We start from the raw sequence: 115,006 nt of genomic DNA, 5'->3' as shown, positions 1-115,006 counted from the left end.
TCCTCGAGCGTGGCGCCGAGGCCCGCCCCGACGAGCTGGTCGCCTGGGGCAAGGAGCAGATGGCCGCCTACAAGTACCCGCGCATCGTCGAAGTCGTGCGGACGCTGCCGATGACGTCCACCGGAAAGATCCTCAAGCGCGAACTCACGTGACCGGCGCGCCGAGCGCACGGACACGGGTGGGAAGGACGGCAGATGACAGTGGATGAGGGCCGCCGGTGGGACGCGTTCCCCGGCGGGGCCGGTACGGGGCCGGACACGGCACCCGGCTCGCTCGTGGCCGCCTGGAAGGCACGTGTGGCGAGGAACCCGGAGGGCACCGCGCTCCGCTTCTTCGACGGTGCCCTGTCGGCCCGGGAGGTGGACGCGGCGTCGGACGCCCTGGCCGCCGCGTTCGAGGCCCGCGGGACCGGCCGGGGCGACCGCGTCGGGGTGTACCTGCAGAACGTTCCGCAGTACGCGCTGGTGCTGCTGGCGCTGTGGAAGCTGGGGGCCACGGCGCTGGGACTCAACCCGATGTACCGGGGCCGGGAACTCCGCCGGATCATCGAGGACTCCGGGGCGGTCGGCGTCGTCTGCGCGGACGAGGACGTCCACGAGACGCTCGGCACGCTCGCGGGGAGCTCGGTGCGGTGGCTGATCAGCACGTCGGCCCTGGACTACCAGTCGCGGAACGATCCGCGGGTCTTCGCGACGACGGAACGCCTGGCACCCGCGCCGGACGGCGATCTGGGGGCCCTGATCCGCGAGTTCGAGGGCCGCGGCCCCTCGCCCGTGGAACTGACGCGTGACGATGTCGCGTTCCTGACCTACACGTCAGGAACGACGGGGCCGCCGAAGGGCGCCATGAACACCCACGGCAACGTCCTGAGCGTGGTGACGACCTGCGCGTCGTGGATGGGCGTGGGCGACGGGGACGTCGTCTTCGCCATGGCCCCGCTGTTCCACATCACCGGGGCGGTGGTCAACGCGACGATCTCCCTGCTCACCGACACCACGCTCGTCCTGGCGGGCCGGTTCCACCCCGAGGTCGCCCTGGAGGCCTTCGCCGAGTACGGGGTGACCTACACGATCGGCTCCATCACCGCGTACAACGCGATCTTCCAGCTGCCGCAGGCCGGGCCGGAGCACTTCGCGTCGGTGAAGGCCCTGTACTCCGGGGGCGCGCCGATCCCGCCGGCGACCGTCGAGCGGTTCCGGGAGCGGTTCGGCGTCTACCTCCACAACGGCTACGGGATGACCGAGACGACGTCCGCCGTCATCGCCGTGCCGCCGGGTGAGCGGGCACCGGTGCATCTGCCGAGCGGGACCCTGTCGATCGGCAAGCCGCTGCCGCGTCTCACCGCCCGCGTCGTCGACCTGCACGGCGATCCGGTGCCCCCCGGTCAGCAGGGTGAGCTGGAGCTGAGCGGACCGCAGGTGGTGCCCGGGTACTGGGACAAGCCCGAGGCCACCCGCCGGACGATGCCGCAGGGCCGGCTGCGTACCGGCGACGTCGCCGTCATCGACGAGCAGGGCTGGGTCTACCTGGTGGACCGGCTCAAGGACCAGATCAACGTGTCCGGGTACAAGGTCTGGCCGCGCGAGGTCGAGGACGCCCTGTACGAGCATCCGTCGGTCCTGGAGGCCGCGGTCGTCGGGCAGCCGGACGCCTACCGCGGCGAGACCGTCGTCGCCTACGTCTCGCTCAAGGCGGGTCTGAACGCCACGGCGGACGAGCTGATCGCGTTCACGCGTGAGCGGCTGGCGGCCTACAAGTGCCCGCGGGCGATCCGTTTCCTCTCCGACCTGCCCAAGACGCAGAGCGGCAAGATCCGCCGCGCCGAGCTCCGCGACGCCGGAGCGGTATCCCCTTCGAAGGACTGATCCATGAGTCAGAATCGTTTCTCCGGACGCACCGCCGTCATCACCGGAGCGAGCCGGGGCATCGGCCTCGCCGTCGCCGAACGCCTCGTCGCCGAAGGAGCGCGCGTGTGCCTGACCGCGCGCAAGGCCGGCCCCCTCGAAGAGGCCGCCGCCACCCTTCCCCCGGGCAGTGTCGTCACCGTCGCCGGCAGGGCGGACGATCCCGAGCACCGCCGCGAGGTCTTCGACACCGTCGCGCGCGAGTTCGGCGGGCTCGACGTCCTCGTGAACAACGCGGGCATCAACCCGGCCTACGGCCCCGTCGTCGGCCTGGACCTCGACGTCGCCCGCAAGGTGCTGGAGGTCAACGTCCTGGCCCCCCTCGCCTGGGTGCAGGACGCCGTGGCCCATCCGAAGCTCGGTTTCACCGAGCGCGGCGGCACCGTCGTGAACCTCTCCTCCGTCACCGGCGACACCCCGTCACCCGGCATCGGCCTCTACGGAGTCAGCAAGGCCGCCGTCTCCCACCTGACCAGGACCCTGGCCGTCGAGCTCGGCCCGGAGGTCCGCGTCAACGCCGTGGCCCCCGCCGTCGTCAAGACGCGGTTCGCCGAAGCCCTGTACGAGGGCAGGGAAGCCGAGGTGGCCGCCGACTACCCCCTGCGGCGCCTGGGCGTGCCCTCCGACATCGCCTCCGCCGTGGCGTACCTGGCCTCGGAGGACGCCTCCTGGGTCACCGGCCACGTCCTCACCGTCGACGGCGGCCTCACGGTCGCCGGCGGCACCGCGTAACGACCTCGACCCTCCCACAAAGGACTGCCATGACCACCCCTGACCTTCCGCCGGAGTTCGCGGAGCTGCGCGAGCGCACCCGCCGGTTCATCCGTGAGGTCGTCGTCGACGCGGAGCCCGTACCGGGCGGACGTCTCGACCGGGCCACCCGCGACCGGCTGCAGACCGCGGCGAAGGAGGCCGGCGTCTTCGCGCCGCTCGTACCGAAGGAGTACGGCGGGCAGGGCCTGCCCATCGAACACTGGTCGCCGGTCCTGCAGGAGGCCGGGTACTCGCCGATCGGTCCCAGCGTGCTCAACTGCATGGCCCCCGACGAGGGCAACATGCACATGCTGAACCTCATCGCCACCGAGGAGCAGAAGAAGCGCTACCTCGCGCCTCTGGCGGCCGGCGACGTCCGCTCGTGCTTCGGCATGACCGAGCCCCACCCCGGAGCCGGGTCCGACCCGGCGGCGCTGCGGACCACCGCCGTACGCACCGACGGCGGCTGGATCATCGACGGCCACAAGCGGTTCACCAGCGGTGCCGTGGGTGCCGCGTTCTGCATCGTCATGGCGCGCACCCCGGCCGGCGACGGCTTCCCCGAGGGGGCCACCATGTTCCTCGTCGACCTGACCGACCCCGGCATCCGGGTCGGCGAGCCGATCCACACCGTCGACCGCGCGATCGACGGCGGCCACCCGCACCTGTACCTGGAGAACTGCTTCGTCCCCGACGACGCGGTCCTCGGCGAGGTCGGGCTCGGCTTCCGCTACGCGCAGGTACGGCTCGGCCCCGCGCGGCTCACGCACTGCATGCGCTGGCTGGGACTGGCACGCCGGGCGCACGACATCGCCCTCGACCGGGCCGCGAAGAGGGAGCTGTTCGGCGGTCCGATCGACTCGCTCGGCCTGGCCCAGCACCTGATCGCCGAGTCCGTCATCGACATCGAGACCTCCGACGCGATCATCACCAAGACCGCGGCGCTGCTGCACAGCGATCCGAAGGCGGGCTCGGCGATGTCCTCGGTCGCGAAGGTCCACTGCTCGGAGGCGATCCACCGGGTGATCGACCGTGCCGTCCAGATCTGCGGCGGCGACGGCGTCTCCGACGGACTGCCGCTGGCCCAGTATCTGAACGAGGTCCGTCCGTTCCGCATCTACGACGGCTCGAACGAGACCCACCGGTGGGCCATCGCACGCCGTGCCTCGGCCGGCCGGCGGACCGCCGTCCAGGCCGGTGAGCGATACCTGGGCGACGCCGTCGTCGGCCGGGACGGGGGCGCGTGATGCACACCGTCCCCGACGGCGTGGAGGTCGTCGCGAGCCGCGAGCGGGCCCGTCATCTCGACAGCCCTCCCCTCCTCGTCCTCGACGCGGTCACCGGCTTCCTCGACGCCCACGGCATCGGCAGCGGACCGCTCGCGTGGCAGCGCATCGGCGACGGCCACTCCAACGTCACCTACCTGATCGAACGCGGCGGCGAGTCCGTCGTCCTGCGCCGCGGCCCGCGCCCGCCGCTGCCGAAGTCGACGCACGACATGGTGCGCGAGGCGCGCATCCAGAAGATCCTCCACGGGCACGGGGTGCCGGTGCCGGAGATCCTCGCCGTCTGCGAGGACGAGGACGTCCTGGGCGTGCCGTTCTACCTGATGTCCCGGCTCGACGGCACGATCGTCACCGACACGATCCCGCCCCACCTCTCCCCCGCCGAACAGCGCCGGCTGACCAGCGAGGCGGTCGTCGACACCCTCGTCGCCCTGCACGGCATCGATGTCACCGATGGGGAACTCGCCTCCCTGGGCCGCCCCGAGGGGTATCTGCGTCGACAGGTCGAGCGGTTCCGCGGTCTCTGGGAGGTCAACACCACCCGCAGCCTGCCCGCGGTGGAGCGCATCGCGGACTGGCTCGCCCAGAACCTGCCGACGAGCCAGTCGGCGTCGGTGGTGCACGGCGACTACCGCATGGGCAACCTCATGTTCGCGCCCCAGGCGCCGGCCGAGGTCCTCGCGATCCTCGACTGGGAGATGGCCACGCTCGGCGACCCGCTCGCGGACCTGGGGTACCTCACCGCCACCTGGTCCGAGGCCGGCAGCCCTGCCACCCCGCTCGAACTCACCAAGGTGACCCGTTCACCCGGCTACCTCACCCAGCGCCAACTGGCAGACCGCTACCGGCGCCGCACCGACCTCGATCTCACCCCGCTCCCCTGGTACCAGGCCCTCGCCCTCTGGAAGGCGGCGATCTTCTGCGAGGCCATCCACACCCGCTGGCAGCGGGGCGAGCGTCCTCACGACACGGTCTTCGGACCGTCGCTCGAAACAGGAGTCCCCCGGCTCCTGGAGCGGGCCGGGCACCACGCCGGCCTGACCGCGACCAGCCACCGCTGACGCCCGACGCCCGCGGTGCGAGGCGCTTCACCTGCCTCACCGCGGCCGGGCCGTCTCGCTCTGACGTCACGTCGAGGCCGTCGTTCGCCGTGGCACTGGTGCGCCCTCCTCCGCGGACGCCGCGCCACCGTCGTATCCCGGCGGTCACCGGCATGGCTTCCGACCGGTACGGAGCACGGCTGCCCGGCTCCCTCACCCGTCCTCCACGGCTGCGGCCGTTCCGCGCCCCCTCGCGCCGAGTCCGTCTTCCTCGTTCTTCCCGAGAGAGGTCCCGTGCCCTCCGATTCCTCCCAGCATTCCCCTCGTGACACCCGGGTGCTGGTCACCGTCAACGCGCTGCCGCTGGCCGTCGGTGTCGTGCTCTCCTGCTCCACGTCCCTCGGGGAGATCTCCGTGTACGGCCGCCTCACCCTCGCCATCACGTGGGCATTCACCCAGCTGGTCGTCCTCGTCGGCGGGACCTGGTGGTACGAGAACCGGGCCGCGTCCTCCTTCGAACCGGCCTCGGCGACGACGGCCGACTCCCGTTCGGCCGGGGGCGCGTGGTGACGACGCACCTCCTGAGCGTCGGCTCGCCCGATCTCATCGGCACCGCCGCGCGGGGCGCGGTCATCAGCGCCTTCCTCGTCTTCGTCGGCCTCTGCCTGCTGTGGGTCTTCACGCTCGCCACGCAGGACGACGACCCGGAACGCCTCTACGTCGCCGGCCGGTCCCTTCCGCCCGTCTTCAACGGCGTCGCGATGGCGGGAGAACAGATCACGGTCATCATCCTGGTCTCGCTGCCGGGAGCCATCGCCCTCTTCGGCTACGACGGAGTCTCGACCGCCGTCGACAGCGCCCTCGCACTCGGCGTCTTCCTGCTCCTCGCCTCCAGGATTCGCGCGACCCGCCGCTACACCCTGGGCGAGCTGTTCTCCCTGCGCGCCGAGGGGCCGGGCGTACGGATCGCCGGCGCCGTGGTGACCCTGTGCATCGCCGTGCCCCTGCTCATGGTGCAACTGCGGGCCGGCGGCATCACCACCGCCCTTCTGATCGGCATGCCGAGCGAGCCGGCCCAGGTGGTGTGCACGGTGCTGATGGGATTCCTGGTCACGTGCTTCGCAGGAGTGGCCGATCTGCGCGGCACCAGTTTCGTGCAGGTCGCCAAAGTGCCCGTGGCCCTGGTGACGCTCGCCGCGGTGACCCTGCTGGCGCTCCGCTTCTTCGACTGGAGTCCCGGATCCCTGCTGTCGGCCGCCATGGACCAGAGCGTGTCACCGGGCGGATACCTCAGCCCCGGGCTGTGGGAGCACTCCGCCGGGGGCGGACCGCTCGGCACGCTCAGTGACCACATCGTCGTCATCCTCGGAACCGCGATGATGCCCCACCTGCTCCTGCGCGTCAGCGCCAGCCGGGACGTGCCCTCCGCCCGGCGCTCACTGAGCGTCGCCGTCGGGCTGACCGGCCTCTTCTACCTGCTGCTGATCACGACCGGCTTCGCCGCGGCCGCGGTGGTGGGCAGCGGACGGATCGGAGCGGTCGACGTGCGGGGGCAGGGAGCCCCGATCCTCCTGGCGTCGGAGGTGCTTCCCCACCACTCCACCGGCCGGGTCGTGCTCATCACCCTCGTGGCCTGTGTCGCCTTCCTCGCCGTGCTCACGGCCGTGGCGAGCGTGACCTTCGCCGCCGCCGTCTCCGTGACCCGCGACCTGCTCGGGCGGAAGGGCAGTGCCCGGATCGGGATCGGAGAGCCGGCGGTCCTGCGGCTCTCCGTCGTCGTGCTCTGCGTCGTGAGTCTTCTCCTCACCACCGCCGTACACCGCTACCCCGTCGAGTTCCTCCTCGCGTTCTCGCTGAGCCTCGCGGCCACGTGCGTGTTCCCCGCGGTCGTCTATTCCTTCCTCTGGACCGGCTTCAACCGCCACGGGCTGCTGTGGCTCGTCTACGGAGGGCTGTCCCTGTGCACCCTTCTGACCCTCGCCTCCCCCGCTGTGTCCGGGACGAGATACGCGCTGCTGCCGGAGCAGGACTTCAACCTGTTCCCGCTCCACACCCCCGGCCTGATCTCCGTACCGGCGGCCTTCCTCCTCGGATGGCTCGGCAGCGCGCGTCCCCGGGAGCGGACCACACACCCCCGGCACACGGCGTCGGGACCCGCTTCCGCCCGTAACGCCCCCGCCGCTCGCGTCGACTCCGGCAAGGACGCCGTGAGCGGATAGCTCCGCCGTGCCCGCGACCGGACTGTGCATCGTGCACCGGGCCCGGGCGAAGCAGGTGCCCGCTGTCGTTCTCGCCTGCGGTACCGGCTGGCGACAGTGAGACGACCACCACAGGAACGACGCGGAAACGCCTGACCGCCGGACCCGCCCGATCGTCGCGAGGACGCCGCGCGGGAGTCCCCGGACGACGGAACGTCCGCAGCTGATCGCACAGCCGACCAACCGCGCTTCGGATCGAGGAAGAGGACACGCATGACGACACAGAAGAAGACCCGGGCGCTGACGTCCGTGGCGAACGACACGCCGGCGGAGGAGATCCTCGAGATCGTGACGCGTGACGGCGGCGTCATCATCAAGGGCTTCCTGAGGCAGGAGCAGATCGTCCGTTTCAACGCCGAGATCGAGCAGCCGCTGCGGGCGCTCGCCCCGGGGTCCCTCCACGAGGACGAGATCGTGGCCGCGTTCCACGGCAGCAACACCAAGCGCCTCACGAACCTGGTGACGCACAGCGCCACGTTCCGCAGCGAGGTCATCGACCACCCCCTGGTCCACGAGATCAGCGACCTGGTCTTCCTCCGGGAGTCGGGCACGTACTGGATGACCACCGCCCAGGTGATCGAGATCGGCCCCGGCAACAAGGCGCAGATGCTCCACCGTGACCTGGAGAACTGGTTCCCGTTCATCGGCATGGGGCCCAGCGGTCCGGAAGTCACCATCAACTTCCTGGTCGCCCTGACCGACTTCACGGAGGAGAACGGCGCCACCCGCGTCATCCCCGGAAGCAACCACTGGAGCGACTTCGAGGACCGCGGGACCCCCGAGCAGACGATCCCCGCCGTCATGGACGCCGGGGACGTCCTTCTCTTCAGCGGCAAGACCGCGCACGGCGGCGGAGCGAACCGGACCGGCGACGAGTACCGGCGCGGCCTCGCCTTCGCGTTCAACGCGGGCTTCCTCACCGGTGAGGAGGCGTACCCCTTCCTGGTCGACAGGGAGCTCGCCAAGACGCTCTCGCCGCGCGTCCAGCGCATGCTCGGCTTCCGCTCCCAGTACCCCACGGGCTCTCCCGGCCTGTGGCAGGTCGACTACGCCGACCTGGGCGACCACCTCGGCCTCTGAGAACCGAGCCGACCGGAGGCTGCCGCAACTGTCCGAGGAGCGCACGTCATGGCCTTCCCTTACATTCGCACTATGGGAACCGACGCCGGTGCGTTCCTTGGTCAGCTGGCCCGCCACCTCAGACCGCAGGTGAAGAAGCTGGCCGGCCTGCTGCTCCAGCGCCTGAACGGCGAGTTCCCCGAGCTGTGGGAGAACGCGGACATCGAGGTCCTGACCCTGGAGGAGACGGCCCAGCACGTCACCGTCCTCCTGGATCTCCTGGAGGACCGCCCCGGCGCGAGCGTGCCGGAAGCTCCTCCGGCCGCCTTGGACATCGCCCGCCGCTACGCCCGGCGGGGGATCCCGGTGAGCCGGCTCCTCCGTGCCTACCGCCTCGGCCATCTCAGCCTGCTCGAACAGCTCCAGGCCGAAGCTCCCCGCCTCACCGGCGACTGGCACCTGATCAACCTCGCCACGGTGAGACTGGTCGCGATCGGTTTCGACTACGTGGACCGTTCCTCGGAACAGGTCGTCGCCGCCTACCAGGAGGAACGCGACCGTCTGCTGCAGCGTCGGCTCGCCCTCACCGACCGGGCGAGCAAGCGGATCGGGACCACGCTCGACATCTTCCGCACCGCGGAGGAGCTGACGGAGGTCTGCACCGAGGACTTCGCCGACCTCGTCACCGTCGACCTCTTCGACTCCGCACTCGACGAGACCGGCACCGGTCCGCCGGAGGCCCTGACGCAGCGCCGCGTGGCCCAGCGCTCCGTCCTCGACGACTGTCCGGAGTCCCCGCTCCGCGTCGGTGGGACCCACACCTACCCCGACGGCTCCGAACCGGTTCGCGCACTGACCACCGGGCGGTCCGCCCTGCACCACATCGCGGGGACCGAGATGCCCCCGTGGGTGGCGCCGTCGGAGTCCCACGGCCGAGTCCTGCGCGACCTCGGGCTTCACTCCGTACTCCTCGTGCCTCTGCACGCCCGCGGGGAGATCCTCGGCCTGGTGCAGTTCGTACGCCATCGCACCTCGGCCCCCTTCGACGACGACGACCTCCTGCTGGCGCAGGAGATCGTCTCCCGGGCGGCGGTGTCCATCGACAACGCCCGCCGGTACACCCATGAGCGTTCCACCGCGCTCGCCCTCCAGCGGACCCTGCTGCCGCGGAACACGGTGAGACACCCGGCCGTCGAAACCGCCTCGCGCTACCTGCCCGCCGGGTCCCGCGCCGGTGTGGGCGGCGACTGGTACGACGTCATTCCCCTGTCCGGGGCCCGCGTCGCGCTGGTCGTCGGCGACGTGGTCGGTCACGGCCTGCACGCCGCCGCCACCATGGGCCGACTCCGCACGGCCGTCCGCGCCTTCGCCGACATCGACCTCATGCCCGACGAACTCCTCACCCATCTGGACGACGTGGTCATCCGCATGCAGCGTGAGGAGTCGCCGGACGAGGGCGAGACCAGCGCCACCTGCCTGTACGCGGTCTACGACCCCGTGTCGCGCAGGTGCTCGCTGGCCAGTGCCGGCCATGTCCCGCCGACCGTCGTCACCCCCTCGAAGGTCGGCGAGGCCCTGCCGGAGGTACCGATCGGACCGCCTCTCGGCCTGGGTGGACTCCCCTTCGAAACCGCGGAGTTCGAGCTGCCGGAGGACAGCCTGCTGGTCCTGCACACCGACGGGCTGATCGCCGGCCACACGCGTGACGTGGACCAAGGACTCGCCACTCTGCACGACGTCCTCACCTCGGCGCCGGACTCGCTGGAGGAGATCTGCGACCGGCTCCTGGCCGCACTGCTGCCCGGCCGCCCCGCCGACGACGTCGCCCTGCTCGTCGCCCGGACCCGTGCCCTCGACCCGGACCACGTGGCCACGAGGGACCTCCCGTCCGATCCGGCGGCCGTGTCCGGGGCCCGCCGTTTCGCCTCCGACGTCCTGACGGCCTGGGGGTTGGAGGAACTCTCCTTCACCACGGAGCTGGTCGTCAGCGAACTGGTCACGAACGCGATCCGCTACGGCAAGAGCCCCATCCAGCTGCGACTGATCCTCCAGTCGACGCTCACCTGCGAGGTCTCCGACGCCAGCAGCACCGCCCCGCATCTGCGCCGCGCCCGCATCTACGACGAAGGCGGCCGCGGCCTGCTCCTCGTGGCCCAGTGCGCGGAGCGCTGGGGGACACGACACGGTCGCGAGGGCAAGGTCATCTGGGCCGAGCAGGCCCTTCCCGCGGACAGCGCGTCGACCGCCGAAGCGACGTGACGCCTGATCCGGGCCGACTTGATCGATCGACTAAGTCGATATAGTGGGCGTATGGCTCATGTTTCCGCGGCGGAGCGCCGCCCTCAGCTGATCAAGGCGGCCATCGACCTCATGACCCGGGAGGGCGTCGCCGCGGGGAGTACCCGCGCCATCGCCGCGGAGCTCGGTGTCGCGCAGGCCACCGTCCACTACACCTTCGGTACGAAGGAGGACCTGTACCGAGCCGTCATGGACCAGATCACCGACGAGCTGGTGACGCAGGTGCGGCGGGCGGCGCCGGAGGACGCTGGCTTCGAGGAGACCTTCAGCGCCCTGGCGGGTGCCCTGTGGGGCACCGTGCGCGAGCCGTCGTCGCACCACCAGCTGCTCAGCGAACTGACCATGTTCGCCCTGCGCGTGCCCGGCCTCAACGAGGCCCGGCAGAGCCACTACCGGCGGGTCATAGAGGTGACCGCGCAGGTGATCGCGGAGACGGCCGAGAGGACGGGGCAGGAACTGGCCGAGTCTCCGGAGACGGTGGCCCGGTTCTTCCTCTCCGGCTTCGACGGACTCACCATGCAGGTCCTCCAGTGCCTGCCGGACGAGGCCACCGAGCGGACGGGGCTCAGGGCACTCGTGGGCGCGACCGTGGCGCTGGCCAAGGGGGACCTCGACCTTCCGGACGTACCGATGGCCTGACACGACGCGAGAACGGCTGTGGGCGCACCTTTCCAGGTGCGCCCACAACCGTTTCTTCCTCCTTGCGAGAATCAGCCGGCCCAGACGTCCTCGACGTAGCGTCCGGATCCCACGAGCGCGGCGAGCCACGCCTCGGCCCGCTCGTCGCTCTCACCGGTCCGCTCGCGGTAGATCGCCATGAACGCCTCCCGTACGGCGGGTGCCATGCGACGGCCGTCGCCGCAGATGTAGACGCGCCCACCGGCTTCCAGGACCGACCACACCTCCTCGCTCTCGCGGGCGATGCGCTCCTGGACGAAACGGGCGCCGTTCTCGGGCGCGTGCATGAAGGTGGGACGCATGCTGACGGCGCCGGCGGCCTCGGCCGCCTCGAACTCCTCCCGGTGCAGGAAGTCCACGTCCGGGTGGTCGCAGCCGAAGTAGCAGAGCAGGGTGCCGGTCGAGCCCGTGTGGTGGCGGTCCAGGACCGCGCCGCGGAAGGGCGCGAGGCCGGTGCCCGCGCTGACCAGGATCACCGGTACGGAGGTGTCCTCCGGGAGGCGGAAGGACTCGCTGCACGGCAGGATCCGGGCCTGGATCACGTCGCCCGCGTTCACGGTCTGCAGGAAGTGCGAGGCGATGCCCCGGAAGGTGCCCTCGCCCGACCGGTGGGGCGCTGCGAGCAGCGACACCATCAGGTCGGCCTCGCCGGGCCGGGCCGCGGCGGACGACGAGATCGAGTAGTGCCGGGGACGCAGGACCGGCAGCAGCTCCAGGAAGCGCTCGAAGGGCAGCTCGCACGCGCGGTAGCGCTCCAGAAGGTCCAGGACACTGAGCCCCGCGACGGTCACCTGCTCCCGGAAGGTCTCGGGATCGGCGGTGGCGAGCGCCGTGAGCGGCTGCTTCTCGGGCGGGCATTCGGTGTGCTCGGCGAGCACGGCGACCTGCTCCCGGGTGGCCGCGTCCTGGAGCTCGACGAAGTCGGTGAGCAGGCGGCGCAGGGTCAGCGGCCGGTCCACGGGCAGGGCGCCCCGGCTCCGGCGGCGGGCGCGCAGCCGGACGGTGCGGTCCAGGTCGAGGCCGAAGCGGTCGGCCACGCGCTGGACGAGGCCCTCGGGGTTGCTGGGCAGGACGGCGAGGTGGTCGGCGGTGCGGTAGGTGACGCCCTCGGGCAGCCGCAGTCGCAGGAACCGCTTGGAGCGGCCCAGCTCGTGGTCGGTGTCGACGAGTTCGTACGCTTCGAGGACCTCCATCGCCTGGACGCCGTGGCGCTCGGCGAGGCCACCGAGGACCGAGTCCGAGGTGTCCTCCAGCTCGTACAGCCCTTCTCCCTCCCCATCGAGTGCGGGGGCGGCCGCTTCACCGGCGACCGCCTCGCCGTACTCCTCCAGGAGCGCCTTCCACAGGTCTTCCGTCCACTGGTCGACCACTCCGCCGAAGTCGCCGGAGGCGTCGGCGCTGCCGCGCTCCAGGAGCGGGACGGCGCCCGCGGCGGTCAGACGCTCGTCGATCAGGGTGGGGATCCGCTGGTAGGTGGCGGCCCAGTTGCGGTCGCCGACACCGAGGACGGCGTACCGCAGCCCGGTGAGCGAGCCGGGGGCGAGGTTCTCCAGGGAGGCGACGAACTCGGCGGCGTCGTCCGTCGGCCGGCCGTTGTAGGAGGCGGCGACGATGACGACGGGGCCCTCGGAGCCGGCCAGCCTCTCCCTGTACGCGTCGAGGGGGGAGACGGCCGTGGCGAAGCCGTGCTCCTCGCCGTCCGTGCCGAGGTCGCGGGCGATGCCGGCGCAGGTGCCGAGGTTGGAGCCGTGGAGCAGCGTCAGCGCGGTCCCGCTCGCCCGGCGCGTCACGGCCGCGGTGTGGCCCACGGCGGTGTCCACCGCCGCGGCGGCGGGCAGGCGCCGTTCGTCACTGGTGCGGCGGGCGAGCCTCAGGCTGAACCCGTCGGGCTTGATGGTCAGCGTCGACTTGATCTTCATCTGGTAGTCGGTGTGGTCGATCAGGCGATAGCGGTGCACCAGCAGGCCGAGCAGCAGGGTGGCCTCGTGCAGCGCGAACTGGCGCCCGATGCAGGCCCGCTCACCGCTGCCGAACGGCTTGAAGGCGTGCACCGAACGGGCCGCCTCCCGCTCGGGAGTGAAGCGCTCGGGATCGAACAGCTCGACGTTCTCCCCCCAGGCCGCGTCACGGTGCAGGGCCGAGGCGATCACCATCAGCGACTCGCCCTTGCGCACGGGGTACTTGCCGCCGATGACGGTGTCCTCGATCGGCTCGACGGCGTACGCGGGCGCCGTCGGCCACAGCCGCAGGCTCTCGTTGAGCACCTGGCGGATGTAGGTGAGCTTGCCGATGTCGCCGTACTGGGGATCCGGGGACTCGGTGTCGCCCCACAGGGCGTCCACCTCGGCCTGGGCCCGGGCGAGCACCTCCGGATGCTTGGTCAGGTAGTACAGGGCGAAGGAGAGCGCGCTGCTCGTGGTCTCGTGGCCGGCGATCAGGAACGTGATCACCTGGTGCCGGATGTTGACGTCGTCCAGGAGCTCGCCGGTGACGGGGTCCTTCGTGTGCAGCATCAGCCCCATCAGGTCGTCCGTGCTGGTGTCGCCGGAGGCACGGCGCTCCCTGATCACGTCGTCGACGAGCTCCGTCATCAGGTCGACGTCCGCGCGGAACTGCTCGACCTTCTTCCTCTTGAACAGTTCGGAGCCCGGGATGGACTCGCCCTTCTCCTGGGCGAAGACGAGGGCCCGGGACATCGCCTCGACGAACGGGTGCAGGTCGTCGCGGCGGAAGGACTCGAAGTCGTAGCCGAAGCCGCACAGGCCGATCGTGTCGAAGGTCAGCCGGGTCATCTCGTCGGGCACGTCCACCGACTGCACCCCGGCCAGCCGGTCCCACTTGCCGATCAGCGACCGGGCGACCTGGAGCATGGGGGCGTGGTAGCTGCGCATCGAGCCGAGTGAGAACGCGGGCATCAGGATGTCGTGGGCCTTGCGCCAGTTCGGCTCGTGGTTGTAGGCGGTGAACAGACCGTCTCCGGCCAGGGCCCGGACCTCGACCAGGTCGGCGTGCACGTGCTTGCGGAAGCGGGTCTCGTCCGACAGCTCGGTCACGAGGTCCAGACCGCCGACCATGACGGTGTCCCTCCCGAAGAGCCGCAGCCGGTACACGGGCCCGAATTCCCTGAACTCCTTCAGCAGGTAGGCCAGGAAGTCCGCGCCCGCCGGAACGTTGAACGCGTGGCCTACGAGGGGCAGCGGGGGGCGCTCGGGGATCGCCCGCGCCGCGCCTACGGACACCTGAGTCATGAGCGTGCCTTTCGTTGCACTCCAGCAGTCACCAGCCAACATACACGCGACTTTGTCGGGTGAACATGTCGGATGACTGTACTGAACGACACAGTCGCAGGACGGAACTCTGGGCATGCCGCGAACGTCCGGCGGGAGCGGCTTGACAGATGACACCGTCAGTAGACACGGTTAAACGACATGGTCAGTCGACCATGTCGAGCGCCTGAGCAACGCACGCGCTTCCTCCACCGAACACATCGAGGTTTCCGCATGAACACCATGCTGGCCGGGCGACTGCGCCTGGACACCCGTACCTTCGCCGTCGAAGAGGTCCCGGTCCCGGTCCCCGGCCCGGGCGAGGTCCTCGTGGAGGTGCGGGCCGCCGGCGTCTGCCTGTCCGACATCCATCTGATCGACGGCAGCCTGAGCCCCTTCTTCCCCACCGACGCCGTCACGAAGGCGGGCGCCGTCACCCTCGGCCACGAGGTCGCCGGAGTCGTCCACACCCTCGGCCCGGACGTGAAGGGCGACTGGACGCCCGGACAGCGCGTGGTCCTCCAGGCCGGCGAGGCCTGCGGCGACTGCGGCGGCTGCCTGCGCCGCATGCTGTGCCACCGCCCCCTCACCCGCGGCCTGGACTACGACGGCGGCTGGGCGCAGTACGCGATCGCCCGTGAGGGCACTCTGCTCCCCATCCCGGACGACCTGCCCTTCGACCAGGCCGCGATCATCCCCGACGCGGTCTCCACCCCGTACGCCGCGATCGTGGGCACCGGCGCGGTCCGTCCCGCCCAGTCGGTCGGCATCTGGGGCGCGGGCGGCCTCGGCGCCCACGCCGTGCGGCTTGCCCGGATGGTCGGCGCGGCACCGATCATCGCGATCGACCCGCTGCCCTCGGCCCGCGAGCGGGCCCTCACCTTCGGCGCGGACGTCGCCCTCGACCCCCTCGCCCCGGACTTCGCGGAGGCGGTGCGGGAGGCGACGGCCGGGCGTGGCCTCGACGTCGCGTTCGACTTCGCCGGCGTGGGCGCCGCCCGCGCCCAGGCGGCGTCGGTCCTCGGTCCCTTCGGTTCGCTCGTCCTCGCCGGACTCACCCCGGAGCCGGTCGCGATCGCCGACAGCATCGGCTTCTGCTTCAACGTCAACCAGGTCCGCGGACACTACGGCTCCGAGCCGGAGCACGTGGAACAGCTCGTCGGACTGGCCGCCGCCGGACGGATCGACCTCGGCCCCTCCGTCAGCGCCCACGTCCCGCTGGCGGAAGCCGCGGACGCAGTCGCCCGCCTGGAGAAGAAGATCGGGGACCCGATCCGCCTCGTGCTCACCCCCTGAGCACGCAGGGCGGTGGCCGGCTCACCCCGCACGCGCGGACGAACCGGCCACCGCCCCACCGTCGCCCGAGGACCGACGGCACCCGTCAGACGCCCTGCCCACCGTCCAGCGCCGCGACCATGCCGGCCACGATCACCGTGTTGAAGACGAACGCGATGGTCGCGTTGGCCGCCACCGTCCGGCGCATCTCCCGCGAGGTGCACGCGTCCGGGGAAGGCTGCGACGAGTCGCGCGTGGAGGTCGTCGCGCAGGGCGGCGACGCGAGCCGGGGCCCCGGCGTTGAGCTCCTCGGTCGCGATACGGGCGGCGGCGCCGAGGGCCACCGATCGGGATCCTGCCCACGGCCTGGGCTGCGTCGCAGTGGAACAGGGCCCCGTGCTCGTGCGCGAGGGCGACGAGCTCGGTGATCGGTCGGAGGGCGCCGGTCTCGTTGCTCGCGGCCCTCACCGACACCAGGACCGTGTCGTCGGTGAGGGCATCGGCCAGTGCTGCGGGGTCGACGAGGCCGTGCCCGTCGACGGGCAGCACGGTCACGCGCGCTCCGTGCAGGCGTTCCAGGGCGCGACAGGCCTCCAGGACCGCCGGGTGCTCGGACGCCTGGGTGGTCATGTGCGGGCGCACCGGCCGGAGGCCATGACCGCGCCGCGCAGCGCGAGCAGGTCGGTCTCGGAGCCCGAGGCGGTGAACACGATCTCACCCGGCCTGGCGCCGAGGAGCCGGCGACCTGGGTGCGGGCCTCGGCGAGCGCTTGACGCGGCGCCTCGGAGAAGGGGGCTGCTGGAGGGGTTGGCAAGGAAGTCGGGCAGGTGCGGCAGCATCGCCTCGGCGACCCGCGGGTCCACGGGCGTGGTGGCGTCGCAGTCGAGAGAGACGGGCCCACGGGCGAGTGCCGGGTGCGGCGGGATACCGCCGATCGCGGGGAGCACGTCAGGTCCTCCGGGCGCGGCGCTCACGTGAGGTCCGCCGTGTCGACAGGCAGGTCGGCCAGGCGCCACTCCACGATGCCGTCGTGGAGCCGGATCGCCCGGCGTCCACGAAGGGTCAGCAGCCGTACGGCGTCGTAGGCCAGGGCGCAGTACTCGCCCCGGCAGTAGACGATGATCTCCTCGCCCTCGGGCAGTTCTCCGATGCGGTCCGTCAGCTCCGCGACCGGGATGCTGAGCGCGCCGGGGATGTGCCCGGCCCGGTACTCCTCCACCGGCCGGACGTCGAGCACCGTCACTCCCCCGGCGGCGACGCGGGCGCGCAGTTCCTCATGGCTGACCTCGGCCGCCGCGTCGTCGCCCAGGTAGGCGTCCCGGGCTGCAGGGACGGCGGCCTGGTGGCGGTCGGCCACCTTCCGCAGGAGGACGAGAAGCCGGGCGACGTCGTCTCCGGCGAGCCGGTAGTGGATGCGGACACCCTCGCGTCGGGTGGCGACGAACCCGGCCTGCTTGAGCGTCTGCAGATGGGCGGAGGCCGTGGTCAGGTTCAGCCCGGACGCCTTGGCGAGCGCGTCGACGGTGCGCTCGCCCTGGGCCAGTAGATCGAGCAGTTCGAGGCGCTTTCCACTGGCCAGCGCCTTGCCGCTGGTCGCGAAGGCGTCGTAGAGGGCGGACTTCCTGACGCTGGTGGTGGCTTCCCGCATTGCTTCCTCCAAATATCTATGGATTACTGTAAATGAAGTCCGGCGGCATCGCACTCCGCCCGGCAGTCAGCTAGGGAAGGACAGAGAACCATGGGCTTCGCCGATGATCATCTGATTCCGCTGGTCGACCAGGGCCTGGGCAACAGCGCCTACCTCGTCGACCTCGGTGACGGCCGCGCGCTCGCCGTGGACGCGAGCCGGGACCTGCGGGCCCTGAAGGCGGCCGCCGCGCGGCGCGGACTGCGCGTCGCGTTCGCCGCCGACACCCACCTGCACGCCGACTTCCTCTCCGGCGCGCTCCAGCTCGCCCACGACGACGACGCGATCGTCCTGGCCTCCGCGGCAGGGCAGCGTGCCTTCGAGCACCGGGGCCTCGGCGACGGCGACGAGGTCGACCTGGGCGGCCTCACGCTGCGGGCCCTCGCCACGCCGGGCCACACCGACGAACACCTCTCCTTCCTCCTCCTCGACGGCAGCCGGGAGCTGGGAGTCTTCACCGGCGGCTCGATGATCGTCGACTCCGCGGCACGCACCGACCTGCTCGGCGCCGACCGCGCCGAGGAGCTGGCCCGCGCCCAGTACCGCTCCCTTCGCCGCCTCACCGAGCTGCCGGACCCGACCTCCGTGTGGCCGACCCACGGCGCCGGCTCGTTCTGCTCCGCCCCACCCGGGGCCGAACGCACCAGCACCATCGGCGACCAGAAGCAGACCAACCCGCTCCTCGCCGCCCCGGACGAGGACACCTTCGTACGACAGCTTCTCGCGAGCCTCGGTTCGTGCCCGGCCTACTTCGACCGCCTCTCCGAGGCCAACCGGCGCGGCCCGGCCGTCCTCGCCACCTCACCCGCACTGCCCGGCCTGACGGCCGACCAGGTACGCACCCTGCTCGCGGACGGCGGCCATGTCGTCGACGCCCGCCCGGCGGCCGACTACGCGGCCGGCCACATCCCCGGCTCCCTGTCGATCCCGCTGCGCGGCCAGTTCGCGACCTGGCTGGGCTGGCTCCTGCCCGACACCGCCCCGCTCGCGTTCGTCACCAACGACGACCAGGACCTGTCGGAGGTCGTCTGGCAGTCGTACAAGATCGGGTACGAGCGGCTCGCAGGCCGTCTCTCCGGTGGCATGGCGAGCTGGACGGCGGCCGGAAACCCGCAGACCACCACCGAGTTCGTCACCGCCGAAAGGGCCGCGAACCGCCCGTACGTCGACGTGCGGCAGGAATCGGAGTTCGCGGCCGGACACGTCCCCGGCGCCCTCGGCATCGAACTCGGCATGCTCCCCGCTCATGCCGCCGACGCCCCCGCGGGCGCGGTCGTGGCCTGCGGTCACGGTGAGCGGGCCATGACCGCGGCGAGTCTCCTGGAGCGCGCCGGCCGCACCGGCATCGCCGTCCTCGACGGCGGACCGAGCGACTACGCCGCCGCGCACGAACAGAAGCTCGTCCAGGGAACCGAGGGCACGCCCGCGTGAACGCCCCCCCTTCGACCACGTCACCGACCGACGCACACGGGCGGCCCGTCCGCCTCGGCCTGCGCGAGAACCGGCTGCAGTTCACCCTGCTCGTCATCGTCAACGTCTGCGTCGGCGGACTCGTCGGCCTCGAACGCACCACCGTTCCGCTCATCGGGTCCGAGACCTTCGGACTCACCAGCGACCTGGCCGTCTTCTCCTTCATCATCGCCTTCGGCGTCACCAAGGCCGTCACCAACCTGGCCGCCGGTGCGCTGACCGCCCGCTTCCGCCGCAAGCAACTCCTCGTCACCGGCTGGCTGATCGGCATACCCGTCCCCTTCGTTCTCGCCTGGGCGCCGTCATGGGGCTGGATCGTCGCGGCCAACGTGCTGCTCGGCCTCAACCAGGGCCTGACCTGGTCGATGACCGTCAACATGAAGATCGACCTGGTCGGCCCGTCCCGCCGCGGACTCGCGACCGGCCTGAACGAGGCCGCCGGATACACCGCCGTCGGCGTCACCGCCCTGCTCACCGGATACCTCGCGACGTCCTACGGCCTGCGCCCGGTCCCGGAGTTGATCGGCGTCGTGTTCGTCGTCGCCGGACTGGCCCTCGCCCTGGTCGTCCGCGACACAGCCGCGCACGTCGCCCTCGAACTCGCCCAGCACTCCAAGCCGCTGCCCAGCGACGAGGACACGGGCCTGAAGGCCACGTTCATCCGTACGTCCTGGCACAACCGCTCCCTGCGCGGCGCCAGCCAGGCCGGCCTGGTCAACAACCTCAACGACGGCCTCACCTGGGGCGTCTTCCCCCTGCTCTTCACGGACCACGGCCTGGGTCTGGCCGCCGTCGGCCTCATCAAGGGCCTCTACCCGATCCTGTGGGGCATCGGCCAGATCCCCACCGGCCACCTCGCCGACCGCATCGGCCGCAAACCGCTGATCGTCACGGGCATGCTCGTCCAGGCGGTCGGGTTCGTCGTCGCTCTCGCCCTGCTCGACAGCCCCCTGCTCGCCGGAGTCCTCTCCGCGGTCTTCCTGGGCCTCGGCACCGCCATGGTCTACCCGGCCCTCATCGCCTCCATATCCGACCACGCCCACCCCGCATGGCGCGCCAACGCCCTGGGCACCTATCGGTTCTGGCGCGACATCGGCTACGCCGTCGGCGCTCTGGTCGCCGGGATCCTGGCCGACTGGCTCGGCCTGAACGCCACCGTCATCGCCGCCGCCGTCCTCACCGCGGCCTCCGGCCTCCTCGCCGCCCGCTGGATCACCGAACACCGCCCCGACACCCGTTGACCGGCGACCGGGCCCGCGACGGCGAGCGACTCCGGCCCCACGTCCGATCAACGGCCCGGGAACACCCGCCCGAAACTGCCACGGCCCGGCACCCTGGCACGCAGCCGCAAGAGCCGCGATCAGCCGTCCGCCCAGCTGGTCACAGCGAGGCGGCCTGGCCGACGATGCCCAGCCCGCCTGCGCCCACTGTGTTGCGGTCCGGCTACCGGGTGTACGGCGAGGACGCGGTGGACCGACTGGCCTTCATCTCCTCGGTGAAACCGCCGGGCCTGACGACGGGATCCGCGAGCTCCTCGACCTCCGTGAGGAAGGCGTGTGCGCCTCCGTACGAACGCGGATGCCGGTGCTGATCGCGGACCGGATCCGGCACCCCGACGGCAGGGGCGCGGAGCGGCGAACCTTCTCCGGCCCTCTGGCCGGCGACCACACGGCCCGGCCCTGTCCGCTCCCGCCCGGGCGGGGCGTGCGGCCCGGACTGCGATTGCACGACGAAAGGTACGGCGAGCGGCACAGTCCTCAGCTCGTGCTGCCGAGCTGCGTGAGCGCGGGCTCCGGGGCGCTGCAGCAGCCCTCGCTCTGCTGGTCGGCGCTCGCGTGACACACGACGGCGGCCGGCGGATGTCCGCCGGCCGCCGTCGTGTGTCACGCGAGCGTGAGGAAGAGCTTCTCCAGTTCCTGCTCGCTCATGGGGGGCGCACCTTCCTCGCTTTCGGCCAGGCACTGGCGCATCCCGCTCGCGACGATCTTGAAGCCCGCCCGGTCGAGGGCGCGGGAGACGGCGGCGAGCTGCGTGACGACGTCCTTGCAGTCGCGGCCGGCCTCGATCATGGCGATGACGCCCGCGAGCTGCCCTTGAGCGCGCCGCAGCCGGTTGAGGACCGCGGTCGCCGCCTCTTCTTCCACCTTCACCGGGTTCCTCCTTCTCACCGACCATCGACTCAAGAATACCCCTTGGGGTATAACGCTAGAGGTGCGCGGCCGATTCCCTGGAGCCTACCTGGGGTGCGTCCATGGCGGCCCGCGGGCGGCGCGCCCGCACTATGCCCCAGATCACGGTGGTCGTCACCGCGAGACCGACGCCGACCCAGGTCAGCGGGCTGACCCAGATCACGGCGGGCAGTTGCCGGCTGAGGACGAAGACGCCCATGACCACGACGAACCAGCCGAACGCCGTGCGCAGGGCGTCCTGGGGGACGCGTCCGGCGAAGCGGCCGCCGATCAGGCTGCCGACGACGGCCGCGGCGGTGACCATCAGGGCGAGGTTCCAGTCGATCTGGACGTCGGCGAGGTGGCCGGCGAGTCCGGAGAAGGACTTCATGGCGATGACCAGGAGTGAGGTGCCGACGGCGACGCTCATGGGCAGTCCGCCGAGCAGGGCGAGGGCGGGTACGACGAGGAATCCGCCGCCGGAGCCGACCAGGCCGGTGACAGCGCCGACGACGAGGCCCTCGGCGATCACGTGCTTGACGGGCAGCTCGGCGTGAGCAGGCTTGGCCGCCTTCGCCTTGCGGGACCTGCGGAGCATGGCGAAGGCGGTGGCGAGCATCATGAGCGCGAAGGCGATGAGCAGGGCGGTGCCGGGGATGTACTCGGCGAGGCGTCCGCCGCCGTAGGCGCCGACCATGCTGACCGCGCCGAAGATCAGCCCGGTGCGCCAGCGCACCCGGCCGGCACGGGCGTGCGGGACGAGCCCGACCAGGCTGGTCACGCCGACGACGAACAGGGAGGTCGCGATGGCCTCCTTGGTGTCCTGACCGGCCAGGTAGACCAGGATCGGCACGGTCAGGATGGAACCACCGCCGCCCAGGACGCCGAGACTGACGCCGATGAGGACGGACGCCACGAGGACGAGGGTGATCACGAGCGATCCCGCAGGGAGGCGATCACGGTACGGATGTCGGTGCGCGGACCACGGTTGTAGGGCAGCTTCGAGAGGAGGACGCCCATCATGCAGGAATTGCTGAGCGCCGCGTACGTCAGGCCGGCGCCGATCGCCGTACCGATCAGATGGACACCGGGCACCAGGACCCCGACGAGGCCGGTGGCCAGGACGATCGATCCGGCGACCAGGCGGACCTGCCGCTCGATGTCCCAGCGGGCCTCGCCCCGGTTGACCGGGGCCCCGGCGGCCTCCCAGGCCATCATGCCGCCGTCCAGGACACGCAGGTTGGGCAGGCCGGCCTCGGAGAGGGCCTGCTCGGCCTGGGCGGCGCGTGCCCCGGAGCGGCAGACGAGGACCACGCCCTCGTCGAGGTGGGTGAGGAGTTCGGCGCGGTGCTCGCGCAGGGTGTCCAGCGGGACGTTGTAGGAACCGGGGATGTGGACCGTCCGGAACTCGCCGGGAGTGCGCACGTCCAGAACGCGGGGAGCGCGTCCGCTGTCGACCAGGTGCTGCAGGGCGGTGGGGGTGAGGCCGGTGGCGCGGGAGACGTCGATGGTCATGAAGAACTCCGTCGTGGTGGATCGACCCCGGACAGGAATACGGGGCTGAGTACAGGTGGGGGTAGGGAGGGCAGGCACCCCCGGCGGTGCCCGTCAGGGCGCCGAGGGCCCCGTCGCGGGGGCGCCGGCGGATGCGGTCCGGCGGATCAGACGGCGACGGGGACAGCCGTCAGGGCCCAGGCCGCGTAGCCGCCGAGGATGTCGGAGACGTCGTCGAAGCCGCGGTGACGCAGCAGGCTCGCGGCGATGGAGGAGCGGTGACCGCCTGCGCAGTGCAGAACGAGCGGCCTGCCGCGCGGGATCTCGTCCAGGCGGTGCGGCAGCTCGCCGAGCGCGATGTGCAGGGCGCCTTCGATGAAGCCGTTGTCTCCGCGCTCGCCGCAGGTGCGGACGTCGATGACGACCGGCGGGTTGTCTCCCGCCAGGGCGGCGCGGACCTGGGCGGCGGTGAGGCGGCTGGCCGGGGTGACCTCGTCGGCCAGGGCGGTCAGGGCGTCGTCCGGGGAGCGCAGGTAGCCGGCCACGCGGTCGAAGCCGATGCGGGCCAGGCGCGTGACGATCTCCTCCTCGCGGTTCTGCGGGGCGACGACCAGCAGGTCGGCGTCGGTGGGCAGGACGGTGCCGGACTGCTCGGCGAAGCGGCCGTCGGCCGGCACGTTCACCGAACCGCGCAGGTGTCCGGCGGCGAACTCCTGCGGGTCACGGGCGTCGACGACCACGGCGCCGGACGCCCGGAGGACCGCGAGGTCCTCGACGCTCAGCGGCCTCGGCGCGACGGCCGGATCGAACAGCGGGCGCTCACTGCGGTTCAGGATCGCGTCGTAGACGAAGTAGCCGGGAGCCGCGGACTGACCGGCGGTCACGATCGCGACGAAGTCCTCCCGCGACATGGGCGCGCAGGCGTAGTTGGTGGCCCGCTGCTCGCCGATGGTGGACTGCTTCTCGGTCGAGAGGTTCTTGCCGCAGGCGGATCCGGCGCCGTGCGCGGGGAAGACCCGCACCTCGTCCGGCAGGCCCATCAGCTTGTGCTGCACGCTGTCGTACAGCATGGCGCCGAGTTCGTCGGCGGTGACGCCGACGGAGGCGAGCAGGTCGGGGCGGCCCACGTCACCGATGAAGAGCGCGTCGCCGGTCAGCACGCCGTACGGGACGGTGTCCATGCCGTGCTCGTAGACCAGCACGCTGACCGATTCCGGGGTGTGCCCGGGGGTCTCCATGATCTCCAGGGTGACGTCGCCCAGGCTGATCGTCTCGCCGTCGGCAAGCTTGCGGATCGGGTACTCGGTCTCGGCCCGGCGGCCGTAGCCGATCCAGGCGCCGGTCTCGGCCGCCATCTCGAGGTGCCCGGCGACGAAGTCCGCGTGGAAGTGGGTGTTGATGACGCCGACCACGGTGAAGCCTCGGGCCTCGGCGTCCGCCAGGTACTCCGAGACGTCCCGGCGGGGGTCGACGACCACCGCCTTGCCGGTGGTCTCGTCGGCGATCATGTACGACGCCTGCGAGAGGCAGTCGAGGTAGTACTGGGCGAAAAACACGGAAACCTCCGTAAGCGATGACTCGGATACCCTGGGGGGTATCCGAGAGGTCAAAAGGTGGCCCGCCTCCCGGAGGGGCGGGCACGTGAAACGGGGGAAGGTCAGACCGCCCCGGGGGCGGACCCCGTCACGACCGGGCGGCCCGTGCCGGCCCAGCCCCGGGTCCCGCCGGCGACGGAAACGGCATCCATCCCGGCGGCGGCAAGGCGGTCCGCGGCCCACTGACTGCGGTTACCGCTCGCACAGATCACATACACCGCTTGCCCTTCGGGCACAGGGGGCAGTGCGACGGTCGGCGCCGACAGCGGGGCGAGGTGCGCACCGGGCACGTGCGCCGCCCGATACTCCTCCGGCTCCCGCACGTCGAGAACCACGGCACCGGCACTCCATGCCTCGGCGAAGGCATCCAGGTCCACTTCACGAGCCATGAGCGAGATTCACCTCCAGATACCCCCCTGGGTATTTCGTGTTCGACGGTAAGCGCCTCACGCCGAGGCTGTCAAATACCCCCCTGGGTATTTGAGGAGCTGAGGGATCACGGGAGCGCGGAACAAACCCGCCCCTACTCCCGCTGAACCTCCCGTATACCCCACCGGGTATACGGGAGGAGAGGGGAACCCACGCCCGCCGTCGAGCCGACCAAGGAAGACTTCGAGAGCACGGTCACGGGCCCGGAGATCGTGCTGATCGACTTCCGGGCTGGACGGTCAGGTGCGCTCGTGATCGTCGTCACGCCGGGACTGCCGCCCGGCATCAGCGCGGGAAGCGACCATCGGTGCCCCGTAACGGCCGGTCAGCCGGTGAAGGGTTCCCGTGCGAAGCGGCCGATCGCCACGAAGGCGGCCAGGGCGAGGTACGCCACGTCCCCCAGCGCGGCTCTGGTCTCCCCACGGCGGATCCGCACGATCGTGGCGCCGGTCATGATCAGCGCCAGGCCGCCGGCCGCCAGCGGTACGAGTATCGGCGCGATGCCGAGCACGGCGGGCAGGACGAGGCCCACGGCGCCGAGGATCTCGAGTGCTCCGATGGCCTTGAGGGTGCCGGTTCTGAAGTCGAGGACCCAGCGAGCGGCGTGGGACATCGAGGCCATCTTCTCCCGCGGGACGAACAGCTTCCCGAAGCCGGAGAAGAGGTAGACGGCGGTCAGCAGGCCGGTGACGATCCACAGTGCGGTGTTCATGAGTCCTGTCCTTGGCGACATGTCCGGGGGGGGCGGACCCGGGGTCGTCACGGGTCCGCCCGGGAGCGTGAGAACCTGAGCGGGAGCGTCCGCGTCAGCCGAACTGTCCGGGCTGGTAATCGCCGCCGGGCGTCCGGGTGATCACGTTCAGCCGGTTGAAGGCGTTGATCACACAGATCAGTGCCACCAGGGCCATCAGCTGACCCTCGTCGTAGTGCTTCGCCGCGTTCGCCCACGCCTCGTCGCTGACGCCGCTGGAGTCGGCGAGACGGGTGCCCTGCTCGGTGAGCTCCAGCGCCGCCCGCTCCGCCTCGGTGTAGACGGTCGTCTCCCGCCACGCCCCGACCAGGTGGATCCGCACCGCGCTCTCACCGGCGGCCGCGGCGTCCTTGGTGTGCATGTCGAGACAGCCGCCGCAGCCGTTGATCTGGCTCGCGCGGATCTTCACCAGCTCCTGCACCGCCTTCGGCAGTCCCGAGTCGGTGATGACCTTGTTCGACGAGATGATGTGCCTGGCCCACTTCGACCCGACCTCGTTGCTCATGGGGTTGATCCGGGTTTCCATCTCGGACTCCTTCGTCTTCGGGTGCTTGCACCCCTACGACGAAGGGGTCGGCCGAGAGGTAACAACCCGCAACCCCATGAGCCTGACGGCTCGACGTGCGCTACTCGGGCCGCTCCGGCAGCCCCATGGCGTCGAGGCGCTTGCGGTCGCTCACCGTCAGGAGCTCCGCGATCCTGCCGTCGACCACGGTGCACGCCACCACGCCGAGCACCCTGCCCTTCGCGCCCCAGGCCACGAACCCGGGCTTGCCGTCGACCAGGACCGGAAGCACCGAGGTCATCGACCGGGCGCCGCGCAGGACCGGTTCGGCCACCTCGGCCGCCCCGACCGTGGTCGTCACGCCCTGCGGGTGGTACGTGCGCCAGGTCACCTGCGGATCGAGCAGCAGTACGAGCCCTTCGAAGTCCCCGTTCCGCGCCGCGGCAAGAAACGCGTCGACCACCGCGCGCTGCCGCCGCGGCTCCTCCTCCGGCAGGGAGGTAGCCCGCACCTTCCGGCGGGCCCGGCTGGCGAGCATCTTGGTCGCGTCGGCGGACCGGCCGACGATCTCACCGATCTCGGCGAACGGCACCGCGAACATGTCATGCAGCACGAACGCCAGCCGCTCGGTGGGCGTGAGGGTGTCGAGTACCACCAGCAGCGCCAGCCCGACCGATTCGGCGAGCATCGCGTCGTCCTCGGGCGCCGCCCCGCCGTCCACGGTCACCACCAACTCGGGCAGCCGGTCGTCGTACGAGTGCTCGGGCCTGTTCTTGCGCGAGCGCAGCACATCGATGCAGACCCGGCCGACCACGGTGGTCAGCCAGCCGGCCAGGTTGTCGATCGCGGCCGCGTCCTGCCGCGCCAGCCGGATCCACGCCTCCTGCACCGCGTCCTCGGCGTCCACCCGCGACCCGAGCATCCGGTGGGCCACTGCCACCAAGCGCTCACGCTGCTCCTCGAAGGCTCCCGCCAGCACTTCGTTCGGATCCCATCCGGTCATGCCGTCACCTTCCCTGCGCTGACTCCGTCATGATCATGACGGCCCCGGAGGCGCCGAGGTAACCGTTCGGTGTGCGGGCCATGGCAGCACGGAGTCCGACCGTGGCCGGGGCGGGCGCACCCGGCAGCGGGCGGGTCTGGTGCCTTCACGGCAGGGGAACGGCTGGGCGCAGGTCGCGCGCCGGGCCTACGCTGGAATTGTCCCGGGCCGCTTCGGACGACGGGAGACGTGATGACGTTCGTACAGGTCATCGACTGCAAGACGAGCCGGGCCGATGAGTTGAACAGGCTGATGGACGCCTGGGTCGAAGCGACCCAGGGCAAGCGGACGGCCACCCACTCGATCGTGGGAAGGGACCGCGCCGATTCCACCCACGTCGTGGAGATCGTGGAGTTCCCCTCGTACGAGGAGGCTATGCAGAACTCGAACCTGCCCGAGACCGACCGGATCTTTCGGGAGATGGTCGCGCTCTGTGACGGCGAGCCGTCCTTCACGGACCTGGACGTGATGCGCGACGAACAGCTCAACAAGATCGTGGTGCGGAGCTTCTTCGAGGACGTGATCAACGGGAAGAACGTCGACGCGGCGGACGCGATCTGCACGTCCGATTACCGCGAGCACGACCCCTCCCTGTCCTCGTACGACGTGGGCCTCGAGCAGGCCAAGGCCGAGAACCAGGAGATCATGGCGGCCTTCGATCCGGTGGCGACGGTCGAGAGCATGGTCGCCGAGGGCGACATGGTCTGCGTACGGGCGTCGTTCAAGGGGCGCCATGTGGGCGCGTACCAGGGCATGGAGGCCACTGACCGTGAGGTCTCCGGAACGGCCCACGCGACCTTCCGCTGTCTGGGCGGCAAGATCGCGGAGAGCTGGTGGAACTTCGACGACCTCGGGCTGCTGAAGCAACTGGGCATGGTGGAGGGCTGACCGACCCTGCGGCCACGGCCGTACTTCCGACAGGCCAGGTCCCCGCCACGTCCTGGATGTCACGCGCGCGACGAGCAGCGCGGCGAGGATCGCCCACGTGCAGGTGCGCCGGGCCGGCGATGCTCCAGCTCACCGCGGCCGGCACCGAGGCCGTCCCCAGGAAGACGCGCAGACCTCGCCGCGTCGCCTGGTCGCTCGGCCGTGCCGTGCCGATCGCCTGGGCGACCTTGATGACGTCCGCGGCCGTCTTGTTCACACGGACGAAGAACGAGATCCGGATGTCGGCCCGGATGGTGTCCCGGCAGATCAGACCGTCCCGGCAGGGCGAGCCTGTCCGGTGAAGGTGACGTCCACCGTGCGCACCTTGGAGACGATCAGCGCCCTGTCCTGCTCGCAGGACCACGGCGGCGAGCACGCCGATGCCCACGGTGATGGCATCCGTGAGGGAACCCCGTGTCGGTCGAAGGAGAAGGAACGCGGCCGCTCAGGCTGCGGGGCGCGTGGAGGGCGGGCCGGGCGCGGTGCCATGGCGCCGGGCCCGGTGGCCGGCGGCTGACCGTTTCCTCACCCGGCCGGCCAGCCATGTCGTCAGCCGCCACGACAGGGTCAGAGCCCCCGCGAGCAGCACGACGGAGAGAAGCAGGAACCACAGGCCGGGCAGATCGGCTCTGTCCAGCAGCACCGTGGCGGGAATGTCGAGCACCCACCCGACCGTGACGAACGCCGATCCGGCGACCGCGGCCGGGAGGCCGCCGCAGCCCAGGGCTGCCATGTCCAGGTCGGCGTCGAAGGCATCATGCGCGACCACGCGGCAGAGCACGAGCGCCCAGAAGCCGACGACTGTGACGAGCGCGGCGCTCAGCACCATGGCGGGAAAGCCGAAGGCCGCGTCGAAGAACTCGGACACGCCCGCCTCCCCCGCCCTCGTCTCCTCCGGAACTCGGCACCGGGCACACAGGGCGCGCCGCCGCCAGAGCCATTCTGGCGCTCGGCCGCCCGCGGGCGCGTTGCCGGTTCCCGGCAGTCTTTACGCCTCCTTGATGCCGGAACCGCGCCCCTGCCGGCGGCCGCCTGGCGGGGTCCGTTCAGAGGTCCTTCGCGGGCCAGCCGAGGAGGCGGGCGCCGATGACGGCGGTCTGGAGGGTGTAGCGGCTGACCGGATCGGCGGGGTCGGCGCCGGTGAGGCGGTGGATGCGGTCGAGGCGGTAGCTGACGGCTCGTACCGACAGATTGAGGTGGCGGGCGGCCTGGGTGGTGACGCCTCCGGAGTCGAAGAACGCGGTCAGCGTGTCCAGCAGGGGTTCCGCGCCGCCTCGCGCCGACGTCAGGGGCCCGAGGACGCTGCGGACGAGGTCCTCCATGGCCTGCCGGTCGCGGGTGAGGACCGGGTAGACGAGGAGGTCGGAGGCGTGCAGCACGGGCGCGTCGAGCTCGAGGCGGTCGGCGAGGTCGAGGGCGCCGAGGGCCTCCTCGTAGGAGTGGACGACACCGCGCGGCCCGGGCTGGGGGCGGCCGATCGCCACCTGGCCGCCGCCGGTGGCGGCGAACGCCTGCTTCGCGAAGTACGTCAGGACGTCGGCCTGGTCACCGGGGGCGACGCACACGATCCGGCCGCCCTTCGTGGTGAGCAGGATGTGCCGGTCGCCGAACCTGCCGATCAGCGACCGCTCGACCTGCTGCGGAACCGGGTCGGCCTCGCTGTACGACTGCGGGCGACGGCGACCGCGTGCGCCTGCGACAGGCGCAGACCGAAGCGTTCCGCCCTCTCGGCTATGCGCCCGATGTCGCTGCGGCCGTACAGCAGATCGTCGATGAACTCCCGGCGGTCGGCCTCCTCCTGTCGCACCGCCAGGCGCTGGGCGCGCTCGAAGCCGCCGGCGAAGGCGTCGACGGACTGCTCGACGACGGTGAGCAGGCCGAGGGCCGTCCGCCGGGACAGCGGCTGCTCGGGCCAGGCGGCGCGGACCGCCGCCAGATGCCGGCCGATCAGGGTGCGAAGAGGAAGTCCCTCGCGTGCGGCCCGCTCCCCCGCTTCCCTGCGACGTTCGAGCTCGTCCCGGTTCAGCCGCCGCCCGCTCGCCGCGACATCGGCGAGCAGCCGCTCGTACTCCTCCACGTTTCCGTCCGTCATCTCCCCGTCCCGGGTGGTCGCTGTCGGCGTCGCCGGGAACGGCCGACGAGGAAGTCGTAGAGGACGACGAGCGCCACGCCCCGGCCGACCAGCCCCCCGGCCCCGGCTCACCGGCGCACGATCCTACTGGTCAGGGCGGTTCTGTGAAGACCTCGACGGCGCGGTCTCCCGCTGTGGTCGTGGGCCACGCTCGGCGCCGCGATCGCGCTCGCCTGCCCGTCCGACCCCGTCGTCCGCCGTGTGCCCGGCGATGGCGGGCGCCCCACGAGCCGTTCCTGCCTCACCATGCGCCCCCTTCATGCCGTCCTCACGATCACGGCATGAAGGGGGCGTAAAGACTGCCGAGGTCCGGCAGTGAACGCATGTGCGGTTCGGTGCCACGATGGCCGGGACGGCAGAGGGAGCCCGGCAGCCGAGGGAGCGGGGACATGGTCTGGTTTCTCGGTCTCGGCATCGGCGGTCTGGTGCTGCTGGTCCTGGCCCTGGTCTTCGACGGGGTGTGGGAGGGGGTCTTCGACGGGTTCGGCGGGGGGCTGGACGGGTTTCTGTCGCTGCCGGTGATCGCCGGGTTCGTGTCGGCCCTCGGTTTCACGGGGGCGCTCGTGCTCGGCACCACCGGTGCGGGGGCGGGGGTCGCCACCGGTGCGGGCGTGGTCGCGGGGGGCGTCGTGGGATGGGTGACCTGGCGGTTCAGCCGGGTGCTGATGCGCGACGGTGCCGCGCCCGCACCGCGGGGCGAGGACCTGACGGGGACATCGGGTGCGGTGGTGACGGCGATCCCGGCGGCCGGTTACGGCGAGGTGCTGCTGCGTCTCGCGGGTCAGCCGGTGAAGTACGCGGCGAAGGCCGACGCGCCCGTCGCACGCGGCACCGAGGTGTGGGTCGAGTCCGTGCTCTCGCCGACGTCGGTGACCGTCCGCCCCGTCGAACGCTGACCGCGGGTCGGCTGCTGTTCTTCATCGTTCGTACCGATCGAAGGGGGTTTCGTCATGAGCCCTGTCCTCACCTCCGTGGTGGGCATCGTCGTCCTGGTCGTCCTGCTCGGCCTCGTCGTCGTCACGCGCTACAAGGTCGCCGGGCCCAGCGAGGCGTTCATCATCACCGGCCGGCGCGGCAAGAAGACCACCGACCCGGCCACCGGGCGGGAGTACACGGACAACAGCGGCCAGAAGGTCGTGGTCGGCGGCGGGGTCTTCGTCGTGCCGTTCGTGCAGCAGAAGTTCAGCCTCGACCTGTCCAGCCGGCACATTCCCGTGGCCGTACGCGGCGCCGTCACCCTGCGCGGTGTGAAGGCGAACCTGGAAGGCGTCGCGATCGTCAAGGTCGGCGGCACCGAGGACTCCATCCGGGCCGCCGCCCAGCGCTTCCTGATGCAGCAGGACGGCATCGTCGGCTTCACGCAGGAAGTGCTGTCCGGCGCACTGCGGTCGATCGTCGGCCGGATGTCGGTCGAGGACATCATCCGCGACCGGGCCGCCTTCGCCGGGCAGGTCGCCGAGGAGGCCGAGGCGAGCCTGTCCGGGCAGGGCCTCGTCCTCGACGCCTTCCAGATCCAGGACATCACCACCGAGGGCTCCTACCTGGAGGACCTGGGCCGGCCCGAGGCCGCCCGCGCCAAGCAGGAGGCCGACATCGCCGAGGCCGTCGCCCGGCGCGCCGCCGAACAGGCCCGGCTGAAGGCCGAGGAGGAGATCGCGATCGCCCAGCGGACCCTCTACCTGAAGCAGGCCGAGATCAAGGCCCAGACCGACGAGGCCGCCGCCCAGGCCAACGCCGCGGGACCGCTCGCCGAAGCCGCGCGTCAGCAGGACATCCTCTCCGAGCAGGAGAAGGTGGCGGCCCGTCAGGCCGCTCTGACAGACCGCCAGCTCGACACCCAGGTCCGCAAGCCCGCCGACGCCGCCCGCTACCAGGCCGAGCAGGAGGCCGAGGCCCGCCGCATCGCCCTGGTGAAGGAGGCCGAGGCCGCCGCCGAGCGCGCCAGGCTCACCGGTGAGGGCGAGAAGGCCCAGCGCGCCGCGCTCGCCGAGGCCGTACGCATCGAGGGCGAGGCCGAGGCCGCCGCCATCGGCGCCAGGGGCGCGGCGGAGGCCGAGGCCATGCGGCAGAAGGCCGACGCCTTCGCGGGGTACGGCGACGCCGCCGTCCTGCAGATGCTCGTCGAGGTCCTGCCCCAGGTCGTCGCCAAGGCCGCCGAACCGCTCGCCGCCGTCGACAAGATGACCGTCATCTCCACCGACGGAGCGAGCCGGCTGACCCGCACCGTCACGGACAACGTCACCCAGGGCATGGAACTGCTCTCCTCCGCGACGGGCATGGACCTCGCCTCGCTCCTCCAGGGCATCGCCCGGAAGACGCCGGCACCCGAAGCCGCGGCTCCCGCGGCTCCCGGCACACCGGTCGAGATCACCGAGTGACAGACCGGTCCGGCGGGGGGGTGGGACATGGTCGGGGTGCCGAGCCAGGGGCGGACGCCGCCGGGCGCCGTCGGGCACATGGTGGTCTGCGGTGACGACGGGCTGGCACGCCGGCTCGCGGTCGAGCTGCGCGAGGTGTACCGCCGACGGGTGGTCCTCGTGACCCCCGCCGACGAGGCGGAGGAGCAGGCGGCCGGCCGGAGCACGGCCGAGCCCGACCCCGTCAGTGGGGCCGCCGTCCCTCCCCTGCACGTGGAAACGGCACCGTCCCCCACCACAGCGGCACTTCTCCGTGCCGACGTGGACGGCGCCGCCGCACTGGCCCTGCTGTACGAGGACGACGAGACGAACCTTCGGGCCGCGCTCACCGCGCGGCGGCTCAACCCGGGACTGCGCCTGGTCGTCCGCATGTACAACCGCAAGCTCGGCCACCACCTGGAGGAACTCCTCGACCAGGCCGCCCTCGTGGCCGCGCCCGGCGGCGACCGCAGCGTCCTCGACGCGTCCACGACCGTCCTCTCCGACGCGGACACCGCCGCCCCGGCGCTCGTGGCCACGGCGATCGCCGACACCAACAAGGTCGTGCAGGCCGACGGGCTGCTGCTGCGCGCCGCCGAACGCCCCGCACCCGACCGGGGCGAAGTCCCCGACCCGGGGCTGTGCACCCTGGCGCTGCTCTCGTCCACCACCAACGACCCGGTCGGCAGCGAGGGCTCGGACGCGAGCGGCGCACAGGGTCCCGAGCTCCTGCCCGACGACCGGGCCGTCCGGGGCTCAGCGGGCCGCGGCACCGTCGTCCTCGAAGCCGTCCGGCGCGCGGGGCCCGCGCTCCCGCCCCGCCGCCTCGCCCGGCGCGGCGCCCCGCTCGGGGAGGTGTTCTCCGCCCGCCTGCGCTGGTCGCTCGCCGGCATCGCCGCCGCGGTGCTCGCCCTCACGGCCACCACGGCCGCGCTGACCGACGCCGACCCCGTCCACGCCGCGTACCTGACGCTGCTCGACCTCTTCTCGATCAACGACCCCGCTCTCGAGGAGTCCCCCACCCGGCAGGTCCTCCAGCTGCTCTCCGGCCTGGTCGGTCTCGCCCTGCTCCCCCTCCTCGTCGCCGGCGGCCTGGAAGCACTCGGCGTCTTCCGCGCGACCGGCGCGCTGCGCCGCCCGCCGCACGGTCTGTCCGGGCACATCGTGCTCCTCGGCCTCGGCAAGGTCGGCGCCCGCGTCCTCGCCCGGCTGCGGGAGCTCGACATCCCCGTCGTCTGCGTGGAGCAGGACCCCGACGCCCGCGGCGTCCCGCTCGCGCGCGACCTCGGCGTCCCCGTGGTCCTCGGCGACGTCACCGAGGACGGCGTGCTCGACGCGGCCCGCGTCCACCGGGCCGACGCGCTGCTCGCCCTGACCAGCTCGGACACCACCAACCTGGAGGCGACCCTCGCCGCCCGCAGCCTCAGGAACGACCTCCGCGTCGCGCTCCGGCTGTACGACGACGACTTCGCCGCCGCCGTCTACCGCACCCTGCGTTCCGCCCACCCCGACGCCGTCACCCGCAGCCGCAGCGTCACACACCTCGCCGCGCCCGCCTTCGCCGGCGCCATGATGGGCCGCCAGATCCTCGGCGCCGTCTCCGTCGAACGCAAGGTCCTGCTCTTCGCCGCCCTCCTCGTCGCCGGCCACCCCGAGCTCGAAGGCCGCACCGTCGCCGAAGCCTTCCGCCCCGGCGCCTGGCGCGTCCTCGCCCTCGACACCGCACGGCCGGAATCCCGCACCCCCGACCTGGCCCACACGGGCCACGACGGCGACCACCGGTCCCTCCTCTGGGACCTCCACCCCGGCCACGTCCTGAACCCCGCCGACCGCGTCGTCGTCGCCGCCACCCGCCGCGGACTCGCCGCACTCCTCGGGAACTCACCGGACGGCCATACAGCGGGCACCGGGCCCCGGTAGCGGCCGTCGGGCTGCCGCCGGGGTCGCCCACTCATGGTGTCGTGGGCCGCGGCGTCGGGGGCTCTCACCTCCCGGCTCCATCGCGGCGGACGGCGGAGCCGCCGCACCTGCCCTCGGCGGGCGGGTGCGGCGGCTCCTCGGGAACGGGTCGCGCCCTAGGGTGCGACCAGGGCCCAGCCCGTTCGTGCCATGGTGGCGGCCGCTCCGAAGGAGACGGGGTCGTCGGCCACTCCCGCGCCACCGGTCGCCACGTCCTCGGCGAGGGTGGCGACGACGAGCGCGCCGGCGCCGATGACGAGGGCGGCGCCGCCCGCCCACCTCGCCGCCGTCTGCCAGCGGGAGCGTTGCTGCGGTGCGGGGGCTGTCGCCGGAACGGGGACCGTCTGGGGTTGACGCTGGGTGGCGGAGTAGGTGATGACTCCCTTCCCGGGGTGCTTCGTCGACGACTCGACCTGGAGCACCGTGTTGGGCTGCGTCGCGGAGGGCGCCGACATCGGAAGGATGTCGAAGCCGGCGACGACCCGGCGCATGTCTCCCTGGGCCCTGAGCTGCGCCGTGATGCCGGCGACGTACCACTGCACGTCTCCGGCGCCGGAGTCCTCGGCCCGGCCGCCCTTGTTCTTGATGTCCCAGACGTAGACCGTGCTGTCCGTCCAGAGCAGCAGGTCGGCCCTGCCGCCGGTGGCGATCACCCGGTTCCGCGGGTCGCCGCCGCCCTTGACGGACTGGAGGTCCATGCTGACCTGCCAGCTGCCGCCGGGCTTCGCCGAGCCCATCGCCGTGAGCTGGGCCGCGGCCATCACGATCGCCTGGTCGTGGTGGACCGTGTACTTCTCCTGGAGGTGCCGGCCCAGGTTGAACGGCTCGCCGGGTTCGCGGCCGTCGGCGTCGGTGTAGCGGAGCGGGTTCTGGTAGCCGTAGCCGTAGAGTTGCAGGTTCGACGGCTTGTGGACGCCCTCGTCGGCCCCGCCGTCCAGGAACTCGCTCAGCGCGGGGTCGGCGGACTCCCACATGCCGCCGCGCGGGTCGTAGTAGCGGGCCCCGTGGTAGGTGTAGCCGGTCTCGGGGTCGAGTTCCTTGCCGGTGAAGCCGTACGGGTCCTTCTCGCCGGGGTGTTCGTCGACCCAGGTCTCGCCGGACGGGAAGTAGTCCAGGTGCTCGGCGAGCCGGCCGGAGCCGTCCGTGCCGAAGTTCGCCGACCCCAGGTGGTCGCCGTGGAAGAAGAACTGGTCCTTCTCGTAGGCGTTGCCCGGCTTCGAGGTCTTGGTGGCGATGCGGACGCCGCCCGCGTACACGTGCTTGAACTCGGTCTGGTTGCGGGCCGTGTAGAACTGGTTCGGGTAGAGGGTGGTCTGGGCGCCGTCCTTGACGATCCGGGTGCCCTGGTCGTCGTAGGTGAAGCGGACCGACGGGGGCTTGCCGGGCTGGTTGCAGGAGGACGGGTCCTGGGCCTGGTCCTGGTTCTTGGACGTGTCGTGGACGCAGGCGAGGCGGTTCTCCTCGTCCCAGATCTGCTGGCGGCGCGGCTTGCCGGGCGCGGACGACACGCTGTCGGTCAGGTTGCCGTTCGCGTCGTAGGTGAGGGTCTGCCGGCCCATGACGGACGGGGCGTGCGGGCGTGCGGCGCTGTACGTGTAGGAGTGCCGGTACGTGGTGTTCTTCTGGACCTGCTCGTGGCCGCCGCCCACGACGATGCCGTGGTGCTGGTCCTTGGCGGTGATGTTGCCGATGGTGTCGTACGACGTGGCGTAGGTGTAGCGGTCGGTCTTGTTCGCCATGAACCGGAAGGAGCCGGTGGCGCCGGTCAGCCGGTTCAGGTTGTCGTAGGTGTAGCTCTGCTCGGTGGGGCCGCCCAGCTTGGGGGTCTCGGAGGGCAGTTGGGTGGCGTTCTTCTGGCCGGTGAGGTTGCCGTTGGCGTCGTACTCGTAGGCGAGGTTCTGGAAGGCGGAGCCGGTCGGCAGGGTGGAGGTGAGGGTGGCCAGGCGGCGGTCCTCGGCGCCGTAACGGAACGTGGTGCGGGTGCCGTTGCCGAGTTCCAGGGCCGCACGGTCGCCGAACTTGTCGTACGTGAGCGACCGGACGTAGGCGTAGGCGAAGCCGTTCTTGGTGCCGTGGGCGGCGCTGACCTGGCCGCCGCTGTCGTAGGTGTAGGACAGCCGCTCGCCGTCGGGGTAGGTCAGGGACAGCATGCGGTTGAAGCTGTCGTAGCGGTAGGCGGTGGTGAAGGTGCGGATGTGCGGGCCGGGGCCGGGGAGCGTGCGGGTCTCCTCGGTGATCTCGCCGAGCGGGCCGTACTTCCGGGTGACCTCGCCGCCGGCGTCCTCGATCTTGGTGACCCGGCCGGCGGCGTTGTGCTCCGCGCCGGGCGCGCCGTAGGTGTAGCGGACGTCGTTGCCGGTGAAGACGGGGTGGCTGATCGCGGTGACGCGGTCGAACTCGTAGGTGTAGGTGATGGCCTGGTCCTTGGCGGCCAGGTTGGCGGTCTGCTGCCGGACGACGTTGCCGGCCGGGTCGTAGCCGGTGACGGTGCGGCCGGCGTCCGGCGAGTCGACGACGGTGCGGCGGCCCAGGTTGTCGTAGGCGGAGGTGGTGACGTTGCCGTGGTCGTCGGTGACCTCGAGGACCTCGCCCAGCGGGTCGTAGGCGTAGCTGGTCCAGATCGGCGCGTCGCCGGGCTTCGCGCCGGGCTCGCGGATGGCGGTCTGCTGTTCCCGTACGTCGCTGTAGGCGGTGGTGCGGTTGCCCTTGGCGTCGGTGGAGACGGTCGCGAACTGGGTCCTGCCCGCGCGGTCGTCGCCGAAGCCGTACGCCACCGAGGTGGACGTGCCGTCCGGCAGCGCGGTGCGCAGCCGGCGGTCGAGGACGTCGTAGGTGTGGGTGGTGGGTCGGACGGTGTCGAAGGCGGTGTGGAAGACGGTGCCGGTGTCGCCCTTGGGCTCGGTGAGCGGGTAGTACTGCTCGACGGTGCGGCCCAGCGCGTCGAAGACGAGACGGCCGGAGACCGTCATCACGTCCTCGCCGCCGACGGTGGCGTCCTTCTTCGTCTGGACGACGCGGCCCACTCCGTCGGTGAAGGTGACGGTGTCGATCGTGTCGTCCTTCACCGCGCCCGCGGTGTCCCGGTCCAGGTGGCGGGTGACCGCGTACGGGACGGGCGCGTCCGGGTGGTAGGCGAAGGCGATCGTGGGCCGGCCGGCGTCGTGGTCGTGCGGGCCGGTCACGGCGGTCAGGCGGCCGAGCGCGTCGTACTCCGACACGGTGGTGCGGCCGTTGATGTCCGTGGACTCGGTCTGCAGGCCGAAGCGCAGGTCGTAGGAGGCGGTGGAGCGGTAGCCGAAGCTGTCCTCGATCGAGGTGGCGTGGGTGCCGGTCGGCTCGTCGTAGGTGTAGGTGCGCTGGTAGCGCTGGCCCCGGTGGTTCTCGGGCGAGGTGATCGACCTGAGCGTGCCGTCGGCGTTGTACGCGAGGTCGGTGACGGCCTCGGCGTCTCCTTCCAGGTGGGCGGTGTGCCGGGTGACGTCGCCCGTGGTGCAGTCGACCTCGGCGTCGCGCGAGCGCATCAGCCTTCCGCCGCCGCGGACCTCCACCGTCCGGCCGATGCCGACGATGTGGGTGTCGGTGCAGGCGGTGTAGACGGTCGTCGTCACGACGTCGTCGGCGGCGCCGGGTTCGCCGTGGTCGACCTTGCGCACCAGGTTTCCGAGGTCGTCGTAGCTCATCTCGGTGGACGTGGTCTTGCGCGGGGTGGTGCCGCCCTCGCCGTCGTACCAGCGGGCCTCGGTGCCGGTCAGCTGCGGGAAGACGGAGCCGTCGAACACCGGTCGCAGGGTGTAGGTGTTGACGGTCTCGGTGTACAGGGCGCCCGTGGCGTCGGTGACCGCTTCGCGCCTGAGCAGGCCGCGGGCGGCGTGGCCGCGGGTGTCGAACTCGCGGACGGTGTTGCGGTACGGCTGGTCGCCGTCGGCGAGTTGGGTGCTGGTGACGGTGCCGTAGCCGAGGAACTCGCGCTCCAGGCGGTCGTACTTCCCCTTGGCGTACGAGAAGGAGAACGCCTGCGTGTCGGGGCCGTCGCCGGGCAGGTTGTCGTGGACCCGGGTGCCGGCGAGGAGCCAGCGGGAGCCGGGCTGGTCGTAGGTGTTGCCGTCGCGGGTGTAGCTCAGGTCGATGCGTGAACCGAGCGGCCGGGTCACGTTCTTGAGCAGGTTGGTGCGGCCGGTGCGGTTGGCGGCGACGACGAGCTCGTCGTCCTTGTCGGAGGCGAGGTGGTCGGCGAGTCCGTCGCCGTCGATGTCGCGGATCATCTGCTCGGCGCGGGAGGCGCCGGTGGACACGTTGACGCCCGGGTTGATGATCAGGCAGCCGACGACGAAGCAGATGGGGACGGTGAAGTAGACGCCGCCGCCGAGCTGGGCGTTGGAGTCGGCGTTGATCCCGTCCAGGGAGCCGTGGAAGGGGACGGGCGCGGCGAAGCCGGAGCCGGTGTTGAGCGCGACCCGCACCGGGTTGCCGGCGAAGACGCGGTCGACGCGGCCGTCGCCGTTGAGGTCGGCGAGGGAGCTCTTCGTCGAGGACGACTGCTGCTGGAAGGAGGCGCCGCCGCCGAAGCCGTAGAAGTCGGTGTTGAAGCCGATGTTCAAGCCGGCGGTGAAGCCGTGGCCCTCGTTGATCTTCCCGCCGGGCCAGGGCTCGGGCGCGGCGAAGCGGTAGCCGAGGTTGAGGGCGACGCGGCCGTCCTCGTACGCCCGGTCGGGCAGGCTGTCGCCGTTGATGTCGATGAGGTCGTACGAGGCGTCGGCGCGGTTGCCGCCGAGGTTGCCGCCTATGCCGAGCGGGGGCATGTCGTTGCCGGCGGAGGAGGTGTCGGCGGTGCCCCAGCCGGGCGGGGCGGCCTGGCCACGGCCGGTGGAGATGGTGCGGGCCGCGCTGCCCGCGCTGGCGTTGCCGCTCCTGGTGTCGGAGGCGCGCACCGCCCCGCCGGGGAGGGAGCCGCGGGTGGCGCCGAGGACGCCGGTCGGGTCGGTGTACTGGACGCCGCCCGCGCCGACGACGTCCGGGAAGCCGTCCCCGTTCATGTCGAGGTAGTCGAGCTCGCCGCGGGTGGTGCCCGTGGCGATGCTGCCGCCGACGCTGCCGACGCCGCCGCCCACGGAGCCGGTGAGCGAGAGCTGCTTGGAGTGGGCCATGCGGGGCACGGCGTGCGCGGAGGCCAGGGACGCGGCGGTGGGCAGGCCGATGGTCTGGCCGCCGAACCGTGAGCTGGAGGTGGTGGAGGCCGCCGCCCAGGTGTGTTCCCCGGAGCCCCAGCGGGCGTGCTCGGCGTCGGGGGCGAAGGGCACGGCGGTGGGCGGGGTGATGGTCGGGTTGTTCTCGAACGCCTCGCGGTCCCGGGCGGGGTCGACGTCGGCGGGCAGGGTCTCCTTGATCTTCTCCTCGGTGAGGTCGTCCTGCCTGACCGGCTGGGTGGCACGGTCGCGGTTGCCGTTGTAGCCGGCGTACGACCAGCCGCGGTACAGGCGCCCGAACACGCCCTCGGCGGTGGGGGCCTGCACGGTGGCGGGCGTGAGCGGGCCGCCGTTCACGGCGACGTCGGCGCTCTGGATCTTCGCGGCGAGTTCGGGCGAGGCCGCGGTGACGTCGACGTACAGGGCTTCGCCCGCGGGGGCCGTCACCTCGACGGACGGCTTGTCGCCGACGTCGAAGGCCCGCTTCGCGAGGAGCGCGCCGTGCTTCTTGACGGTGAGCACCAGTCGGCCCGTGGTGTTCTCGGCCGCCGTCACGTACGCGGTGAGGCCGAAGGTGCCGCCGGGGGACGTGAGGGGCTGCTGGACGCCGGCGGGCCCGGAGGGCACGTAGGTGTCGATGTCGTACGGGGGCCGGAACTGCAGCGGCCGGGCGTCGTCGCCCGCCGTCTCGGCGACGCCGGCGGCCTCGGTGTAGCGGGCGAGCGGCGCCCATTCCAGGGCGGTGACGTCGACCGGCGAGTCGGAGTCGATCCGCCACTGGAGCTTCTGGCCCTTGGTGACGTGGATCGTGGCGCCGGCCGGGAAGGTGCCGGTCTCGGCGGCGCCGATGGTCTTCTCGACGACCGGGGTGCCGGCCTGGAGGATCCGGACGGTGACGTCGTCGGTGGTCGCGGCGTTCTTCGTCACGTCGCCGGTCAGCTGAAGGGTGCCGTCGACGGGGGCCTCGACGGTGCCGGCCCGGCCGGCCAGGGTGAAGTCCTTCGACGCGGTGTAGGAGTGCAGCGGCAGGCCGTTGGCGTCGGTGGCCTCGAAGCCGGTGTAGGTGACCGTCGGGTCCCAGGCGACCTGGTCACCGGCGCCGTCGAAGACGGAACCGACGCGGAAGTAGAGGCGTTCGCCGCGCTTGACCTCGATGGCGTCGACGCCCTGGGGGGTGTACGCGGTGTCGTCGCCGGCCTCGATGCGGCGGGACCACAGCTCGCCGCCCTCGTGCTGCACGGCGACGCGGACGCCGTCGGGCTGGGAGAACTCGGGCTGCTCGTCGGTCTTCTGGAGCGCGACGGTGCCGGTGACGCGGACGGTGCCGTCGTAGGGCGCCGTCCACCGGCGCAGGGTGTCCACCAGCGGGGAGGAGTCGATGCGCCGCTCGCGCTCCGCCGCGTAGTCGGGCAGCAGCCCGTCGGTGTCGACCTGGCCGGCGCCGATCGGCACCGGGGTCTGCGAGGCGGGTCCGTACTCGACGGTGCCGTCGGCGTCCACGTGTCCGAAGCGCACGGACGAGCCGTCGACGAGGTCCACGACGCCGTCGGAGTTGACGTCGCTGAAGTAGCGGCGGGTGGTGGAGACGGTGTCGACGTAGTCGAGCTGCGCGGCCGCGCCGAAGTAACCCTCGATGCCGACGGTGAGGGAGTTGGCGGACTCGCTGAGGATGCCGGGCAGGTTGCGCAGCGGGGTGGTGGTGGAGGCGAACCTCGGTTCGCCGCCCGGCCGGGAGAGGTTCTTGCGGAAGACGAAGCCGTCGCCGCGCTTGAAGACCTTGTCCGGCAGGCTGTCGCCGTCGACGTCGACCAGGGAGAGGAGCCCCTCGTCTCCGGACCTGCTGTAGCCGGCCTTGATGCCGGCGGAGCCGTTCTTGGAGGGCTTGGCACCGTAGCCGACGTACAGGTGGCCGCCGACGCTCCGGGAGGTGTTGCCGTGCAGGGCGCCCGTCTCGCCGGCGCCCCGCTTCACGGTGTCGACGGCGCCGTTGCGGACGTCGTCGTCGGGCGAGGTCCAGTCGACCTTGGCGAACGCCTCGTAGGCGCCCTTGGCGTCGCGGATGTCGTCGAAGTACTCGAACCGGTGCCGGTTGAACTCCTTGCCGTCCGCGCCGAGCTGGGCGACGGACTTCAGCAGGGTCTTGTCGAACGCGCCGGTGGTGTAGGCGAGTGCGTAGGAGCGGACGGGCTCGCCCTGGAAGCGGACGTCGATCCGGCGCAGCAGGTCGGCGGTGACCCGCTTGAAGCCGCCCCGGGCGTCGATGGACACGTCGGGCCGCCGGGCCTCGCCCAGGTCCCGGTCGCGGACGAACGTCACCGTGTAGGGCCCGTCGGTGTCCCCGTGCCCGGTGTACGCGATCTTCTGGACGTACAGGTTGCGGCCGGCGACGGTGCCGCCCGCCACCCCCGCGTCACTGACCAGGGCGTAGGAGTAACGGACGGTGTTGCCGTGCGGGTCGCGTACCTCGCGCAGGGCCCAGGAGAAGATGTTGCCCGCGTCGTCGGCGAGCGTGGCGCCCTCGCCTCCGTACAGGTAGCGCACACCGGACTTGTCGGTGACCTCCCAGCCGTAGGTGGCCGGCGAGGTGCCGGTGCGCACGATGCGGTCGAAGCCGCCCTCGATCCGCGCGTGGAAGACCTTGTCGCCGGTGCTGCGGGGTCCGGGCGTGGCGCGGTGGGCCAGGGGCGTCAGCTGGTCGCCGCCCATGAGGTACGTCTCGGTCTCGCGGGCCGCGTCGTAGCGCGGCACGCCCCAGCGGGTCTCGACGGAGATCGACGGGACGGACACGTCCCAGCCGGTGCCGAGCCAGCTCTCCGCGGCCGACGAGGTGTACTCCACCGCCAGCGCGGGCGCCAGGCCGGATCGCCCGTCGGGGAGTTCGAGGGGGTACGAGAGCCGGGCGTCGCCCTGGTTGTTGGCGGCGGGGGCCGCCATCTGGTTCACGCCGGTGACCGGGGAGGCGGCCTGGATGTTCTTGATCTGGTTGGGGTCCGAGGAGACCTGCTCGGGGCCCTCGGGGGCGGTGACCACGGCGTTCACCATGTCGGTGAAGTGGTCCGTGCGCGAGACGACGACCTGCTTGTCCTCGTCGACGGAGATCCGGTCGAGCGCCCGCCAGCAGGTGCCGGCCTCGTCGAAGTAGAAGGTCCGGATGTCGCCCGGGGTGTGCCCGGAGCTCTTCAGCGCGTCGGGGTCGTACGGCAGGGAGACGGTGATGCCCGTCTCGAAGGTGTGCGGGGTGGGGGTGAAGCGGTAGCCCTCGGGACCCTTGGTGACGTTCTCCATGCCGGCGCCGAGGCCCGGCAGGGAGGTGGCGTCCAGCGGCTCGATGCCGACCTCGGTGGGTTCGGACACCGCCTGGGACGACAGCGTCACCTCGGCACCGTCACGGGCGACGCTCTTGGTCACCCCGGTGTCGGGGGTGACCCACGTCGTGGACGGCCGTGCGGCGGCCTTCCTGGTCCCGGCCTCCTTGCCCGGTACACAGCTGCCGAGCGCGGGCGCGACGGCTGCCACCGGCACCGTGCCCGGCGAGTCGGTCAGCCCACCGGCCGAGACCAGTGACACCGGCAGCGCGAGGGCCAGCAGCAGTGCCGCCCCGCGGGTCCGGGCCCATGGACCCCGTCGAAATCCGTACGCCCAGCGATGTCTCCGTGCCCCACCGGTCATCGGTCTCGTCCCGACCTTTCACGCGACATGCAGCTTTGAACTGCAACGGCCCACAAAGCAGCCACATCCTCCTCGTGACACCGCACACGGCACAGCCACAAACGAGCCAGTATGTGAAGGAGTTGTATGCGCCAACCGGGCCAACCGGCCCTCGTTCCGCGGACTGGCCGGTGCCTCGGGCACGTTCGCCGATCGGTTCACCGGCGCACCGGTGCGTCCGAGCCTCCAAGCGCGCCGGGACTTCGCCGAACTCACCGCCGCCAACGAGCTGGACATCGCCGCGATCAGCCCGGAGGTCCGCCTCCGCCACGGCGCCGACCTGCGTGACCTCTGATCCGGCCGAGCATCGCGAGGCGAGTGATCGGGCCCTCCCGTCGCGGCCCCGCGCAGGGTGCCGAAGGCGGACCGGACGTGGTCGGAGCGCGCCGCGCGGGCTGTCGGGCCATGTCACACCCCACCGGGTCCAGCGGTGGCGGCCCGTGCCCCTGCCCGTCCGCACGACGCCGGGCAGGTCCGGATGACCTGGTGCGCCGGCCCGTGCGTGCGACCGCGGAGACGGGGTACGCGCCTTCCAGAACGCCGGAGCCGTACGCGCGCGGAAGGAGACGCCATGTCCCCGGAGCCCGGATCCCGGCGGGCAGCACCGGCCGCCGACGGCGCGGCCGGGGTCCGGCTGCTGCTGGTGCGCCACGCGAAGGCCGTGCGCAAGGACCGGCGGGTCGACGACTTCGACCGCGAGCTGAGCAAGCGCGGCAGGGGCGACGCGCCCCGGACCGGCCACTGGCTCGCGGACTGCGGCCTCACACCGGACCTCGTGCTCTGCTCCCCGTCGCACAGGACCCGCCAGACCTGGCGGCTCGCCGCCCCCGCGCTGGACGACCAGCCGCCCGTCGTCTACGACGAGCGGCTGTACCGGACGCCACCCGGCGAGCTGGTCTCCGTACTGGCCGAGCGGAGCCCGGGCCTTCGTGTCGTGGTCCTCGTCGGCCACAACCCGGGGATCCACCAGCTGGCCGCCGGCCTGTCCGGGAGCGGCCCTCCGGAGCTGCTGAGGCGGGTCAGGGAGGGCTTCCCGACCTCGGGCGTGGTGCTGATCGAGCTGCCCGGGGGCTGGGAGTCGCTGTCCCCGGGCAGCGGAAGGGTGATCGCCCGCTGGTCCCCCGGCGACTGATCCCGCCGCCCGGCCGGGCACGAGCCGCCGCCCGTGCGGGCGAGGCGGGATTCCGGTCGGCCCCGGAGGAAGAGCCCGAGCGATGAGGCGGGGCGCGCGCGTCCCGCGACGGAACGGAAACGGAGGAGAGACCATGGGCGAGCGGAAGCAGCACAGGACGGACGAGGGCCGCGCCGGTCGGCCGCGCACCACGCCTGCCGACGCGGAGGGGGAGAGCGGCGACAAGGAGGCCCGCAGGGAGGCCGACGAGGCCGTGTCCTCCCGGGGCCTTTCCGGCGGCCGGCGCGAGACCGGCGGCCACCAGGGGACCGCCGGCCGTGACACCACCGACCGGAAGGGCGCCGGCGGTCACGCCGCCAAGCACCAGCGCCCCGGGGTGGGACGCGAGGAGCAGACGCGCGGTCACGACGGCTGACGGCCTCGCCCCCCACCACCGGCCGGGCATGCCGCCCCCCCCACCACCGGGCGGGCGGCACGCCCGGCACCGCTGACGCACACCGGCGCCCCGCGCGGCCTACCGCGCGGGGCGCCGGCGGTCCGGCCGCGAGGGCCGGCGGGCGCGCGTCAGCGGTGACGCAGCCTGCCGAACAGGCGACGTGCCTGGGCGCGCCTGCGCGGGTCGGCGGCGGCGCGGCGAAGGGACGCCGCCGCGCCACGGCCCCGGGGGCTGCGGGCGAATCGCTTGATGCGGTCCAGCAGTGCGGTCATGGGATTCTCCTCCGATGTCCGTGTCCTGGCACTCCGTGTTGCCCCGGGCGGCGGTCTCACACTCCCCGGATGCCGACGAGGCGTCAGGTGCGTTGGGCGGAAACGCTGTTCGCGCGCGTGCCCCTCTGTTTACGAACGCCCCCTGGAGGAAGGCGGATCGACGGTCCGGCGTGCTCACGGGTGGAGAGAGGGCAGGTCACGACATCTTCGGTTATCGGCCGGAATGATCCCAGGACACCCGGGTACGCGGACACTGTCCAACCCGCAGGGGAGGAGCAACCAACCATGGGTCTGGGACTGTTCATCATCATGATCGCCGTCGGCGCCATCCTCGCGTTCGCGACCGACTGGGAGATCCAGGCGGTCGACCTCGATCTGGTCGGCCTGATCCTGATGGGCGTCGGCCTGCTCGGGACCGCCGTCTACACCAGTGTGCTGCGCCGCCGCCGCATGGTGGTCCCGCCGGTGGCGCCCACGGTCACCGACGACGACCGTCGTGACCTGCTCTGAGGCGGCCCGCACGTCCGGTACCGCGCCCTGCACGAACACAGCGACAGAGGAGTGACAGCAATGACCGACCATCTGTGGTCCTTCAGCACCGAGTCCGGCCACCTGGCGGGTACCGACCTCACCGGGTGGCGCGTCGAGGCCGCCGACGGGCACATCGGCAAGGTGGACAAGCACTCCGACGAGGTGGACGACTCCTACCTGGTCGTCGACACGGGCGTCTGGATCTTCGGCAAGGAGGTGCTCATCCCGGCGCGGGCGGTGACCCGCGTGGACCTGGAGGAGCAGACCCTCCACCTCGCCCTGTCGAAGGAACAGGTGAAGGACTCGCCCGAGTTCGTCTCCGACAAGCACCTCGCGGACCGCCAGCACCGCGAGGAGGTCGACCAGTACTACCGCGCGTCCTGGCGCTTCCCGGGAGGCATGGGCGGCCTCTGACGGGCCGGTCCGCCCCGGTACGCACGAGTTCAGCAGCACGTCCCCGACGGGGAGACGATCCCCGTCCGAGAGAAAGGTGTCGCCATGTCCCAGGTGGAGGAGTCGGTCGAGGTCGAGGTCCCGGTGCGCGCCGCGTACGACCAGTGGACCCAGTTCGAGACGTTCCCCCGCTTCATGGACGGAGTGGAACGGATCGAGCAGCGTACGGACACGCTCACCCACTGGATCACCGAGATCGGCGGGGTGCGGCGCGAGTTCGACGCCGTCATCACCGAGCAGATCCCGGACGAACGCGTCGCGTGGACGACGGTCGAGGGCGAGGCCCGCCAGGCGGGCGTCGTCACGTTCCACCGCCTCGACGCGACCCGGACGAAGGTCATGCTCCAGATGGACTTCGCCCCCGAGGGGCTGACGGAACAGGCGGGCGACAAGCTCGGCTTCGTCAAGCGCAAGGTGGCCGGCGACCTCAAGCGGTTCAAATCGTTCATCGAGGAGCGCGGCGGCCTGCAGACGGGCGGCTGGCGCGGATCGGTCTGAGGATCCGGCGCCGGCGCTCCGGTGGCCCGGGGCGCCCCGGCCGCCCCTCGGCGGACTGCCCCGGCTCGAAACCGAGGGGGCATGGATCGCCGCCGACGGGGCAGACGGGTGTCGAGCGAGGGACACGCTCGCGCCGGACGATCCACGGTTCCCCCCTTGCCGTGGGTCGACGGCACCCGTGAGTGGCCCGCACCCCGTGGAGGGTGCGGGCCACTCGCCTGCCGCCCCGAGCCCCTACCCCTGCCCCGACCCCCGAGCCCCTGCCCCTCCCCCTGGCCCCAGTCGACGCCTCGCGCCCTCTCCGACGGCCCGTTTCCCGGCCTGTCGACGGCCGGGGCGTTCTCCCCGCGTCCTCGGGGTTTGCCCCCGGGCAGAGCGGCAAGCCGAACCTGTAGGCCACGGAAGCCGGGTGACGGACAGTCGGCCCACCGGACACGCCCAGGAGGTGCTCATGTCGAACCCGACCCGAGACCTCGGCCGCGTGGCGCCGTGCGCCGCGCCGGTGGGACCGGTCGTCCCCACGGGGACGGGTCGCCGCCCGCGCACTCCGGAGGCCGCGGTCCCGTCCGAGGACCCCAGTGCCTCGGGCCGGAGCGGGGAGAGCCGTACGTACGCTCCCGCCGCGACCCCCGACGCACCGCGCCGACGGGACGACCAGAAGGGGCGGGAGGGGCCGCACGGGCGGGCCGACGGCCCCGCCACCGGTGACGGTGGCCACCCGCCCCCGCGAACGGCCGGTACGCCGCGGGCCTGACTCCGCACCGTGCCGCGTCGGACGGAAGCCCCCGCGCTCGACCGGGGGCTTCCGCCGTGCGTCGGTGCGGTTCCGCTCCTGCCCCCCCCTGCCGCAGAGGAGGATCATCCCCATGAACGAACGAGACAGCGGTGCGCCGCAGGACCACCCGAGGGTGGGCCGGCACGGCGGCAAGGCGTCAGAGCCGGACAGCGGCACCGGCACCGGCGGACACGACGGACGCGGCGAGACGGAGGAGGAGCGCGCGGACCGGCGCTGGCAGGAGCTCCTCCAGGAGATCCGGGTGGCGCAGACCGGCGTCCAGATTCTCCTCGGCTTCCTCCTCACCGTGGTGTTCACCCCGCTCTTCCACGAGCTCCAGCAGACCGACAAGACGATCTACCTGGTCACGGTCGTCCTCGGGTCGCTGGCGACGGGCGCGCTGATCGGCCCCGTCTCCTTCCACCGGATCGTGTCGGGGCGGCGGGTCAAGCCCCAGGCCGTCGTCTGGGCCTCCCGGCTCACCTTCGCCGGCATCGTGCTGCTGCTCGCGACGCTGACGTCCGCCCTGTTCCTCATCCTGCGGGTGGCGACGCACGACCCGTACGTGCCCTGGCTGGTCTCCGGGGTCCTCGCCTGGTACCTGGTCTGCTGGTTCGCCCTGCCCCTGTGGGTCCGCACCCACTACGCCGACGGGAACTGACCCGAGCGCGAGAACGCGGAGGGGCGGCCCGCCACCCGGCGGGCCGCCCCTCTCCGTGCCGGACGGGGTCCGGCGCTTCACCGCTCAGCGCGCACCGGTGGACAGGTTCTCCTTGATCTTGGCGATGGCGAAGCCCCACCCCTGCGACACCGTCGGCGTGGCCGGGACGGCCACCTCCGCCGGATTGGTCAGCACGTCGAGGAGGACAGGACCGGGGAGGGCGAGCGCCTCGCGCACGGCCTCGTCCAGCTCGCCCGGCGCGGTGACGCGGATGCCGGTCAGCCCCAGTGCCTGGGCCACCGCGGCGAAGTCGGGGTTGTCCAGCACCGTCCCGAACTCGGGAAGCCCCGCCTGCTCCTGCTCCAGCTTGACCATGCCGAGGCGGCGGTTGTCGAAGACGACGAGCTTCACCGGCAGCCGTTCGGAGCGGATGGTCATCAGGTCGCCGAGCAGCATGCCGAGGCCGCCGTCGCCGCAGAAGGCCACGACCTGCCGGTCCGGCGCCCACAGCTGCGCCCCGATGGCCTGGGGCATGGCGTTGGCCATGGAGCCGAGGTTGTAGGAGCCGATCAGCCGGCGGGTGCCGCGCATCCGCACGAGCCGCGAGAGCCACACGGTCGCCATGCCGGTGTCCGAGGTGAAGATCGCGTCGTCGGCGGCGTGGCGGTCGACGGCCGCCGCGAGGGCCTCGGGACGGATGTCCGCCTCCCGGTTGTCGAACATGGCCCGTACGCGGCCGAGGAGACGCCTGTCGTGGGCGGGGTCGGCCAGGCCGGCCTGGCCCTTCTGCCAGTCCGCGTACCGCTCGCGGGCCTCGTCGAGGTGGGAGCGCGACGCGACGGGAGCGAGCAGCGGCAGCAGGGCCCGCAGCGTCGCGCCCACGTCCCCGGCGAGCCCGACGTCCACCGGGACGCGGCGCCCGAGGTGCTCCTCGCGGGTGTCGATCTGCACGACCCGGCAGTCCTCCGGGTACCAGTCCCGGTAGGGGAAGTCCGTACCGAGCATGATCAGGGTGTCGCAGGAGTCCATGGCGTGGGCCGCGGCCGGATTGCCGATGAGGCCGGTCTGGCCGACCTCGTACGGGTTGTCGTCCTCGAAGCCCTCCTTGCCCTTCAGGGTCAGCACCATCGGCGCCGAGAGCTGCTCGGCGGCGCGCAGCACCTCCTCGCGGGCCTCCCGGGCGCCGCGCCCGACCAGGAGGGTGACCCGCGAGCCCCGGGCGATCGTCTCGGCCGCCTCGGCCAGCGCCGGGTCGTCGGGCCGCGTGACGGCCGGGCGCGGCAGCGCGAACCGGCTCGGCCGGTCCTCCTCGACCTCCCGGTCGCCGAGGTCGCCGGGGACGGTCAGCACCGCCACGCCCCGCCGGGTCACGGCCGCCCGCACCGCGGACTCCAGCAGCCGGGGCAGCTGGGAGGGGGAGGTGACGGTGGCCCGGTACACGGCCACGTCCCGGAACAGCAGGTCGTTGTCGACCTCCTGGAAGTAGTCCCCGCCCATCTCCGACAGCGGCACCTGGCCGCAGATCGCCAGGACCGGCGCCCCGCTCTTGGCCGCGTCGTACAGTCCGTTGAGCAGGTGCACCGAGCCCGGTCCCACCGTGCCCATGCAGACGGCCGGCTCTCCGGAGAGCTGGGCGCGCGCCGAGGCGGCGAAGGCGGCCGCCTCCTCGTGGCGGAAGCCGGTCCAGTCGATGCCCTCGGTGGTCCGGATGGCGTCGGTGAGCGGGTTGAGCGCGTCGCCGACCACGCCGAAGACGCGGTCGACTCCGAGGTCTGCGAGCCCGTCGACGATCACCTGTGCGACGGTACGGGGCATGGGGGTCTCCTTTCGCTGTGGCTGCCGGCCGGTTCACCGGAGGGTGAACCGGTCCGGATGGGCCGCCTTCCAGTCGCCTGCCCACGTGTCCGGAACCGATGCGGGCGACAGGAGCAGACCGGGTTCGAGCGGCTCGTACAGCTCGGCGTGGGAGCGCACGGCGTCGGGTCCGACCCGGCGCAGCAGCATGCGGGGCTCCAGGTCCCCGGGGCCGTCGGCGCCCAGGGCGGCCATGAGCGCGAGGGCGCTGCGGACGGTCGCCTCCTGGAAGCGCCGGACCCGCTCCGCCTTGTCCCGGACGTCGAGGGCGCGGGCACGCCTGTGGTCCTGGGTGGCGACTCCGACGGGGCAGGTGTTGGTGTGGCAGCGCTGGGCCTGGATGCATCCGAGGGCGAACATCATGGCCCGGGCGGAGTTGGTGTAGTCGGCGCCCTGGATCAGCCGCTTGACGATGTCGCTCCCGGTGGCGATCTTGCCGGAGGCGCCGATCCTGATCCGGTCGCGCAGCCCCGTGCCGACGAGGGCCCGGTGCACCGTGGTCAGGCCCTCGGTGAGGGGCAGGCCGACGGTGTCCGCGAACTCCAGCGGGGCGGCGCCGGTGCCGCCCTCCGCCCCGTCGACGACGATGAAGTCGGGCGTGAGGTCCTCCTCCAGCATCGCCTTGCAGACGGCGAGGAAGTCGCGGCGCGCGCCCACGCACAGTTTTAAGCCGACCGGCTTGCCGCCGGACAGCTCCCGCATCCGGCCGAGGAAGCGCACCAGCTCACGGGGGGTCCGGTAGACGCGGTGGTACGGCGGGGAGATCACCGTACGGCCCTCGGGGACGCCGCGGACGGCGGCGATCTCCCGGCCGACCTTGGAACCCGGCAGCACTCCCCCGATGCCGGGTTTCGCGCCCTGGCTGATCTTCAGCAGGACGCAGGCGACCTGGTCGAGCGACGCCTTCTCGGCGAAGAGCCGCGGGTCGAAGCCGCCGTCCTCGGCACGGCAGCCGAAGTACCCGGTCCCGATCTCCCAGACGAGGTCGCCGCCGGGGGCGAGGTGGTGCTCGGATATGCCGCCCTCGCCGGTGTCGTGGGCGAAGCCGCCGCGCCGGGCGCCCTCGTTCAGGGCGCGGACGGCCCGGGCCGACAGGGAGCCGAAGCTCATCGCCGACACGTTGAGCAGGGCCATGTCGTAGGGCCTCGCGCAGTCCGGGCCGCCGATCGGGACCCGGGGCGCCGCGTCCGGCACCGGGCGCGGCGCCATGGAGGGGACCAGGTACTCGGTGCCGGTCCGGTCCAGCTCCAGCTCGGTGCCGAAGGGGTCCTCGGCGTCCGTCCCCTTCGCCCGCTCGTACACGATGGACCGGGTGTCCCGGTCGAAGGGCACGCCGTCGACGTTCCTCTCGACGAAGTACTGCTGCACCTCGGGGCGGATCGCCTCCATCGCGAACCGCAGGTGCCCGAGGAGCGGATAGTTGCGCAGGATCGAATGGCGCCGCTGGACGACGTCGTACGACGCGACCGCGGCGAGCAGCAGGAGCGGGCCGGCCGCGCACCACCACCACGGGGACACCAGGACGGCCGCGAGGCCGGTGGCGAGCGCGGTGAGGACGGGGCAGACCACGAGCAGTGACGTCACCATGGAGGGCCGTCTGTCCCGGACGGGCGCGGTCAAGCGCGGGGGAAGGCGGGGCGGGGCGCCGGGACCCGTTCAGGTTTAGCGCGCGGGACTCAGGCGAGACGATGCCCATGAGTGCTTCGGAGAACATCGGACGGAATCAGTTCCCCTGGACCGGCCCCTACGCCGTCCCGGACCACGCCGGCCTGACGCGGGTGGACGACCCCGACGTGGACGAGGAGTACGAGCCGGACGATGTCGGTGAGCCGCGCGCCCTGCCCGCGCCGTTCGCCGACAGGGCCCGCGCTGCCGCGTACGTGGCCCGCGGCGCGGGGAGCGACCTGTGGGCCGCCGCGCGTGCGCACCGGACCGTGACGGCCGGTGCCGTGGCCGGCACGGCGGCCGCGCTCGCCCTCGCCTACGGGTGGGGGCGCAGGGCCGGGCACAGGGCCGCGCGGCGCGACCTCGGCCCGGTGGCCCTGTTCTTCGGACGCCGCGACTGAGCGGGCGGCCCTTCCCGTCCCCGTGGGAGGCCCGGACAGGCACGCCGGCCTCCCCCTCTGCCCTTCGTCACCGTCCTCACGGAGGTCGATCCCCATGGTCCCCCTGCTGCTCGTCCTGCTGCTCGCCCTGCTCCTCTTCGGCGCCGGCTTCGCCGTCAAGGCGCTCTGGTGGATCGCCGTCATCGTGCTCGTCCTGTGGCTGCTGGGCTTCGTGGCCCGGCCGAAGGGCGGCACGGGCCGCTGGTACCGCTGGTAGGCGGCCCCGCGGCGCCCTCCCGCGGCGCGACCGAGCCCGGCACCTCCGTCAGGAGCGTGCCGGGCTCGGTCCTGTGTTCAGCCGCCCGAAACGGAGTCGTCCTCGGGGCGCGCGCCCGGCAGGCGGGGACGGGTTCCGGCCGGATGACCGGCACCGGCCTCCTCTTGTCGATCACGGAGGGGTAGTGTCGTCATGATTGCCGTACGGCAACGATCGCGGCACCCGGAGCCGTCCCGGGGGACCGGTCGTCCGGCGCGTGGCGCGGGCCGTACGGTCCATGCGCGCAAGCTTGCTGGGGAACGAGGATGGGCATGTCTGAGACGACGACCAGGGACTCCTCCGGCCGGGAGCACCCCGGACCGGCCGCGGTGGTCGAGCCTGGACTCCGTCAGCTGCTGGCCGGGCTCACGGCCGTGCGGGACGGCGACTTCGGCACCCGTCTGCCGGACGAGGCGGACGGGCTGATGGGTGAGATCTCCCGGGTGTTCAACGGAATGGTCGATCAACTCTCCCTGTTCACCTCCGAGGTGACGCGGGTGGCGCGGGAGGTCGGCACGGAGGGGACGCTCGGCGGGCAGGCCACCGTGCCCGGTGTGTCCGGCACCTGGGCCGACCTGACCGACTCGGTCAACGCGATGGCCGGCAACCTCACCACTCAGGTGCGTGACATCGCCCACGTGGCGACGGCCGTCGCCAAGGGCGACCTCTCCCAGAAGATCGACGTGGACGCGCGCGGCGAGATCCTGGAGCTGAAGAACACCATCAACACGATGGTCGACCAGCTCTCGTCCTTCGCCGACGAGGTCACGCGCATGGCCCGTGACGTGGGCAGCGAGGGCATCCTCGGGGGACAGGCCGACGTGAAGGGCGTCTCCGGCACCTGGCGCGACCTGACCGACTCCGTCAACTCGATGGCGGGGAACCTCACCGCGCAGGTGCGGGCGATCGCCCACGTCGCCACCGCCGTCGCGGGCGGCGACCTGTCGAAGAAGGTGGACGTGGACGCCCGGGGCGAGATCCTGGAGCTGAAGACGACCATCAACACGATGGTCGACCAGCTCTCCGCCTTCGCCGACGAGGTGACCCGGGTCGCCCGCGAGGTCGGCACCGAGGGCAACCTCGGCGGCCAGGCCACCGTCCGGGGCGCCTCGGGCACCTGGAAGGACCTGACCGACAACGTCAACGTGATGGCCTCCAACCTCACCGGGCAGGTGCGTTCGATCGCCCAGGTCGCCACCGCCGTGGCCCGCGGCGACCTCTCCCGCCGGATCACCGTGGAGGCCAAGGGCGAGGTCGCCGCCCTCGCCGACACCATCAACACCATGGTGGACACCCTGTCCGCCTTCGCCGACGAGGTGACCCGGGTCGCCCGGGAGGTCGGCACCGAGGGCCGGCTGGGCGGTCAGGCCAGGGTGCCGAACGTGGCGGGCACCTGGAAGGACCTCACCGACAACGTCAACTCCATGGCGAACAACCTGACCGGACAGGTCCGGAACATCGCCCAGGTCACGACCGCCGTCGCCAACGGCGACCTGTCCAAGAAGATCGACGTGGACGCCCGGGGCGAGATCCTGGAGCTGAAGACGACCATCAACACGATGGTCGACCAGCTGTCCTCGTTCGCGGCCGAGGTGACCCGCGTGGCCCGCGAGGTCGGCAGCGAGGGCCGGCTCGGCGGCCAGGCCGAGGTCGAGGGGGTGTCCGGCACCTGGAAGCGGCTGACCGAGAACGTCAACGAACTGGCGGGCAACCTCACCCGCCAGGTCCGCGCCATCGCCGAGGTCGCGAGCGCCGTCGCCGAGGGCGACCTCACCCGCTCGATCACCGTCGAGGCGTCGGGCGAGGTGGCCGAGCTCAAGGACAACATCAACGCCATGGTCGGCTCGCTGCGCGAGACGACGCGGGCCAACCAGGAGCAGGACTGGCTCAAGTCCAGTCTGGCCCGGATGTCCGCGCTGATGCAGGGCCACCGCGATCTGGCCGTCGTCGCCGAACTCGTCATGGACGAGCTGACCCCGCTCGTGGCCGCCCAGTACGGCGCCTTCTACCTCGCGGAGGAGGGCGCCGGCGGCGTCGAGTTGGTCCTCGTCGGCTCCTACGGACGCCCCGCCGGCGACCGGGACCGGGCCCGCTTCCGGCTGGGCGAGTCGCTCGTGGGGCAGGCCGCCCGCAGCCGCCGCACCATCGCCGCCGACAACGTCCCCGCCGACTACGCCACGATCTCCTCGGGCCTGGGCAGCACGTCCCGGGGCAGCCTCGTGGTGCTGCCGGTCGTCGTCGAGGAGCAGGTGCTCGGCGTCATCGAGCTGATGTCCTTCACCCCCTTCACCTCCGTGCACCGGGACTTCCTGGAACAGCTCATGGAGACCGTCGGCGTCAACCTGAGCACCATCGTCGCCAACGCGCGCACCGACGAACTCCTCGACGAGTCCCAGCGCCTGGCCGGCGAACTCCGCTCCCGCACCGAGGAGCTGCAGGCGCGGCAGGAGGAACTCCAGCGCTCCAACGCCGAGCTGGAGGAGAAGGCGGCCCTGCTCGCCACGCAGAACCGCGACATCGAGGCCAAGAACCTCCAGATCGAGCAGGCCCGGCAGGAGCTGGAGGACCGCGCCCAGCAGCTCGCCCTGGCCTCCACGTACAAGTCGGAGTTCCTGGCCAACATGAGCCACGAACTGCGCACCCCGCTGAACAGCCTGCTGATCCTGGCCCAGCTGCTGGCCCAGAACCCGACCCACAACCTGACGGCCAAGCAGGTGGAGTACGCCGGCATCATCCACTCGGCCGGGTCGGACCTGCTCCAGCTGATCAACGACATCCTCGACCTCTCCAAGGTGGAGGCGGGGAAGATGGACCTCAACCCGGAGCGCGTGCCCCTGCGCAGGCTCCTCGACTACGTCGAGGCCACGTTCCGCCCCCTCACCTCGCAGAAGAGCCTCGCCTTCGCGGTCTCCACGGCCGCCGGCGTCCCCGTCGACCTCGTCACCGACGACACCCGGCTCCGTCAGGTGCTGCGCAACCTGCTGTCGAACGCCGTCAAGTTCACCGAGCAGGGCGGTGTCGAGCTGCGCATCGAACCGGCCTCGGACGGCGAGCTGCCCCTGTCCGTGCACCGCGGCGGCCCCGTCGTCGCCTTCCGCGTCGCCGACACCGGCATCGGCATCGCCCCCGAGAACCTGGAGGCCATCTTCGGCGCCTTCCAGCAGGCCGACGGGACGACCAACCGCAAGTACGGCGGCACCGGCCTGGGCCTCTCCATCAGCCGCGAGATCGCCCATCTGCTCGGCGGCGCCCTCACCGTCACGAGCGTGCCCGGCGAGGGCAGCACCTTCACCCTCTACCTCCCCGTCACCCGCACCGACTTCACCGAACAGCCCGACGCCGCCGCCCCGCCGACGGACCCCTCGGCGATGCCCTCCGTCCCCGCCCCTGCCCGGGGCGGGGCGCCGGCGCTGCCCGGCGCCCCGGCCGCCCGGCCGGCCCGGCGCCTCCTCGTGATCGAGGAGCGCCCGCGCGGGCTCCTCGCCGTCGTCGCCGAGAACGCGGTGACCCAGCTCTCGGCCGACGGCGGGCCCGCGGGCCGGACGGACATCGAACTGATCGCGGTCGTCGGGCCCCAGGAAGCCGCCACCGCGCTCGCCACCCAGCCGTTCCACTGCGTCGTGCTCGACGTCGACATGGCGGACGGCGACGCCCTGCGCTTCCTGGAGGCCGTGGACGGCGACGAGGCGCTGCGCACCGTCCCCGTCCTCGCCCACCACAACCGCCGGCTTCCCGCCGACGAGGAGGGCGCCCTGCAGGACCTCGCCCGCCGCCGCCCGCTGGAGCTCCTCTCCAGCCTCGACGAGCTGCGTGAGCGGATCGCCCTCCACCTGTCCGCGGAGCAGCCGGGCGACGTCGTGCCCCTGGTGCGGGGCGGCCACCGGGCGCCCGCGCCCCGGGCCGTCGACGGCACCCTGCGCGGCAGGACCGTCCTCGCCGTCGACGACGACGCCCGCAACCTGTACGCCCTCAGCGGCATCCTGGAGCTGCACGGCATGACCGTGCTGCATGCCGAGAACGGCCGGAAGGGGATCGAGACGCTCCTGGCGAACCCGTCCGTCGCCCTCGTCCTGATGGACGTGATGATGCCGGAGATGGACGGCTACACGGCGACCGCGCGGATCAGGGAGCTGCCGCAGTACGCGGACCTGCCCGTGATCGCCGTCACCGCGAAGGCCATGCCGGGCGACCGGGAGAAGAGCCTCGCGGCCGGGGCCAGCGACCACGTCACCAAGCCCGTCGACGCCGACGAGCTCATCGCCTGCGTCAGCCGCTGGCTCGACGGGGGGACGGCCTCGTGACCACTCCCCCGCCCCCGGGCACCGGCGTCCCCGACACCGCCGCCACCGCCGACGGCCGACTGGCCGCCACGGTGGAACGGCTGCGCGGCGAGGTACGCGCCGCACACGCGGCGGCCGAGGGCCGGGCCCTGATCGAACTCGCCAAGGGGGTCATCGTCGAGCGCCTGGGCTGCGGCCCGGCCCAGGCGGCCCGCCAGCTCGCGGAGCTGGCCGACCGGGCCGGGCTGTCCCGGCTGGAGCTGGCCGCGGACATCATCAACCAGGCGGCCCGTGACCGGATGGCCGAGGCGGCGGACGACTTCGTGAGGACGGCCGTCGGCGAGCCCGCGGCCACCGCCGCCGCCTCGGTCGCCGTGCGGCTGCGCACGGCGGAGAGCGCGGCGCTCAGCGCCGGCGACACCCAGGCCGTCGCCGAGTCGCTGCTGCGGCACGCTCTCGAACCGCTGGGCGCCGTCGCCGTCGCGATCTGGACCACCGGTCCGGACACCTCGCTGAGCCTGCGCGGCCACGCCGGCTTCGGCCTCGACGAGGCGGCCCGCTGGCACTACGTGCCGCCGGGTGTGACCACCGCGGCCCGCCAGGCGCTCATCGGGCGCCGAACCGTCCGCTACGCCTCCCTGGCGGCCGCGGGCATCCCCTCGATCGGCCGGGGGCGCCATCCGGACGGCGGCCGGGTCGTCGTCCCCGCCGGGACCGGCGGCCGCATCCACGGCGTCCTGGAGATCTGCTGGGCCCGTCCGCTCGACCCCCTGCCGCAGGCCGTGGAGCGCCAGGTCGAGGCCCTCGCCGAGCTCTGCGCCCACACCCTGGAGACACTGCCGGAGGCGTCCCCCGGGGGCTTCTCCGTCCCCGGCGGCCTCCCGGTCCCCGGCGGGGACGGGGCGACGGCGCTGGCCGAACTCGCGAACGGGCTCTACGACCCCGCCCTCGTCCTCACCCCCCACCTGGACGAGGCGGGGAAGCTCGTCGACTTCCGCATCCGGCACGTCAACGCGCACTTCCAGGATCCGGCCGGACGGCCCCGCGGGTCCGTCGACGGGGCCCTGTTCCTGGAGGCGTACCCGGCGACGGCGGGCGGCAGCGAACTCTTCGAACGGATCGAGCGGGTCTACGCCACGGGGGAACCGTTCCGCGCCCGACGGGTCCGGCTCACGGCCCTGGTGGACCAGGTGCCGCTCGCCTCGCTCGCCGACATGAGCATCAGCCGGTACGGCGCGAGCGTCCTGTTCATCTGGCGCGTCGAGGACGAGTCGGCGCGCCTCGCCAGCCTGCTCCAGCACGCCCAGCGCCTCGGCCGGGTCGGCGCCTTCGAGGAGGACCTCGTCACCGGCGACATCACCTGGCACGGCCAGCTGTACGAGCTCTTCGGGCGCAGGACGACGGAGCCGCCGGTCGCCCTGCGCGACCTCGCCGCCCACGCCCACCCCGACGACGCCGACACCATCCGCCGCTTCCTCCAGCAGGTGCTGGACCAGCGGCGGGTGGGCTCCGCCGCCTTCCGTATGCTCCGCCACGACGGCGTCACCCGGCACATCCGGGTGACCGCCGAGCCCGCCCCGGGCGGCGACGGCGTTCTCCAGACCGTCCGCGGCGCCTACCAGGACATCTCGGCGCAGCACTGGACCGAGGTCGCCCTGACGGCCACCCGCGACCGGCTGGCGGCGACGGAGGAGGAGGCCGAGGAGCGCAACCGGCTGACCCTCCAGCTCCAGCACGCGATCATGCCGCCGGCCATGCCGCCGCTCGACGCCCCGGGACTCGACGTGGCCGTGCGCTACCGGCCTGCGGAGTCCGAGTCCCTGGTCGGCGGCGACTGGTACGACGCGGTCGTGCTGCCCTCCAAGAAGGTCCTCCTCTGTGTCGGGGACGTCGCCGGCCACGGTGTGGAGGCCGCGACCGGCATGGTGGTGCTGCGCAACGCCCTGCGCGGCCTGGCCGTCACGGGCGCGGGCCCGGGGCAGCTGCTGTCCTGGCTGAACAGCGTCGCCCACCACCTCACCGCCCATGTGACGGCCACCGCCGTCTGCGGCGTCTACGACCCGAAGAGCCGTACGCTGCGCTGGGCCCGCGCGGGCCACCTCCCGCCGGTGCTGGTGCGCGGGGAGGAGGCGTACGACCTGCCGCTCCTGGGTGGGATGCTGCTGGGAGCGCTCGCGGAGGCCGAGTACGAGGAGGCGGAGCTGCGGCTCGAACCCGGCGACACGGTGCTGATGTACACCGACGGGCTCGTCGAGCGGCGCGACACCGCCGTCCACGATTCCGTCGCCCAGCTGCTCACCGTCGCCCGGCAGCCGTCCGACAGCCTCGAACGCCGGCTGGACCAGCTGCTGGCGCGCAGCAAGTCGGACACGGACGACGACACGTGCGTGGTCGGTGTCCAGGTGTCCTGAGCCGACCGTCCGCCCCGCGACCGGCCCCCCACGGAAAGCAGGAGACATGTCCGAGCGTGAACCGAACCTTGATGTCGACGTCGAGATCCGCGACCGCCGCACGGCGGTGCTGACCGTGACGGGCGAGCTGGACATGGAGACGGCCGGCAGGCTGCAGGAGCTGGTGACGGAGCAGTTCGGCCGGGGGCGGTGCCGTCTCGTGCTGGACCTGTCCGCCCTCGACTTCATGGACTCCTCGGGGCTGAACGTCCTGATCCGGGCGGTCAACAGGGCGCGGGAGACCGGCGGCGACCTGTATCTCGCCGCGCCGACCCCGGCCGTGCGCCGCATCCTGGAGATCACCGGCGTGACGACGACGATCCCGCCGCACGACACCGTGGCGGACGCGCTGGCCGCGGCCGGCGGCGCGAGCTAGCGGACCGGTGGCGGCGTCCCGTGCACGGGGACCGGGCGCGGGGAAGAGAAGGAGGAAGAGGAAGACCGTGTGCGAGATCGCCGAGATCGAGCAGGCGCTCCGCCGGGCGGCTCCGCACCGGCTCGTGGGAGTCGTCGAGGACGCCCTCAGGGACCGGGGGGTGCTGCGGGTGGAACTCCGCATGGCCGACTACGGCCTGCGGACGCTCCAGCTCGTCGGGCACGTTCCCGGGGCGGATCCGTCGGTGCCGATCCACGACAGTCCCCAGGGGCGCGCCTTCGGCGCCCAGGAGCCGCACGTGGTCCACGAGCCCGGGGCGCTCCGGCTGCATCTGCCCGTCACGGTCCGCGGGGACCGGCTGGGGGTGCTGACGGCCGAGCTGCCCCCGCAGGCCGACGTCGGGCAGCTGCTGCCGGGGCTCGCCCAGCTCTGCGAGGCGCTCGGCCACGAGATCCTGGTGGCGGAGCGCGACACGGACCTGTACGTGCTGGCTCGGCGTGCGACACGGCTCACGCTCGCGGCGGAGATGCAGTGGCAGCTGCTGCCCGGCCGTTCCTGCGCTCGTCCCGAGTTCGCCCTGGCCGCCCACCTGGAGCCCGCCTACGCCATCTTCGGCGACAACTACGACTGGTCGGTCTCGGACGGGCTGCTGACCCTGACGGTCACCAACGGCATGGGGGAGGGCATCGAGGCCGCCCTGCTGACGAACCTCGCGATCAACGCGCTCCGCAACGCCCGCCGGGCCGGCCTCCCGCTGGCGGACCAGGCCGCGCTGGCGGACCAGGCCGTGTACGCCCAGTACCGGGGCGAAGCCTTCGTGTCGGTGCTGCTGCTCCGCTTCGACCTGGCGAGGGGCGAGGTGGAGGCCGTGGACGCCGGATCGCCCCGTCTGTGGCGGCAGCGGGGGCAGGTGGTGGAGTCCGTCGGCTTCGAGGCGCAGCTGCCCCTCGGCATGTTCGAGGACACCGTGTACGTACCGGAGCGGTTCTCGGTGCGGCCGGGCGACCGGCTGCTGTTCGGGAGCGACGGGGTGTACGCGGCCGTCTCGCCGGCCGGGGAGAGCTACGGGGACCGGGCGCTCGCCCGCGCGCTGCGGGGGACGCGGCTGTTGCCGCCCACGCAGGTGCCGCAGGCGGTGCTCCGGGAGCTGGCCGTCCACCACGGCGGCAGCCCGCTGGAGGACGACGCCCTGGTCGTCTGCCTCGACTGGTACGGCACCACGTCAACCGTTGCCGGGTGACAACTGTATCCTTGGGGCAACACCTGGCGGGGTGCCCGGAAGAACGCCGTCGAGGACGACCAGAGGTGGCAATGAGGACATGGGGTGTGCGCCCGGCCGGAGCCGGCGTCACGCGGGGATCAGGCCGAACTGACGTCCTTCAGCGGCGTGCGGGCCGGTGACGAGACGGCCGCTCCGCTCCCTCCCACGGCCTCGTGGAACCCGGTGAGCCCCCTCAGCAGCGCCTTGCGGCTCGCCGGCGACATGCCCGCGATGACCGCGAGCAGGGCCTCCTCGCGCTGGACCCTGAGGTCCCGCAGGTACGCCTTGCCGTGCACGGTCAGGTGCAGCTCCAGCTGCCGACGGCTCACGGGACTGGGCAGCCGCTGCACGAAACCCAGCGCCTCCAGCCGGTCGCACATGCGGCTCACCGAGGGCGGTGCCGAGCCGAGCAGCTCGCCCAGGGTGCGCAGGCTGATGCCCTCCTCGCGGTCCAGGCTGTACAGCACACGCAGCTGACTCGCCGAGACGGGTGTCGACGACACCATGTCCCGGCCGCGCTCCCACAGCACCTCCAGCAGCTCGATGAGCTCCCGGGCGGACTCTGCCGTCCGCTGCGGTTCCCGTGGCGGCGGGGCGGGGTTGCCCTTCATGCCTGCCGACCCTCCTCGGACGCCCGGGGCCGGGGGCAGCGGCCTCGCGACGGTCCGGTCATCTCCACAACTCTCCAGAAGGCGGTACGGATCCGGTGGATCGACACGTGACGGTGGAAGGCGCACTGCGCCGGGCGGCACCACACCTCCTCCTGGACTCCCTCCGTACCTGTCTCGCGCACCTGTACGCCGCGACCTCCGCCGACCTGCTGCTCGTCGACTACGGATTCACGACCCTGCGCCCCGTGGAGCCCGTCCAGACACCTGCCGGGATGCCGCACGCGCCCGTGGACGCGGGCCCCGCCGGCCGCGTCTTCCGCACCCAGCAACCATATCTTTTCCGTGATGTCGGGCCCACGGCGACCGTTTACCTGCCCGTCACGGTCCGCGGCGACCGGTTCGGCGTCCTGGTCGTCGTCCTGCCCGCGGACCGGTCCGCCCCGGACACCACCGCGAGCCTCGCCCGGGTCGCCGAGACCCTCGGACACGCCCTGCGCGTCGCCGACCGCCACACCGACCTGTACCGCCGCACCCGCAGGACACACGCCCTCAGCGTCGCGGGAGAGATGCAGTGGGACACCCTGCCGGGCCGGGCCTGCGCCGGACCGGCCTTCGACCTCCACGCCCACTGGGAGCCCGCCTACACCTCCGGAGGACACCTCCTGGACTGGAGCGCCACCGAGCGGGACCTGGTGATCGTCGTCGCCGACGGCGCCGGACCCGGCACCCCGGCCGCCCTGGCGAGCACCCTCGCCCTGACGGCGATCCGCAACGCCCGGCGGGCCGGGCTCGACCTGGCGACCCAGGCCAGCCTCACCGACCAGGCGCTCTACGGGCAGTACCGCGGCGAGCATCCGCTCTCCGCCCTGCTGCTCCGCCTCGACCTGACCACCGGCGAGGCCGAGGTGGTGGACGCCGGGTCGCCGACGCTCTGGCGCGTCCGCTCCACCGGGACAGAGCGCATCGATCTGGACCGACAGCTTCCCCTGGGCATGTTCGAGGACACCGTCTACTCCCCCCAGCGCCTGCGCCTCCTGTGCGGCGACCGGCTGGTCTTCGTCGCCCACGGCGCCGGAGAGCCGGCGGCCGGCGCCGGCGACGAGGCGCCGGACGGTCCCGTCGCCCGCGCCCTCACCGACGTACGCCGCCGGAAGGGCGCGGACGTCCCCCGGGCCGTCGTACGGGCGCTGCGCGGGACGCCCCATGGCGTGCCGGAGGCCGTCCTCGTACTCTGTCTCGACTGGCGCGGCCACGAGGCCGCACGCCCGGGCGAGGGACGGCACGGGGGGCCCATGGCGACCGTGCCGGCGTCCCCCTGACGCGCTGTCGACGGGTGCGATCCGCGGTGCGGGCGGTGTCGGGGCCATGAACAGGGGAAAGGCGGGTACGAGGAGCCCAGCAGCCGACCCGGGACGAGGGGAGCACCAGCGCCATGACGGACGCGATCACCGCGGAACGCGCGATCCCGGAGCCTCTGCTGTCCGCGAGCGTGGTCTACGCCGCCGCCGCCCGCGGCGGGGCGATCGCCGCGGCGCGCGCCTTCACGGCCGAGTTCCTCGCGGCCGCCCCGACCGTGCTGCACGGACCGGTCGGCGACGACCGCGTCGAGCTCGCGCAGCTGGTGGTCAGCGAGCTGGTCACCAACGCGATCCGGCACACGGCCGGCCCCTGCCGGCTCCTCCTCGAACTGGGCCGCGACATCCTGGAGATCTCGGTCTTCGACCAGGAGCAGGCCGCCCCCGTGCCCCGCGGACACGACCCCCGCCGCATCGGTCAGCACGGCGTCGAGATCGTCGTCGCCGTCTGCGAGAGCCTGACCGTGGAGCCGGCTCCGGAGGGGAAGCGGGTCCGCGCCCGCCTCTCCCTGCTGCCGGAGTACGCCGCCCCGGCGCACCCGCGGAGCCGGCGGGCGCGTTGACGCACCGGCGCCTCACGGGCCGCCGTGCCCACCACGCCTCCGGGGGGCGCGGTGGGCGTGATCCGCGGGCCGGTCACCCGCGGTCGTCGGCCCGCCGGTGTGACCGGCGGGCCAGAGAACGCCGCTGGGCCTCGGTCAGGCCGCCCCACACGCCCGACGGCGGGTGTGGCTGCGTCAGGGCCGAGCGCAGGCACGGTTCGCGTACCGGGCAGTGCCGGCAGACCCGCTTGGCCTCCTCCTCCTGAGCGAGCGCCGTGGCGCCGGTTCCCACCGGGAAGAACAGATCGGGGTCGGCCTCCTGGCAGGCCGCGGCCGCACGCCAGCCGTCCATGTGAGCCTCCTGGCACATGAGTAGGGATTCGTGTCCCCGTCCGCCTGACCGCTCGTCCGTCCGTGAAACCCGCGCGGGACCGCTCCGGGGCGTCACCGGGGACCACGCCGCGGGCCGCGCGGGACGGGCGCGACGCTCCACCACGCCATCGCCACACCCACACCGAACACCAGGACCAGCAAGACCGGCACGACGGAATCCTTCCGGGAGCGGACCGCGTTCGGGACTGCGCCTGACCCCGAACCCCACGGCGAAACACCCGCGTCCGTCCTGCGTCCGGAGGGTCGGGGAACGCGGCGGAGACGGTGACGTGCGGCGGCCGGCGGCCCCTCAGCCGGGACGGCCGCCGGCGGCCGGGCGGAAACAGGCCGTGACGTCCTTTCCCCGCGGGCAGGGGCGGGTCCGCACGTCGTCGGCGAGCGCGTCGACCAGGAGCAGGCCGCGCCCGCCCGGCGCGCCGTCGTCCGGACTGCGCTGCTCGGGCAGCAGCGGGGAGGTGTCGTGCACGGTGACGTGCAGGCACTCCTCGTCCCAGGTGAGGATCAGCTGCGCGTCGCTGTGGGCGTGCACATGGGCGTTGGTGACGAGTTCGGAGACCGTCAGCACGACGGCGTCCGCGACGCCGGGCGCGGTGCGGTCCCAGCCGATCGCCGCCAGGTGCTCGCGCGTCCAGTCCCGGGCCGTCTTCACGCTGCTGCCCATCGGCAGCGACCGCGCCCAGCCGACGGCCCTCATCGAGGGATCCCGTGTCATGTCTCTCCTTCGGACGACCGGTCAGGTTCCGTCTGTCCCTGGCACGGGCGGGAGAAACGGACCGGAAATCCATGAGGGGTCGGCAGGTCTGGAGACGAGAAGTCGGGGTAGGCGGGGAGTCACGGGCCACGCATCCCGATGAGGAACACACGTGAAAGGGGACAGGTGTGACGGTCACCACGATGTCGCGGCAGGGAGTCGAGTCCGGAGCGGGGACGCTGCCTCAGATCCCGGACACGTCTGCGGTCGCGCCCAGGGACGCGAGGTCCCTGTCGAAGGTCTTCTTCCAGGAGCTCGCGACGCTGGAGGAGGGGACGCACGCGTACCAGTACGCGCGGAACACCCTCATCGAGATGAACATGAGCCTGGTCCGCTACGCCGCCGGGCGCTTCCGGCACCGCGCCGACGAGATGGAGGACATCGTCCAGGTCGGCATGATCGGCCTGATCAAGGCGATCGACCGGTTCGAGCTGTCGCGCGAGGTCGAGTTCGTCACCTTCGCCGTCCCCTACATCGTCGGCGAGATCAAGCGGTTCTTCCGGGACACCTCCTGGGCGGTGCACGTTCCCCGCAGGCTCCAGGAGGCGCGGGTGGAGCTGGCCAAGGCGACCGAGGAACTCAGCACCCGCCTCGGACGGATGCCGACGGTCAAGGAGCTGGCCGATCTGATGAGCCTCAGCGAGGAGGAGGTCACCGAGGCGCGGCTGGCCTCCAACGGCTACAACTCCTCGTCGCTCGACGCCGCCCTCAGCGGCGAGGACGAGGACGGCGACGCGTCGCTGGCCGACTTCATCGGCACCGAGGACCCCGCCATGGAGCTGGTGGAGGACTTCCACTCGCTGGCCCCGCTCATCGCCGACCTCGACGAGCGCGACCGCCGGATCATCCACCTGCGGTTCGTCGAGGAACTGACCCAGGCGCAGATCGGTGAGCAGCTGGGCTGCTCGCAGATGCACGTGTCGCGGCTCCTCGCGCGCACTGTGAAGCGCCTGCGCGAGGGGCTGCTGGGCACCGGCGCCGACTGATCCGCGGGGCCGACGGCGGCGCTCAGGCGTCGGCCCCGGCGGCCGGGGCGTGATCGGGGTGGCCGGCAGGGCGGCGCTCCCTCCTGAGCCGGGCCTCGAAGCGGTGCTCCTGGCCGCCGGACAGGGCCGCGACCGCGGTGCGCTCCAGCTGCCGGAACGGCTCGTAGTAGGTCTCGTTGTAGGCGTCGACGATCTGGTACGTCCAGTGGCCCGGCACGACGTCGCGTCCCAGGATCTCCGTCTCCACCCGGTCCGCCCAGGCGTGGTGCCCGGCCTCCCGCAGGAGCCGGACCGCCCGGTCGAGCTCGAAGTCCGCGGTGCCGGTCAGCTGGTGGAAGCCGTACAGATGGCCCCGGGCGCGCTCCGCGGTCTCCAGCGCCTTGGACAGCGAGCCCAGGGCCTCGACCGTGATCATGTCGGGGGCCTCGGGGCCGGGGGCGTTCCGCTCGTCGTCGTGAGTGCTCATGGAGACGTCTTGCCCCGTCGGCGGGCCGGCGCGGGCGTGTCGGCCCGCACATCCCCCGGACGGAGCGGCTTCCGGCCCGGTGGCCCCCGTTCGGACGAAGGCGTCGCGGCGGTGTCGGGCGCGTGCCGCCGGGAGCCCGGAGCGGACGGGCCCGGACGCCGCCGCTCCCCGGGCCGACGGACCGAGGAAACGCCGCCGCTGTGGCGACCCGGGGCGACGGCGCCGAGAATGGAGGGACCGGACCGTGTGCCGGACCGGTGCCGCGCAGGGATGCAGGTGATCGCGTATGTGTCGGTGGCTCGCGTACCGGGGGACGCCGGTGCTGCTCGAAGCGCTCCTCTACCGGCCGGTCCACTCCCTGATCGACCAGAGCCTGCACTCCAGGATGGGCGTGGAGACGACCAACGGCGACGGATTCGGCATCGGCTGGTACTCGGAGCACACCGACACCCCGGCGCTGCTGCGGGACGTCGGTCCCGCGTGGAACAACCGCAACCTGCGCGAGCTGGCGGACCACGTCGAGTCCCCGCTCTTCTTCGCCCACATCAGGGCGTCGACCGGAACGGCCGTGCAGCAGGCGAACTGCCACCCCTTCCGGCACGGCCGCTGGATGTTCATGCACAACGGCGCGATCGCGGGATTCCCGCTGCTGCGCCGCGACCTGACCCTGCTCGTCGACCCGGCGCTCTACGCGGACATCGAGGGCACGACGGACTCCGAGGTCATGTTCTACCTGGCTCTCACCTACGGTCTCGACGACGACCCGCCCGCGGCCGTCGCCAGGATGGCGGGCGTCGTGGAGCGGGTCGGACGCGATCACGGGGTGGAACACCCCCTCCAGATGACGCTCGCCCTCACCGACGGCGAGCGCGTCTGGGTCTTCCGCTACTCCACCGCCCGGGAGTCCCGCTCGCTCTTCTACAGCAGCCGGGTGGACGCGCTGCGCCGCCTCCACCCCGACGTCGCGTTCCTGCGGGGCATCTCGGAGGAGACCCGCCTCGTCGTCTCCGAGCCCCTGGGAGACCTGCCGGGTGCCTGGAACGAGGTGCCGGAGAACAGCTACGGCGTCGTGCAGCCGGGCGCGGACGAACTCCACCGCTTCGCCCCGGCGGCGGCCTGACCGAACCGCAGGGAAGCCGCGGGTCTCCGACCGCGCGTGGCCGTGCCCGTGACTCCCCCGCCCCCGGCGTCCGTCGTCACCCCCGGCAGGGTGGACGGGACGAACACGTGCCGGCCTCGGCCCGTCGTGCCGTACCGGCGCTCCGCCGGGCGGCCGCACGCGGGGAAGGGCCCCGCCCCGGGGTGAACCGGGGTGGGGCCCTTCCTGGGCGTGCTGTTCGTTCGGGCTACTCCTGGGCGGTGCGGCGGCGCCGCGTCCACCACACCAGGGCCGCGCCCGCGGCGGCGATCGCCGCGGCGATGCCGGAGATCAGGCCGATCGGGGTGTCCGATCCGGTGTCGGCGAGGCCGCCGTCCGGGTCCGGCCGGTTCGCCGGCGGCGTCGCGCCTCCGCTGCCGCCGGTGTCACCGTCGGGCCGCGTCGGGTCCGGGGCCGGCGACGTGGGCGGATCGGTCGGGTCGGTCGGCGTCGGTGTCGGGTCGGTCGGTGTCGGCGTCGGGTCGCCCGGCGTCGGTGTCGGCGTCGGGTCGGGCCGCCCGTCGTCTGTCAGCGCGGCGCCGCTGCCGCCCAGGAACGCGGTGTCGCTGTCGCGGGCGGAGGTCTCCGTGCGCACGGAGTCCTTGGTCGCGCGGGGCAGTTCACGGTGCTGGGCGGCGAACTCGACGCCGGTGATGTTCCGCTTGGGAGCCTTGGCGAAGTCGATGCCGCCGACGAAGAACGTGTAGATCCGGCCGTCGCCGAGGGGCCATTCGTAGGTGAAGTCGCCCTTGGTGAAGGACTTCACCATCTCCTGCCACACGGTCCGCTTGTCCCAGTCGGCGTTCTCACCGCGCAGCGGCCACCGCGTCAGGTCGTTGCTGTCGATGAGGGGACGGAAGTCGGTGGCCTTCTTCGCGTCCTGCTGGCGGATCCACTCGGCCGCGACGCGGGACTTGTAGACGCGGCGCAGGTCGGCGTACTTGGGGTCGTTGTTGATCTGCTGCTCGACGTGCGGGACGAGGTACCGGGTGATCAGCCGGTGGCTGCGCTCCTTCTCCTCCTTGCTGAGCCTCTTCGAGCAGTCCTCTCCCTCGACGGGCGTGGTGAAGTCCATCGCCGCGTGGTTGACCTCCAGCGGGGCGTCGAGGATGTAGATCCCGCCGTCCTGCTCGCGGACCTTCGCCCGGCCGGGAACGATCCAGTTGCGTCCGGATCCCCAGCACGGCACCCCGTCGACCTTGGGGGCGGCGTCCATGAACTCCTTGCCCGGGGACTTCTTGGGGTCCATGGCGCGGGAGAAGTCCCGCTTCATCTCCATGTCGGCCACGAGGAGGACACGGCCGGCGTCGGTCTCACCGAACGCCTGGTCCATGATGGTGTCGGGCTGGTCGGGGTTGAGGTTCACCCACTGCCGGTCCGGGGTGAGCGCCAGCCACGTGAACAGGGCGTCGGAGGCCAGTTCGAGCTTCGCCTGTCCTCCCCAGCCGGGGTTCTCGTCCTCGTCGGGCATGAGGTCGGCCTTCATGGAGTAGTCCAGGGCCTTGCCCTTGACCGGGTTGCCGACGTAGTGGAGCTCCAGGGTGGAGAAGTCCACTCCGCCCGGGCCCCGGCCGAGCGCGGACCGGGCGTTGTCCGCCAGGTACCGGTTCTGCAACTGCCGCGCCTGGGCCGCGTTCTGTCCCGAGCCGTAGGCGATCGAGGCGCCCGGGCCCTGGGTGCCGCGGTTCGGCAGCGGGTTGAACACGTTGTACGTCTTCGTGTACTTCGTCTGCGGCCACAGGCCCTTCGCGGTCGCCCTGCGCTCGGCGATCCGGATCGGGTTGTTCCCCGTCCCCCGCTCCGTCCGCAGCTTGTCGTTCTCGGCCCGGTAGTCGCGGAGGGTGGCCCCGTTCGGCTTCTCCGACGTGAACATCGTCAGGCGGTGCCGGGTGAAGTCGTACGTCGCGTCCTTGTGCCGCAGGATGATCCTGTCGGCCCGGAGCTGGGACGGCTTGCGCTTCCCGTCGGACTTGAACTCCCCCAGCTCACCGGTGCGCTGGTTGTAGGAGTCGTACCGCCGGGAGGCGATCTTCCTGCCGTCCTTGTCGAAGATCTCGATCGTGACCTCGCACAGCCAGTCGGGACCGACCATGTTGAAGTCCTGCACCGCCTTGACCTCGAACACGCCTCCCTTCTGCTTGCTGACCTGCGCGCTGATCAGGTTGACCTTCCAGCTGCCGAACGGCTTGGGGCTGTTCGACTCGTTCCGGTGCCGCTTGTAGCGGGAGTAGATCGCCTTGCGCATGTCCTCCGGGTCCTTGGAGGCCGCGTACGCCGCGTCCCACTTGTCGATGTCCGCGCGGCTGCCGGTGACCCGCCCCAGCTCGGCCGCGGTGGGCGCGGGAACGTTCTCGAACCCCTTGAACGAGTTGTTGTAGTAGTACTCCTCGTCCGGCCCGGACTTCGTCCAGTGGTGCTCACCCGTCGGTGCGCCCGAGTTGTTCGGCGTCCGCGGGACGGTCTTCTTCAGGTGCTTCTGGTCGCACCGCTTGCCGCCGGTGATCTTCGCGTAGTCCCCGGGTGCGGCCGACGCGACGGACGGCAGGCCCACCAGCAGCACCGCCGCCGAGGAGACGACCGCCAGCGCGGCGGTCAGGCGCCTCTTCAGGCGCCGTCGTATCGATGTTCTCGATGTGCTCACGTACGTGTCCCTGGTCGTGGGGGCCACGGGACTCAAGAAGGCGAGGGCAGGCCGGACAAGGGCCCCCGTGGCGTGTCCGCTCCTGCCGACGCACCACCCTAGGGGCCCTCAACACCTGGCATCCGCACGGTTGTTGACGTGTCGTGTGATGACTCCGCGAAGATCCTGCGCGGGTCATGACACAGGTCATGGCACGGGTCACGGCGCGGTTCGGTAGGTTCGGCACATGACCACACCCCACCCCGACTACGACTCCACCCGCCACCCCGACCTCCTGGCCTGGCTCGCCGAACGCCGGGCCGCCTTCGAACGCTGGGCCGGGGACGCCGGCGGCGTCGACCGGTTCGACTTCTCCGACGCCTCCCTCGACGCCCTGGAGGAACTGGTCGAGGAGACGTTCGCCGAGCCGGAGGAGATCACCGCGCAGCGCCGCTCCCCCTTCGTCCAGGGAGCCGTGTGGTACATCGGCGAGACCCTGCGCCGGCGGCGCGAGGGCTGGGTGTGGAAGTTCGAACCGGACGTCACCTTCGGCCTGCTCCCGGCGTTCTACCCGGCGGTCCCCGACCCCGCCTACCTGGACACCCCCTGCGTCGGCGCACCGGACGCCGAGCCCGGCGAGCACTGGTACCCCCTGAACACGCTGCGCCGACTCCTCGCCACCGAGGACGAGTTCGGCGATCCGCTCGACGAACGGCTCGTCGGCATGGTCGAAGGCTGGTACGACGAGGCCGGGTCCGAGGACGAGGAGGACGGCGGCAGCAGCGTGACGGTGTAGCCGTCCGCGGCGTCCGTCCACGGAACGGCCAGCGAAGCCGAGTCGCCGCTGACGGTCAGCGTCCGGTCGGAGACCGTCACCGGTCCCGCCACCGCACCGCCGCCGTTGTTCGGAACGCGCTGGACGATCGCGCGCACCCGGCCGTTCTCCACCACCGACGTCGTGTCGAGACGGTTGAGGTCGACGGTGACATCACCGGTGTCGCCGTTTCTGCCCAGCAGGATCATGGCGTTGCGCGCGGCGTTGTCCTTCGTCGCCACCCCGTCGGTGTGCGCACCGGGCGTGAGGTTCACGATGTCGCCGGTCTGCGAACCGTAGTACCGGTACACGAACCACTCGCCCCGTGGCAGATACCGACCACCGGTCCTGGTGAGCAGGTTCGCCGCGCAGTCGTGCAGGTCCGCGCCCCACGCCCAGTTGGCGCGCATGCCGTCGGCACCGGCGCGCTCCAGACGGGAGATGTACCAGCCGCCGCGGCCGGGGTTCTGCTCGGTGTCGGCGGCGTACTCGTTCACCTGGAACGGGCGGTTCGTGGTCATCGACCGTGCGGCCAGCCTGGAGTCGACGGCGTCGGCGTCGGCGACCGGGTCGCCCGGCAGGTCGTGCCAGCTGTAGATGTCGGGTTCGACCTCGTGGGCCTTCACGTAATCCAGGTACGTGTTCCACCAGGGGCCGTCCCCGTCCGCGGAGGGCTTCCCGGCGGTGCTGGGACCGACGATGACGGCGTCCGGGAAGACGGCCCGGATCCGCTGGTGGGCCCGCTTCCACATGTCCAGGTACTGGGCCTGCGGCCGGTCCCAGAACGCGGGGTAGTCGGGCTCGTTCCAGATGTCCCACTGGATGTCGGTCATGCCGGCCGCCTTCGCGTCGGCGAGCAGGCGGTCGTGGAAGGCGTCGAAGCGGGACCAGTCACCGTTGTCACCGGGGAAGGTGGGCGAGGTGGTCCCGTCGGCGCCCCACAGGTCGTGCGGCAGGATGACGAAGGTGCCGCCCAGCGCCTTGGTGCTCCTGTACTGGGCGAGGGTGGACTTCCACCGGCGGTCGTACGTGCCGGCGACCCAGCCTCCCGGGCTGTCCAGCTGTGCGCCGCCGGCCCGCATGAACCTCCACCTGATGTCCTTGTAGAAGTGCTCCTGGGGCAGCGAGCCGTCCTCGGCCATCCCGTAGAGGGTGCCCGAGGCACGGTACGTGGGGGCGCCCCTGGTGGTGGAGAAGTCGACGGTGACAGTGGCGTCCGCGGCCTGTGACGTCATTCTGCGGCTCCTTGGGGGACGGGGAGACGTGGTACGGGTCAGGGTGTGAGACCGCGCTCGCGCAGCCAGGACAGCTGGACCGGCGGGTTGGAGCCGTAGCCGCCGCCGTGGTCGCCGAAGGGCCAGACGGTCATGGTGCGGTCCTCGCCCCGGTAGTGGTTGTAGGCGGCGTAGACCGTGGACGGCGGGCAGATCGGGTCCATCAGGGCGACGCTGAACAGTGCCGGCGCGGTGGCCCGCCGGGCGAAGTGGACGCCGTCGAAGTAGTCGAGGGTGGCGAGGGTCTGTTCCACGCGCTCGCGACTGTGCCGGCGGAGGTACTCGGCGATCTCCGGGTAGGGGCCCTCCCCGGTGATCCGCACGGCGCGGCGGAAGTGGCACAGGAACGGGACGTCCGGCAGTGCCGCCGCCACGCGGTCTCCGGCGAGGGCCGCGACGGCGAGGGACAGGCCGCCGCCCTGGCTGCCTCCGGCCACCACGATCCTTCGCGGGTCGAGGCCGGGCAGCCCGGCGACGGCGTCCACGGCGCGTACGCAGTCGGTGATCAGCCGCCGGTAGTAGTAGTTCTCGGGGGAGTCGATGCCTCGGGTCATGAACCCCCCGGCCCACTGCGTGCCGTCGCCCGTCGTCCGGTCCGGGGTGTCGTGGCCCTGGCCCCGGCTGTCGACGACGAGCTGGGCGAAGCCGGCGGCGGACCAGAACAGATGGTCGGTGGGCAGACCGCGGCCGCCGCTGTAGCCGATGTACGTGACGACGACCGGCAGCGGTCCCTCCGTGCCGCGCGGGCGCAGGAGCCAGGCGGCCACCGGCTCGCCGTTCCAGCCGGGGAAACGCACGTCGTCGACGTCGACGGTGTGCAGCAGGTGCGCGGAGGTGACCCGTTCGGTCTTGACCGTCCCGTCGTGGGACCGGGCTTCGGCGAGGGTGCGACGCCAGAACGCGTCGAAGTCGGGCGGAGCGGTCGGCTGCGGCCGGTAGCCGACGAGCTCGTCGATCCCGAGATCGGTGAGCGGCATGGTACTTCCTCCGGTCGGAGTGGGGACGAGGTGGCGGGGGGCGAGGGGCATCGGGGCCGCGCGCCTCGCGGGCCGGGGCGCGGCCGGGCCACGGAAGGGGCGGCCCGTCCTCCCCCACCGTGGACGGGCCGCCGGTTCACGGGCGGGCGCGAGGGGTCAGTCGGCTCCGCCAGGGGTGCCGAAGCGGAAGGCGGAGAGGCGGAAGTCACCGTGCAGGGTCAGGCGCAGGTCGTGGACGCCCTCGGGCGGGGCGTCCAGTTCGCCTGCGATCGTCCGCCACGCGTGACGGTCGCCGGTGAGGGGGACGTCGAGCTCGGCGAGCACGTGGTCGCCGAGCGCGACGACCAGCCGCGCGTCGCCGGGTCCGGCGTCCTCGCGGGCGGTCTCGGCCTCGATCCGGACGGCCCCGGAGAGGTCGACGTCCCGGAAGATCAGCGTCCCGGGCCGGGTGAGGTCCGTGGGCGTGACCGCGTCACCGTCGGTCCGGCTGGCGTCGACGAGGGTGACGTCCGCGTAGTCGTCGAAGTCGACCGCAAGGGTCCGCCGTTCCACGACGCCCCGGGGCGCCGGCGCCGTCCCGGTCACCGTCAGGGGGGCGGTGAGGACCGGGTGACCGGCGGAGCGGGCGACGATGATCTCGTAGCCGCCGGGATCGACGGTGAAGGCGGAGGTGGCGACATCCCAGTGGGCGAGCCGTTCGGCCGGCAGCCGGAACGTCACCTCGCCGCTCTCCCCCGGCTCCAGGTGCGTCTTGCGGAAGTCGGCCAGGCGCAGCCCGGGCGCCTCGTGACGGGCGTCCAGCGCCCGGACGTAGACCTGCACCACCTCGCTGCCTGCCCGGGCACCGGTGTTGACCACGGTCACCGTGACGTCGACCGCGCCGTCCGGGCCGGTCGACGACCGCGACAACCGCAGGTCGCGGTAGGAGAAGTCGGTGTACGACAGCCCGTGGCCGAAGGGGTAGAGGGGAGCGGCCGGGTGGTACTGGTAGGTCCAGCCCGCCTTGATGATGTCGTAGTCGAGCGGGTCCGGCAGCGGATCGTCGCCCCGGTACCAGGTCTGCGGGAGGCGCCCGGCGGGGTCGGCCTCGCCGAGGAGCACGGCGGCCAGCGCGTGGCCCGTCTCCTGTCCTCCGTGGGAGGTCCATGCCACGGCGGGCAGGTGCTCGTCGGCCCAGTCGACGGCGTACGGGTAGCTGCTCATGACCACGAGCGCCGTCTCCGGGCGCACGGCCGCGACCGTGCGGAGCAGCTCCTCCTGGGCCGCGGGCAGGTCGATGTCCGCGCGGTCCTCGGTCTCACGGCCGTTGATCATGGGGTGGTTGCCGAGGACGACGACCGCCGCGTCGGCCGCCCCGGCGGCTGCCCGGGCCTCGGCCGCGCCGTCGCGCAGCAGCTCTCGCTCCCAGCGTTCGGCGGAGTCCGGGGCGTCGGCGGTGACGGTGACGCGGCCGTCGGTCGGGTCCACGGCGGCGTAGCGGCCGGTGAACACGGAGCGCAGCAGCACCGTGTCCGCCCCGGCCGGTTCCATCCGGAAGGTCTCCTTGACGAACCAGTTCTTGAGTCCCTTCTGGTCGGCCGCCACGGTGGCGTCGTCGTCCTTGAGGCTCAGGTAGTGACCGGTGTCGGCGGCGCGGAGGGTCAGCATGCCGCGCCCCCAGTCGGTCACGTCGAAGGCGGTCTTGCCGAGGAGTTCGCCGGTGGTGCGGGAGCGCAGCGCGACACGGTCGGCGCCCTCCACCCGGACCACCTCGCCGCCGTGGGCGCCGAGTGCGGCGGCGAGCCCGTCGGCGACGGTCACCTGGTAGGGCATGGTGCCGCTGTACCAGTCCTCGCACAGCGTGTCGGCGAGCGGGCCGATGACGGCGATCCTCGGGGTCCGCGCCGGGTCGAGCGGCAGCAGCCCGTCGTTCTTGAGCAGGACCACCGACTCGGTCGCCGCGTGTCGGGCCAGGGCGCGGTGCTCGGGGCAGTCGATGACCTCCGGGCCGATCCCGGCGTACGGGTCGAGGTCCGGGTCGAACTCGCCGAGCCGGAAGCGGAGTTCGAGCTGGCGTCGCACCGCGCGGTCCACGTCGGCCTGTGTCGTGAGGCCGCGCTCCAGCGCCTCGCGCAGCCGGCCGACCGGCGTGGCGCTGTCCTCGTCGTGGTCGGTGAAGCTGTCGATGCCGGCCTTGAGCGCGGCGGCGTGGGACTCGGCGTGGTCGTCGAAGTAGTGCTCCGGGTCGACCAGGTTGGAGGGCGCCTCGGCGTCGCTGACCACGAACAGCTCGTGTCCGGTGGGCCGGGCCCAGCGGCGCAGTTCGTTCTCGATCAGCGGGCTGACGTGGCAGGGGCGGCCGTTGACCAGGTTGTACGCGGCCATGGCTCCGGTCGCGGCGCCGGAGGCGACGACGGGCCGGAAGGCGGCCAGGTCGTACTCGTGGAGGACGCGCGGGCGCACACCGGAGGAGGTGGTGCAGCGGTCGTCCTCGTTGTTGTAGGCGAGGAAGTGCTTGAGGACGGGGGCCGTCCGCAGGTAGGCCGGATGGTCGCCGGCCAGGCCCCGGCAGTACGCCTCGCCGAGCCGGGCGGTGTGCACCGGGTCCTCGGAGTAGCCCTCCTCGTTGCGTCCCCAGCGCGGGTCGCGCAGCAGGTTCAGGACGGGCGCCCACGCCTGCAGGCTGTGGGGGCCGTCGCCGACGGCGGGAGTGCGGTGGTGGTGGAAGGCGCGCAGTTCGACCGAGACGGCCTCGGCGACCCGGCGGACCAGGTCCTCGTCCCAGGTGGCGCCGAGGCCGACGGCCTGCGGGAAGACCGTCGCCACCCCCATCCAGGAGACCCCGTGCAGGGCCTCGCTGCCCGTGCGGAAGGCGGCGAGGCCGAGCCGCGGGACGGCCGGCACGTGCTGGTGCAGCATCGCGATCCGCTCGTCGGGCGTGAGCCGTGAGAGGAGGTCGTCGACGCGCTTCCGCAGCGGCAGTGCGGGATCACGGAAAGCGGGCGGCTGGGATGCGGACGCGGGCGCGGGCGCGGAACTCACGTGGAAACCCCTCAGGCGAGCTGGTTGCGGTGACCGTTCGTCGAAGCGCTTCGACGGTCCCATCCGCCTCCCTCGCCTGTCAATGAAGCTGCGCCCGCACATCGACGAGCCGTTCGAAGAAGAACTCGTGCTTGAGGAAGGAGACGTCGTACTCGTGTCCCGGGTACGGCGGAATCAGCTGCGCGGCCTGGAACAGCCGCCAGCCGTCCCGCAGCGCGTCCACCCCCGTCTCGTACGGCGGCTCGTCGCCGTCGCCCGTGGTGGGCGAGGTGCGGCCGGTGCCGTCGTAGCGCGACCATCCCACGACCTGGGAGTCCAGCGCCGAGCTCGCCAGGTACAGCACGAGCACCTGCTGCCGCGGCGTCGTCATGCCACCGTCTCCTTCGGCCGGTTGGAGACCCTGGTCACCCAGTGGTCGAGGTCGAAGCCGTCGTCGCCGGTCAGCTCCCGCCACAGCAGGATGCGGTTGTACCGCTCCAGGCGGCCGGTCGCTCCCTCGTACCACGGGAACATCACGTCCAACTCCTCCGCCACCCGCGGGTCGTGGAGATCCGAGGTGTCCCACAGACGTCGCTGACGCACCCGGGGGTTGAAGCGGATCTTGAACATGTGGCGGGGGGTGTCGCTGTCGTTGCGCCGGCCCCCGTGCCAGATGCCGTGGTGCAGAAGCACCACCGTGCCGGCCGGACAGACCAGGCGGTCCTGGCCGCGCAGGTTCTGGTAGCGGCCGGTGTCCGATTCGTTGATCCGCCGCAGATGGCTGCCCGGCACGCTGAGCGTTCCGCCCATCTCCAGCGTCACGGCCTGCGGGTAGTACATCAACTGGACGTCGAAGGCGTCCGGTCGGACGTCGATGATGGCGTCCCCGTGCAGCGCCTGCGCGGCGCCGCCGTGCGGCTCGCGGGTGTGCACGAAGTGGTGGTCCACCCAGGGCTCCGGGCCGACCAGACTGCGCAGGGCCCCTGCCACCTGCGGCAGTTCCAGCAGCCGTCGGACGAAGGAGCCCTCCGCGTACGCGTCGGACAGCGGTGTCCCGTACGGCACCGGCGGCAGCCCGCCCGCCAGGACCGCCAGGCCCTCGGCGTTCGTCTCCGCCGGCACCACCGCGTCCAGCCGCAGTGACCCGCGCGCCACGAAGCGCGCCATCTGCACCGAGCTCAGCAGCTCTCGCCTGTTCTCCATGACGGCCACGCTAGGGTCCGGTCGCCCCGCACCGCGTGGGCCGCGTTCACCCTCCACTGGTCGATTCTCACCGTCCGGCCACGACGCACGCCGACGACCGCGTCCGAGGAGCGGCCGCGTCCGTCGTGGTAGAACACCTGCCCATGCAGACGGTCCTCGCCCCTCTCGACGACCCTCCCACTCTCGCCGCCGTCGGTGTCGGCGTGCACGGCCCGGCCGGCCACGTGGACGTGTTCTCGCTGCCGGACCTGTGGCAGCTCCATCTCTACGGCTACGAAGCGGACCTGACGGTCGACGGCTCCGAGCACGCCATCCGACCCGGGCGGGTCAGCCTCGTACCGCCCGGAACCGAGGTGCGGTACCGCTACCGGGGCCGCTCCGAGCACCTCTACGTCCACCTCCGCCTGGGCTCGACGGGAACACCCCACGGCATTCCCGTGATCCAGCAAGCCGGTCCCGAACTCGACCTGCTCGGCGCACAGTTGCGCCAGGCCCTGGCCGCCTGGCCGAACACCCCGGCCCGGGCGACCGCGGAGGTCTGGGCCGCCCTGTGGCGGATCGCCCGGCTCACCCCGCCGAGGGAGCAGAGCGCCCGGGCCGTGCATCCGGCGGTGGCGGCCGCGACGGCCCTGATCGAGGCGCGGCTGACGGAGTCCCTGACGGTGCCGGAGATCGCGAAGGCGGCCGGCGTCTCCCACAACCACCTGACCCGGCTCTTCCGCGCCGCCACCGGGGAGACCGTCGTCGGCTACATCCGAGCCCGCCGGATGGAACGCGCACGCCACTTCCTGCGGGCCACCACGCTCTCCATCCCCGCCGTCGCCGCCTCGGTCGGCATCCCCGACCTCCAGGCGTTCAACAAGGCATGCCGCCGCGAACTCGGCGCGTCACCCCGCGCCGTCCGCGGCGCCGGCCCCGCCCGCGGGGCGTGACGGGGCCGAGCTGAGGAAGGAGGGCCCCGCCGGGGCCGGGGGCCCGGCAGAAGGCGCCGACCACGTGCCGCCGATCGCTCGACACCCACCGTGCCCGAATCGGCGCGCCGGACGGAGCGGACCCGCTGGACCCCCGGCACGTCGCCGACCTGGTCGGGGGCCGGACCCGCGCAGGTGCCGCGCGCCAGGAGTTCGCCGTCATGGGTGGCCGGGGCCCGTTGCTCGTCGCCCAGCTCAGCCAGGCGTGGGGGCACCCGGCACACCACCGACGGCAGGACGATCTGGTGCGCACAGGCCCTCCCCTGGGCCCGTGCATGGCGTGCTACGAGACGCGCGGTCCGTCTCCGTGGTCGGGGACCGGGAGGCGCGCGCCGGCCCGGAGGGCGGACTGGTGGGCGATGATGCCGGGGAGGGTGTAGCGGGCGGCGGTCCACGCGTGCAGCGGTGGAGGCGTTCGTGTCGCGACCGCGACGGCGAAGTCGTCGGCGAGGAAGTGGTGGCTGCCCTCGTGGCCGTTGGGCGCGTGCGCGAACTCACGCGGGAGCCGGGAGCGGTCGTGGACGGGCGCGGTGCCGGAGGCGAAGGCGTCGCGCAGTTCCGGGGCGACGTGGGCGAGCGCCGGGTCGTCCGGTGAGAGGGTGGGTGCGGGGTGCAGGTGCGCGGTGACGTCGCGCTCGCCCTTCTTGTCCTGCCACAGGCTGACCGAGCCCAGTTGTTCGAGGACCGCTTCCGTACCGAAGTAGCGGAAGCGCGACTCCTTGCCGATGTATCCGACCCTGCGGAACTCGTTCGTGCGGAAGCTGCCGCCGCCCGCGACCTCGAACAGCGCGGTGGCGTTGGAGAAGTCGTTGTCGAACTGGCTGATCTCGCGGTCGAACACGCCGTCGCCGCGCTCGTCCGGAACGCCGATCGCCGAGACGCTCACGGCGTGCGTCTGCCAGGCGCCGAGGACCCCGCCGATGGAGTGCGTCGGGTAGAGCAGCGGCGGGTAGCTGGCGGTGGCCTTCCAGTTCTCGCCACCGCTGTACTTGTACGCGTCGTAGAAGCCCCAGTCCATGTCGTGGACGTAGTCGCCCTCCGCGTAGAAGATCCGGCCGAACTCTCCCGCGGCGATCCGGGCGCGCGCGTAGACCGTCGCCGGGTGGTAGTAGCTCGTCTCGCCCATCATGTAGATCCGGCCGGTCTCCTCGACCGCCGTGATGATGTCCGCGATCTCGGCCTCGGTCACGCCCATCGGGACCGCGCTGTAGACGTCCTTGCCCGCACGCAACGCCCGCACGGCGAGGGGGCCGTGGGTCCAGCGCTGGGTGAAGAGCGCGACGGCGTCGAGATCGGAGTCGAGCATGGCCTCGAACGAGGGGAGCGTGCCGGCGAGGTCGTGCTCGGCGACGAGTCGCTCGGCGCGCTCGGGGAGCAGGTCGGTGACCTTGATGTCGCCGACGCCGGGGTGCAGGCGCCAGAGTTTGGCGAACGAACCGGCGAACTGGCCGGCTCCGACGATGCCGAGTGAGAACACGCGAAATCTCCATCAGGTACGTGGGAGTGGGTGTGGACCGGTGCCGGTCGCATGACGGCGCGGGCTTCGGCCCTGCGCCACGACGATAGGATCCGATTCCCCGCGATGTCTGCGCCGTTTCGAAGCGAGAACTTCTTGGATCCTCAGGGTGCCCTGGTCGACGAACCCTCGTACCTGCGCGCCTGGTCCGGACGCCCGACGCTGATGGCGGCAGCGCACCGGCACGACGACCTGGAGATCAACTTCGTGGCCGGCGGCGGGTCGATGCTCTATCTCCACGGCGGCGAGCTCGTCGAGGTCGCGGTGGGCGGCCTCGCCGTGTTCTGGGCCGCGATCCCGCACCAGTTGGTGGCGAGCGAGGCGACGCGCGTCCACTGGCTGCACGTTCCCTTCGACCGGTTCCTCGCCTGGGGGCTGCCCCAACCGCTCCTCGCCCGTGTGCTCTCGGGCGTTCCGGTGATCTCCCCGGCGGGCCGTGCCGACGCGGGCGATCCGGCGAGGTTCACCCAGTGGGCCGCGGATCTGGCCGCGGGCGACGACGAACTGCACCGCATCGCGATGCTGGAGATACAGGCGCGCGTCCGACGCCTGGCGCTCGCCACGGTCGGCGAGCCGGCACGTCGACACGCGGGGGACGATCCGGCCCTGCGCCAGGCGGTGTCCATGGCGCGGTACATCGCCCGTCACTTCCGCGAGCCGATCACCGTCGCGGACGTCGCCGCGGCGGCGAACGTCCACCCGACCTATGCCATGACCCGGTTCCGTCAGGTCGTGCGGACCACGATCGGCGACTACGTGAGGCTGTACCGGCTCGCTGAGGCACGCCGGCTGCTGGTGACGACCGAACTCCCCGCGAGCCAGGTGGCCGCGGCCGCCGGCTTCGGGTCGGTCAGCCGCTTCTACCGGGTCTTCACGGACGCGTGCGGAACGACCCCGGCGCGGTTCCGGCACCACGGACGCGGACTTTGACAGCGACACTGTCGAAGCGCTTCGCCGTGCGCAGGAGGCCCCCCTCCGTGGCAGAACCCCTTGTCTCCTACGAAACCGGTCCGTTAGCTTACGCCGGGAAGTGAAGCGCTTCGACAGCGCCTTCCGCACGGCCCGCGAGGGCCGCGCACCCACCGCCGGCACCGACCTCGAAAGGGCCGCCATGACCGAGGAACAAGGGACCTTCCACTGGGGGCACGAGGCCCTTCACCTCGCCCTCGTCGTCGGCGACGACGGCAGCCCGCGCCTTACGCACCTCGGACCGCCCGGCGAAGCGCCGGCGGTCCCCGGTCCGTCACTCCCCCTGGTGGAGGTGACGGCCGCGGGTCACGGCCGCGACTGGTCGGGCAGCCGCCTCGTCGGAACCGCTCTCGGCGGGCGGCTGCGCCACCGGGCCCACCGCGCGGCCCGCGACGGCGACTGGCACACGCTGACCGTGCAGCTCCACGACCCGGAGACCGGGCTGGTCGCGGAGGTGGCCTACCGGTCGCCGGACGGCATCCCGGTGCTCCGCAGTGAGGTGACGCTGCGCAACGAGGGGCGGACCACCCTGCACCTGGAGTCGGTCAGCTCGCTCACGGTGGGCTGCCTCACCCCGCGGGACCCGGCGGCCGTCGACGCCGCCGACCTGCTGTGGGCGGACAACGACTGGCTCGCCGAGTGCCGTTGGCAGCGGCAGCCGATGCGCCGGACCACACCCGGCGTCAGCGGAAGCGTGACGTACGGCCACGGCAAGGCCGGCTTCGCCCTGAACGGGCAGGGCACCTGGTCCGGTTGCGGACACCTGCCCATGGGCGGTCTGACGGACCGGCGCACCGGACGCAGTTGGGTGTGGCAGATCGAGCACAACGGCGGGGGCTGGCGCTGGGAGTGCCAGGAGCACGACGGGGCGGCCTACGCCGCACTGTTCGGGCCCACCGACACCCACCACGGCTGGCGGCACCCCCTGGAGCCCGGCGCCGTCTTCCGTACCGTGCCCGCCGCGCTGGCCTTCGGCGCCGACGGCGGCCCCGACTCCGCGTTCGCCGCGCTGACCCGCTACCGCCGCGCCCGGCGCCGCCCCCATACCGACCACCAGCGCCTGCCCGTCGTCTTCAACGACTACATGAACTGCCTGATGGGCGATCCCACCACCGACAGGCTGCTGCCGCTGATCGACGCCGCAGCCACGGCCGGCGCCGAGCACTTCGTCATCGACGCGGGCTGGTACGACGACGGTGACGGCGGCTGGTGGACCAGCGTCGGCGCCTGGGAGCCGGCCGCCTCCCGCTTCCCCGGCGAGAAGGGGATCCACGAGGTGCTGGACCACATCCGGCGACGCGGCATGGTGCCCGGCCTGTGGCTGGAGCCGGAGGTCATCGGCGTCCACAGCCCCATGGCCACGTCCCTGCCCGACGAGGCGTTCTTCCGCCGCGACGGGGTCCGCGTCACGGAGACCGGCCGGTACCACCTGGACCTGCGCCACCCGGCCGCCCGGGCCCACCTGGACCGGGTCGTGGACCGCCTGGTCGGCGAGTGGGGCGTCGGCTACCTCAAGCTCGACCACAACATCGACCCCGGCTCCGGCACCAGCGCCCACCCCGGCGAGACCCCGGGCGCCGGCCTGCTCGGCCACAACCGGGCGCACCTCGACTGGCTCGACGGCGTCCTCGACCGGTACCCGCACCTGGTCGTGGAGAACTGCGCCTCCGGCGGCATGCGCTGGGACGACGCCCTGCTGTCCCGGCTGCAGCTGCAGTCCACCAGCGACCAGCAGAACCTCCACCTCTACGCCCCCATCGCGGCCTCCGCGCCCACCGCCGTCACCCCCGAACAGGGTGCCGTCTGGGCGTACCCCCGGCCGGAGGACTCCCTCGACGAGGTGGCCTTCACCATGGCCAACGCGCTGCTCGGCCGGATCCACCTCTCCGGCCGCCTGCCCGAACTCGAGGGGGACGCCCGCGCCCTGGTCCACGAGGCGGTGGCGGTGTACAAGGCCATCCGTGCCGACCTTCCGCAGGCCGTACCCTCCTGGCCGCTCGGCCTTCCCGCCTGGGACGACCCCTGGATCGCCCTGGCCATGCGTGCGCCCGCCACCACGTACCTCACGGCCTGGCGCCGCCCGGGAGCCGACGCCACGGCGACGCTTCGCCTGCCCCACCTGCGGGACACCCCCGCCCGGGTCGACCTGCTCTATCCCTCGGCCGGCCGGGCCGATGCCGCCTGGCGGCCCGGCACGGCCGAGCTGAGCCTGACCCTGCCCACCGCGCCGTCCGCCGTCCTCCTCCGCGTCACCCCCACGGTCCCCGGCGCCCCCTGAACCACCCCGACCACGCACCGACTCCCGCACGCATCGACGAGAGGACCCCTCGGGTGCCCCCACTGCGCCGCACGGACCGACGCCTCGGCAACCCCGTGATCCCCGGCTTCCACCCCGACCCCAGCGTCTGCCGCGTCGGCGACGACTACTACCTGGCCTGCTCCAGCTTCGAGTACTTCCCCGGCGTCCCCCTCTTCCACAGCCGCGACCTGGTGCACTGGACGCAGATCGGCAACGCCCTGGACCGGCCGGAACAACTGCGGCTGCCCGCCTCCATGCCGTCCTCCGGCGGGATCTACGCCCCCACCCTGCGCCACCACGACGGACGCTTCTGGTTGATCGTCACCAACTGCAGCGAGGGCGGCGGCAACCTGATCGTCACCGCGACCGACCCCGCCGGACCGTGGTCGGACCCCGTCTGGGCGCCGGGAGTGCCCGGCATCGATCCCGACCTGGTGTGGGAGGAGGACGGCACCTGCTGGTGCACGGTCGCCGGGGTCGCGCAGGTCCGTCTCGACCCGTCCACCGGGCAGACGTACGGGACACCGCACCGACTCTGGTCCGGCGGGCCCGGCGCCAAGGCCCCGGAGGCGCCGCACCTGTACCGGATCGGGGACTACTGGTACCTCCTCATCGCCGAGGGCGGCACCGAGCGCGGCCACGGTGTCTCGATCGCCCGCGGCCGTACGCCCGCCGGCCCGTTCGAGCCGTGCCCGGCCAACCCGGTCCTCACCCACCGCGGCACCGACCACCCCGTGCAGAACACCGGGCACGCCGATCTCGTCCAGGGCCCCGACGGCTCCTGGTGGATGGTGCTGCTCGGCGTCCGGCCCGGCGGCGGCACGCCGGGCTGGCACGTGCTCGGCCGGGAGACCTTCCTGGCCCCCGTGACCTGGGTGGACGACTGGCCGGTCGTCGGCGAGGTGGCCCTGGACCTGCCCGAGCTCCCCTGGCCGCTCTCCCCCGGCCCCGTCGAGGAGCAGCGGGACGACTTCGACCTCGCCGACCTGCGACCGTCCTGGATCTCCCTGCGCGACCGGCCGGCCGGACTCTGCACCACCGAGGAGCGCCCCGGCTGGCTCACGCTCCGGGCGCGGGGAGCCTCCCTGGACGAGCCCGACGTGGTGTTCACCGGCCGGCGCCAGCAGCACCTCGCGTGCCGGGCGCGCACTCTGGTCGATGCCGCGGAGGGGTGCGGCGGCCTCGCCGTCCGGCTCGACGAGCGGCACCACTACGCGATCGAGGTGTCCGGCACGGAGGTACGGGCCGTCGCGCGGGTCGGCTCGCTGCGCACGGTCGTGGCCGCGCGGTCCGTGCCCGCCGGGCCGGTCGTCCTCGCCGTCACGGTCACGGAACCGCCGACCCCGCACGGACCGTGCACGGGCCCCGACGTCGTCTCCTTTGGTGTCGAGCAGCCCGACGGCACCGTCACGGAGCTCGCGACCCTCGACGGCCGCTATCTGTCGACCGAGGTCGCCGGCGGCTTCACGGGCCGGGTCATCGGCATGTACGCCGCGGAGGGCACCGTCCACTTCGACTGGTTCGACTACGAGCCCCTCGACGGCTGAGCGAAGCCCCCGGACCCCCGGCGTCGAAGCGCTTCAACGAAGGATGGACAACGCGTCGGGCCCGGGGATAGGGTCGGCGTGCATTGCACGCAGGAGCGGTGCGCTCGCTCACACGATCGAAGCGCTTCATGAGGCTGGGAGAGCCGGATGGTCACGCTCGCCGAGGTCGCCCGGCACGCCGGAGTGTCGGCGAGCACGGTGAGCTACGTCCTCAGCGGCAAGCGGCCCATCTCGGCGGCCACCCGGCTGCAGGTCGAGCAGAGCATCCGCGAACTGGGATACCACCCGAACGCGGGCGCGCGGGCGCTGGCCAGCAGCAGGTCGAACATCATCGCGCTGATGGTCCCCCTGCGCACCGACATGTACGTGCCGGTGATGATGGAGATCGCCATCGCGGTCGCCACGACGGCCCGGACGCACGGGTACGACGTCCTGCTGCTGACCGGCGAGGAGGGCCCCGAAGCCGTCCGGCGCGTCACCGGCAGCGGGCTCGCCGACGCGATGATCCTCATGGACGTCGAACTCGACGACGAGCGGCTGCCGTTGCTGCGCGGCACCGACCAGCCGTCCGTGCTGATCGGGCTGCCTGCCGACACCTCGGGGCTGACCTGCGTCGACCTCGACTTCAGGGCGACCGGCGCGTTGTGCGTCGAGCATCTGGCGATGCTCGGTCACCGGGACATCGCCGTCATCGGCGAGGCCCCCGCGGTCTACGAGCGGCACACCGGCTTCGCCGAGCGCACCCTCGACGGACTCCGGTCCCGGGCCCGGGAGCTGGGCATCGGGGTGCTGCACCGGCCGTGCGGCGGCGGCTACGACGCGATAGCCGCCACCCTCACCCGCATCCTCGACGAGCGCCCGGGCACCTCCGGGTTCGTCGTGCAGAACGAGCAGGCGGTCGAGCCCCTGCTGGCCCTGCTGCGCCGGCAGGGCCGCGCCGTCCCCGAGGACGTGTCGGTGGTCGCGATCTGCCCGGAGCAGCTGGCCGTCCAGGCTTCGGTGCCCCTGACGTCGGTCTCCATCCCCGCGCAGGAGATGGGCCGGCAGGCGGTGGAGCGCCTGGTGGCCAAGATCGACGACCGAGGCGCCGACGAGGTGTCGCTGATCGCACCGGAGTTGACGGTGCGGGCGAGCACCGGGTCGGCGCCCTGACGGCGAGGCGACCCCGCTCTACGTCCGGGTCGAGGGACCGTGGACGGGGGTCACGGGCGGAGCACCGCCACGCCGTAGCGGCCGAGGGTGACCCGGTCGGTGACGGCGTTCCCCGTGAGGAGATCGTGGTGGGTGCCGGGCACCTCGACGGTCACCGGCTCGCGGCCGTGGTTCAGCACGAACAGCGCTTCGCCCCGGCGGACGGCCTCGACCTGCTCGGGGAGGCCGTCGAGCACCGGCCGGACGCCCGCGGCGGAGGCGATCCGGGCCAGCAGGTCGCGCAGCGCCTCCGGCTCCGGGAGCGTGGAGACGTACCAGGCCCGGCCCTTGCGCAGGACGGCGGGCAGTCCGTCGAGTTCACCGCCCTTGTACGGCACGGTCTCGTCGGCGGAGCCGTCGCCCTCCAGCTCCTCCGACCACAGGGACGCCGTGAAGCCCTCGCAGGCGACGGTCTCCCCCGCCTCCAGCGGCCACCACTCGTGCAGGGTGCGGATGCCGAACAGCTCGCGCAGCCGGCGGTCCATGCCACCGGCGCGGACCCGGTCGTCCTCGTCGGCGACGCCGGTCTGGAAGCCGCAGACGAGGGTGCCGCCCTGGCGGACGTAGGCGAGGAGGTTGTCGACCGCCGCGTCGGTGAGGGCGTAGAGCTGCGGCACGACGACGACGGAGTACGGCGTCAGGTCGTGCTCGGGGTGGGCGAAGTCGGTGGTGAGGTGCGCCTGCCAGAGGGCCCGGTGCCAGGCGTGCAGGACGTCGGGGTAGTCCATCCGGCCGGACAGGCGGCCGTCGTGGGCGCCGGCCCACCAGGCGTGCCAGTCGTGCAGGACCGCGATGTCCGCGGTGACGGTCCGGCCGGCCGTCCCGGCGGCGATCCGCTCCAGCTCCGCGCCGAGCCGCTTGACCTCCTGGTACGTCCGGCCCTCCTCGCCGGCGTGACTGACCATGCCGGAGTGGAACTTCTCCGCGCCCTGCCGGGACTGGCGCCACTGGAAGTAGCAGACGGCGTCGGCGCCCCGGGCCACGGCCTGCAGGGACCAGAGCCGGTTGAGGCCCCGGGGCTTGGGGTGGTTCACGCCCCGCCAGTTGACGGGCCCGGCGGCCTGCTCCATGAGCATCCACGGCCCGCGCGCCTGGGAGCGGGTCATGTCCTGGACGAGGGCGCCGCTCTGGGCGCCCAGCGGGTCGCGCGGGTCCGGGTAGATGTCGACGGAGACGACGTCCTCCTCCTCGGCCCAGCGCCAGGCGTCCTGGCCCGTCCACAGCGGCATGAAGTTGGTGGTGACCGGGATGTCCGGGGTGTGGCGGCGGACGATGTCCCGCTCGGCGACGTAGCACTCCAGGAGCATGTCGGAGGTGAAGCGCCTGAAGTCCAGTACCTGGGTGGGGTTGCGCATGTAGTGGGCCAGGCGGGGCGGCAGGACGCCGTCCCAGGTGTCGTACCCCTGGCTCCAGAAGGCGGTGCCCCATGCCGCGTTGAGGGCGTCGAGGGTGCCGTACCTCGCGCGCAGCCAGCGGCGGAAGGCCGCCGCGGCCTCGTCGCCGTAGTCGAAGGTGCAGTACTCGTTGTTGATGTGCCACATCCTCAGCGCCGGATGGCCGGCGTAGCGGGCGGCGAGGTCCTCGGTGATGGCGGCGGCGTAGCGCCGGTAGGTGGCGCTGGAGTGCGAGAAGTGCTGCCGGCCGCCCCACCACTCGGTGCGGCCGTCCTCGGTGACGGGCAGGGTGTCCGGGTGCAGCCGGCCCATCCAGGGCGGGGGCGAGGCGGTCGGGGTGGCGAGGACGACGCCGATGCCGTGGTCGTGCATCAGGTCCATCACCGTGTCCAGCCACCCGAACTCCCGGGCGCCCGGTGTCGGTTCCAGCGTCGACCAGGAGAAGACGCCGAGGGTGACCGAGTTGACCCCGGCCGCCTTCATCAGCCGGACGTCCTCGTGCCAGGTCTCCTCCGGCCACTGCTCCGGGTTGTAGTCGCCGCCGAAGAGAAGGCGGCCGCGGGTCGCGTCGCTCAGGCCGGGCATCAGACGGGCTCCCCGTACTGCACGCCGCGCCCGTTGGTGCCGAGGTAGACCCGGCCGTACACCCGCGGATCGCCGGTGACGACCCGGCCGATCCAGCCCCACTGGTGCTGGTCGTCGTTGATCCGCACCCAGCTCCTCGCCTCGTCGTCGGAGCGGTGGACGGCGTGGGGGCCCTCGGTCGCGCCGACCATGTAGAGCGCCGGGTAGGTGGCGCCCGGGGCGGCCTTGCCGAAGCCCAGGGTGTGCGAGGACCGGCAGCTGCCGACCCTGGTGAAGGTGGCGCCGCCGTCGGTGGAGCGGTACAGTCCGGCCTCCTTCGCGCTGAGCCACAGATCGCCGGAGCGCTCCGGTGCCGCGGTCAGCTGGAACTGCGCGTCGCCCGAGGGCAGGCCGGCGGCCTTGGCGGTGAAGGTCAGGCCGCCGTCGGTGCTGGCGTGAACCGTGCCGGCGGCCGTGTCGTAGGCGTAGAAGCGCGTCGGGTCCGCGGGGTCCGCGACCAGGACGGCGCCCTTCGGGACGGAGGTGGCCTCGGTCCAGGTGGTGCCGTTGTCGGTCGAGCGGTACGCCGGGTGGACGGTGCCGTTCGAGGAGCCGAGGGACCACAGGAGCACACTGCCGTCGGCGTTGGTGACGATCGGGCCGGGCGCGTCCTTGGCGGCGGCCGGCTGGGAGGCGAAGGGCGACCAGGTGCGTCCGCCGTCGTCCGACCAGGCGCCGTTGGCGCTTCCGCTCCAGCCGGTGCGCACGACGTACGAGGGCCGGGCCGCGGCCTGGGCGAGTCCCGTCGTCGAACCGAACACGGGGTTCGACGCCATGCCGCGTGAGGGGGATGCCGTGAGCGACTCGTGGTACATCACGCCGATGTCGCCGTTGCCGCTGATCAGATGTGCCTCTCCGACGGGCGGTGAGATCAGGTGGAGGATCGCGGTCTCCTCCAGGCCGCGGATCTGCGGTGCCCAGCGCCTGAGGTCGCGCGTGCCGTACAGGGTCGCGCCGGTGCCGTAGACCACGTGCCGTGAGTCGAACGGGTCGAGGCCGAGGGCCTGGATCCACCAGCCGAACTTGGGCTTGTCGCCACCCCACTTGAGGTAGGGCGTCTCGGAGACGTCGAGGACGGCCTCGTCCTTCAGGGACGTCCAGGTGCGGCCGCCGTCGGTGGAGCGGAAGACGGTGTCGATCTCGGCCCAGCGGTTGTTGGTGGACACGACGAGCGTCCCCGGCCGTCGGGCGTCGACGGCGACGCCGCCGTAGCCGAAGGCGTCGGTCCCGCCGTCGCCCGTCACCCCGCCGGGTTTCACGGGGGTGACCTCGGTCCACTTCCCGGTCGTCGTCCGCAGCTTGTGCACGCTGCCGTCGGACTGGCCGTTGGGGCCGGGGGCGTCGGCGTACGTCACGTACAGCTCGCGGGTGAGGCGGTCGTACGCGGCGCGGATCGGGACCCTGGCGGCGCGGCCGGTCGGCTGCCCGGGGACGGGCTCCCAGGTCCTTCCGTCAGACGTGCGGTACAGGTTGGGGCGGTCGGCCGTGCCGTCGGAGTCGCCCCAGCCGGCGTAGACGGTACGGCCCGCGGCGACCAGGAGGGTGATGCCCTGGCCGGTGGCGCTCGGCGTGGCGGGGAAGGCGGCCGGCCGCCACGTGGCGCCTCGGTCGGTCGACCTGAGCAGTCCGTCGTGCCGGGTGCCGAGCCACAGCGTGTCGCAGTTCCGCGGGTCGACCAGGAGCCGTTCGCCGCATCCCCGCCCGTCCTCGTTGGCGCCGAGCTTCACGGTGAGGTCCGTGCGCTGCCAGGTGGCACCCCGGTCCTCGGAGCGCAGCACGGCCCCGTTGCCGGCCCAGGGCTGGGTGTACGTGCCGAGGGCGAGGTACAGCCTGTTCCGGTGGGTCGGGTCGACGGCCATGGCCTCGACGCCGAGGAGGTTCCAGTCGTCCCAGCCGAGGTGGTCGGTCAGCGGGATCCAGCGGTCGGTGCGGTCGTCCCAGCGGTAGGCGCCCCCGATGTCGGTCCTGGCGTAGGCGAGGCCCCGTACCGACGGGTGGAACAGCACCCCGCTGATGAACCCGGTGCCGCCCATGACGGCGCCGCGCCACCGGTAGCCGCCGCTCCCGGCGGCGGCCGGGGTGGCGGCCGAGGCGGCCTGCGCCTGCCCCGAGACCGCGGGCAGGGAGACGACCGCGGCGGCGGCGGAGCCGGCGAGAACGGAGCGCCTGCTGAGGTGAAACGTGCTCATGACATACCTCGGTCCTGAGACGAAAGGGGAAGATCGAGCAGGGATCGGGAGCGGGGGCCGCCGTGTCGACGTGCGCGCCGCCGCGTGGGCGCGACCGGAGGGCGTCAGCCCTTGACGGCTCCCGTGAGCATGCCCTTCTTGAAGTGCCGCTGGACGAACGGGGAGGCGACCGCGACCGGGATCAGCGCGAGGACCATGACGGCCATCTGGAGGCCCAGCGAGGAGAGTTGGCCGGTGCGGACCGCCTGCTGGAGGCCGGTCGGCGCCTCGGTGTTCTTCTGGACCAGCTGGATGAGCACGTTCTGCAGCGGCATCATCTGCTGGTCGCTGAGGTAGATGGACGCGTTGAACCAGGCGCTCCAGTACCCGACCGCGTAGAACAGCGAGATGACGGCCAGGACGGCGCGCGACAGCGGCATGACGATGGTGAGCAGGATGCGCGTCTCACTGGCCCCGTCGATGCGAGCGGACTCGGTGAGTTCGGGTGAGATGCCCATGAAGAAGGCCCGCAGGACGAGGATGTTGAAGACACTGACGGCACTCGGCAGGATCAGCGACAGATAGGTGTCGGTGAGGCCCAGCGACTGCACCAGAAGGTACGTCGGGATGAGGCCGGCCCCGAAGAACATGGTCGCCATGATGACCATCAGGAAGAACCGGTGGCCCAGGCTCCCCCGCCGTGAGAGGCCGTAGGCCGCGAGCACCGACACGGTCATCGAGAACAGCGTGCCGACGAGCGTGACGCCGACCGAGACCATGATCGCCCGGCTGACCTGGCCTCCGCTGAGCAGTTCCGTGTAGTTGACGAAGGTGATGCCCTGGGGGATCACGACGAGCCCGCCGGCCTGGTCGATCACGGGCTTCGGGGAGAGGCTGGTGACGATCACGATCCACAGCGGACCGAGCACCCCCAGACAGCAGAGGACGAGGAAGGCGCCCTTGGCGGTGAGTCCCGCCCTGCTCGGCGGCTCCTCCCACACGGGGCGGGCGGGCGCCCTGAGGCTGCGGACGAGCTGCGTGTTGAGGCTCATTTCTTGTACACCCCCTGCTCGCCCAGCAGGTGCGCGAACTTGTTCGCACCGAGGACGAGACAGACTCCGATGAGTCCCTTGGCCAGGCCGACCGCGGCCGCGTAGCTGAAGTCGCCGTTCTGGATGCCCATGTTCCACACGTAGGTGTCGAGGACCTCGCTGGCCCCCGCGCCGACCGCGTACCGCTGGAGCAGGAACTGCTCGAACCCGACGCTCAGCGCGTCGCCCACCCTGAGGACGAGGAGCAGGGCGATCACCGGGCGCAGCGCGGGCAGCGTGATGTGCCACATGCGGCGCCAGCGCCCCGCGCCGTCCATGGCGGCGGCCTCGTACAGGTCGGTGCTGACGGCGGAGAGCGCCGCGAGGAAGACGATGATCCCCCAGCCGGCGTCCTTCCACACGGCCTGCGCGGTGACCAGGTACTTGAAGAGGTCGGCGTCGGTCATCAGGTCGAAGCCGCTCCACCCGTGCTTCTCCAGGGTCTGCGCGATGATGCCCGCGCCGCCGAGGATCTGCTGGAACACGGTGACGACGAGGACCCAGGAGAAGAAGTGCGGAAGGTACATGATCGCCTGCGCCACGGCCCGCACCCGGGGCCGGATCACGCTGTTGATGACCAGGGCGAGGACGATGGGGACGGGGAAGAACAGCGCCAGCTGGAGCACGAACAGGACGACGGTGTTCTTCGTGGCGCTCCAGAACAGCGGGTCGTCGAGCATCCGTGAGAACTGCTCCAGACCCACCCACGGGCTGTGGAGGATCGCCGTGATGCCGTTGCTGGAGACGTACGGGTCGTACTCCTGGAAGGCGACGACGTTGCCGAGCAGCGGGACGTAGTTGAAGAGCAGGAGCAGGGCGATGACGGGCAGCGTCATCAGGATGAGGGCGCGGTCGCGGCGCCACCGGACCCGGAAGGGGACCCTGCCGGCCTTGGCGGCCCTGCGCGGCACGCTCTCCTTCGCGGTGGCCGCGGTGGCGACCGCGGCCACCGGCTCCTCGACGGCCGCGGGAGGACGCGTCCCGTCCGGCCTGCTCCCGGCCGTGATGGACATCAGTTCCCGCTGCCGTTCTTGTCGAGGAGCTCCTTGTACCAGTCGCGCAGCTTGTCGCCGCCGGAGGACTTCCAGGTGGAGATGGCCTGCTGGATGTCGGAGAGCTTCTTGTTGCCGCGCACGAAGTCGATCTCCAGCTGCTCGAACTGGCTGGAGAGGGTGGCGTACCGGGTCGGCTCGACGATGTTCATGCCGTAGGTGGACGTCTTCCTGACGAAGGCGCCCTGCCGCTGCTGCCACTCGACCTGCATGCGGGTGATGTCGGGGAGGTCGGGGTGGGCGGTGTACGGGGCCGGGGCCGCGAGCAGCACCCAGGCGTTGTTCACCTCCTGGACGCCCCGGTCGTTCTTGACCGGGGCGCCGTTCTCGACCGTGTAGTGGGTGCCCTCGACGCCGTAGTCGACGAACATCCGCTCCTTGGTGCCGTAGGGCGCCGCCGCGAAGTTGGCGGCGGCGAGCGCGTTCTCGACCGTCTCCTTCGAGGCGTCCTTGCGGATCATCGACCAGATGCCGGCCGGCTGGCCGGCGTAGAGCGTGGGGCTGCCGCCGCCGGCGCCGAAGTAGTCCATGCCGTGGATCTCGAAGTCCGGGTTGGACCGGGCCTGTTCGGTGGTCTTGCCGTACCAGGAGGACATGTCGTTGTTGTAGACGAGGATCTGCCCGGAGGTGAACCGCTGGCTCGGGTCGCCCGTGTTCGCCTTGTCGTCGGGGTGGACGACGCCCGCGGCGAACAGCTTGCGGACCCACTCCAGGTGTTCGAGGTACGCGGGGTGCTCGATGCGGTACGTCAGCTTGCCGTCGTCCCCGATGTTCCAGCCGAGCGACCCGGCGGGGAGGACGCCGAAGATGCCCGCCGCCGACCACCTCATGTCACCGCAGGCCCACACCTTCGCCTTGGCGCTGGTGGCCTCCTTGGCCCAGCCGAGGAACTCGTCGGCCGACCTGGGAACGGTGTAGCCCTTCTTGTCGAAGACGTCCTTGCGGTAGAAGGGCACGATGTTGGGCACGGGGGCGGCGGGCATGGGGATCCCGCGCAGCGCGCCGCCGAAGATGCTCATGCGCCAGGAGTCGGTCGGGATGGCGGCCAGGTTGGGGTACTTCCTGACCTTGTCACCCGCCAGGTAGGGGCCGAGGTCCATGAACTTCGCGGTGACCGCGCTGGAGATCTTGCCGACCAGTTCCCAGCTCGGCACGACGACCATGTCGGGTATGGAGCTGGAGGCGAGGACGGCACCGAGCTTCTCGCCGTAGATGTTGCCGTCCTGGTTCTGCCAGGTGATCTTGGTGCCCGCCGCGGCGTCGAGCGCCGTGTAGTACGCGCAGTCGGGCTTCGGCGGGGTGCCCCAGAGCGGGGCCATGATCTCGAGGGGAGCTCCGGTGCCGAGCTTCGTCGGGACCGAGGAGGCGAGGGTCGCGAGGTCGACCTTGCTGGTGTAGCCCGCTGTCGAGCCGTTCTTCGACGGAATGTCCGGCGTGGCGACCGTGCTGGCGACGAAGGCCGGGAGCAGCTTGTCCGCGGCCTTGCCCGACGTGGCGCCCTCTCGCGACCCGCCGTTCCCCGAATCGCTGCAGGCGGTGAGGAGCGGCATTCCCCCGGCCACCGCTGCGGTGGCGACCGCCGTGGAGGCGAGGAAGCTTCTCCGGCTCAGTCCGGAGGAGGCGGCATTCGGCGTCATTGCGTCAACCCTTCGTGGCGCACCTGGACACCCGGCGGTGGGCCGTCGGCTGTGGTGTCGTGACTGGAACTGGCTGAGCTGAAAGCGGACATCCGACCACTGCGACGCAAGGCGCAGTCGAAGCGCTTCGATGTTGCAGTGAGGTTAAGTGAACACCCAGGGGCGCACAAGAGCCGCTTCCAAGATTCCTCCGAGAGGCGGGAGGTGACTGTCGGTCAATCCTCGTCCTGCCTGCGTTCATGCGAAGCCGCTGCTCTCTTGACACTCGCCCGCGGGTCTGATGAGCATCGAAGCGCTTCAAGAGCACTCGTCGCTCCACCTCAAGGGGATCCCACGTGTCCGCACACACGCCGCACTCACCACTGCCTTTCCGCGATCCGCACCTGCCGTTCGCGAAGCGCGTCGACGACCTCCTGTCGCGGCTCACCCTCGACGAGAAGATCGGATTCCTGCACCAGTTCGCGCCCGCCGTGGAGCGGCTCGGCGTCGCCGCGTTCCGCACCGGCCAGGAGGCGCTGCACGGCGTGGCCTGGATGGGGCCGGCCACCGTCTTCCCGCAGGCCGTGGGCCTGGGTGCGACCTGGAACACGGATCTCGTACGACGGGTCGGCGAGGCGGTGTCGAAGGAGGTCCGCGCGATGCGCGCCCGCGACGACCGCGTCGGCCTGAACGTCTGGGCCCCGACCGTGAACCTGCTGCGCCACCCTCTGTGGGGCCGCAACGAGGAGGGCTACGCGGAGGACCCGAAGCTCACCTCGGCCATCGCCACCGCCTACACGCGCGGCCTGCGCGGCGATCACCCGACGTACTGGCGCACCGCGCCCGTCCTCAAGCACTGGCTCGCCCACAACAACGAGACGGGCCGCGACGTCACGTCCTCCTCGGTCCGCCCGCGCGTCCTGCACGAGTACGACCTGCGCGCCTTCCGCGAGACGGTCGAAGCGGGCGCCGTGGCCGGTGTGATGCCGGCGTACAACCTGGTCAACGGCCGGCCGAACCACGTCTCGCCCCATCTGCGCGAGCACCTGCGCACCTGGACCGACGAGGAACTCCTCGTCTGCTCGGACGCGGGCGCGCCCTCCAACCTGGTCGACTCCGAGCACTACTTCGACACCCACGAGGAGGCGACGGCCGCCGCGCTGCTGGCCGGCGTCGACAGCTTCACCGACCACGGCACCGACGGCTCGCAGATCACCGCGCGGGTGCGCGGCGCCCTGGAGCGGGGTCTGCTGACCGAGCCGGACGTCGACGCGGCGGTGCGCCGCCAGCTCTCGGTGCGGTTCCGGCTCGGCGAGTTCGACCCGGAGGACGACCCGCACGCGCTCACCGCGGCCTTCGACACCCCGGACCACCGGGCCCTCGCTCAGGAGGCGGCCGAGCAGGCGGTCGTGCTGCTCAAGAACAGCGACGGCCTGCTGCCGCTCGCGCCCGGCACCCGGCTCGCGGTGGTCGGCCTGCTCGCCGACGAGTGCAAGCTCGACTGGTACAGCGGCACGCTCCTGCGGCGCTCCACCCCGCTGGCGGGCCTGTCCGAGCGGTTCGGGCCGGAGCACGTGCACGTCGCGGAGGGCGTGGACCGGATCCTGCTGAAGACCTCGGACGGAACCTTCCTGCACGTCCCGGAGGCGGACGCGGACGACGCGGTGCGCGGCGCGGAGGGCGCCCTCGACCCGGCCCTGCTCGCGGGCCGGACGGACCTGCCGCCGCTCACCGCCGAGGCGACCGGCACCGAGCTCTCCCTCGTCGACTGGGGCGAGGGCGTGCTGACCCTGCGCGCCCCCGACGGCCGCTATCTCTCCGTCGCCGAGGACGGCCTGGTCCGGGCCTCCGCCGACCAGCCGGGAGGCTGGATCGTCCAGGAGACGTTCCGGCTGGAACCGCACGAGAACGGCCACCTCCTTCGGCACATCGGTACGGGGCGCCCCCTCTCTGTCGCCGCCGACGGCCTGAAGGTTGCCGACGGGAACGGGGAGATCTTCGAGGTCGTCGTCGTCGAGCGCGGCGAGGACGCGGTGCACCGGGTCGCCTCGCAGGCGGACGTGGTGGTGGTGGTCGCGGGCAACGATCCGCACATCAACGGACGCGAGACTGTGGACCGTACGACCCTGGCCCTCCCCGCCCACCAGGAGCGCCTGCTGCGCGCGGCCCGCACGGCCAACCCGCGCACGGTGCTGGCGCTGGTCTCGGCGTACCCGTACGCGGTCGATCACGCGGAGGTGCCGGCGCTGCTGTGGACGGCCCACGGCGGCCAGGCGGCCGGCAGCGCCCTGGCCCGGATCCTGGCGGGCGACGTCTCCCCCGCCGGCCGCCTCCCGCAGACCTGGTACGCCGACGACTCCGACCTGCCCGGCCTCCTCGACTACGACGTGATCGGCGGCCGCCAGACCTACCTCTACTTCGAGGGCACGCCCCTCTTCCCGTTCGGCCACGGCCTGTCGTACGCGTCCTTCTCGTACGACGGCCTCACGACGCGCGTCGAGGACGGAACGGTGCACGTGTCGTTCACGGTCGCCAACACCGGCGATGTCGTCGCGGACGAGGTCGCCCAGCTCTACACCCGGGCCGTGGAGCCGGCGGTGCCACGGCCCCGCAGGGAACTGGCCGCGCACCGGCGCGTGACGCTCGCGCCCGGCGAGGTCGCGGAGATCGCCTTCCGGGTGCCGCTGTCGGCCTTCGCGTTCTGGGACGTCGCGCAGGGACGTTCGCGGGTGGCACCGGGCCGCTACGAGATCCTGGTCGGCGCGTCCAGCGAGGACATCCGCCTGGCCCGGACCGTCGACCTCGACGGCGAGCCCTCCGTCCCCCGGCCGGCCACGGTGCGCGGCCTGGAGGCGGTGGACTTCGACGACCAGAGCGACACGGAGATCGTGGACCGGACGAAGACCTCGGGCGACTCCGTCACCCCCGTGACCGGCCGGAGGGGCGAACTGGTCTTCCGTGACTGCGACTTCGGAGAGGGGGTCGCAGGGGTCACCGTGGAGGCCGCGGGTGAGGGCACGGTCGAAGTGTCGCTGGGGGACGGTCCGGTACGGGCGGTGCTGACGCTCTCCCCCGGCACGGACGGCCCCTACGACTACGCCACGGTGAGCGCGCCCATCGCCGTCGCGGCCGGTGTGCACGAGGTCCGCCTCGGTCTGCGCGGCCCGGTGCGACTCGCACGCGTCGGCTTCACGACCTGAGCGCGGGCGTGCGGTGCCGGCGGACCGGCCTCCGGGCCGGTCGCGCCGGTGTCGCTGCTCAACCGTCGTCGAAGCGCTTCACCTACGCGCCAGCCCAGATGACGCACTTTCGGCAAGGCAAGGGCGCGTGAAGCCACGGAACCCGCTTTCTTACCAGGCATTGACACCCCATCTAAGGTGATGACAGCGTCGAAGCGCTTCACCACCGCGTCCAGCCGACCCCCTCGCCGCCGTCGCGGATGCCGCCACGGCCGGGGTGGACGCTCATCCGCACGCCCAAGGACAGCTACCACTGGTACCGGGCCTGATCACCGCGCACCACGCGCGGACGGAGGAAACCACCCGATGAAGTTCACCGACGGCTACTGGCTGATGCGCCCCGGAGTGACCGCGCGCTACGCCACCGAGGTCGCGGACGTCCGGGCCGACGAGCACCGGGTAACCCTCTACGCGCCGGTGAAACACGTGCGCGGCCGCGGCGACATGCTCAACAGCGCGCTGCTGACGGTCGAGTGCTGGTCACCGGCCGAGGGCGTGATCGGGGTGCGCGCCACCCACCACGCCGGCTCGGTGCGCCGGGGGCCGGAGTTCGCACTGCCCGGCACGCGACCCGAGGGGGGCAAGGTGCACCGGGACGGCGCGGTGGTCGAGCTCAGCGCGGGCGAGCTGTCGCTGCGGGTGGACACCTCCCGGCCGTGGCGCCTGGAGTTCTCCGCCGGCGGCCGGGTGCTGACCTCCGTCGGTGAGCGCGGCATCGGCTTCGTCACCGACGCCGACGACCGTCACCACATGCTCGGCCAACTCTCCCTGGGCGTCGGGGAGCTGGTGTACGGGCTCGGAGAGCGTTTCACCCCGTTCGTCAAGAACGGCCAGTCCGTGGACATCTGGCAGGCGGACGGCGGCACCAGCAGCGAACAGGCGTACAAGAACGTCCCCTTCCACCTGACCAACCGCGGCTACGGGGTCTTCGTCAACCATCCCGGCAAGGTGAGTTACGAGGTCGGCTCCGAGGCGGTCGGCCAGGTCCAGTTCAGCGTCGAGGACCAGTCGCTGGAGTTCTTCGTCGTCCACGGCCCGGCCCCGAAGCAGGTCCTGGAGCGCTACACGGCCCTCACCGGCCGCCCCGCGCTGCCGCCGGCCTGGGCGCTCGGCCTGTGGCTGACGACCTCCTTCACCACCGACTACGACGAGGCCACCGTCAACCGCTTCGTGGGCGGCATGGCCGAACGCGGCATCCCGCTCAGCGTGTTCCACTTCGACTGCTTCTGGATGCGCGGCTACCAGTGGTGCGACTTCGACTGGGACCCCGACACCTTCCCCGACCCGGCCGGCATGCTCGCCCGCCTCAAGGAGCAGGGCCTGCGGATCTCCGCCTGGATCAACCCCTACATCGCCCAGAAGTCGGCGCTGTTCGAGGAGGGCGTGCGCGAGGGCCACCTGGTGCGGCGCCCGGACGGCAGCGTGTGGCAGTGGGACCTGTGGCAGCCCGGGATGGCCCTGGTGGACTTCACGAACCCCGCCGCCCGCGACTGGTACACCGGCAAGCTCCGCACCCTCCTCGACACGGGCGTCGACTGCTTCAAGACCGACTTCGGCGAGCGCATCCCCACCGACGTGGTCTGGCACGACGGCTCCGACCCCGAGCGGATGCACAACTACTACACCCACCTCTACAACGAGGCCGTCTTCGAGCTGCTGCGCGAGGTGCGCGGCGAGGGCGAGGCGCTGGTGTTCGCCCGCTCCGCCACCGCCGGCGGCCAGCAGTACCCGGTGCACTGGGGCGGCGACTGCGAGTCCCACTTCAACGCCATGGCCGAGTCGCTGCGCGGCGGGCTCTCCCTCGGCCTGTCCGGCTTCGGCTTCTGGAGCCACGACATCGGCGGGTTCGAGGGCACCCCGACCCCCACCGTCTTCAAGCGCTGGGTGCAGTTCGGGCTGCTCTCCTCGCACAGCCGCCTGCACGGCAGCAAGTCCTACCGCGTGCCGTGGGACTACGGCGAGGAGGCCGTCGACGTCACCCGCGAGTTCACCCTGCTCAAGCACCGGCTCGCCCCGTACCTCCAGCGCGCCGCGCAGCAGGCGCACGCCACCGGCGTCCCGGTGATGCGGGCGATGGTGCTGGAGTTCCCCGACGACCCGGCCGCGGCCACGCTCGACCGGCAGTACCTGCTCGGCGACGACCTCCTCGTCGCCCCGGTCTTCACCGACGACGGCACGGTCGACTACTACGTGCCCGAGGGGACGTGGACCAACGTCCTGACCGGCCTCCAGGTCACCGGCCCCCGATGGGTGCGCGAGCGGCACGGCTTCCACACCCTGCCGCTGCTCGCCCGCCCCGACTCCGTCATCCCGCTCGCCGCGGACGACCAGCGCCCGGTCTCCGCCTGGGCGGACGGCGTCGAACTGCGGGTGCACGCCTTCGCCGACGGCGCCGAGCGCACCGTCGTGATCCCCGGCACCGACGGCCCCGGCGCGACCGCCCGCTTCCACCTGCGCCGCCGCGGCGGCCGGCTGCACGTCACCACCGACAGCCCGCACCCGTGGCTGCTGCGGATCGGCGGCCCGGACGCCACGCCGCACAGCCGGCCGGCCGGCACCTCGGAGGCCGAGCTGCCGTACCCGGCCTGAGCCCTCCCGGGGTTCCGAGCCCGGACGGGGTGCGGAACCCCGGGAGGAGCGGTCATCCAGAGGTCATCCGCCGGTCAGCCGGCGGTCAGGGTGGTCCACTTCTGGTTGGCGCCGCCGTGGCAGTCCCACAGCTGGAGCTGGGTGCCGTCGGCGGTGGAGGAGCCCGGGACGTCGAGGCAGCGGCCGGAGGCGGGGTTGCGGTAGCCGCCGTTGTAGGGCTGCCAGACCTGGTTGGCGCCGCCGTGGCAGGCCCAGAGCTGCACCTTGGTGCCGTTGGCGGTGCCCCAGCCGGCGGCGTCGAGGCACTTGCCCAGCGAGCGCAGGGTGCCGTCGGTGTAGGCGGACCAGTACTGGTTGGCGCCGCCGCCGCAGCTCCACGTCTGGACGGCGGTCCCGTCGGCGGTGCCGGCGCCGCTGACGTCCAGGCACTTGCCGGTGACGCCGGACTGTACGCGTGCGGGTGCGGGGGCGGGGTTCCTGAGCCACCCGGCGCTGTCCGCGGCCCGGACGCCGCGGTGGAAGGCGTCGGCCATCTTCCGGTAGCCCGCGTCGTTCGGGTGCAGGGCGTCGGCCAGGTCGGCGGTGGTCAGGCCGCTCATGTCGACGTACGCGACGCGCTTGCCCGCGGCCTGTGCCTCGCTCACGATGCCGGGGACGGCCCTGTTGTAGGCGGCGCGGTACTGCTCCTCGGATCCGCTGGTGGACACGACCAGGGAGGCGACGAGGACGGTGGCGTCGGGGGCGGCGGCGGTGATCTGGCCGACCAGGGACTTCAGCCGGGCGGTGGCGGTGGAGACCTGGTGGGAGCGGTTCAGGTCGTTGGTGCCGATGTGCAGCGTCACGACGTTGGGCCGGTAGCGGGTCAGCGAGGCGTCGGCGAGGGCGGCGATCTGCTCGATGAGGTATCCGGAGTGCCCTTCGTTGTCGGGGTCGGACATCGAACCGGCCCGCCCCGTGCCCACGAAGTCCACCGGGTGGCCGTCCGCCGCGATCCTGTCCCACAGCGGGCCCCGGTAGCCGTCGCCCGAGCTGCTTCCCACGCCCCAGGTGATCGAGTCGCCCAGCGGCATGACCCGGAGGGGCGTGTCGGAGGCGGCGGAGGCCGCACCGGCCGCGGTCGCCCCCGCCGCCGTCACTCCGGTCACCCCGAGCGCGGCGGCGAGGAGCGTGATCAACGGGCGCATCCATGACTTGCTCATGCGGTTTCCCTTCTCGCGTTACGGGAGCGTGGTCCACTTCTGGTTGTTCTGGCCGTTGCAGGTCCACAGGACGACGGCGGTCCCGTTGGCGGTGCCGGCCCCGTTCGCGTCGAGGCACAGACCGGCGTGGACGTTGCGGACCGACCCGTCGGCCTGCCTGGTCCACTTCTGGTTGGCCTGGCCGTTGCAGGGCCAGATGACGACCGGCGTGCCGTTGGCGGTGCCCTGGCCGGAGGCGTCCAGGCACTTGTCGCCGTAGACGCGGATCTCGCCACCGGCCCAGGTGGTCCAGAGCTGGTTGGCGGCGGTGTGGCAGTCCCAGATCAGCGCCTTCGTCCCGGCCGCGGTGGAGGCGCGGTCCACGTCCAGGCAGCGGCCCGATCCGGTGCCGCGCAGTCGTGCGGTGGTGGCGGCCAGCGGGCTTCCCCCGGCCATCCGGAACACGGCGACGCCGTGCGCGGGCACGCTCGCCGAGATCTGGCCGGAGGTGCTCGACGTACCGCCGGTCCACAGGTCGGTGAGGGTGAACGCCTGCCCGGCGAGGCCGACCTGTGCGGCCGTGGCGGTGACGGTCGTGGGGCTCCCTCCCCTGTTGAGCAGGCCGACCGCGACCGAGCCGTCGGCGAGGGGCTTGGCGAACACCTCGGTGCCGCCGTCGTCGCGGACCCGGCGTCCGCCCGCGCCCAGCGGGTCCTGGTTCACCGCCACCAGGCGGGGGTTGCGCAGGATGGCGCTCACGTCGGCGGACATGGTGCGGATGTCGTTGCCGGCCATGAGCGGGGCGCCCAGCAGCGCCCACAGGGCGAAGTGGGTGCGGGACTCGGTCAGGGACAGGCCGGGGCGGCCGACGACCAGCATGTCGGGGTCGTTCCAGTGCCCGGGCCCGGACTGCGCGGCCAGGGGTGCGGTGATGTCCAGGACGTTGCCGACGCCCATCGGATAGCTGTTGGTGTTGGTGTTCTGCCAGATGTCGAGCAGGTCCTCGGTCGTCCGCCACAGGTCGGCGACCTCGCCCCAGTCGTAGGTGGCGCCGGTGGGGGCGTGGAAGCTGTTGGGGTTGATGCTGTAGACGATCGGACGGCCGGTGGCGCGCAGGGCGTCGCGCATGACCGTGAACCGTTCGACCTGTTCGCCCAGCGTGCCGCTGCCGGAGCACCAGTCGTACTTGAGGTAGTCGACGCCCCAGGAGGCGAAGGCGGCGGCGTCCTGGGCCTCGTGGCCCTTGCTGCCCGTCGAGCCGGGGTAGGTGCCCACGCCCTGGGCGCACGTCTTCTCGTTGGGGGCCTGGTAGATGCCGAACTTCAGGCCCTTGCCGTGGATGTAGTCCCCGAGCGCCTTCATGCCGCTGGGGAACGTCACGGGGTTGGCCCGGAGGTTGCCCGCGGCGTCGCGCTGCGGGTCGAACCAGCAGTCGTCGACGACGACGTACTGGTACCCCGCGTCCTTCATGCCCGAGGACACCATCGTGTCGGCGGCCTGGCGGACCTGTGCCTCGGTGATCCCGCAGCCGAAGCTGTTCCAGCTGTTCCAGCCCATCGGCGGGGTGAGCGCGGGGCTGCCCGGTGCGGCCTCGGCGCTCGTGTGGGCGGGGGCGGTGACGGTGACGCAGGCGGCGAGCGTCAGCGTGGCGGCCGCGAGGAGGCGCGGTAACCGTCGGTGCAGGGGAACCATGGGGGGTCCTTCCCGGGAGGCAGAGCGGAAGCCGCTCCGCCTCCCTTGGGGGGCGGGGTCACGAGCTGCTGATCAGGTGCGCGCGGGTCAGCGCCGCAGGGTGAGCAGGGCCGGCCGGTAGGGCAGCTTCAGGTAGTCCATGCCGTCCGACGAGGGAGACCTGCCCTGGTAGAGGAACTGCAGGTTGCAGGGGTCGATGGTCATGGTCTGGTCGGGGTCGGCGCGGACCAGGTCGCCGTGGCTGATGTCGTTGGTCCAGGTGGCGCCGCTGTTGGCCTTGCCCGCGAAGGGGTTGCTCTCGGTCGCGGCCTGCGGGGTCCACGGACCGTTCAGGCTGGAGGCCGTGAACGAGCGGAAGAAGCGCTGCTCGGTCGCGCCCCGGGCCTCGACGATCATGAGGTACTGGTTCTGCCCCTTGACCTTGTAGACCTCCGGCGCCTCGAACAGGTTCTTCTCCGTGTCGGTCATGACCGTCGTGTACGACGAGCCGAAGCTGCTCGGGAAGTTCCCGATCGGCATGGTCGACTTGAAGATGCCGCCCTTGTCGTTGGCGAAGAACAGGTACATGTTCTGGTCGTCGGCGATCACGGTCGGGTCGATCGGGCCGCCTGTGGGGAGGCTGCCGGTGAACAGCTCCCGCGGCGCGGACCAGCCGGCGGGGTCGGTGGGGTCGCTGGACGTGCGGTAGGTGAAGGGCCAGGCGGTGCCCCACCCGTTCGAGACCAGCACCCAGGTGTTCTTCGGCGCGAAGTAGAAGAGCTTGGGCGCCACCGCGGACCCGCTGATCCTGGTCTGACCGGCCGAGGCCATGTCCGACCAGTTCGTGAAGGGCCGGAACGCCGTCGCGCCCCACGCCGATCCGTCGGAGACGGTCGCGTAGACCAGGTGCCGGCCGTTGTACGTCACCGTGGTGAAGTCCTTGAGCGCCACCCCGCCGTTCGCCGGCTCCGCCAGCGGGCCGGTCGACGTCCACCGGTACGTCGACGGAAGGGAACACGAGTCGGGTGTCCCGGACGGGCCGGTCCACTTCTGGTTGGCGCCGCCGTGGCAGTTCCAGAGCTGCACCGCCGTGCCGTTGGCCGTGGCGCCGCCGCTGACGTCCAGACAGAGCCCGGACTGTACGCCGACGATCGTGCCGTCGGCGTTCACCCGCCACTGCTGGTTCGCGCCGCCGTTGCAGGTGTAGATCTGCACCCGGGTCCCGGCCGTGGTGGCGTGGCCCGGAACGTCCAGGCACTTGTCGCCGTACACGGTGAGCCGGTTGTCGTCCGTCAGCGTCCACCGCTGGTTGGTCCCGCCGTGGCAGTCCCAGATCTGCAGGTTCGTGCCGTCGGCCTGGCCGGCGCCCGGCACGTCGAGACACCGGCCGGAACCGACGCCCCGCAGGGCGCCGCTGGTGGCCGCGTGGGCCGGTGCGGCGACCAGGGTCGCCGCCAGCGAGACCAGAGCCGCGAGCACGGCGGGGAGCGCCAGGAACCGGTGTCCTCGGCGGATTCGGCGTCTGCGCATGGTGACCTCTCACATCCTTGGGTAAGCGGTTCGAACGCCCCGGCCCGGCACGGGCCCTTCAGGGGTGCGGTGGCATGAGGCTCCCGGTGTCCGGCGCCGCCGGACGAAGCCGTACCGCGTTTCCGGGGCTCGACTCACTGCTGTCGGTGGAACATGCGTCCTCCGGGCCGACCGGTCCGCGTGGTCGGCCCTGCAACGAGGACCAGTCGTTCGAAATGACGAACGGCGTGCGACACTTCGTGCAGAATTTAGATTCGGGCCGAGGCTCCGTCAATGTTTCCGGCGAGTTACGTTCTGCGGCGCATTTCACCCCTGCCGCATAACAGAACTGACGGACCGTTATACAAGTCGACGTCGAAATGGCGTGCCGTCGACGTTCGGCGTCGACCGCGTCGAACCAGGCGAGTTGTTCGAGATATCGAATATTCGAGGCACCCGGAAAGAAGGAATTCCAGCCGCCACGTGTCGCATTCTCGAAAGCCACTCCAGCCGAGGGGGCGAGTGAACGCTTCACGCGTGCTTCACCGGCCTACCCGGCGTCCGGAGAGGTCGCGGGAGGAGACCGCCGGCTCCCGTGGCCGCGCGCCTCGCGAGGTCCGTGGGACGGGCGCCGGGGGGCTATATCGTCCGGGAGCGGGACGGCGACCGTCGTTCCGCACCCGACGTGAGGGCTCTCGACCGTGACCGGACCTGTCCCCGAACCCGCCGAGGGCCCGCGTCGGCCCGAGTCCTTCGGCGAGGCGCGGTGGCCGATGGCGCTGGCCGTCGTCACCGCCATGGTGCTGACCGTGCTGCTCCCCGACGACCTCCGGCTGGCGCCCCCGTGGGTGCTCCCGACCGTCGAGGGGCTGCTGCTGTTGGCGCTCATCGCGGGCGACCCGGGCAGGATCGACCGGCGGTCGACGGTCCTGCGCACCCTGTCGATCGCCCTGGTGGGCGTCCTCGCGCTCGGCGCCGTCTGGTCGACGGTGCAGCTGGTCGACGACATCCTCCAGGGTGGCAAGGAGACCGGCTCCGCCACCGGCCTGCTGCAGACCGGTGGCACCGTGTGGGCGTGTACCGTCCTGGCCTTCTCCCTGCTGTACTTCGAGCTCGACGGCGGCGGGGCGGCGGCCCGTGCGCACCACCTGCCGCGCACGCCGGCGCTCGCCTTCCCCCAGCAGCTCAACCCGGAGCTGGCGAGCGCCGACTGGCGGCCGCGCTACGTCGACTACCTCTATCTCGGGCTGACCAACGCCACCGCCTTCAGCCCGACCGACGTGATGCCGCTGGCCCCCTGGGCCAAGATCGCCATGGGGCTCCAGTCGCTCGTCTCGCTGCTCATCCTCGGGCTGGTGGTCGCCCGCGCCGTCAACGTCCTCGCCTGACGAGGGGGCGCGGTCAGGTTCCGGCGGGCTCCGTCCATCCGTTGCGTACGGCGTGGGCGCCCAGCCGACCTCGACCAGGTCGGTGATGCTGCCGCCGGTCATCGCGGCCCGGCGCCCCTCGACGAGGCTCACCAGAGCCTGCTCGGCGGCGCGCAGTCCGTCCCGCCGCCGGCCGATGAGGGCGCCGAGCGCCATGGCCGGCGGGCGCGGCGGTGAACCGGTCCTCCGCCGACCCGTTCGCCAGCCCCCACGTCGACCAGGCGCGACAGGGCCTGGTCGACGTGGGCGGCGGTCAGCGCGAGCGCGTCCGAAAGCAGGACCGCGGTGGTGGCCGGCCGCCCGAGCGGACCGTGGGAAGGCCCTGCTGGGAGCGGGGGACGGCGCGTCCTCGCCGTGGCGGAGGCCGGCCGGGCCTGAACCGCCGGGTTCCCGGTCGAAAGGGCTTTCCCCGCGGGCGCCGGATCGCCGGCGGCACGCGCCGCCTGTCCCGCCGACATGCGTCGCGGGGCGGCGGGCGTCAGATTGGAGGGACCGGCCCGCCGGACGTCGGACGCCTCGGCGGGCAGACGAGGTGAAGGAGCCTGTCATGACGACCCACACGAGTGCGCCCGGTCGGCACGAGGTGACGCACACAAGCGGTTGGCTGGTGTTCGCCGCCGTCATCATGATCTTCAGTGGCATCATGGCGGCGCTCGGAGGCATCTCGGCCATCGCCGAGGACGACGTGTTCGTGGCCACGCGCAACTACGTCTACCAGATCAACCTCACCGGCTGGGGCTGGATCCATCTCATCCTGGGCATCGTGATCGCGCTCACCGGCGCCGCCCTGTTCACCGGCGCCACCTGGGCCAGGGTCGTCGGCGTGGGGCTCGCCGGTCTCAGCATGATCGCCAACTTCATGTGGCTTCCCTACACCCCGTGGTGGGCGCTGCTGATCATCGCCATCGACGCCCTCATCATCTGGGGCCTGTGCGTCGCGCCCAAGCCGACGAGGGCCTGACGCCAGCGATCGTGACCGGGGGTCGGCCGCGGATGGTGCTCGTCGTCGGCGTCGCCGGGTCCGGCAAGTCGACGGTGGGACGTCGTCTCGCCGAGCGACTGGGCCGGGCGTACCGGGACGCCGACGAGTTCCACTCCGAGGCCGACCGCGCCGGAGCCGGCCGTCGAGGCCCGTCCGGTCCCACGGGTGCGTCGTCGTGGCGCCTCGTGGGGCCGGGACCGTCAGGCCGGACGGTCCTCGCCGGCGGTGCACCGGACACCCCGCCGCCCGCGCCAGAGGGCGCGGGCGGCGGGGTGAAGGGAGAGACCGGGAGCCGGGTGGATCGATCAGGAGCTGAGGATGCGGCTCTTCTGGGCCTCGAACTCGGCCTCGGAGAGCACGCCCTGTGCCTTGAGCTCGCCGAGCTCCTTCAGCTGGGAGATCTTGGCCTCCATCGTCACCTCGGCCGGCGGCTGGGGTGCGGGCGGCGGGGTGGAGGGGACCTGCTGGGGCGCGGGGGCGGCGCGGTCGTAGTCCTGCTGTGCCCATCGGCCCGCCTGCCGGCGGGACACGCGGTTGGACACGGCGGTGGCGGTACCGGAGATGACCGCGGTGCGCGCGATGCCGCGGAGGAGACCAGGCATGACGGATTCCTTGTCGTCGGGGTGACTGTCGGCCGGCGGGCGTCAGGAGCCGGTTCCGGTGGTCCCGGCCTCCAGGGCCTCCAGGCTCGCCAGGAGGTCCTCGGCCGGGATCCTTCCGTTGGCCACCATGCGCGCGCCGCCGCGGCGCAGGGCGGCCGCCAGCGGCACGGCCCACAGGTTCTCGTACACGAGGACGCCCGCGGAGTTGCCGGGTTCGAGGACGGCGGCGGCCTCCTGGAGGTCGTCCTCGTCGAGCAGGCCCGAGGAGGCGCCCTCGAACACGGCCAGGTCGAGTTCCCCGTCGCCGTCCAGGTCGGCGACCTTCAGCGCGGTGACCGAACCGTCCTCGTCCTTGCGGACGAAGGACAGGTCGAGGACGCGGATGATGCGCCGCTCCACGAGGTCGAGCAACAGGGGCAGTCCTTCTCCGGTCATGCGATTTCCGGGGAACTCGAGGACCAGGTAGTCCACGGGGCCCATCTCGGAGAATTCGTCGACGCTCATCACGGCTCCTCGCTGGCGGCTCTCGGCCTTCGACCGTGCGGCGGCCACGCCCCCGGCCGCACTCGTTGCCGCCTTCCATTCCAACACCGCGCGACCGCGCACGCACCTTCGTGAGGCCGGGCCCGCGGCCGGTCCGCCCGCCGGCCCTCACCCGTTCGGCGGACCCGCCGCTCACCGGCGACGGGACGCCGCCGGCCCTGCACCGCACCGACCGACCACGCACGCGGGGAGGGGTCACAGGGCGCTGACGATGTCCTCGACGCGGTCCTTGGCGTCGCCGAAGAGCATCGCGGTGTTCTCGCGGAAGAACAGCGGGTTCTGGACGCCCGCGTAGCCGGAGGCCATCGAGCGCTTGAAGACGATGACCCGGTCGGCCTCCCAGACGGTGAGGACGGGCATGCCGGCGAGGGGGCTGGCGGGGTCCTCGGCGCCGGCCGGGTTGACGGTGTCGTTGGCGCCGATGACCAGGACGACGTCGGTGTCGGCGAAGTCCCCGTTGATCTCGTCCATCTCGAGGACGATGTCGTACGGCACCTTGGCCTCGGCCAGCAGGACGTTCATGTGGCCGGGCAGCCGGCCGGCGACCGGGTGGATGCCGAAGCGGACGTCGACGCCCCTGGCCCGGAGCTTCGCGGTGAGTTCGGCGACCGGGTACTGGGCCTGGGCGACGGCCATGCCGTATCCGGGGGTGATGATCACCGAGCGGGCGGCGCCGAGGAGTTCGGCGGCGCCCTGCGCGGTGATCTCCTGGTGCTCGCCGTAGTCGGTCTCGGAGCCGGCCGGGGCCTCGATGCCGAAGCCGCCGGAGATGACGGCGAGGAAGGAGCGGTTCATCGCCCGGCACATGATGTACGAGAGGTAGGCACCGGACGAGCCGACCAGGGCGCCGGTGACGATCAGCAGGTCGTTGCCGAGGAGGAAGCCGGAGGCGGCCGCCGCCCAGCCGGAGTAGCTGTTCAGCATGGAGACGACGACGGGCATGTCGCCGCCGCCGATGGAGGCCACCAGGTGCCAGCCGAGGGCGAGCGCCAGGACCGTCGCCGCGACGAGCGGCCAGAGGGCGGGCGCCACGGTGAAGCGGACGGTCAGGGCGGCGAAGAGGGCGAGCGCGCCGAGGTTGAGGGCGTTCTTGCCGGGGAGCGTCAGCGGCCTGGAGGCGATCCGGGCGGCGAGCTTGAGGTAGGCGACGACCGAGCCGGTGAAGGTGACCGCGCCGATGAAGACGCCGATCAGGACCTCGGCGTGGTGGATGCCGAGGGTGCCGAGCGCGTCGAGGGCGGCGGCCTCGGGGCCGTCGGGGTGGTGCTCCACTTCCAGGTAGCCGTTCCAGCCGACGAGGACGGCGGCGAGGCCGACGAAGGAGTGGAGCAGCGCGATCAGTTCGGGCATGCCGGTCATCTCGACGCCGCGGGCGCGCCACAGGCCGATGAGCGCGCCGGCCAGCATCGCGAGGGCGAGCAGGCCGGCGGCTCCGGCGCCGATGCCGCGGTCGGCGGCGAGGACGACGGTGGCGGTGAGGGCGACGCCCATGCCGAGCATGCCGAAGGCGTTGCCGAGCCGCGCCGACTCGTGCTTGGAGAGTCCGGCGAGGGCGAGGATGAACAGCAGGGCGGCGACGAGGTAGGCCGCCTGTGCGGCGTGGGTGGCGGACATGTCAGCTCCTGTTGAACATTCCGAGCATGCGGCGGGTCACCGCGAAGCCGCCGAAGACGTTGATGCTCGCCAGCAGGATGGCGGCGGCCGACAGCGCGGTGACGAGGGTCCCGCCGTGGCCGATCTGGAGCAGCGCGCCGACGACGATGATCCCGGAGATCGCGTTGGTCACCGACATCAGCGGGGTGTGCAGGGCGTGGTGGACGTGCCCGATGACGTAGTAGCCGATGACGATCGCGAGCACGAAGACGGTGACGTGCGGCAGGAGCGCGGCCGGGGCGAAGCCGACGGCGAGGAAGAGCGCGAGGGCGCCGAGGGCGACGCCGGTGAAGCGGCGCCTCGGCGTCATCGGCTCCCTCACCGGCGAGACGGGACCGGCGGTGGTGGCGGGGGCGGGGGCGGTGGCGGGGGCGGCGGAGACCTCGACGGGCGGCGGCGGCCAGCAGGTCTCCCCGTCGCGCACGACGGTGACCGAGCGCTGGACGGGGTCGTCGGCGTCGAGGACGAGGACGCCGTCCTTGGCCGGTGTCAGCAGCTTGAGGAGGTTGAGGAGGTTGGTGCCGTACAGCTGGGACGCCTGGGCGGGGAGGCGGCCGGCCAGATCCGTGTAGCCGAGGATGGTGACGCCGTTCGCGGTGACGGTCCGCTCGCCCGGTACGGTGCCGGCGACGTTGCCGCCGTTGGCGGCGGCCATGTCCACGATGACGGAACCGGGCTTCATCGCCGCCACCGTCTCCGCCGTGATCAGCCGGGGCGCGGGGCGGCCGGGGATCAGGGCGGTGGTGATGACGATGTCGGCGTCGCGGCACTCCGCCGCGTAGAGGGCGGCCTCGCGTGCCTTGTAGTCGTCGCCCATCTCCTTGGCGTAGCCCGTCTTCGACACCTCCGTCTCCGGGGATTCGATGGCGAGGTACTCGCCGCCCAGCGAGCGGACCTGGTCGGCGACCTCCGGGCGCGGGTCGGTGGCGCGGACGACCGCGCCGAGCGAGCCGGCGGTGCCGATCGCGGCGAGGCCGGCGACGCCCGCGCCCGCGACGAGCACCCGCGCCGGGGGCACCTTGCCCGCGGCGGTCACCTGGCCGGTGAAGAAGCGGCCGAACTCGTGGGCCGCCTCGACCACGGCCCGGTAGCCGGCGATGTTCGCCATCGAGGACAGCACGTCCATCGACTGGGCCCGGCTGATGCGCGGCACCGCGTCCATGGAGAGGACGGTGAGGGGCCGCCGGCCCAGCTCCTCCACCATGGCCGGGTCGGTCGCCGGGGCGAACATCGCGACGACGGTGGCCCCGGGGCGCATCCGGTCCAGCCGGTCCGTGCCGGGCGCGTTCACCCCGAGCACCACGTCCGCCGCCGTCGCCTCGCCGATCCGCGCGCCGGCCGCCTCGTAGGCGCCGTCGGGGAAGCCCGCCGCGGCGCCCGCGCCGGGGTCGACGACGACCTCGTACCCGAGCCCGCGGATCTTCTCCACCGTGGCGGGCGTCGCCGCCACGCGCCGTTCCCCGTCCCGTTCCTCCCTGAGGACTCCGACAATCACCGCACCCCTCCGTTCGCCGCTGTCGCCCCCACCTTGGCGTCCCCGGGGCCCTCCGTGAAGAAGGCTCGCGCGGCGCGTCCGTATGCTGGTCGTCTTTGGGGAGGGGTCATGAGCGCGACACAGTTCGCGGTGGGTCTGCCGAGGTACGGGCGACGGCCGCCGGTGCGGCTGCTGCCGCGGCTGGAGCGACGCCGGACGCGGTGGCGCGCGCTGCGGGACTTCTTCCTGTTCCGCTTCCTGCTCGCGCTGCCCGAGGGTCCCGTCGAGGCGGCCTCGGCTCTGGTGGAGCCGGCGCAGAAGGTGTGGCGCCTCCTGGTGCGCCTGTGGGCGGGGCCGGGGATGCGGGGCGGGTGGGAGAGCGACGCCGGGCGGCTGCTGCTCGCGGTGCACGGCGCGTACTGGACGCGGGACGCGCTCCGCGCCGACGAGGCGAACTGCTATGTCCGGGTGACGGACGACGGCGTCGTGGCGGTGCGCGCCAAGTGGTGCGCCGTGGAGAAGGAGTTCGGCCGGGTCCATGCCGGGGTGCGCAGGACGCCGCGGCTTCGGGCGCTGCGGCGGCGGGTGGATATCGGCTTCCCGGACGGCTCGTGGCTGACGGTGCGCACCCTGACGCCGGGGGCGGCGGAGCTGCTGCGGGAGTTGCTGGACGCCCCGGTTTCCGTGGTGGCCGGTGACGCCGCTCGGCTCCAGGCGTCCGGAGATCGTTCACGTATATGAATCGGACGGGCGTGCGGGCTAGGGTGGAGGAGGTCGGCCGGATCGGTCGACATTTCGAACGAACGACCTGACCAGGCGGTGTACATGCCCCTCTTCGACCTGCCCCTCGACCGGCTCCGTGAGTACCGCAGCGAGTCCGAGGAGCCCGCGGACTTCGACGCGTTCTGGGCGAAGACGCTCGGCGAGGCCCGGGAGCACGACCTGGGCGCGCGGTTCGAGCGGGTGGCGACGGGACTCGCGACGGTCGAGACGTACGACGTGACCTTCGCCGGCTTCGGCGGGCAGCCGGTGAAGGGGTGGTTCGTGGTCCCGGCCGGGACCACCGAACCGGTGCCGGTCGTCGTGGAGTTCCTGGGGTACGGGGGCGGGCGCGGCCTGGCGCACAGTCATCTGCTGTGGGCCTCCGCCGGGTTCGCGCACTTCGTGATGGACACCCGGGGCCAGGGCAGCGGTTGGGCGCCGGGCGACACCGCGGACCCGGTGGGCAGCGCGCCGGCGTTCCCGGGGTTCATGACCCGGGGCGTGGAGGCCCCGGAGACGTACTACTACCGGCGGCTGTACACGGACGCCGTGCGCGCGGTGGAGGCGGCCCGGTCGCACCCGCTGGCGGACGCGGCCCGCACCGCGGTCACCGGCATCAGCCAGGGCGGCGGCATCACCGTCGCCGTCTCCGGTCTGGTGCGGGACCTGGCGGCGGTGGCGCCGGACGTGCCGTTCCTGTGCGACTTCCCGCGCGCGACGACCGTCACGGACCGGCCGCCGTACCGGGAGATCGGCAACTACCTGAAGACGCACCGGGGGCGGGTCGAGCAGGTCCGCCGGACCCTCGCCTACTTCGACGGGGTGCACTTCGCGGCCCGGGCGACCGCTCCGGCGCTGTTCTCGACCGCCCTGGAGGACCTGACCTGCCCGCCGTCGACGGTGTTCGCCGCGTTCAACGCGTACGCGCACGAGGACAAGGCCATCGAGGTCTACGACTTCAACGACCACGAGGGCGGCGGCGCGTTCCAGCAGGCGGCGCAGCTGGCCTGGCTGCCGGAGCGGCTCCGCGCCCGATAGCCCCACCCTTGGTCTGGACCTGTCAGGCCGCGGCCGTCAAGCTGGGCGCATGGACTTGGAGTTGCGGCATCTGAAGACGGTCCGGGCCATCGCCGAGGCCGGCAGCCTCACCCGCGCGGCCACCGCCCTCGGACTGGCCCAGCCCGCCCTCAGCGCCCAGCTGAAGCGGATCGAACGGGCCCTGGGCGGCGCCCTGTTCACCCGCGGCCGGGACGGGGTACGGGCCACCGCGCTGGGCGATCTGGTGCTCGACCGGGCCCGGGTGGTGCTGCCCGCCGTCAGCGGACTCCAGGAGGAGGCCGTCCGGTTCGCCCGGGACGGTGCCGCCGGACACCGGCTCGGCGGCACCCACGGGCCGCTGCTCGGCGGCCTCGTGGACCGGCTGGCCCGGGCCGATCCGGACGCCGGGGTGACGACGTACACCTCCTGGTCGGAGCGGGAGGTGGCCCGTGGAGTCGTCGCCGGGCGGCTCGACTTCGCGCTCGTCGGGGTCTGCGGCGAGAGCTCCCCGCCGGAGGCGGGGCGGCTCGCCTGGACGGAGGTGGCCCGCGACCCGGTGTACGTGATGCTGGCGACGGGCCACCCGCTCGCCGGCCGCCCACAGGTGGCGCTGGCCGAACTCGCCGCCGAGGAGTGGACGGACGTGCCGGGCGACGGCTGCTTCGGCGACTGCTTCGCCGCCGCGTGCGTACGGGCCGGCTTCACCCCGGCCCGGGTGTACGAGACGGACACCGCCTCTTGCGTCCACCTCGTCCAGGTGGGCCGCGCGGTGGGCCTGTGCCGGGCCACCTTCCCCGCCACCCGCGGCATCGTGACGCGCCCCCTGACCGGCGCCCCGCTCCTCTGGCGCCACCTCCTCGGATGGCACCCCGAGGGCCGCGCGGCCGCCCGGTCCGCCGCCGTCCTGACCCACGCCCGCGCCGCCCACGCGGAGGCGCTGGCCCGGAGCGCGGGACGGACGACGACGGCGGGCGCCGCCTTCTGACCACAGGTCAAGTGCCGTGCATGCCTGTGTCATCGCCCCTCGCAAGCGCACCGAACGGCCGCCCACGACGACTCCCGGGGCCATAACGCCGGGGAAGGGGCCGGCCGGAGGCTCCCCCGCTCGCCGGGGTCGTTCCTACGGTTCTCCGCAGATCCCCCACCGAGAACCGAGGAGACTCCCCATGCTCCGACGACACGCCCGTGCGGCGTGTACCGTGCTGGCCGCCGCCGGGATGGTGCTGGCCGGGCTTCAGGCCGGGTCCGCCACCGCCGCGCCGCCCTCCCCCGGGACCGCCCCGGCCGTGCAGAGCGCCGCGCGGGCGCTCGGGGCCGGCGAGGCGCGGCCCGAGCTGCTCGCCGCGATGGGCCGTGACCTGGGGCTGACCCGGGCGCAGGCCGAGCGCCGGCTCGTCAACGAGGCCGAGGCGGGTGCCACCGCCGCCCGGCTCCGCGACCGGCTCGGCGGCGCCTTCGCCGGCGCCTGGGTCGAGGGCGCCGAGTCCGGCTCCCTGACCGTGGCCACCACCCGCGCCGCCGACCTCGCCGCGATCCGGGCGGCCGGGGCGACGGCCCGGCTGGTCCGGCACGACCTCGCCGCCCTGGAGCGGGCGAAGGAGTCCCTGGACCGGGCGGCGGGCGCCGATGCGCCGGTCCGGTACGTGGACGTCCGTGCGAACGTCCTCGTCGTCGAGGAGACCCGGGCCGGGGCGGGCGCGCGGCTCGCGGCGGAGACCGGGGTGGCGCGGGAGCTGGTGCGGGTGGTGCGGTCGGCCGAGGCGCCGCGCCCGCTGTACGACCTCCGGGGCGGCGACGCGTACTACATGGGCGGCGGCGGGCGCTGCTCGGTCGGCTTCCCGGTGACCCGGGGCACCACGCAGGGCTTCGCGACGGCGGGCCACTGCGGCCGGGCGGGCCAGTCCACCAGCGGCTACAACCAGGTCGCGCAGGGCACCTTCCAGGCGTCCGTCTTCCCGGGCAACGACATGGCGTGGGTGGCGGCCAACAGCAGCTGGACCGCGACGCCGTACGTGAAGGGCGCGGGCGGCGCGAACGTGCAGGTCACCGGTTCCGTGCTGCAGCCGGTGGGCGCCTCGGTCTGCCGCTCCGGCTCCACCACGGGCTGGCACTGCGGCACGATCCAGCAGCACAACACGAGCGTCACCTACCCGGAGGGCACGATCAGCGGGGTGACCCGGACGACCGTGTGCGCCGAGCCGGGCGACTCGGGCGGCTCGTACATCTCCGGCAGCCAGGCCCAGGGCGTGACCTCGGGCGGCTCCGGGAACTGCTCCAGCGGCGGCACCACGTTCTTCCAGCCGCTGAACCCGATCCTGTCGAACTACGGGCTGACGCTGAGGACCGCCGGCACCGACCCGGGCCCCGGCCCCGGCGAGCCCGAGCCGGGCGGCACCTGGAAGGCGGGCACGGTGTACGCGGCCGGTGCCACGGTCACGTACGGCGGCTCGACCTATCGCTGCCTCCAGGGCCACCAGGCCCAGGCGGGCTGGGAACCGCCGAACGTGCCGGCGCTCTGGCAGCGGGTCTGACCCCGGGGAAGTCGCCGTGCACGGCGCCACCCACCCCCGCCGGGCGGGTGGCGCTCCGGTCCGCCGCCCTCAGCCGCCCACGTACTCGAAGACCCCGCCCTGGGGGTGCCTGAGCACCGCGCGGTGGCCGTGCGGGGTGGGCGAGGCGGGCGCCACGACCTCCGCGCCGGCGGCCACCGCCTCCCCGACGGCCGCGTCCAGGTCGGTCACGGTCAGGGTGGCCGTCACCCCCGCGACCCGCGAGACGGCCTCGTCGGGACCGCTGAAGAGCAGGAAGGGGCCGACGCCCGCCAGGTCCACTCCGGCGAAGGAGAAGCGGGAGGCGCTGCTCCCCGTCAGCTTCTCGTAGAAGGAGACGGCGGCGTCCAGGTCGTCGACGCGCTGGCGCACCACCACGGATTCGATCGTCATGATCCCATCATCACCCGAACGCCGGTGCGACGTGGGCGTTTTCACGACGGAGGGTGGCGGCGGCTCAGGAGGGGCGGCCCTCCAGGGCCGCCGCGTAGGCGTCGTCGGGGTCGAGGTGGCGGAGCTCCTCGGCGATCAGCTCGGCCGTGGTGCGGACCTTGAGCGCCATGACGCGGCTGGGCTGGCCGGGGATGGCGAGCCGGGCCACCGGGCCCTCGGGGCGGTCG

Annotated in this window: 89 protein-coding genes and 4 pseudogenes (2 of these 93 cut by a window edge); 49 read left to right on the top strand and 44 right to left on the bottom strand. The window is 72.4% G+C overall.

Features of this window, described 5'->3' with window-relative positions; translation table 11 throughout:
- The 10 genes from IF73_RS0106145 to IF73_RS0106100 form a co-directional block, all read left to right on the top strand.
- Positions 1-152 carry the final stretch of a long-chain-fatty-acid--CoA ligase gene (locus IF73_RS0106145; protein ID WP_031004285.1) on the top strand. 1,405 nt of this gene lie to the left of the window's left edge, so only the last 152 of its 1,557 coding nucleotides appear in the window; its start codon lies beyond the left edge, outside the window; its stop codon occupies positions 150-152.
- A gap of 42 nt (positions 153-194) precedes the next feature.
- Complete coding sequence (locus IF73_RS0106140) at positions 195-1,865, top strand: class I adenylate-forming enzyme family protein (RefSeq protein ID WP_037878361.1); 1,671 nt, start codon at positions 195-197, stop codon at positions 1,863-1,865.
- Positions 1,866-1,868: 3 nt separating this feature from the next.
- Entirely contained in the window at positions 1,869-2,636 is a 768-nt protein-coding gene (locus tag IF73_RS0106135) for an SDR family oxidoreductase (protein ID WP_031004281.1), read from the top strand.
- A 29-nt stretch (positions 2,637-2,665) separates the two neighbouring features.
- Entirely contained in the window at positions 2,666-3,904 is a 1,239-nt protein-coding gene (locus IF73_RS0106130) for an acyl-CoA dehydrogenase family protein (protein ID WP_031004279.1), read from the top strand.
- Positions 3,904-5,004, top strand: coding sequence for a phosphotransferase family protein (locus IF73_RS0106125; RefSeq protein WP_031004277.1), 1,101 nt, complete (start codon positions 3,904-3,906; stop codon positions 5,002-5,004). The genes IF73_RS0106130 and IF73_RS0106125 overlap by 1 nt, the downstream gene beginning before the upstream one ends.
- 273 nt (positions 5,005-5,277) lie before the next feature.
- The gene (locus IF73_RS0106120; protein WP_158821928.1) at positions 5,278-5,553 is read left to right on the top strand and encodes a hypothetical protein; all 276 of its coding nucleotides are present in this window, start codon (positions 5,278-5,280) and stop codon (positions 5,551-5,553) included.
- Positions 5,550-7,202, top strand: a complete 1,653-nt coding sequence (locus IF73_RS0106115; protein ID WP_234338167.1) for a sodium:solute symporter family transporter — start codon at positions 5,550-5,552, stop codon at positions 7,200-7,202. Before IF73_RS0106120 ends, IF73_RS0106115 begins: the two co-directional genes overlap by 4 nt.
- A 252-nt stretch (positions 7,203-7,454) precedes the next feature.
- A complete protein-coding gene (locus IF73_RS0106110) occupies positions 7,455-8,321 on the top strand; it encodes a phytanoyl-CoA dioxygenase family protein (RefSeq protein WP_031004271.1) in 867 nt (288 codons plus the stop codon).
- Between the two features lie 48 nt (positions 8,322-8,369).
- The gene (locus IF73_RS0106105; protein WP_031004268.1) at positions 8,370-10,559 is read left to right on the top strand and encodes an ATP-binding SpoIIE family protein phosphatase; all 2,190 of its coding nucleotides are present in this window, start codon (positions 8,370-8,372) and stop codon (positions 10,557-10,559) included.
- A gap of 51 nt (positions 10,560-10,610) precedes the next feature.
- Entirely contained in the window at positions 10,611-11,237 is a 627-nt protein-coding gene (locus IF73_RS0106100; RefSeq protein WP_031004266.1) for a TetR/AcrR family transcriptional regulator, read from the top strand.
- Between the two features lie 71 nt (positions 11,238-11,308).
- On the opposite strand, the gene IF73_RS0106095 is transcribed toward IF73_RS0106100, so the two are convergent.
- Positions 11,309-14,524: a bifunctional cytochrome P450/NADPH--P450 reductase gene (locus IF73_RS0106095; RefSeq protein ID WP_031004264.1), complete on the bottom strand. Its 3,216-nt coding sequence runs from the start codon at positions 14,522-14,524 to the stop codon at positions 11,309-11,311.
- 252 nt (positions 14,525-14,776) lie between these two features.
- Between IF73_RS0106095 and IF73_RS0106090 the strand changes: the two genes are divergently transcribed.
- The gene (locus IF73_RS0106090; RefSeq protein WP_031004262.1) at positions 14,777-15,838 is read left to right on the top strand and encodes a zinc-binding dehydrogenase; all 1,062 of its coding nucleotides are present in this window, start codon (positions 14,777-14,779) and stop codon (positions 15,836-15,838) included.
- Between the two features lie 85 nt (positions 15,839-15,923).
- Here the strand turns inward: IF73_RS0106090 and IF73_RS40295 are convergent, their stop codons facing one another.
- The 4 genes and pseudogenes from IF73_RS40295 to IF73_RS0106080 all read right to left on the bottom strand — a co-directional run bounded on the left by IF73_RS40295 (position 15,924) and on the right by IF73_RS0106080 (position 17,465).
- Positions 15,924-16,025, bottom strand: a complete 102-nt coding sequence (locus IF73_RS40295; RefSeq protein WP_234338172.1) for a DUF1345 domain-containing protein — start codon at positions 16,023-16,025, stop codon at positions 15,924-15,926.
- Between the two features lie 197 nt (positions 16,026-16,222).
- Positions 16,223-16,447: pseudogene (locus IF73_RS41880) on the bottom strand (aminotransferase class V-fold PLP-dependent enzyme); the annotation flags it as partial.
- Positions 16,444-16,764 (bottom strand): hypothetical protein, encoded by a 321-nt coding sequence (locus IF73_RS41875; RefSeq protein WP_051716566.1) that lies wholly within the window; start codon positions 16,762-16,764, stop codon positions 16,444-16,446. The gene IF73_RS41875 and the pseudogene IF73_RS41880, both read right to left, overlap by 4 nt.
- Positions 16,765-16,787: 23 nt before the next feature.
- Positions 16,788-17,465 (bottom strand): ArsR/SmtB family transcription factor, encoded by a 678-nt coding sequence (locus IF73_RS0106080; protein ID WP_031004260.1) that lies wholly within the window; start codon positions 17,463-17,465, stop codon positions 16,788-16,790.
- A gap of 90 nt (positions 17,466-17,555) precedes the next feature.
- Here IF73_RS0106080 and IF73_RS0106075 point away from each other — a divergent pair, with 90 nt between their 5' ends.
- Together IF73_RS0106075 and IF73_RS0106070 are read left to right on the top strand one after the other, a co-directional pair.
- Positions 17,556-18,935 (top strand): MBL fold metallo-hydrolase, encoded by a 1,380-nt coding sequence (locus IF73_RS0106075; RefSeq protein ID WP_031004258.1) that lies wholly within the window; start codon positions 17,556-17,558, stop codon positions 18,933-18,935.
- Positions 18,932-20,215, top strand: coding sequence for an MFS transporter (locus IF73_RS0106070; RefSeq protein WP_031004256.1), 1,284 nt, complete (start codon positions 18,932-18,934; stop codon positions 20,213-20,215). Before IF73_RS0106075 ends, IF73_RS0106070 begins: the two co-directional genes overlap by 4 nt.
- 642 nt (positions 20,216-20,857) lie before the next feature.
- Here the strand turns inward: IF73_RS0106070 and IF73_RS0106055 are convergent.
- The 8 genes from IF73_RS0106055 to IF73_RS0106020 form a co-directional block, all read right to left on the bottom strand.
- Entirely contained in the window at positions 20,858-21,124 is a 267-nt protein-coding gene (locus IF73_RS0106055; protein ID WP_031004254.1) for a metal-sensitive transcriptional regulator, read from the bottom strand.
- Positions 21,125-21,179: 55 nt separating this feature from the next.
- Positions 21,180-22,076: a sulfite exporter TauE/SafE family protein gene (locus IF73_RS0106050; RefSeq protein ID WP_051716565.1), complete on the bottom strand. Its 897-nt coding sequence runs from the start codon at positions 22,074-22,076 to the stop codon at positions 21,180-21,182.
- The gene (locus IF73_RS0106045; protein ID WP_031004250.1) at positions 22,073-22,657 is read right to left on the bottom strand and encodes a rhodanese-like domain-containing protein; all 585 of its coding nucleotides are present in this window, start codon (positions 22,655-22,657) and stop codon (positions 22,073-22,075) included. The genes IF73_RS0106050 and IF73_RS0106045 overlap by 4 nt, the downstream gene beginning before the upstream one ends.
- Positions 22,658-22,803: 146 nt before the next feature.
- Positions 22,804-24,192, bottom strand: coding sequence for a rhodanese-like domain-containing protein (locus IF73_RS0106040; protein WP_031004248.1), 1,389 nt, complete (start codon positions 24,190-24,192; stop codon positions 22,804-22,806).
- A 101-nt stretch (positions 24,193-24,293) separates the two neighbouring features.
- On the bottom strand, positions 24,294-24,620 hold the full coding sequence (locus tag IF73_RS0106035; protein ID WP_031004246.1) for a rhodanese-like domain-containing protein: 327 nt from the start codon (positions 24,618-24,620) through the stop codon (positions 24,294-24,296).
- A gap of 365 nt (positions 24,621-24,985) precedes the next feature.
- Positions 24,986-25,372 (bottom strand): DoxX family protein, encoded by a 387-nt coding sequence (locus tag IF73_RS0106030; RefSeq protein WP_031004244.1) that lies wholly within the window; start codon positions 25,370-25,372, stop codon positions 24,986-24,988.
- A 94-nt stretch (positions 25,373-25,466) separates the two neighbouring features.
- Entirely contained in the window at positions 25,467-25,937 is a 471-nt protein-coding gene (locus IF73_RS0106025) for a carboxymuconolactone decarboxylase family protein (protein WP_031004242.1), read from the bottom strand.
- A gap of 100 nt (positions 25,938-26,037) precedes the next feature.
- Entirely contained in the window at positions 26,038-26,919 is an 882-nt protein-coding gene (locus IF73_RS0106020) for a sigma-70 family RNA polymerase sigma factor (RefSeq protein ID WP_031004239.1), read from the bottom strand.
- 231 nt (positions 26,920-27,150) lie between these two features.
- Here IF73_RS0106020 and IF73_RS0106015 point away from each other — a divergent pair, with 231 nt between their 5' ends.
- On the top strand, positions 27,151-27,846 hold the full coding sequence (locus tag IF73_RS0106015; RefSeq protein ID WP_031004237.1) for an ester cyclase: 696 nt from the start codon (positions 27,151-27,153) through the stop codon (positions 27,844-27,846).
- A gap of 169 nt (positions 27,847-28,015) precedes the next feature.
- On the opposite strand, the pseudogene IF73_RS41870 reads toward IF73_RS0106015, so the two are convergent.
- From IF73_RS41870 to IF73_RS37495, 3 genes and pseudogenes are all read right to left on the bottom strand, one after another.
- Positions 28,016-28,279: pseudogene (locus IF73_RS41870) on the bottom strand (flotillin family protein); the annotation flags it as partial.
- Between the two features lie 51 nt (positions 28,280-28,330).
- The gene (locus tag IF73_RS0106005; protein ID WP_051716564.1) at positions 28,331-28,753 is read right to left on the bottom strand and encodes a hypothetical protein; all 423 of its coding nucleotides are present in this window, start codon (positions 28,751-28,753) and stop codon (positions 28,331-28,333) included.
- 178 nt (positions 28,754-28,931) lie between these two features.
- A pseudogene (locus tag IF73_RS37495) lies at positions 28,932-29,977 on the bottom strand (PucR family transcriptional regulator).
- Positions 29,978-30,405: 428 nt separating this feature from the next.
- Here IF73_RS37495 and IF73_RS0105995 point away from each other — a divergent pair.
- From IF73_RS0105995 to IF73_RS0105985, 3 genes are read left to right on the top strand one after another with little or no spacing between them, the layout of a single operon-like run.
- Positions 30,406-30,912, top strand: a complete 507-nt coding sequence (locus IF73_RS0105995; protein ID WP_031004231.1) for a hypothetical protein — start codon at positions 30,406-30,408, stop codon at positions 30,910-30,912.
- 54 nt (positions 30,913-30,966) lie between these two features.
- A complete protein-coding gene (locus tag IF73_RS0105990; protein WP_031004229.1) occupies positions 30,967-32,394 on the top strand; it encodes a flotillin family protein in 1,428 nt (475 codons plus the stop codon).
- 27 nt (positions 32,395-32,421) lie between these two features.
- Complete coding sequence (locus tag IF73_RS0105985; RefSeq protein WP_051716563.1) at positions 32,422-34,332, top strand: NAD(P)-binding protein; 1,911 nt, start codon at positions 32,422-32,424, stop codon at positions 34,330-34,332.
- A 155-nt stretch (positions 34,333-34,487) separates the two neighbouring features.
- Here the strand turns inward: IF73_RS0105985 and IF73_RS42550 are convergent, their stop codons facing one another.
- On the bottom strand, positions 34,488-43,070 hold the full coding sequence (locus IF73_RS42550) for a SpvB/TcaC N-terminal domain-containing protein (protein WP_051716562.1): 8,583 nt from the start codon (positions 43,068-43,070) through the stop codon (positions 34,488-34,490).
- A 364-nt stretch (positions 43,071-43,434) separates the two neighbouring features.
- On the opposite strand from IF73_RS42550, the gene IF73_RS42545 reads away from it, so the two are divergent.
- The 3 genes from IF73_RS42545 to IF73_RS0105965 all read left to right on the top strand — a co-directional run bounded on the left by IF73_RS42545 (position 43,435) and on the right by IF73_RS0105965 (position 44,809).
- Positions 43,435-43,557 carry a hypothetical protein gene (locus tag IF73_RS42545; RefSeq protein ID WP_267883565.1) on the top strand — a complete coding sequence of 41 codons (123 nt, stop codon included), beginning with the start codon at positions 43,435-43,437 and terminating at the stop codon, positions 43,555-43,557.
- Between the two features lie 276 nt (positions 43,558-43,833).
- Positions 43,834-44,394, top strand: a complete 561-nt coding sequence (locus tag IF73_RS0105970) for a SixA phosphatase family protein (RefSeq protein WP_031004220.1) — start codon at positions 43,834-43,836, stop codon at positions 44,392-44,394.
- A 133-nt stretch (positions 44,395-44,527) separates the two neighbouring features.
- The gene (locus IF73_RS0105965) at positions 44,528-44,809 is read left to right on the top strand and encodes a hypothetical protein (protein ID WP_031004218.1); all 282 of its coding nucleotides are present in this window, start codon (positions 44,528-44,530) and stop codon (positions 44,807-44,809) included.
- A 149-nt stretch (positions 44,810-44,958) separates the two neighbouring features.
- Here IF73_RS0105965 and IF73_RS41385 read toward each other — a convergent pair whose 3' ends face one another.
- Positions 44,959-45,102 carry a hypothetical protein gene (locus IF73_RS41385; RefSeq protein ID WP_199806616.1) on the bottom strand — a complete coding sequence of 48 codons (144 nt, stop codon included), beginning with the start codon at positions 45,100-45,102 and terminating at the stop codon, positions 44,959-44,961.
- Between the two features lie 285 nt (positions 45,103-45,387).
- Here IF73_RS41385 and IF73_RS0105960 point away from each other — a divergent pair, with 285 nt between their 5' ends.
- The 4 genes from IF73_RS0105960 (at position 45,388) to IF73_RS0105945 (ending at position 48,020) form a co-directional block, all read left to right on the top strand.
- On the top strand, positions 45,388-45,612 hold the full coding sequence (locus tag IF73_RS0105960) for a DUF6458 family protein (protein WP_031004216.1): 225 nt from the start codon (positions 45,388-45,390) through the stop codon (positions 45,610-45,612).
- A gap of 60 nt (positions 45,613-45,672) precedes the next feature.
- Positions 45,673-46,047 carry a PRC-barrel domain-containing protein gene (locus tag IF73_RS0105955; RefSeq protein WP_031004214.1) on the top strand — a complete coding sequence of 125 codons (375 nt, stop codon included), beginning with the start codon at positions 45,673-45,675 and terminating at the stop codon, positions 46,045-46,047.
- Between the two features lie 84 nt (positions 46,048-46,131).
- Positions 46,132-46,584 (top strand): SRPBCC family protein, encoded by a 453-nt coding sequence (locus tag IF73_RS0105950; protein ID WP_031004212.1) that lies wholly within the window; start codon positions 46,132-46,134, stop codon positions 46,582-46,584.
- Between the two features lie 866 nt (positions 46,585-47,450).
- The gene (locus tag IF73_RS0105945) at positions 47,451-48,020 is read left to right on the top strand and encodes a DUF6328 family protein (protein ID WP_031004210.1); all 570 of its coding nucleotides are present in this window, start codon (positions 47,451-47,453) and stop codon (positions 48,018-48,020) included.
- A gap of 84 nt (positions 48,021-48,104) precedes the next feature.
- Here IF73_RS0105945 and IF73_RS0105940 read toward each other — a convergent pair whose 3' ends face one another.
- Complete coding sequence (locus IF73_RS0105940; protein ID WP_031004208.1) at positions 48,105-49,835, bottom strand: thiamine pyrophosphate-dependent enzyme; 1,731 nt, start codon at positions 49,833-49,835, stop codon at positions 48,105-48,107.
- 33 nt (positions 49,836-49,868) lie between these two features.
- On the bottom strand, positions 49,869-51,461 hold the full coding sequence (locus IF73_RS0105935) for an FMN-binding glutamate synthase family protein (RefSeq protein ID WP_031004206.1): 1,593 nt from the start codon (positions 51,459-51,461) through the stop codon (positions 49,869-49,871).
- Positions 51,462-51,568: 107 nt separating this feature from the next.
- On the opposite strand from IF73_RS0105935, the gene IF73_RS0105930 reads away from it, so the two are divergent.
- From IF73_RS0105930 to IF73_RS0105905, 6 genes are all read left to right on the top strand, one after another.
- Positions 51,569-51,940 (top strand): hypothetical protein, encoded by a 372-nt coding sequence (locus IF73_RS0105930; RefSeq protein ID WP_031004204.1) that lies wholly within the window; start codon positions 51,569-51,571, stop codon positions 51,938-51,940.
- A gap of 94 nt (positions 51,941-52,034) precedes the next feature.
- A complete protein-coding gene (locus IF73_RS0105925) occupies positions 52,035-52,196 on the top strand; it encodes a DUF5670 family protein (RefSeq protein WP_030215177.1) in 162 nt (53 codons plus the stop codon).
- A 311-nt stretch (positions 52,197-52,507) separates the two neighbouring features.
- On the top strand, positions 52,508-56,536 hold the full coding sequence (locus IF73_RS0105920; RefSeq protein WP_031004202.1) for a HAMP domain-containing protein: 4,029 nt from the start codon (positions 52,508-52,510) through the stop codon (positions 56,534-56,536).
- Positions 56,533-58,926 carry a SpoIIE family protein phosphatase gene (locus tag IF73_RS0105915; protein WP_051716560.1) on the top strand — a complete coding sequence of 798 codons (2,394 nt, stop codon included), beginning with the start codon at positions 56,533-56,535 and terminating at the stop codon, positions 58,924-58,926. Before IF73_RS0105920 ends, IF73_RS0105915 begins: the two co-directional genes overlap by 4 nt.
- Positions 58,927-58,972: 46 nt before the next feature.
- A complete protein-coding gene (locus IF73_RS0105910; protein ID WP_031004198.1) occupies positions 58,973-59,341 on the top strand; it encodes an STAS domain-containing protein in 369 nt (122 codons plus the stop codon).
- A gap of 67 nt (positions 59,342-59,408) precedes the next feature.
- The gene (locus IF73_RS0105905; protein ID WP_031004196.1) at positions 59,409-60,581 is read left to right on the top strand and encodes a PP2C family protein-serine/threonine phosphatase; all 1,173 of its coding nucleotides are present in this window, start codon (positions 59,409-59,411) and stop codon (positions 60,579-60,581) included.
- Positions 60,582-60,700: 119 nt separating this feature from the next.
- On the opposite strand, the gene IF73_RS0105900 is transcribed toward IF73_RS0105905, so the two are convergent.
- Positions 60,701-61,213 carry a MarR family winged helix-turn-helix transcriptional regulator gene (locus IF73_RS0105900; RefSeq protein ID WP_037878354.1) on the bottom strand — a complete coding sequence of 171 codons (513 nt, stop codon included), beginning with the start codon at positions 61,211-61,213 and terminating at the stop codon, positions 60,701-60,703.
- A 107-nt stretch (positions 61,214-61,320) separates the two neighbouring features.
- On the opposite strand from IF73_RS0105900, the gene IF73_RS0105895 reads away from it, so the two are divergent.
- Together IF73_RS0105895 and IF73_RS0105890 are read left to right on the top strand one after the other, a co-directional pair.
- Complete coding sequence (locus IF73_RS0105895; RefSeq protein ID WP_234338166.1) at positions 61,321-62,532, top strand: PP2C family protein-serine/threonine phosphatase; 1,212 nt, start codon at positions 61,321-61,323, stop codon at positions 62,530-62,532.
- Positions 62,533-62,645: 113 nt separating this feature from the next.
- A complete protein-coding gene (locus IF73_RS0105890) occupies positions 62,646-63,131 on the top strand; it encodes an ATP-binding protein (protein ID WP_031004192.1) in 486 nt (161 codons plus the stop codon).
- Between the two features lie 73 nt (positions 63,132-63,204).
- Here IF73_RS0105890 and IF73_RS0105885 read toward each other — a convergent pair whose 3' ends face one another.
- Both IF73_RS0105885 and IF73_RS0105880 read right to left on the bottom strand, forming a co-directional pair.
- Positions 63,205-63,462, bottom strand: coding sequence for a WhiB family transcriptional regulator (locus IF73_RS0105885; RefSeq protein ID WP_031004190.1), 258 nt, complete (start codon positions 63,460-63,462; stop codon positions 63,205-63,207).
- A 330-nt stretch (positions 63,463-63,792) separates the two neighbouring features.
- Entirely contained in the window at positions 63,793-64,215 is a 423-nt protein-coding gene (locus IF73_RS0105880; protein WP_031004188.1) for an ATP-binding protein, read from the bottom strand.
- A 167-nt stretch (positions 64,216-64,382) separates the two neighbouring features.
- Here IF73_RS0105880 and IF73_RS0105875 point away from each other — a divergent pair, with 167 nt between their 5' ends.
- Positions 64,383-65,240: an RNA polymerase sigma factor SigF gene (locus tag IF73_RS0105875; protein WP_031004186.1), complete on the top strand. Its 858-nt coding sequence runs from the start codon at positions 64,383-64,385 to the stop codon at positions 65,238-65,240.
- A gap of 22 nt (positions 65,241-65,262) precedes the next feature.
- Here the strand turns inward: IF73_RS0105875 and IF73_RS0105870 are convergent, their stop codons facing one another.
- Positions 65,263-65,706: a hypothetical protein gene (locus tag IF73_RS0105870; protein WP_031004184.1), complete on the bottom strand. Its 444-nt coding sequence runs from the start codon at positions 65,704-65,706 to the stop codon at positions 65,263-65,265.
- 286 nt (positions 65,707-65,992) lie between these two features.
- Between IF73_RS0105870 and IF73_RS0105865 the strand changes: the two genes are divergently transcribed.
- On the top strand, positions 65,993-66,826 hold the full coding sequence (locus tag IF73_RS0105865) for a class II glutamine amidotransferase (protein WP_031004182.1): 834 nt from the start codon (positions 65,993-65,995) through the stop codon (positions 66,824-66,826).
- A gap of 226 nt (positions 66,827-67,052) precedes the next feature.
- Here the strand turns inward: IF73_RS0105865 and IF73_RS0105860 are convergent, their stop codons facing one another.
- Positions 67,053-69,485 (bottom strand): hypothetical protein, encoded by a 2,433-nt coding sequence (locus IF73_RS0105860; RefSeq protein ID WP_158821926.1) that lies wholly within the window; start codon positions 69,483-69,485, stop codon positions 67,053-67,055.
- Between the two features lie 226 nt (positions 69,486-69,711).
- Between IF73_RS0105860 and IF73_RS42830 the strand changes: the two genes are divergently transcribed.
- Positions 69,712-70,260: a hypothetical protein gene (locus tag IF73_RS42830; RefSeq protein WP_031004178.1), complete on the top strand. Its 549-nt coding sequence runs from the start codon at positions 69,712-69,714 to the stop codon at positions 70,258-70,260.
- A gap of 1,291 nt (positions 70,261-71,551) precedes the next feature.
- Here IF73_RS42830 and IF73_RS0105845 read toward each other — a convergent pair.
- The 4 genes from IF73_RS0105845 to IF73_RS0105830 all read right to left on the bottom strand — a co-directional run bounded on the left by IF73_RS0105845 (position 71,552) and on the right by IF73_RS0105830 (position 76,732).
- Positions 71,552-72,529, bottom strand: coding sequence for an acetylxylan esterase (locus tag IF73_RS0105845; protein ID WP_031004175.1), 978 nt, complete (start codon positions 72,527-72,529; stop codon positions 71,552-71,554).
- A 156-nt stretch (positions 72,530-72,685) separates the two neighbouring features.
- A complete protein-coding gene (locus tag IF73_RS0105840; protein ID WP_037878352.1) occupies positions 72,686-75,550 on the bottom strand; it encodes a glycoside hydrolase family 3 protein in 2,865 nt (954 codons plus the stop codon).
- Positions 75,551-75,629: 79 nt separating this feature from the next.
- Positions 75,630-75,920: a hypothetical protein gene (locus tag IF73_RS0105835; protein ID WP_031004173.1), complete on the bottom strand. Its 291-nt coding sequence runs from the start codon at positions 75,918-75,920 to the stop codon at positions 75,630-75,632.
- Positions 75,917-76,732 (bottom strand): phytanoyl-CoA dioxygenase family protein, encoded by an 816-nt coding sequence (locus IF73_RS0105830; RefSeq protein ID WP_031004172.1) that lies wholly within the window; start codon positions 76,730-76,732, stop codon positions 75,917-75,919. The genes IF73_RS0105835 and IF73_RS0105830 overlap by 4 nt, the downstream gene beginning before the upstream one ends.
- A gap of 143 nt (positions 76,733-76,875) precedes the next feature.
- Here IF73_RS0105830 and IF73_RS0105825 point away from each other — a divergent pair, with 143 nt between their 5' ends.
- The gene (locus tag IF73_RS0105825) at positions 76,876-77,664 is read left to right on the top strand and encodes a helix-turn-helix domain-containing protein (RefSeq protein WP_031004170.1); all 789 of its coding nucleotides are present in this window, start codon (positions 76,876-76,878) and stop codon (positions 77,662-77,664) included.
- Between the two features lie 322 nt (positions 77,665-77,986).
- On the opposite strand, the gene IF73_RS0105820 is transcribed toward IF73_RS0105825, so the two are convergent.
- Entirely contained in the window at positions 77,987-79,180 is a 1,194-nt protein-coding gene (locus IF73_RS0105820; RefSeq protein WP_031004168.1) for a Gfo/Idh/MocA family protein, read from the bottom strand.
- Positions 79,181-79,315: 135 nt separating this feature from the next.
- On the opposite strand from IF73_RS0105820, the gene IF73_RS0105815 reads away from it, so the two are divergent.
- The 4 genes from IF73_RS0105815 (at position 79,316) to IF73_RS0105800 (ending at position 85,186) form a co-directional block, all read left to right on the top strand.
- Complete coding sequence (locus tag IF73_RS0105815) at positions 79,316-80,149, top strand: helix-turn-helix domain-containing protein (RefSeq protein ID WP_051716557.1); 834 nt, start codon at positions 79,316-79,318, stop codon at positions 80,147-80,149.
- A 181-nt stretch (positions 80,150-80,330) separates the two neighbouring features.
- On the top strand, positions 80,331-82,466 hold the full coding sequence (locus tag IF73_RS0105810) for an alpha-galactosidase (RefSeq protein ID WP_031004164.1): 2,136 nt from the start codon (positions 80,331-80,333) through the stop codon (positions 82,464-82,466).
- A gap of 53 nt (positions 82,467-82,519) precedes the next feature.
- Entirely contained in the window at positions 82,520-84,034 is a 1,515-nt protein-coding gene (locus IF73_RS0105805) for a glycoside hydrolase family 43 protein (RefSeq protein ID WP_037878350.1), read from the top strand.
- A 147-nt stretch (positions 84,035-84,181) separates the two neighbouring features.
- On the top strand, positions 84,182-85,186 hold the full coding sequence (locus IF73_RS0105800) for a LacI family DNA-binding transcriptional regulator (RefSeq protein ID WP_031004160.1): 1,005 nt from the start codon (positions 84,182-84,184) through the stop codon (positions 85,184-85,186).
- Positions 85,187-85,236: 50 nt separating this feature from the next.
- On the opposite strand, the gene IF73_RS0105795 is transcribed toward IF73_RS0105800, so the two are convergent.
- The 5 genes from IF73_RS0105795 to IF73_RS0105775 form a co-directional block, all read right to left on the bottom strand.
- Positions 85,237-87,204: a beta-galactosidase gene (locus IF73_RS0105795; RefSeq protein WP_031004158.1), complete on the bottom strand. Its 1,968-nt coding sequence runs from the start codon at positions 87,202-87,204 to the stop codon at positions 85,237-85,239.
- Complete coding sequence (locus IF73_RS0105790) at positions 87,204-89,432, bottom strand: sialidase family protein (RefSeq protein WP_031004156.1); 2,229 nt, start codon at positions 89,430-89,432, stop codon at positions 87,204-87,206. The genes IF73_RS0105795 and IF73_RS0105790 overlap by 1 nt, the downstream gene beginning before the upstream one ends.
- 104 nt (positions 89,433-89,536) lie before the next feature.
- Positions 89,537-90,463, bottom strand: coding sequence for a carbohydrate ABC transporter permease (locus tag IF73_RS0105785; protein ID WP_031004154.1), 927 nt, complete (start codon positions 90,461-90,463; stop codon positions 89,537-89,539).
- Positions 90,460-91,515: an ABC transporter permease gene (locus tag IF73_RS0105780; RefSeq protein WP_031004152.1), complete on the bottom strand. Its 1,056-nt coding sequence runs from the start codon at positions 91,513-91,515 to the stop codon at positions 90,460-90,462. The genes IF73_RS0105785 and IF73_RS0105780 overlap by 4 nt, the downstream gene beginning before the upstream one ends.
- On the bottom strand, positions 91,515-93,191 hold the full coding sequence (locus IF73_RS0105775; RefSeq protein ID WP_031004150.1) for an extracellular solute-binding protein: 1,677 nt from the start codon (positions 93,189-93,191) through the stop codon (positions 91,515-91,517). The genes IF73_RS0105780 and IF73_RS0105775 overlap by 1 nt, the downstream gene beginning before the upstream one ends.
- A gap of 335 nt (positions 93,192-93,526) precedes the next feature.
- Between IF73_RS0105775 and IF73_RS0105770 the strand changes: the two genes are divergently transcribed.
- The gene (locus tag IF73_RS0105770) at positions 93,527-96,370 is read left to right on the top strand and encodes a glycoside hydrolase family 3 protein (RefSeq protein ID WP_031004148.1); all 2,844 of its coding nucleotides are present in this window, start codon (positions 93,527-93,529) and stop codon (positions 96,368-96,370) included.
- A 345-nt stretch (positions 96,371-96,715) separates the two neighbouring features.
- On the top strand, positions 96,716-98,998 hold the full coding sequence (yicI, locus tag IF73_RS0105765; RefSeq protein ID WP_031004146.1) for an alpha-xylosidase: 2,283 nt from the start codon (positions 96,716-96,718) through the stop codon (positions 98,996-98,998).
- Positions 98,999-99,072: 74 nt separating this feature from the next.
- On the opposite strand, the gene IF73_RS0105760 is transcribed toward yicI, so the two are convergent.
- The 3 genes from IF73_RS0105760 to IF73_RS0105750 all read right to left on the bottom strand — a co-directional run bounded on the left by IF73_RS0105760 (position 99,073) and on the right by IF73_RS0105750 (position 103,377).
- On the bottom strand, positions 99,073-100,197 hold the full coding sequence (locus IF73_RS0105760; protein ID WP_031004144.1) for a ricin-type beta-trefoil lectin domain protein: 1,125 nt from the start codon (positions 100,195-100,197) through the stop codon (positions 99,073-99,075).
- An 18-nt stretch (positions 100,198-100,215) separates the two neighbouring features.
- Positions 100,216-101,868, bottom strand: a complete 1,653-nt coding sequence (locus tag IF73_RS0105755; protein WP_031004142.1) for a glycoside hydrolase family 27 protein — start codon at positions 101,866-101,868, stop codon at positions 100,216-100,218.
- Between the two features lie 87 nt (positions 101,869-101,955).
- A complete protein-coding gene (locus tag IF73_RS0105750; protein ID WP_031004140.1) occupies positions 101,956-103,377 on the bottom strand; it encodes a non-reducing end alpha-L-arabinofuranosidase family hydrolase in 1,422 nt (473 codons plus the stop codon).
- 680 nt (positions 103,378-104,057) lie between these two features.
- Here IF73_RS0105750 and IF73_RS0105745 point away from each other — a divergent pair.
- From IF73_RS0105745 to IF73_RS42540, 3 genes and pseudogenes are all read left to right on the top strand, one after another.
- Entirely contained in the window at positions 104,058-104,744 is a 687-nt protein-coding gene (locus tag IF73_RS0105745) for a hypothetical protein (RefSeq protein WP_031004138.1), read from the top strand.
- A 586-nt stretch (positions 104,745-105,330) separates the two neighbouring features.
- Positions 105,331-105,744 carry a DUF7144 family membrane protein gene (locus IF73_RS0105740; RefSeq protein WP_031004136.1) on the top strand — a complete coding sequence of 138 codons (414 nt, stop codon included), beginning with the start codon at positions 105,331-105,333 and terminating at the stop codon, positions 105,742-105,744.
- A 32-nt stretch (positions 105,745-105,776) separates the two neighbouring features.
- Positions 105,777-105,872: pseudogene (locus IF73_RS42540) on the top strand (shikimate kinase); the annotation flags it as partial.
- Between the two features lie 198 nt (positions 105,873-106,070).
- On the opposite strand, the gene IF73_RS0105735 reads toward IF73_RS42540, so the two are convergent.
- The 4 genes from IF73_RS0105735 to IF73_RS0105720 form a co-directional block, all read right to left on the bottom strand.
- Complete coding sequence (locus tag IF73_RS0105735) at positions 106,071-106,367, bottom strand: SHOCT domain-containing protein (protein WP_031004134.1); 297 nt, start codon at positions 106,365-106,367, stop codon at positions 106,071-106,073.
- A 42-nt stretch (positions 106,368-106,409) separates the two neighbouring features.
- Positions 106,410-106,871, bottom strand: coding sequence for a DUF6325 family protein (locus tag IF73_RS0105730; RefSeq protein WP_031004125.1), 462 nt, complete (start codon positions 106,869-106,871; stop codon positions 106,410-106,412).
- Positions 106,872-107,105: 234 nt separating this feature from the next.
- Positions 107,106-108,524: a Re/Si-specific NAD(P)(+) transhydrogenase subunit beta gene (gene pntB, locus IF73_RS0105725; RefSeq protein WP_031004123.1), complete on the bottom strand. Its 1,419-nt coding sequence runs from the start codon at positions 108,522-108,524 to the stop codon at positions 107,106-107,108.
- Position 108,525: 1 nt separating this feature from the next.
- Positions 108,526-110,058 (bottom strand): Re/Si-specific NAD(P)(+) transhydrogenase subunit alpha, encoded by a 1,533-nt coding sequence (locus tag IF73_RS0105720; RefSeq protein ID WP_031004121.1) that lies wholly within the window; start codon positions 110,056-110,058, stop codon positions 108,526-108,528.
- 108 nt (positions 110,059-110,166) lie between these two features.
- Between IF73_RS0105720 and IF73_RS0105715 the strand changes: the two genes are divergently transcribed.
- The 4 genes from IF73_RS0105715 to IF73_RS0105700 all read left to right on the top strand — a co-directional run bounded on the left by IF73_RS0105715 (position 110,167) and on the right by IF73_RS0105700 (position 114,368).
- Positions 110,167-110,778 carry a hypothetical protein gene (locus IF73_RS0105715; protein ID WP_031004119.1) on the top strand — a complete coding sequence of 204 codons (612 nt, stop codon included), beginning with the start codon at positions 110,167-110,169 and terminating at the stop codon, positions 110,776-110,778.
- Positions 110,779-110,862: 84 nt separating this feature from the next.
- Entirely contained in the window at positions 110,863-111,837 is a 975-nt protein-coding gene (locus IF73_RS0105710) for an acetylxylan esterase (RefSeq protein ID WP_031004117.1), read from the top strand.
- Positions 111,838-111,886: 49 nt separating this feature from the next.
- A complete protein-coding gene (locus tag IF73_RS0105705; RefSeq protein WP_031004114.1) occupies positions 111,887-112,822 on the top strand; it encodes a LysR family transcriptional regulator in 936 nt (311 codons plus the stop codon).
- A 181-nt stretch (positions 112,823-113,003) separates the two neighbouring features.
- Positions 113,004-114,368 (top strand): carbohydrate-binding protein, encoded by a 1,365-nt coding sequence (locus IF73_RS0105700; protein WP_031004112.1) that lies wholly within the window; start codon positions 113,004-113,006, stop codon positions 114,366-114,368.
- Positions 114,369-114,437: 69 nt separating this feature from the next.
- On the opposite strand, the gene IF73_RS0105695 is transcribed toward IF73_RS0105700, so the two are convergent.
- A complete protein-coding gene (locus IF73_RS0105695; RefSeq protein ID WP_031004110.1) occupies positions 114,438-114,779 on the bottom strand; it encodes a VOC family protein in 342 nt (113 codons plus the stop codon).
- Between the two features lie 64 nt (positions 114,780-114,843).
- Positions 114,844-115,006 carry the end of a glucose-6-phosphate dehydrogenase assembly protein OpcA gene (gene opcA, locus IF73_RS0105690; protein WP_031004108.1) on the bottom strand. 752 nt of this gene lie beyond the right edge of the window, so 163 of the gene's 915 nt are visible here — the last part of the coding sequence; its start codon lies off the right edge, out of view; it ends in the stop codon at positions 114,844-114,846.

The organism is Streptomyces sp. NRRL F-5727 (assembly GCF_000719555.1).
Taxonomy (GTDB): domain Bacteria; phylum Actinomycetota; class Actinomycetes; order Streptomycetales; family Streptomycetaceae; genus Streptomyces.
Note: the sequence above shows the minus strand (reverse complement) of the source record. Positions and strands in the feature narration are given on the sequence as shown.

Bases quoted from the DNA above. Each gene is read 5' to 3' on its own strand.
- IF73_RS0106025 (WP_031004242.1), bottom strand. From the start codon at position 25,937: ATGGAAACCCGGATCAACCCCATGAGCAACGAGGTCGGGTCGAAGTGG.
- IF73_RS0106090 (WP_031004262.1), top strand. From the start codon at position 14,777: ATGAACACCATGCTGGCCGGGCGACTGCGCCTGGACACCCGTACCTTC.
- IF73_RS0105755 (WP_031004142.1), bottom strand. From the start codon at position 101,868: ATGGTTCCCCTGCACCGACGGTTACCGCGCCTCCTCGCGGCCGCCACG.
- IF73_RS40295 (WP_234338172.1), bottom strand. From the start codon at position 16,025: ATGCGCCGGACGGTGGCGGCCAACGCGACCATCGCGTTCGTCTTCAAC.
- IF73_RS0105950 (WP_031004212.1), top strand. From the start codon at position 46,132: ATGTCCCAGGTGGAGGAGTCGGTCGAGGTCGAGGTCCCGGTGCGCGCC.
- IF73_RS0105710 (WP_031004117.1), top strand. From the start codon at position 110,863: ATGCCCCTCTTCGACCTGCCCCTCGACCGGCTCCGTGAGTACCGCAGC.
- IF73_RS0105970 (WP_031004220.1), top strand. From the start codon at position 43,834: ATGTCCCCGGAGCCCGGATCCCGGCGGGCAGCACCGGCCGCCGACGGC.
- IF73_RS0105990 (WP_031004229.1), top strand. From the start codon at position 30,967: ATGAGCCCTGTCCTCACCTCCGTGGTGGGCATCGTCGTCCTGGTCGTC.
- IF73_RS0105920 (WP_031004202.1), top strand. From the start codon at position 52,508: ATGTCTGAGACGACGACCAGGGACTCCTCCGGCCGGGAGCACCCCGGA.
- IF73_RS0105945 (WP_031004210.1), top strand. From the start codon at position 47,451: ATGAACGAACGAGACAGCGGTGCGCCGCAGGACCACCCGAGGGTGGGC.
- IF73_RS0105750 (WP_031004140.1), bottom strand. From the start codon at position 103,377: ATGCGCAGACGCCGAATCCGCCGAGGACACCGGTTCCTGGCGCTCCCC.
- IF73_RS0105780 (WP_031004152.1), bottom strand. From the start codon at position 91,515: ATGTCCATCACGGCCGGGAGCAGGCCGGACGGGACGCGTCCTCCCGCG.
- IF73_RS0105715 (WP_031004119.1), top strand. From the start codon at position 110,167: ATGAGCGCGACACAGTTCGCGGTGGGTCTGCCGAGGTACGGGCGACGG.
- IF73_RS41385 (WP_199806616.1), bottom strand. From the start codon at position 45,102: ATGACCGCACTGCTGGACCGCATCAAGCGATTCGCCCGCAGCCCCCGG.
- IF73_RS0106105 (WP_031004268.1), top strand. From the start codon at position 8,370: ATGGCCTTCCCTTACATTCGCACTATGGGAACCGACGCCGGTGCGTTC.
- IF73_RS0106125 (WP_031004277.1), top strand. From the start codon at position 3,904: ATGCACACCGTCCCCGACGGCGTGGAGGTCGTCGCGAGCCGCGAGCGG.
- IF73_RS0105900 (WP_037878354.1), bottom strand. From the start codon at position 61,213: ATGAAGGGCAACCCCGCCCCGCCGCCACGGGAACCGCAGCGGACGGCA.
- IF73_RS0106020 (WP_031004239.1), bottom strand. From the start codon at position 26,919: ATGACCGGATGGGATCCGAACGAAGTGCTGGCGGGAGCCTTCGAGGAG.
- IF73_RS0105735 (WP_031004134.1), bottom strand. From the start codon at position 106,367: ATGCCTGGTCTCCTCCGCGGCATCGCGCGCACCGCGGTCATCTCCGGT.
- IF73_RS0106110 (WP_031004271.1), top strand. From the start codon at position 7,455: ATGACGACACAGAAGAAGACCCGGGCGCTGACGTCCGTGGCGAACGAC.
- IF73_RS0106035 (WP_031004246.1), bottom strand. From the start codon at position 24,620: ATGGCTCGTGAAGTGGACCTGGATGCCTTCGCCGAGGCATGGAGTGCC.
- pntB (WP_031004123.1), bottom strand. From the start codon at position 108,524: ATGTCCGCCACCCACGCCGCACAGGCGGCCTACCTCGTCGCCGCCCTG.
- IF73_RS0106135 (WP_031004281.1), top strand. From the start codon at position 1,869: ATGAGTCAGAATCGTTTCTCCGGACGCACCGCCGTCATCACCGGAGCG.
- IF73_RS0106030 (WP_031004244.1), bottom strand. From the start codon at position 25,372: ATGAACACCGCACTGTGGATCGTCACCGGCCTGCTGACCGCCGTCTAC.
- IF73_RS0105870 (WP_031004184.1), bottom strand. From the start codon at position 65,706: ATGAGCACTCACGACGACGAGCGGAACGCCCCCGGCCCCGAGGCCCCC.
- yicI (WP_031004146.1), top strand. From the start codon at position 96,716: ATGAAGTTCACCGACGGCTACTGGCTGATGCGCCCCGGAGTGACCGCG.
- IF73_RS0105880 (WP_031004188.1), bottom strand. From the start codon at position 64,215: ATGACACGGGATCCCTCGATGAGGGCCGTCGGCTGGGCGCGGTCGCTG.
- IF73_RS0105775 (WP_031004150.1), bottom strand. From the start codon at position 93,191: ATGACGCCGAATGCCGCCTCCTCCGGACTGAGCCGGAGAAGCTTCCTC.
- IF73_RS0105800 (WP_031004160.1), top strand. From the start codon at position 84,182: ATGGTCACGCTCGCCGAGGTCGCCCGGCACGCCGGAGTGTCGGCGAGC.
- IF73_RS0105940 (WP_031004208.1), bottom strand. From the start codon at position 49,835: ATGCCCCGTACCGTCGCACAGGTGATCGTCGACGGGCTCGCAGACCTC.
- IF73_RS0106130 (WP_031004279.1), top strand. From the start codon at position 2,666: ATGACCACCCCTGACCTTCCGCCGGAGTTCGCGGAGCTGCGCGAGCGC.
- IF73_RS0106045 (WP_031004250.1), bottom strand. From the start codon at position 22,657: ATGACCATCGACGTCTCCCGCGCCACCGGCCTCACCCCCACCGCCCTG.
- IF73_RS0105705 (WP_031004114.1), top strand. From the start codon at position 111,887: ATGGACTTGGAGTTGCGGCATCTGAAGACGGTCCGGGCCATCGCCGAG.
- IF73_RS0106095 (WP_031004264.1), bottom strand. From the start codon at position 14,524: ATGACTCAGGTGTCCGTAGGCGCGGCGCGGGCGATCCCCGAGCGCCCC.
- IF73_RS0105955 (WP_031004214.1), top strand. From the start codon at position 45,673: ATGACCGACCATCTGTGGTCCTTCAGCACCGAGTCCGGCCACCTGGCG.
- IF73_RS0105795 (WP_031004158.1), bottom strand. From the start codon at position 87,204: ATGCCCGGCCTGAGCGACGCGACCCGCGGCCGCCTTCTCTTCGGCGGC.
- IF73_RS0105995 (WP_031004231.1), top strand. From the start codon at position 30,406: ATGGTCTGGTTTCTCGGTCTCGGCATCGGCGGTCTGGTGCTGCTGGTC.
- IF73_RS0105960 (WP_031004216.1), top strand. From the start codon at position 45,388: ATGGGTCTGGGACTGTTCATCATCATGATCGCCGTCGGCGCCATCCTC.
- IF73_RS0105740 (WP_031004136.1), top strand. From the start codon at position 105,331: ATGACGACCCACACGAGTGCGCCCGGTCGGCACGAGGTGACGCACACA.
- IF73_RS0105885 (WP_031004190.1), bottom strand. From the start codon at position 63,462: ATGGACGGCTGGCGTGCGGCCGCGGCCTGCCAGGAGGCCGACCCCGAT.
- IF73_RS0105730 (WP_031004125.1), bottom strand. From the start codon at position 106,871: ATGAGCGTCGACGAATTCTCCGAGATGGGCCCCGTGGACTACCTGGTC.
- IF73_RS0105935 (WP_031004206.1), bottom strand. From the start codon at position 51,461: ATGGTGACGTCACTGCTCGTGGTCTGCCCCGTCCTCACCGCGCTCGCC.
- IF73_RS0105810 (WP_031004164.1), top strand. From the start codon at position 80,331: ATGACCGAGGAACAAGGGACCTTCCACTGGGGGCACGAGGCCCTTCAC.
- IF73_RS0105700 (WP_031004112.1), top strand. From the start codon at position 113,004: ATGCTCCGACGACACGCCCGTGCGGCGTGTACCGTGCTGGCCGCCGCC.
- IF73_RS0105835 (WP_031004173.1), bottom strand. From the start codon at position 75,920: ATGACGACGCCGCGGCAGCAGGTGCTCGTGCTGTACCTGGCGAGCTCG.
- IF73_RS42830 (WP_031004178.1), top strand. From the start codon at position 69,712: ATGACCACACCCCACCCCGACTACGACTCCACCCGCCACCCCGACCTC.
- IF73_RS0105830 (WP_031004172.1), bottom strand. From the start codon at position 76,732: ATGGAGAACAGGCGAGAGCTGCTGAGCTCGGTGCAGATGGCGCGCTTC.
- IF73_RS0105845 (WP_031004175.1), bottom strand. From the start codon at position 72,529: ATGCCGCTCACCGATCTCGGGATCGACGAGCTCGTCGGCTACCGGCCG.
- IF73_RS0105930 (WP_031004204.1), top strand. From the start codon at position 51,569: ATGAGTGCTTCGGAGAACATCGGACGGAATCAGTTCCCCTGGACCGGC.
- IF73_RS0105925 (WP_030215177.1), top strand. From the start codon at position 52,035: ATGGTCCCCCTGCTGCTCGTCCTGCTGCTCGCCCTGCTCCTCTTCGGC.
- IF73_RS0106075 (WP_031004258.1), top strand. From the start codon at position 17,556: ATGGGCTTCGCCGATGATCATCTGATTCCGCTGGTCGACCAGGGCCTG.
- IF73_RS0106100 (WP_031004266.1), top strand. From the start codon at position 10,611: ATGGCTCATGTTTCCGCGGCGGAGCGCCGCCCTCAGCTGATCAAGGCG.
- IF73_RS0105790 (WP_031004156.1), bottom strand. From the start codon at position 89,432: ATGAGCACGTTTCACCTCAGCAGGCGCTCCGTTCTCGCCGGCTCCGCC.
- IF73_RS0106140 (WP_037878361.1), top strand. From the start codon at position 195: ATGACAGTGGATGAGGGCCGCCGGTGGGACGCGTTCCCCGGCGGGGCC.
- IF73_RS0105760 (WP_031004144.1), bottom strand. From the start codon at position 100,197: ATGAGCAAGTCATGGATGCGCCCGTTGATCACGCTCCTCGCCGCCGCG.
- IF73_RS0105890 (WP_031004192.1), top strand. From the start codon at position 62,646: ATGACGGACGCGATCACCGCGGAACGCGCGATCCCGGAGCCTCTGCTG.
- IF73_RS0105785 (WP_031004154.1), bottom strand. From the start codon at position 90,463: ATGAGCCTCAACACGCAGCTCGTCCGCAGCCTCAGGGCGCCCGCCCGC.
- IF73_RS0106080 (WP_031004260.1), bottom strand. From the start codon at position 17,465: ATGCGGGAAGCCACCACCAGCGTCAGGAAGTCCGCCCTCTACGACGCC.
- IF73_RS0105910 (WP_031004198.1), top strand. From the start codon at position 58,973: ATGTCCGAGCGTGAACCGAACCTTGATGTCGACGTCGAGATCCGCGAC.
- IF73_RS0105825 (WP_031004170.1), top strand. From the start codon at position 76,876: ATGCAGACGGTCCTCGCCCCTCTCGACGACCCTCCCACTCTCGCCGCC.
- IF73_RS0105865 (WP_031004182.1), top strand. From the start codon at position 65,993: ATGTGTCGGTGGCTCGCGTACCGGGGGACGCCGGTGCTGCTCGAAGCG.
- IF73_RS0106015 (WP_031004237.1), top strand. From the start codon at position 27,151: ATGACGTTCGTACAGGTCATCGACTGCAAGACGAGCCGGGCCGATGAG.
- IF73_RS0105985 (WP_051716563.1), top strand. From the start codon at position 32,422: ATGGTCGGGGTGCCGAGCCAGGGGCGGACGCCGCCGGGCGCCGTCGGG.
- IF73_RS0105695 (WP_031004110.1), bottom strand. From the start codon at position 114,779: ATGACGATCGAATCCGTGGTGGTGCGCCAGCGCGTCGACGACCTGGAC.
- IF73_RS0105965 (WP_031004218.1), top strand. From the start codon at position 44,528: ATGGGCGAGCGGAAGCAGCACAGGACGGACGAGGGCCGCGCCGGTCGG.